Here is a 115343-nt window from a genome sequence, read left to right on the forward strand (position 1 = left end):
TGCTCTACTTGATGACCTTGCTCACAGCTTTGATTAAACATGCCAAACTCATAACGCAGGCCATAGCCGACAACCGGTAACGCCAATGAAGCACAGCTATCGAGGAAACAAGCTGCTAACCGGCCTAAGCCGCCATTACCTAACCCGGCATCATGTTCAGCCTGCGCCACCGTTTCCAGCTCGGTGCAGTAGTCTTTTAAAGCCGCTTCTACTTGTGGTTCAAGATCAAGGTTAAGTACTGCATTGGACAGTGCCCGGCCCATTAAAAACTCTAAAGACAAGTAAGCCGCCTTGCGCGTTTTGTTTGCTCTCATGTGCTCTTTGGTGGCCCGACAACGGGCAACTAGGCGGTCGCGAATGGTCAATGCCAGGGCATGATAAAGATAGAGTTGTGACTCTCCGACCTTATCTCGGCCTAAGGTGTAATAAAAGTGACGGGTTAAATCATCACTTAATGTACTTTCGTCTATCTTAGGTGCATCTTGCCAATGTTTTGTCACGCAGACTGGCGCACTTTTATTAGCCATGCTTTTCGTCCCCTTTGATTGATGTGTAGACCCAAGCCGTTTTGGCCGGGACCTGAAGCTGTTCACTGTTGTGTTCGCTATTGACTGTGCTGGCGGTCGTTAGCGCCAACTGCCAATGCGAAGAAAAAGCACTACTTGGTAAGGTCATTGCAACAACACTGTCGCTGGCATTAAAAATGATCAGTAAACTTTGCCCAAGTTGTTGATCGGTAATGGAGTAACTGAGCCATTTTCTTTTCGGCTCACGCCACTGCTGTGGTGACAGCGACTCCGCGTGCTCATCAAACCAGCTCACAGCAAAGCGACTATCGCGATCATGGACGTAAAAAGGGTGATTGAACGCCGCAAATTGCTTACGCAGTGACAGTACATCTTGAATAAAGAACGCCAAGGGATGGTGTTGCTGATGATTTTTCCACGCTAACCAGCTGGTGAAGTTGTCTTGGCAATACGCATTATTATTGCCGTTTTGACTGTGGGCCATTTCAGTGCCTGCACAAATCATCGGCACCCCTTTGGACAACAATAAAGTCAGTAACGCGTTTTTTTGCATCTGCAAACGCAATTGCGTTATTTCACTATCGCTTGTAAAACCTTCCACTCCACAATTGAAAGAATAATTTTCACTGTGACCATCGCGATTGCCTTCACCATTGGCGAGGTTGTGTTTATGCTCAAACGCGGTCCAGTCGAATAACGAAAAGCCATCATGACTGGTAATAAAGTTAATGGAGTGCAATGGGCCGCGCTGGTTGTGCTCAAATAAATCACTGGAGCCATGGATCCGCCTTGCCAGCTCGGGTAGCACCCCTAAATCACCGCGCCAAAATCGTCTCACGGTATCGCGATAGCGGTCATTCCATTCCCGCCAAGGCGCAGGAAAACGCCCTAACTGATAGCCTCCGGGGCCTATATCCCAGGGCTCAGCAATGAGTTTTACTTGCTGTAACACTGGGTCTTGGTGCAGCGCTTGCAAAAACGTATGATGAGGCGAAAAGCCCTCAGCTTGGCGAGCTAAGATGGTTGCTAAATCAAATCGAAAGCCATCCACGCCCATGTACTCAACCCAATAACGCAGGCTGTCTAGTACCAACCGTAATGCTATTGGGTTCGAGATATTGAGGGTATTGCCGCAACCAGTATCGTTAATGTAGACACTGGGTTTGTTCGCAGGTGTGCTGTAGTAACTGAGATTATCAAACCCTTTAAAGCTGATACTTGGCCCATCTATTCCCCCTTCTGCGGTATGGTTAAACACCACATCTAAAATCACCTCAATACCAGCATGATGGAAGCGCTCAACCATTTGTTTAAATTCATTGATATCGCCATTTACTAAATAGTCTTTGTGTGGGGTAAAAAAGCTTAGAGTGTTATAGCCCCAGTAATTTTGCAGCCCTTTGGTGGTGAGAAACTGCTCGCTGATAAAGGCATGCACTGGTAATAACTCAATCGCCGTGACCCCTAAGTGCTTTAAATGATCAATGAACACGGTTTCTGCAAGCCCTAAAAAAGTGCCTTTTAATTTATCAGGTATGTCGGGGTGTCTGGCGGTGGCGCCTTTAACATGACATTCATAAATTAAGGTTTTGTGCCACGGTGTATTGGGCTTTTTCCCTTGGTATTTACTAAGCTGAGTAACCTTGCTTTTGGGCATATCACAGGCGTTGTCATTGCTATTGAGAAAGCCCACTGGCATATGACAAAAATGCCGTTCACTCCAGACAAACTCGCCGAAAAAATCTCGGCAATATGGGTCGAGCAACAGTTTATGTGGATTGTAAAGGTGGCCCTTATCCGGGTTATAGGTGCCATCCACTCTAAAGCCATATAAATCATCTTGTTGCGCCCCATCTATAAATAGACTCCAATAGCCGCCTTCGTGCTTAAACATCGCGAGACGCTTGACTTCAGTGTGGCCACTTTTATCAAATAAACACAAATACACCTGCTTCGCCGACCCTGCGAACACCGCAAAGTTAACGCCTTTGTCGGTCACCGTGGAGCCCAAAGAGTGAATAGAGCCGCGGTAGCTAGTTAACATGACACACCAGATATCAATTGCATGTATACCGTACTGAGCGGTGGCACCGTGATTTCAATACTGTTTTCCATGCCATGACTGGGCTCGGTTTTACTTTCAATTAACTGCTGTGGATGGGCCACCACTTGCACTCCACTACCCCAGTAATCATGGTCATCGCTATTGAATATCACCTCGTAGACCCCCTGCTCTGGCACCCCAAGGCGAAATTGATGATGACTCATTGGAGTAAAATTGGCCACCACCAGCAATGGCCGTTTGGCGTCTTTGCCATAGCGTACAAAACTAAAAATACTTTGCTCGGCATTACCGCCATCTATCCAACGAAAACCGGCAGGGGAGTTATCGCATTGGTATAACTGAGGGGTGTTTTGATAAGTATGATTGAGTGCTTTAAGGCATTGAAATACGCCTTGGTGCGCTTCGCTATCGAGTAATTGCCAATTGAGTTGGCCGTTGTGATCCCACTCTTCACGTGGCGCAAGCTCTGCCCCCATAAAGAGGAGCTTTTTGCCAGGGTGAGCATACATAAAGGCGTAATAAGCTCTCAGGTTGGCGAATTGCTGCCAGTCATCACCAGGCATTTTGCTCAGCAGTGAGCCCTTACCGTGCACCACTTCGTCATGACTTAACGGTAAAATGTAATTCTCGGAATAGGCATAAACCATAGAAAAGGTCATGTCATGATGATGGTGACGGCGGTGAATGGGGTCTTTAGTCATATAGTTAAGGGTGTCGTTCATCCAGCCCATATTCCACTTATAGCCAAAGCCAAGGCCGTCGTGTTCAACGCTGCGCGTGACCCCAGGCCAAGCGGTTGACTCCTCAGCCACCATCATGATGCTGTCATCACTGCCATAACAGCGCGTGTTGACACTTTTTAAACAGTCAATTGCCCCGAGATTTTCACGGCCACCATATTGATTGGCCACCCACTCACCTTGTTTTCTGCTGTAGTCCAAATACAGCATCGATGCCACAGCATCCACTCTAAGGCCGTCAATGGCAAACTCCTTGATCCAATACATGGCATTAGAAAGCAAAAAGCTTTTTACTTCGGCGCGGTCGTAATTGTAAATATAGGTATTCCAGTCGGGATGAAAACCCTGACGACGGTCAGCATGTTCGAACAAGTGCGTGCCATCGAACTTATGTAGGCCATGGGGATCCGAGGGGAAATGCCCTGGTACCCAGTCAATCAGCAAGCCTATATCATGCTGCTGGCATTTGGCTACGAAATAGGCGAAGTCTTCAACACCACCAAAACGACTGGTTGGCGCAAATAAGCCCACCGGTTGATAACCCCATGAGCCATCAAATGGGTACTCGCTGATGGGCATCAGTTGTATGTGGGTGAAGCCCAGCGCTTTGACATAAGGGATAAGGTCATCCGCCAACTCACGATAGGTTAAATAGCGGTTGTCTTCTTGCTCACGGCGCTTCCACGAGCCTAAATGCACTTCGTATATGCTGATAGGGGCATCAATGCGGTTGCGCTTTTGCTTATGAGTATGCGCCTGTTGTGTCAGCGCTAATCCTGGCGGTTTTGCCTGAGTAATGCTGGCAGTGCCCGGCGCTTGTTCCATTTTAAAAGCAAATGGGTCGGCTTTTTCGATGCGCTCACAGTCAAATGTGGTGATGGCAAACTTATAGCAAGTATCCACTTCCACCGCGGGAATAAAAATCTCCCAAACCCCACTGCCTGGGTGTAATCGCATGGGGTGTTGCTGAGCCTGCCAACAATTGAACGGCGCAATCACCGACACCGCCAAGGCATTGGGCGCCCATACCGCAAAGCGAAAGCCTGCAACGCCATCTAATGCCATTTGATGAGCCCCCAAATGCAAATACGCTTGCGCTTGTGTGCCTTCATTAAAGAGATATAACGCCTCATCCGCTAGGCTACTATTGAAAGAATAAATATCGCGCTGTGTAACTGTGGTGTCTAGGTAGGTCACGGCAACTAAGTAATCTGCAGGGCTGATGAGTTTATTCAACCAACACTGAAATAAGTCCGATTGTTGATAGCGCGTCATCGCCAATACCTCATCGCCAATAATGACATTGGCGGCGGTGGCTCCGGGTAAAAAGCAGCGCACCACCTGAGAGTGGCCATCCACGGAGTGCAGCCCTAAAAAGGCAAAAGGGTCACGACATTGCCCTGCGGCCAACGCGGATACCTGTTGTTGTAATTGTTGTTGGTTATTTACTGTCGTTTCTGAATTCATTTAGACTTTCCTGCTAGTCGCTGCAGCATCAAGAATAGCCGCTGAGCGCGCGATAATTTCTGTGCATGAGGCACTGAGCTTACGACGCCAATTAGGGTATTCGGTGTCGGTGCCGGGGATATTCACCGGTAAGTGCTGGCAATCTAAATCGTCCAGCTGCAGCGTGAATAGTTTTGCTTTAGAGCCAGCTAATGCCGTCACTAATGCTGTGTAGACATCCTCTGTTGGACTGTCCATGGTGACAGTTTGCTGGCTATGCCACTGTAACCACTGACACAACTTCTCACGCTCTTCGCGCCGCGCTTGCTGTTGTTGCTGATACTGTTGTGGCGGCAATAACTGTAATCGCTGTTTCAACTCCAAATCGCCGTGTTGCCACCAACCATAAAATGGCGGTACGTCATGATTGGCTATCATTAACAGCGCTTGCTGGCGATAATGCTCAGGTGCTAAAAACTGCCCTTGATGATCTTTTTCGAAGTAAAACAAAATATTACTGTAGATGTGCGATTCAGCCATGGCGGTCTTGACCTCAACAGGCACCACTCCTAAGTCTTCACCAATGACCATGACTTGGTTGAGTACCGACTCAATTTTTAAAATAGCTAACAGATACTCAAACGGATAATAGACATAACAGCCACGCTGTTGCTGTTCGACCATAAAGCACCACCATAAGCGCCTTAGCCCCATAACGTGGTCGATACGAAGACCACCTACGCCACTAAAATTGGCCTGAATGAGCTGCTTAAAAAACGCAAAATTTTGCGCCTTTAGTTTCACCGGATCCAGCGCCGGTAAGCCCCAGTTTTGCCCAGTTTCCGCCCATGGGTCGGGTGGCGCGCCGACCTTGGCGGTTTGGCTATAAAGTGCTTTGTTACTGAGGTATTCGTTGGAGTCTTCGGCGCAGCCAACCGCTAAATCATTCACCAGTCCCACAGACATTCCTGCAGCTTTAGCACTGTGCTGACACTGCGCCAATTGTGCAAACGCTTGCCACTGCATAAAGCACTGAAATGGGTCGTCTTGCAGTGTTTTTAGCTGTTGTTGTTTCTCTAGACAAAAGCGCTGATAGTCACTTTGCCACAGCTCAGACTTTTGCTGCAGTTGCTGCCAAACCTCACGTAAGCGCAATAGTTTCTGCTCTATCGCCGCGGTCATATCAAGGTAATCACCGTCTTGTTTTGGCTCTTCAGCAAAATCATACTCAAGGTCGTAACGCTCACAAATAAGTTCCACCGAAACGTACAAAGGATGGAGTAAACGTCTGTCGTTGGGGCTGTAGGGGCTGGCTCTTTCGGGCTGTGATAAAAACAACAAATGCAGTGGGTTTAATAAGATGTAATCCACTTGCCGAGTTGCTGCGGCTTCAATGAGTTGCCGCAACTCGTAAAAATCGGCACAGGCTTTATTGCCACTGGGTTGTAAGGTGTAGAGTTGCACTGACAACCCCAGCAACCGAGTGCTTGGCTCGAGTGGATCAAAACACTGCTCGGGCGTCACCCACAACTCGGTACTATGGCTTTCACCTGCCGCGATAACCTCTGCTTGATGATAGCCGATGGGCAAATCCGCAATCGGAACCTCTAATTGCAGGTAGTCGCATCCCTCATAGTGGTAGTGACCAGTGATAGCGGCATCCTTGATTAGCCCTTGGCAGTGGTACTGTAATGCCGCAACCTGCAACTCAATGTGTTGCAATCTTGAGTCAGAAGGTAAGCGAATGGTCAGGCAAGGCGAAGCTTGAGACACTATGGTTACGCTTTCAACAAGCTGCTGCCATTTGGCAATATCCAGTTGATAATTAAGCTCGGTTAAGACGTTTTCATCTTGCCAGTTAATCCCGCATTCGCTCAGCACCTGTTGGCGAGTTTGCTGCTCAAAGGTATGGTGGTGGCCATTGTAATCCTGAAACTCATAGCCCACTCCATATAGGTATAGCAATTGCGCCAGTTTATCCATTGTGTCAGTTACCCTCGCATGGTTGAAACAACACTGTTGTCTTCACCAAAGCCATTAGGTACGTAATCATCCGCTTGATGGTCATTATCCCAAATTTGACCATCTATTAAATAACGAAAGTGAAATTGTTTGTCTGTCTCGAGGCGGTGTTTCAGTTTAAACACACTGTCTTTTTTTACAAACTTCATGCTTTGTGGCTGCCAATCAGTAAAGTCGCCAACCAGCTCTACTTTCTTCGCCTTGGGATGAGAAAATGAAAAGGTTACTTCCGCTTCGTTTTTGGTTTTAAAAAATCGTTTGGTGAGCATAATAACTCCCGTCTACCCTATGTGAATCCAAGTTTCACAGTGCCATCCGCTAAACTGCAAACGAGGGCTACCTGTGCACGATTTTCGGTAACTGTTACTCTCGTCACAGACATTGCGTTTTGAGCGTTTTAGTCTGCGCTGAAAAAGTGAACACTACCTAGTACAACAAACAATTATTGAAATTGTATTACAGTGCTACTTTGGTGCATTGCCGCACTGCTTTGGCGCAAGAGAAATAGGAAAATCAGCCGTTTCAGCTTGCTATGTATTCCTTGCAATCACTGAGCCAATCAAACCAAAGAAGATAGGAAAAAAATTAGTTGAGAAGTGTTCTCATGTAAAGTGAATTTAACTAAAGATTGATCTAGTGCAGATTTTGGCTAACGGAGCCTAGAAATAGCCCAAATTTGATTGTTGCTAAGCACGCTGGCAATCCTTGGAACCGAGCATTAACAGTTTAAGTGTGTTGGGTAATAGGCGACTGTCAGATTCGATAACGACTAAAGATCAAACCTGACAGGTTAAGTGAAAGCCTAGTAGCATTTAAGTATTAACACCAAGCGACTTTACTTAATAAAATAACCCACAGGGTGCCAGCCATCGGGCTGTTTGGCCAACGTTAGCATTTCGGTGGCATCTTGTTTATTTTTAAACTCAGTTTGATATTGAATGATAAGGTAATCGCCATCTGGCACACCGGGCAATTGAGAGTGCTTTTCAACACTGGTTTGCTGGCGTTTGATGGCTTCGCCTAAAGGCATACGCACACTGTTTAATGCTTGCTGCCATTGCGATTTACTCACTTGGGATTGAAACAAGGTGCCGCTTTGTTGCCAACTTTGGCCGTAATGACCCGCATCCACGACGCTTAACCATTGCTCAGCCACTTGCTCACCAGAGTTATTCGCCGCGCTTACCGTCAGGGCAACACAACATAATAAAGAGGCTAATAACTTTTTCATTTTATCTCCTTGAATATAGGTTGGCGCACAACATAATCACCAAGTTAACAGACAGACTTACTGTATTGCTTAACGCGCAAGTTAACAACAATGAAGCAGCGCTTTTTCGTCTGTTTTACCACCATTAACTCAATAATCATCCTGACGATGACATTTTGCCATGACCTGTTAACGCGTAAACTTGGTTTCCAAAATCACCGATGACTTAGTCCGCTCAATCCCCTCTAGATTACCAATTTCATCCAGCAGATGACTCAGCTGTTCGAGGTTTTGTGCTTCCACAATGGCAATGAGGTCATACTCGCCGCTAATGGCGTACAGCGCCGAAACATTGGGCAACTGTTGCAAGGCAATGTTGGCTTTGGCAGTGAGCTTTTGCTTCACCTTTATCGACACATGCGCAGAGACCAAGTTGTCCATATATTGCTCGGCGAACTCAACACGATAGCCTTTTATAATGCCGTTTTGTTCCAGTTTGGTGATGCGGTTTTGTACCGTGGTTCGCGAAACATTGAGCTTTCTGGCCAGCTCAGAAATGCTCTCACGGGCGTTATTACGTAGCAGCGCTATCAACTTTTCATCTTGTGAACTTAACACTTTGCACTTTTATTTAGTTAATTTGACATAAATACTAGCAAATATGTGAAATATTGCACTGCAAATTTACTTAAAACCACGCAATAATGGCTACATAACAAGTTGATTAAAGCGCGTAGGAGCAAGTCTTACTGTTTTGGTAAGGGCAATTGCGAGCTGAAAAAGAATTAGGAGATGCGTCATGCAAGTCAATCGCGAACTATTTAATGAAGTCATGGTTCCCAACTATAATCCATCTGCAGTGATCCCAGTGAAGGGTCAAGGCTCTCGAGTTTGGGATCAAAATGGTAAAGAGTTTATCGATTTTGCCGGTGGTATTGCCGTGAACTGTTTGGGTCATTGCCACCCTGCACTCGTTGGCGCATTAAAAGAACAAGGTGAAAAGCTGTGGCACCTGTCGAACGTGATGACCAATGAGCCAGCATTGCGTTTAGCAAAAAAATTAACTGACGCCACCTTTGCAGAGAAAGTCTATTTTGCTAACTCTGGTGCCGAAGCCAACGAAGCGGCGCTAAAGCTGGCTCGTCGCTGGGCACTGGATAAATTCGGTGCAGAAAAAACTGAAATCATTGCGTTTAACAAAGGCTTCCATGGTCGTACTTTCTTCACTGTAACCGTCGGCGGTCAAGCAGCATACTCTGATGGTTTTGGTCCAAAACCTGCGGATGTTACTCACCTTGATTACAATGACTTAGCCGCTTTTGAAAAGGCTATTTCAGATAAAACCTGTGCCGTAATGATGGAACCACTGCAAGGTGAAGGCGGTATTATTTCACCACAAGGTGAGTTTGTTCAGGCCGTGCGCGAGCTGTGTGACAAACACAATGCCCTGTTGATTTTTGATGAAGTACAAACCGGTGTTGGCCGTACAGGCGAGCTTTATGCTTATCAAGGTCTAGGTGTTACACCTGATATCATGACCAGTGCCAAAGCCCTGGGTGGCGGCTTCCCTATCGGCGCCATGCTTACCACTACGGAAATTGCACAACACCTAAAAGTGGGTACCCATGGTTCAACTTACGGTGGTAACCCACTGGCGTGTGCGGTAGCCGAAGCGGCTTTCGATACTGTTAATACTGAGTCAGTTTTAGAGGGTGTAAAAGCCAAAGAGCAGTTATTCCGCGACGGCTTAAACGCCATCAACGACAAATACCAAGTCTTTGCAGAAGTGCGTGGTAAAGGTCTATTGCTAGGCGCAGTACTCAACGAAAAATTTGCCGGTCGTGCACGCGACTTCTTGGTAGCCAGCACCGAGCACGGCTTAATGTCGTTGGTAGCAGGTGCCGATGTAGTGCGCTTTACTCCGTCTTTGGTGATCACCGATGAAGAGATCCAAGAAGGCCTAGCACGCTTTGAAAAAGCAGTGGCTGCGGTAGTCAACGGTTAAGGAGTGAGGAGCTTGCTCCTCTCAAGCACATGCTAGTATTAAGACCAATTCAAGAAACTGATTTTGCAGAGCTCAAAGCCATCGCCATTGAGTCAGGCCACGGCTTCACCTCATTGCCGGTTGACGATGAACTGTTGTCCAATAAAATCAGCCGCTCAGTAAACAGCTTTAATAAAGCGGTAAAGCAACCTTTTGACGAAGGCTATTTGTTTGTCCTAGAGGACACCACTAGCGGAGAAATCGTTGGCACTACCGGCATTGAAGCGGCCGTTGGTATGTCGGTGCCACTGTACCACTACCATATGGGTAAAACAGTGCACCACTCAAGTACGCTTGGGGTATACAACACGGTCGATATTCTATCGATGTGTAATGATTACACCGGTTGCTCTGAAATCTGCACCTTGTTTTTACGTGAAGGACACCGCCAAGGCTTCGCTGGCCGCTTTTTATCACGCAGTCGTTTTTTATTTATGGCTGAGCATGCTGAACGCTTTAGCGAAACCGTGATTGCTGAAATGCGTGGCGTCAGTGACGAACAAGGTCACTCGCCATTTTGGCAATGGTTGCAAGAGCACTTTTTCAGTATTGAGTTTCCGCAAGCAGATCACTTAGTTGGCCTCGGGGACAAAGTATTTATTTGTGAACTTATGCCCAAGTATCCCATCTATGCAAACTTACTAAGTCCTGAAGCACAAGCCGTAATTGGCCATGTGCACGAAAAAACTAAGCCTGCTTTGCGTTTATTGCAAAAAGAAGGGTTTGAACACCGCGGCTATGTCGATTTGTTCGATGCCGGCCCCACGGTGGAAGCCAGACTCGACAACATTCGCACCGTCCGAGAATCGTTTAAAGGCGAGGTGGAAATTGTCGACAGCGTACCTGAAGGCTTGCCAAGCCTAGCCATTTCCAATGGTCGGTTACAAGCGTTTCGAGCAACCTTTACCTCTCAGGCCTACCTCTGTGAGGCGGAAGAGAAAATTCAATTAACCACTGAGACCGCAGCCGCAACAGAAGTGGCTGCAGGCGATCTTATCAGTGCGTTTAAACTTTAAATTCAATGTCGTGCTAACATTTAACAAACTGTCGCCAAGACAACTAATTAGGAAACCATTATGCACAACAACGTAGACACACTATTTCAACACCTTTGGGACAACTATCTAGAGGTAACGCCGTCGGCGGTGAAAGTTCATGAGCTGTTAGGCTCAACGCAAAAAGACGATATCATTAACGACCATATCGCATTGCGTACTTTCAATATCGAAAAAGTGGGATTAGAGAAACTGGCTGCGCACTTTAAAGCCGTTGGCTATAAAGAGTGTGGAGAGTATCACTTTGAAGCCAAAAAACTCTACGCTAAGCACTTTGAGCACCAAGATCCGACCAAACCTAAAGTGTTTATCTCTGAACTATTGGTTGACCAATTCTCAGATGAGCTACAAGCCATCGTCAAAGACATGGTGGATCAAATCGACGAGTCAGCCATCACTGCCGAAAACTTCTTGTATTCAGGGACTCACTGGCAAGTGTCTCATGAGACCTATAAAAAACTGCTTGCTGAAAGTGAGTATGCAGCTTGGATGTCGGCGTGGGGTTACCGTGCTAACCACTTCACAGTGAGCATCAATTACCTGAAAAAGTTCGAGACCATCGAAGCCGTTAACCAAGCATTAAAAGACAATGGCTTTGAACTAAATAGCTCTGGTGGCGAAATCAAAGGCTCTCCAGAAGTGCTATTAGAGCAGTCTTCGACTCTTGCTGATCACCAAAAAGTGAACTTCACTGACGGTGAGTTTAGCATTCCAAGCTGTTTCTATGAGTTTGCATTACGCTATAACAAATCTGACGGTGAAGTATACACCGGCTTTGTTGCAGCTTCTGCCGACAAGATTTTTGAAAGTACCAATGCCAGATAATGTATTGGCATTCCCCTTGTGCTTTATCTAATACCAATTCGCTTAATTAAGTGGTCTATTTGAGGCGAGAAAGTTCTGTCGATAACAAGGCAAAAATTTTGCTATTTAGTTGTTCTAAATAAGAAATTTTTAACGCAGTTAGCGTCGAATTTGCTCCCTCAAATTGAGTAAGTATTAATGCGGATTGGTATCAGCACTCTGCCCAAATTGTAAAGCAGCCTTAGGCTGCTTTTTTTATTCCGCCAAATTGCTATTGCAGCCGGATCTGCTGACAAATTTCCGGCAATGTCTCGGCATTCAAACCAGGCATATAATGTTTTAGCTTAGCTAGGCTATGCGCTCTTGTTGTAGATTCCGCAGGGCTCATCACCTTATTAACCCAGGGCACAAAATAAGACACACGAGAATACACTTCACGACTTTGATACTTTTCCGATGGCCCACCGCCATAGCGTGAGCTTACACCTAACAGCCAAAACTCATCATCGCGGGTAATAAACGCAGGGCCACCACTGTCACCGCCTCCGGAGATCCCCTCCAGTTCTAGCGCTTGATCGCCGCTATCAAAGCGAAACCACAACAACGGGCCATCAGCTCGCTCAACTTGGTTTTGCGCCTTTCTAAGCACCCCTTTATTGGCATAGTTATCGGTGGTAATGCCGGTTTTACCATTGCCCGTGCCACCTCTTCCGATAAGCGTGGCAATTAAGCCAGTTTCACTTTTTTCCTGGTAGAGCTTAGCGGGTTTTATATCAGTGATCGGGGATTGTAATTCAACTAAAGCGATATCGTGGCTGACACCCGGCGTATGGCCTGGGTGAATATAAAGCTGCTTCACCGCCACTTGCTGCTCTCCCACAGCAATCTCAATACCAGGCTCTAAACAAAAGGTGGTGTGCGCTGCTGTTAACAACCACCGTGGCGAAATTAACACGCCGTGAGCGCCATCCACATAAAACGTCGCTAGCGCAGGAAATTCATCAATGCTAGCAAGGTAACTTTCAGGTGTCACATCGTGGCGGATTATAATGCCATGACTGCTATGACTGGCTCCAAGTAATAGCACGGCAAAAAGTGGCTTCAGTTGCATGGTTTTGCATAGCTTTATCAAGGCTTGAATGACTGACATAAAGTGTTTATTCCTTTGAATTTATATCCTAGCTTATGAAGGAGCATTGAGGCGCTCCTCAGTAAATTGATATGATAGGTTTTTATCCTAAGATGGCAAACATTGATAATGCGCAAAACTGACAAAAAAACCGATAAACAACTGCGCCAAGCCCTGACTCAAGTGTGTGACATGGCACTTGAGCATGTGCCTGGTTTTCAATGGTTAACCCATCAAGTGACCTACCCGCGGGTCGACGACACCTTAACAGTAACCTGTGTGTTTGACACCAACGAGCAGTTGCAAACCTACCTTAACTCAGAGCAAGCGAGTTTTCTGGCTAATGCAATACAGTTTGAGCTGAGCAGCATTGGCGTGAAGATAAAGGCCAAGCACGGCATCCATTACGACAGCGAAGAAGAGTGCAACAAACACCACAATGGCAATTGGGCAAAACGCCTAAGCTAATTACGCCATCATTGCTTTGGTCGCAGACAAGGGTAATTTGCTGTGCTAGGTTAAAACAAATAAATAAAACTGACATATGGATGTCAAGGTTTAGCCCTAGAGTGTAGTTTGGGCTCACTCAAAAGCATTCAGCGTCTATGATTTGCTACCGCGTTTAGTTTAGGCAAGCGCTCTAACGCCAGTAAAGGAGTTATCATGACTGCTCACGTTTCACCTATTGCGCCACTACAACGGCAGTTAAGTGTTAAGCCACCCATGCAACACCCAGCCATGGACTCAAAAAAGCACTACAAGCAAGAACTAAAATATTGGCAAACTCAGCTTTTGCACACTCAGCAAGCCTACTACCATCAAGGCCGCAGAGCCATCATCGTATTTGAAGGCTGGGATGCCAGTGGTAAAGGCGGTGCCATTCGCCGCATGACGGAAAAACTCGACCCTCGAGGTTTTACCGTTTACCCCATTGCCGCCCCCGACCCAGTCGAGCAAGGGCGCCACTACCTTTACCGCTTTCAAACCAAGCTACCTGCACCTGGCACCATGACCATTTTCGACCGCTCATACTATGGCCGCGTCTTAGTTGAGCGTGTCGAAGGCTTTGCCAGCGAGAGCCAATGGCAACGAGCCTATCAAGAAATCAATGAGTTTGAACGTTTACTGGTGGATGACGATGTGAAAATCATCAAGCTGTTTATGCACATTTCCGACCAAGAGCAGCTGAAACGCTTTTCTGAACGATTAAATAACCCCTATAAGCGCTGGAAGCTCACCGAAGAAGATATACGTAACCGTGGCAAGCGAGAACAGTATGAGCAAGCCATTGATGATATGTTTGCTAAAACCGACACCCAGCTTGCCCCATGGCACTTAGTGCTCGCTGAGCATAAATGGTATGCCCGGGTGGAGGTTTTGAAAACCGTGGTAAACGCGCTCAGCGAAGGAGTCAATACGGCCCCGCCGGCAATTGACCAAGATTTAGTGACACTTGCCAAGTCGCAACTTGGTATCGTTCATAAGGAGGACTAAGCAATGACCCGACAACAGCAGCTCGAGAACTATTTTAATGAACGCGAAGGCTTGGCTGCAGCAAGCCAAAGTACCAAGTTTGATAAGATGCGCCTAAGCCCTTTTCGGTTTTTCCGCGGCAGCGCCGCACTCATGTACCAAGACTTAGCTGATAACACCCTAGTGTTGCCTGAGCCACTTACGGAACTGCCGCTCACCTACATTATGGGCGATTGTCACACGGGTAATTTTGGCTTTCATAGCGAAGAAGGAAGCCATGGCGACAGCCTCATTTTTGAACCCAATGATTTTGATGATGCTTGTGTCGGTCACGCCGTGTGGGATTTATTTCGCTACTTGGTGAGCCTCCCTCTCACGCAACTTGAAGGGGCCAGATTGCAAGAGTCCGCCACCGACATAAAAGACAAAAGCAAGCCTTTGGTGAGCAAAGAGCAAGTGTTGCAAGCGCAGTTTGATTTTGTCAATCACTACCTCAGAGCTTGCCAACAATCGCTAGACTACCAAGTCGACAGCAACACTGGATTATTAAGCTTTGATGATAACCATATTCTCCATAAACGTTGGCAAAAAGGCTTGCAACGCATGGCTGGCGGCGCAGCTTTTACCATTAAAAGCACCTTGGCGAAAGAAATTGATTTAAGCCAAAAACCACTGCGCTTTCGTGAAGACAAATTAAAATTTAAGCGCCTTGACCCCGATGTGGAAGAAAACTTAATCCATCATTTTGCACCCTATGTTGATGATGCCATTTTAGACTGTGTCGAGCGTGTGGATCAGGGCACCGGGTCGCTGCACCTGAATCGCTACTATCTGTTAGTTGGGCCTGCGCAGCAAAAACCCACCAAGGATATTTTACCGCTGTGTCATATTGTTGAGATCAAGCAACAACAGTTGGCTTCGCCGCTGGCGTTTTTTTCTGATCTTAGCCCCATTAATCGCCTCGACCCGGCTCACTTAACGGTAAACAGCCAACGCAAAATGCAGCGTCGTCCCGATCTGATCCTCGACAACGCGCTGTGGCAAGGTGCACATTGGTTGGTGCGTTCCCGTCATCATGCTCGCGTGGGCATAGACCCTGAGGACATTACCACTGGTAAACGAGCAGCGAAAAAATCTGGCTTTAGTCAATACGCGCAAGCTTGCGGTGAAGCCCTAGCGCTGTCACACATGCGCGCAGACAGACGCTCACTGCATTTTCAAGCGTGCTGTGTTGAAACCCTGCCAAATTTAACTGATGAGTTGGTTAAGCTTGCTCAGAGTTACAGTGACCAAGTGATTGCCGATTGGCAGTGGTTTTGTCAGCAACAACCTGAGCAGCCAGCCTAGATGATGAACTGAGCAGGATTATATTAATGATCGCTGCTCATCTTCCTCGCTTTGTTTCACTTTAGCAATGTCAAATATTGCGCCGTCTTCGGCAATAATCAATTCACCGCTGTAGTGGCTGTTTGCCTCCGTGATTAAGGGCTGTAAACCACCTGGGCCATGATAGCGAACACTGAAATGGGTTAACGCCAATCGCGGGATACATGTGTGCTCGGCAAATTGCGCCACTCTTTTGGCATCACTGTGGCCGGTGTGAAAGCCCACCTGATGCAAGTCGGCGGTTGTGAAGGTGGCTTCATGAACCAGCAAGTCGATATCATCGACGTGGTTGCCAAGCAGCGCAGGCTTTTCGTTGTCGCCACAAATAATCACCACTCGAGGGCGCCAGCTATAAAAAGTGTATTGCTGTGCATACAGCCGTTGACCTTGATACTCAACGTCATGGCCTTTTTGCAACGCATTAAAGTGACTGCCAGTGGCTATGCCTTGTTGTTTGAGCCTTGCAAGACGCAGTTTTCTGGGAATATTACGCTCGGTAAACTTAAAACCAACACTGGCTACGCGGTGTTTCAGGGCAATCACTTCTACTTTAGCAACGCTTAACTCAATGTCATCAGAGAGGTGTTCAAGGGCCTCTGTGATTAAATCAAAACCCAGTTTCACTTGCGTTAAACTAAAACAGTGCATTACAAAGGCAATCACCGGGTGTGGCGCAATTAACCTAAGGGGCTGGGTTCTACCGTTCATCGCCATCGACGACAGCAGCCCAGGTAGGCCATAGCAATGATCGCCATGTAAATGAGTAATACAAATGGCTTCTAAATGGTGTAGTGATAATTCACTGTGCAGCAGAGCGTGCTGCGTCGCTTCGGCACAGTCAATCAACACCCAGGCTTTACTGGTTTCAAAGCTTACCGCGGTGGCTGACATGTTTCTTTGTTTGGACGGACTACCAGAAGAAGTGCCTAAGAAATGTACTTTCACTGCAAAACCATTTACATTGATATTATCTCACTGAATTGTAGCGAATAACGCCAATGGATGTGAACTACTCACTGCGCTATCGAGCAAATAGCATAACCATCAAAGGAGCCGATGATGAACATTAAACAATCCGAAAGCCAAGTATTAGTTGTCGATATTCAAGAAAAATTCCGACCCCATATCACAGCGTTTCACGATGTTGAGGAGCGCGTTAAGATCCTACTTCAGGCAGCCAGCACCCTTGCTATCCCTGGCGTGATATTCGAACAGTATCCACAAGGCTTAGGCCACACTGCCCCCAGTCTGTTGTCTTTTGACTTTCCCGTGGTTGAAAAAACCGTATTTAGTGCCTATGACAGTAGTGAGTGCCGCGAAGCAGTGCAACGCTCAGAACGAGATACTGTGATAGTGGTAGGACTAGAAAGCCACATTTGTGTGCAGCAAACCGTGAATGATTTATTGGCGGATAATTTTAATGTGATACTGGTAGCAGATGGCATTTGTGCTCGAAATGCAAAACACAGTGACTGGGCACTGTCGCAAATGCAAGCCGATGGCGCACGGGTGCTTAGTGTCGAGTCCATTTTATTTCAGTGGCTAAAATCCGCTAAGCATGAAGACTTTAAGGCGATTTCCGCATTGATTAAGTGATCCTGTGTTACTTGATGGGCGTAAAGCAATAACGAGGTGAACAATGAAAAACGAATTAGACAGCAAGTTTCTATTGGCCGTATTCGAGCATATTCAAAATAACGGTGAAGTGACCGAAGAAGGCAAGATGTACGAAGGTATAACGGCGTATGCCGACCCCGACGGTTACACAATTTACCTGCAAGGCAGCGGCGTGTTGCTGCGCTCGGGATTTCATAATACTTATCACTTAGATTATGAACACGACAACTTGAAAGACAGCTTTATTAAAAAGCTTGAGTTTATTTACAAAGAGGCGAATGAGTAGTTTATATCCTAGAACCTCCGTTGGTCGTCGTCCGCGGCGACCTCGAGCTGAATCAAAACAAACACGCCATTACATTGACCGCGTCATCACAGAGCTACTTCAGCAGCCGCAAAAGCTCTCTATCATCAAAGCCAACTGCGAATATTATCGCCAGCAAAGCTACTTAAAACGTGGCTTTTTGTTGGCCATAGAGCGCTTTGATTGGGTTTTTGCGGTAGACGATAACGTTGAGCGGATCTGCCAGCAAATTTTAGCCGATGATTACATTGGCAAGCGCTTGCGCCGCTACCCACTGCTGTTCAAAGGGGTGTTAGATGATTAACTTGGTCTGGCTTAAGCGAGACCTTAGAGTGCACGACCATCGTCCACTTTATGAAGCCAGCCAAAATGGTCTACCCACCCTAGTTTTATATGTTGTTGAACCGCCCTATTGGCAACTAGCCGACAGCAGTGCACGACAATTTCAATTTATTGCCAGCTCCTTGCTGTGTCTAGCCAAGCAATTACAGTCATTAGGAGGCACCCTTACGGTTCGCCAAGGCGATGTTATTGAGGTGTTTAATAAAATTCACCAGCACATTGCTGTGGCACATGTTTTTTGCCACCAAGAAACCGGCAATACTTGGACCTATGAGCGCGATAAAAAAGTGCTTAAGTGGTGTCGTGAGCACAATGTGGCTTATCATGAATACCGCCAGCAAGCGGTGTTTCGCGGCTCGGTTGACCGCGACCAATGGCAGCAACTCGCCGATAAATGGCTGTTTGCCGAGCCTTACGCTTGCCCACGGATCACACCATTACTGTCGCAGCACAGTGGTTTAGAATTACTAGAGCGCTATCCAGGCAACGATGATTGCTGGGCCAACAACCCGCAGCGCGGCGGCCTGGATGCTGCCGAGCATACCCTTAACAGCTTTTTTGAGCAACGTATTAACCAATATTTGTTTGGTATTTCCAGTCCGGTGAAATCGCCCACCGCAAGTTCACGATTAAGTCCGTATTTGGCTTACGGGATACTGAGTTTACGCCAAGTGATACAACAAGCGGCGGCAATTGAGTGTGACAACAAACGCAACAAGAGCGGGTTTTTATCGCGGCTTTTTTGGCATAGTCATTTTGTGCAAAAACTTGAAACGGAACCGGCGTATTGCGAACACGCGGTGCACACCTCACTGTTACAAATGCGCGCCGCAGAGTTTGATGAAGACAAATTCGAGCGCTGGAGTACAGGCACCACTGGCGTGCCCTTTGTCGATGCCTGTATTCGCATGCTGATTAACAGCGGCTGGATAAACTTTCGTATGCGTGCCATGTTAATGGCCTACGCCAGCTATCATCTGTGGTTAGATTGGCCAAAGCCCGCCGCGCGCTTAGCGGCATTGTTTGTTGATTATGAACCTGGGATCCACTACCCCCAAGTGCAAATGCAATCGGGCACCACGGGAATAAACCCATTTCGTATTTATAATCCAGTAAGCCAAGGTGAAAAATACGACCCCGATGGCCGCTTTATTCGTCGCTATGTGCCCGAGCTAGATCATGTGCCCGATCATTACATCCATACCCCTTGGTTATACCCAGGCCTCAAAGAAGATCGCTACTACCTGCTACCCACACCACCGGAAGATGCCGCACGGGAAGCAAAAAAGCGTATTGGCGATTTTTACAAACAGCATGTTGACCAGTCTGAAACTAAACGGGTGGTGAAAGTGCATGCTTCTCGTAAACGTCGCGCCAGTAAAAAGAAAACCTCTAACAAGCGCGATAACAAACAACTGAATCTGTTTTAACCTCCCCCTTTGGGTTTGGTTACTTACCCTAAAAACAGGACAAATAGCCGCTTTCACATGATCTCGTAAGCAAAAAGTGGTAAGGTTTCGGCATTTTTTGGAACTGAGAAAAAAGCTATGTCAAATGCTGTAGAGACGCAAGCTGATAATCAGGAGCCGCAGGAGCCAAAAGGCGGGTTATTTAATCGCTTTTTAGCTACTGTTGAGTTTCTTGGGAACATGCTTCCCCACCCTATTACCTTATTTGCAATGTTTTGTATTGCCATTGTGGTATTCAGTGGCATTGCCGACTGGATGGGCTTGTCGGCCATCGACCCTCGCCCTGAAGGAGCCGCTGGCCGCGATCCCGATGGTGTTATTGAAGTCGTAAGCCTGTTAAGTGCAGAAGGCCTACAACGCATTGTAACCGGTTTGGTTACTAACTTTACTGGCTTTGCGCCGCTTGGCACCGTATTGGTTGCCTTGTTGGGGGTGAGCGTTGCCGAACATTCTGGCTTACTTTCTGCGGCCATGCGTGGCATGGTGATGGGCGCTTCTAAGCGCTTGGTTACCTTTATGGTGGTGTTTGCCGCTATTTTATCTAATACCGCTTCAGAGTTAGGTTACGTGGTGCTGATCCCGCTTGCGGCGATGATTTTTCATAGCCTAGGAAGACACCCATTGGCTGGTCTTGCCGCCGCGTTTGCCGGTGTTTCTGGTGGTTACAGTGCCAACTTACTGTTAGGCACCATTGACCCGCTATTAGCCGGTATCACCACACCTGCAGCGCAAATGATTGACCCCACTTATCAGGTAGGCCCAGAAGCAAACTGGTACTTCATGATGATCTCGGTGTTTTTAATTGCCACGGTAGGTACCCTGGTTACTGAGAAAATTGTTGAGCCACGCCTTGGTAAATACAACCCAGATGAAGCCAGCATTGATCTTAACGACAACAACATTGAAAAGCTCACCGCCACAGAAAAGTCTGGTCTAAAATGGGCTGGTGTGGCGTTGTTGGTTATGTGTGCCATCTTAGCCTACACCATAGTGCCAGAAGACGGTATTCTGCGTCATCCAGAAACCGGTGAAGTAGCCGGCTCGCCGTTCCTTAAAGGCATTGTGGTATTTATTTTTGTCACCTTTGCCATTCCAGGCTTTGTTTATGGCCGCGTTGTTGGCACCATGAAAAACGACCGCGATGTCATTGATGCCATGAGTAAAAGCATGGGCTCGATGGGCATGTACATTGTGCTGGTCTTCTTTGCGGCGCAGTTTGTGGCCTTCTTTAAGTGGACCAACCTAGGTACTATTTTGGCCATCAATGGCGCGGCCTTACTGCAAGCGCTTAACCTCACTGGCCCTGAAGTGTTTGTATTGTTTATTTTAATGTGTGCCATGGTTAACTTAAGCTTAGGTTCTTCATCAGCGCAGTGGGCGGTGACCGCTCCTATTTTTGTGCCTATGCTAATGTTGATTGGCTACGCTCCTGAAACCATTCAAGCGGCGTATAGAATTGGCGACTCAGTCACCAACCTTATTACCCCCATGATGAGTTACTTTGGCTTGATACTGGCGGTGGCCACTAAGTACAAAAAAGACATGGGCATAGGCACGCTCGTTGCCACTATGCTGCCGTATAGCATGTTCTTCTTTATTGGCTGGGTATTGCTGTTTTATGTTTGGGTGTTTGGTTTAGGCTTACCTGTAGGACCTAACTCGCCAATTTATTACAACCCATAGCCTGACTATGAAATTATCTAAATGCCAGCTTTTGCTGGCATTTTTTATTTGAGAAATCCGCCACTGTCACCTAAGGTTGAATAGGACACAGCAAAGAAGGAGCCTACTTTCAGCCATTTCACACTACCGCCGCTCTTTTTTAACTCTTTTCCTTGTGGTAGTTGTGACCTAACATTAGGTGAACTATGTATACACTCTTTTATTATCCCGACAGCGCAAGCCTAGCCCCGCACATACTCCTTGAAATGATTGGAGCGCCTTATCAACTAGAACTGGTGGATATCGCCAAAAACGTTCATCGCAGCAGTCAATATTTACAACTCAGCCCGGCTGGACAGGTCCCTGCCCTAGTGGATAATGACTTTACCCTCTTTGACAGTGCCGCCATTTCACAATACCTGTGTGAAAAGCACCCAGATAAACAACTGCTTCCCGCTGATAAGCAGCAGCGAGCCCAGAGCATTCAGTGGCTTCATTTTATGAATGCCACAATTCAAAGTGACTTGTTGATGTACATGTATCCCGAGCGCCACACCCAAAGTGCCCTAATGTACGATGACCTGATCCGTTCACAACAAACTCGCTTAGAAGAAGCCTTTTTGGTCATTAATAAGCACCTTGGTGACAACCACTACTTCTTTGCCGAGCAATTTACCCTCTGCGACAGCTACTTATATATGCTGATCACACGCGCCAAAACATTAATTGATAAAACCCCATCATTAAAAAACTTAAAACGCTATTCACGGCAGTTATCGGCCATGCCAGCCATTGGCAAGGTGTTAGACATGGCTGAAGCCTAGCGATTTCAAGCTGAGAAATAGGTGTAAATGAAGTAACTGCTCTGCGTAATCTAACCTATCCCTTTTACTGATGTGTGTTTGCTCCAGCTGCAAGCACACCGAACTGTTCTGCTGGCGCCTCCCTTTACACTAGCTTTATGATAGTATTGACGTTTGTACCAGCAGCCAAACCAAGTTATGTCCATTCTAAGTCGTTACCAAGATGAGCTTGCCAATAAAAATTTAACCCCAGATCCTGCTCAACGTGAGGCCATCGTGGCCTTAGATGCGCTGTCTCTTGCTTTGGCTAAAGGCCAACACAGTAAAGGCATTTACTTTTATGGTCCCGTTGGCCGGGGTAAAACCATGCTAATGGACTGGTTTTACCAATCTACGCCAGTGACGACCAAAAAACGGCTGCACTTTCATCACTTTATGCAGCAGGTGCACAAGGAATTAAATCAAATTCAAGGAGTGAGAGATCCGCTAACTCTGGTTGCCAAAAACTGGGCAGAAACCACCTCATTGTTGTGCTTTGACGAGTTTTTTGTCACCGATATTGGTGACGCCATTATCATGGCACGTTTATTCGACGCGTTGTTTGACCAAGGCGTAACCTTGGTTGCCACCTCAAATTGTCATCCAACCGAGTTATACAAAGACGGCCTACATCGAGACCGCTTTGAGCCCACCATCGAGCTATTAATGCAGTATTGCCAAATAATAAGCGTAAGTGGTGAGACCGACCATAGGTTGCATAAATCCACTGGCGCTAAGCATTACTACATCAACCAGCAACAGGCCTTTTGGGATGCTTTTGCTCAGGCAGGTGGCCAGATAAAAACCACCACCCTGAGCATTAATAACCGCGCCATTACCGCCCTGGGTGGCAACGACAATATTATTTGTTTTGACTTTATGACGCTGTGCTCAAGCCCACGAGCAACCGCAGACTACATTGAACTGGCACAGCATTACCAGGCAATATTTCTCGCCAATGTGCCCACCCTAGGCGTGCTTGACGATAATAAATCCCTGGCCCAGGGCACAGAAGAAGGCTATATCCGCCCAGACGACCCCAGTGCAAACAAAATAGGCGATGACGAAGCAAGACGCCTAATCGCTCTCATCGATGAATGTTATGAAGCTAAAGTATTGGTGGTGTTCCTTGCAGAAGCCGCAATCACAGACATTTACCAAGGCGAGCAATTAGAGTTTGCTTTTGCTCGCTGTATTAGCCGCGTGACTGAAATGCAAAGCTGGGCTCTATGAGTATAGCGATCTTAATGCTAGCCTATTCCATTGAGTTCTTGTCAGAAGCGGTAGTTGATAAAAGTTGAATCAGCATGCAAAATACAAGAATTCGGGTCGATTGGTTTTTAAAATTAGCTTTCCCAAATATAGAAGTGCAAAACGGACTCTGCAGAAGATACGAAACTCGAGAGCTGCTCATTAAGCACGAAAAGCATATTAGAAAAATTAAATCTAGAGAAAAATAGCCTGATGCAAGATTTGCTAACAGGGAAAGTATAAGAGTAACTAGTTTTGTTCTAGGGTGTGTTGGCCTTGATTGCTCCGGCTTGACTAGGCTAGCCACTCACTTGTGAGTGCAACTAATAATGAAGAGCCTGTCTCTTAGTTGTGGCTTCTTCGGAAGTTTACAGCTTGCCCCTCCAGGGGTGTTAATCCTATGTAACTTACTGACACCCTAGAACACCTAAATAAAAGGAAGTAGTAAAATGGCATTCTCCGACAATGTATGGTGGACAAGAAAAGCAAGAATACAAGCCGAAAAGCGTTTGTTGTCTAACGCATTTCAATCACAGTTGCTATTGCTGTGGTATTCATTTTTTGGCGTTGCTGTTTCAATCTATTACTTAGAATTTACTCCGTCAGCAGGTCAAGAAGATTTAGCTGGTATTAGCTGGATAGTGTATTCAGTTTTGGTATTAAGTATGTCTGGGTTTATTGCAGGGTTGTCTTTCAAAGAGCGGGCAAGCCTTATAAAAGAAAGTTATGAAACTCTCAAGACTTTCTACCACAAAGCTAAAGAAGAGAATGCAGATATAGGAAAAATATCAGCAGAATATGAGCAAATCATGGGGCTTTGCGAAAACCATACAGATTATGATTACTACCTAGCTTTATGCCTTGAGCACGTTACCAGTAATAAAAGTGTCGATACCAATACAGGGTGTAAAACAGGCTTAGATCGTTGTCCTACATGGTATCACTGGTTCAGCATTACGTGGTGGTTAGTCAAGCGTTATGTATTACTGACGTGTTTATATATCTTGCCAGTTATTCTTTTGGTTGCTATTGAGAAGTTAGCATGACAATTCAGCAGAAATTTAATAATCATTTTTCAGAAGAAAACTTAAAGCGAATTTTTGTTGAGCATGTGGTTTATTCAGGTGCGACAGGTATTGATAATTTGGATCAATACGCCTTCCGTGCTCAACTTGATGAGCAAATAGCTATTTTGTCTCGAAAAATGTTGGAAGGCACCTATAAATTCACTAAGTACAAGCTGAAACTGGTGAGTAAAGGTAAGGGTAAGGCCCCTAGAGAGATTTCAATCCCAACGGTTAGAGACCGCATTGCAATGCGTGCTATGTGTGACTTTTTAACCGAAATTTATGACGATGACGTTGAATTTAATTTACCGCAAAAGGTGATTAAACGGGTTAAGGCCGATGTTGGTTCAGGCAGTTTTACAGGCGTTATTAAGCTTGATGTCAGCAATTTTTACCCTTCGATAAAGCATAAAGAATTAAGAAGTCGGTTAGGTAAGAAGATACGTTCAGAGGATATTAAAAATGTACTATTTTCTGCAATTACGTCACCAACAGTGGCAGTTTCGAAAACAACAGATAAGCTTTCGACGAGAGGCGTGCCCCAAGGTTTAGCGATATCCAATATTCTTGCTGCAATATACCTGTTAAACATTGATAGTTACTATAACTCGTTACCAAATATTAAGTACTACCGATATGTAGATGATATCATGGTATTTTGCGATTTTAACGAGGCGCAAAACATAGCAACCGATATAAGAAAACGCTTTGGTCGTATCGGGTTAAAAATGTATGACCCTATCAAGCGCCCTGATAAGTCGACTATTGAGCAACTGGGACACTCTTTCGATTATTTAGGATATAACTTCTACGACTCAACTATTAGCGTTCGGTTTGGCTCTGTAGAAAAGTTGAAGCATTCGCTTGTATCTATTTTCACCAGCTACAAACACTCAAAACAAAAAAGTGAAGCTTTTTTACTTTGGCGACTTAACCTTCGTATCACGGGTTGTGTTTTCGACAATAAAGCCAAAGGTTGGCTTTTTTTCTTCTCGGAGATTAATGATGAACAGCTATTGCACAAGCTCGATCATTACGTATGCAAGCTTATTAAGCGCTTTAACGTAACTATTCAGCCAAAAAAGTTCGTCAGAGCATTCAAAGAGCTGAACCACAGGAAATATGAAACAAGCTATATTCCAAACTTTGATGAATATACTTTAGAACAAAAAAAAGAAGCACTGACGAATTATTTTAAAGTCAACGTCAGCAAGCTAAAAAAAATCGAAGTTGAGTTTGAATTTAATAAAAAAATAAATAAACAAGTTAGAGACTTACTTGTTGATGTGCAAAGTTTTGCATACTAGTAGAGTAAAAAGATTATAGTGTTAACCGTTATAATCGTTTAAGGCAAACACAGATTGTGAGCCTCTTAGTACGATCTGATCGCTGCCTCAACCAGCAGATACAACTTATCGTTTGGGCCCACTAACGTTAACCTGTTAACCCTAACCTAGCACTAATCAAGGGAGTGGCTCTTTCATTCAGTTAGTTAAAGGATCAATGTAATACTCAAACTTTATGCTATTAGCGTTAAAATTGATTGCAGGCTAGAGCTACCGACTGTGATACTGTTATTCCCCTTGATTTTACTCGCTGTCTAAGCCGCGTGACTGAAATGTAAAGCCGGTCCCTTTGAATAAGATGATCTTTAGCTATATGCTTTAGTCACCAGATGCTTAGCTGACTGCATATCATTTGACACTAAGCAACTTTACAACAACTAAGAGTGGTAACGCTCAAATAACGGGCGAGGAACTTGGCTATAAATTTTGCCGTTGAGAGTCAACCAAAGTTTATTAGTCCACGTTATTTAGGTTGTTATGTATCTCCTGCTTTGATATACCTTTTAATTCTTTTGCAATATCTTGAGCCGAAGGGCTAACAAAAGCAAAGTACAAGCTAATTACACTGACCAAAGAACTTGCAACAGTTAATGTGTAAGCGATATTACTTTTTTTCTGGGTTTTCTTTTTATCTTCGAGCAACTGTTGGTATTTGGTCAGAATATTTGTGATTGGAGTTAACAAATGCTTGTCTGACTCGACATCTGATTTAGTTGTTAAAACTTGTAACCTAGATAAAGATGGTTTTACCTCATCTGGCATCGTGTCAAATGGTTCATTTTCTTGAATTTCAGCTACTAATTTATTTAAAGCGTCAAAAACCTCTTTATCTTCAATATCCCGGTAAACCCTGTATAAGGCTAATCTCGAGTTCGATGGTGACAGCCCGTAAGCTTGCCCAATTAATGTAATATCGTTAGATGAAAGATCAAAATTACTTTTAATTTTATTTTTTAGATCAGCTTCTAACTTTTTTATATTTTCTTTTCTTTTTCTAATTTCTACAACTGCAAAAGGAACGAATAAAATAATAAGAATTCCATAGATACCAAAAACAGTAAGAGACATTATATCAAACACTAAGCTAGATTCTCCTAAGTTACATAAGGCCACAATAAGCGGTGAGTAATACTAAATGTGAAACGAAGCCAAAATGAGCTAACTAATATGAATCCGACTTCATTACCTTGTTAAATGTCGCTAGCTCTTTCAAAATCTTCACGACTTATATTTGAAACTGATAAATTTATATTGATTGTTTTAGTTGCTGGAATGGATCTTGTTTCTATGGGGAAATGCCATATATTAAACATGCTATTAGGCATTGTGTCGTACGCTAACTGATCCCATCCTAAAATTGCGGCCATCCTCGATACTGCTATTTTTTTTGCTAATTACATTTGTGCACTTGGGTTTAAATATAAATGATACCCCGTATTAACTGCACCAGTTAAAATATCAACTGTCTGTAATCCCCAATGCAACTTTGAGTTTTCCATAGTGACATGTTCGATTCGTGAAGATGTAGGCAACTTTGCTAACATATGATTAGTTATGATTTGCATAACCTCATCTTGTTTAGCATACTTTGTACTTTTTTGATCAATGTAAACTTTGAAGTTAGCATTTAACCCTTTACTACTTTGGTTTAGAAGCTGATTGTAAGTTGTAAAAAATGCAGCTTCTTCATCCTTATGCCATTTTTTATAAGGTGCTTTTAAGACCGCTATTGCATGAAACGTACAAGGGCTGTTAATTATAAAGCGCAAAAGATCTAGACATAAATTAATTTGACCTGCGCTTTTTCTTACTTTTTCCCATTTTATTTCTCCCCTAACACCGCTAGTTTTATAGATTTCTTCTATATGATAGTTGAATTCATTCAAGTAGTTATTAGGGACATTTAAAATACCGATTGTATAGCATGGAGAACCTTTAGTTACTCCGCTTTCGTCGGCAAAAGAAGATACTTCTCTCATAGTTACACTCCATGTTTCTTTAGACATTTAACGCTTTAGTATAAATTCATAAGCAATATGCAAAGTCACTTGTTGAACTGGGCCACTACCTGCACGCAGCATCTTGCTGGTTTGGTTTATGATATGGGGATTTGCTTTTGCTGAGACGGTCAACTAAAACCGTTTTTATGGCACTAAGTGCTAAAACCTGACTCGATCCTTGCCTGAAAAAAGTTGTTTATGAGTATCATTAAACCCGCTTTTTCACGTTTTGGCAAGACTCCTTAGTTCTGGCGCAACCGAGTTTACTCTACCTATCAGACCCCACAAAAAATTCCTACTTTACTAAGAAGGTAATGACACCTTAGGAAATAGCGATAGCCGCCATTGATTGTTTCAACAATCAAATTATTAATAAAGTAAAACGGCAACCAACAGCAGCACCAACTCTCCGCTCATTACCCCCTCAAGTCAGCAGCCAATTAACTTATTTCGAGCCGGGTCAGCGCGAAATAGCATCGCAGGGCCAAGGACGGCTCTTACACGCTGGTAACGTTCAAACTTTCTACTGAGTTAATAATAATCTTTGAATTTAGCGGTGAAAAAATAAAGCGAATCCGCCACTATTTTTAAATGCCTTTCAATGCCCAATAAATAGACCACGTCAATGACTTAAGTGGTCTACTTTCATATTTGGATTATTACTCAGCGAGTAACTTAATTAGCCTCTCTTTTCGCGCTAAAAACACCTCGTAGCCATCATCGCCTGGAGACGACAAGGTAAGCGCTTTATTTACTTGTGCAAGAGAGGCTTGATATTGCTGGGCCGTTTCATAGCCATAAGCCAGGCCGTTGTAGGCATCAGCTTTGTTTGGATAAAGTGAAATGCCGTACTTAAATAACTTAATTGCCTCTTCCACATTACCCGAACTCACATGGTTGTAGCCAAGCGATCTGATGGCCACTTCTTGAGGTGCAATTGTTTCACCATGTTGGGCAGAAAGTTGTTGATAATACTTGGTAATAGAACTTAATTCACCGGTATAAGCATGGGCAGGCATTTGCACTGGTAAGAACAACTTTTGGTAGGCACTAAACATTCCGGCCCCAGACACTAGCCCATGCGGTACATTGTCGTAAACCTCACTGAAAAAACGCAGTCCTTCGGGTTGGTTATTAGCTAAAAAGTGCGCCATATCATCATACCTTTCGCGCATCACGCCGCCTTCATTACCAATGGCAATAAATAGAAAGTTATCTAATTGTTTGGTTTTGGAGATAAATGTTTTGGTGCTTTTTGCCGTTGCGCCATAGTTCCACCACACCGCCGGACTATAAGCAATATGCGCCTGAAATAAGTCAGGTTTTGCTTGCAAAGCGTACAATGCAAACGTGCCAGCAGTAGAAGCGCCAGCAAGCACTATAAAGTCGTGGGTGCGATAGCCTTGGTTTACAAAAGGAATAAGCTCGCTATCAATAAACTCTAAAAATTTTGCTGCACCACCGCCTATGTTCATCGGCCCAGCGGGCTCTTTATTCTTAGTTGGATAGAGATCGCGTAATCGCTCGGTGTTTTCAATGGCGACAATAATGACTTCTGGTGCCGCAGAAACGTTCGCTTCATGTAAACGCTCAAGCACTGAACTCATCAGTGGGAGATTTCCCTTACCATCCAGACGATAAATCACAGGGTATGTTTTATTGGGTTCGGAGTGATAACTTTTGGGAAGCTGGATCGTAACCGTGCGCACTTCATCCAGCACTGTTGATGTTAGAGTTTTAGTGTGTTGCTCATATCCTTTATTAGCTTTTTTATTAATCTCTGCCATTGCAGAGCACGAGAATAAAGCGGTAAAAAACACAACGTAAAACCATAAAGCTATTTTACCAATTTTCATTTTTATTATTCCATTTATATGATTTCGTTGATAAAGCTAGCATACAGACGAAAAGATTAATACAGGCAGGCTGCAATCCCGCAGTTGCTATTCTGGTTTTGGCAGCCTCCTCTATGAGTACTTTAGTCCAACAGTTCTTAAACAAAACTCATCGCCATTTAAACGGTTGGGGCTGAAAAATATGTAATCCCCGATTTGAGAGAAGTTAGTGATACAGGTTTTGAGTTCGTCGGGCCGAGAAAAGTTTGGGTTTTAAGCAGCCATAAAAATATTAGTTAGAAGTAATGCAAGCTACTCTATTAAAATCAGATGGTTTTTAGCTATATGTTTTGCTAAGTACTAATCTGCTTCATATCATCAGACAGTATGTTGTGCGCCAAAAGCGGACGTTCCAGAGATGAAGAGTACCGCTTGTCGTGATAATTAATAAACCCAGCAATCCATTTTAACTAGGTGCCAACAGACCGCAAAAAGTATTGTTTGGTTAGGATGTTATCTACGATTGAGTTTAAAAATGGAGAGCGTGTTTACATCATCATAGCTAGAATCTTGAGCTGTATATATACAGTTTGGTTACATTGCCTCTATAGTCAAGAAAACGAGCAAATGGGACGATTTCTACTTTTTTAAAAAAGGTGGTATTGCTAAAAATAATTATTTAGCAATAGGTTAAGATGTATGATAAAACTGGTTCAATCAGATAAACGACCCAGCCAATAGTAGAAAAACGATCCGTTGGGTCGATATTAAATTGTTATACGCTAGGAGTTTTAATGGAACTAAACCAGATTACTTTGCCAGTTAAAGACATGGACGATGCCGTTAACTTTTATCTAAAGCTTGGCTTCACTCAAATTGTTGATACGCCGCATTACTCTAGATTTTCTTGCCCAAAAGGAAGCTCAACTTTCTCCTTATCTCTTGAAACGGGTGAATTCGAAAACTGTTCTGTAATCTATTTCGAACATGAAAAACTTGATGAACTGTGTGCTGAGTTAGCTCAGAAAGGTTTTCAATTCGAACAACTACCGACGGAACAAAGATATCTTTGGAAAGAAGCCATACTTAAAGATCCGTCTGGAAATAAAATTAAACTTTACTGGGCAGGTGAGAACCGTTTAAATCCACCTTGGAAAGTCGAAAAACGCGTATAACAAACGCATTAAATCGCTCGCAAGCTCGCTGGGACGCTAACACGTGGGCTGCGTCACTTCGTTCCTAATTTAGCCCACGTGTTATCGCCCTTTATGCGGGTGTTATATTTCACGGAGGATTTAGTGCAATTCCCAGAACTTGAAACATCGCGTTTAAAGTTATCAGCTTTAAACGATAGTGATGGCAAAGCAGTATTTGAGTTATTTTCTGACCCATTAGTTACTCATTATTATGATCTAGAACCGTTTAGTGAGTTATCACAAGCACTAAAGCTGATCGAGTTTTTTCAATCACGGTTTGAGGAAGGTTCAGGTATCCGCTGGGCAATCCGCTTAAGAGAAACCAACCAACTGATAGGGACTTGCGGCTTTAATTCGTGGAACCCTAGAATGAAAAGTGCAGTGCTTGGTTATGACTTGATGCCTAACTTTTGGGGTAATGGTTATACAACTGAGGCTGTCCATAAAATTATCAATGCTGCATTTTCTGGAGAGCTTGCATGTGGTGAGCTTAACCGTATTCAAGGTGATACCGTCCCTGGAAATGATGCTTCAGAATCTGTTTTAAGAAAAATAGGCTTTAAAGAAGAAGGTCTACGACGTCAAAGTGGTTACTGGAAAAATCAGTTTCACGACCTTAAATGCTTTGGGCTTATAAGATCAGAGCTCAGTGAAATATAACAAACGCATCAAAATGGACGTCTAACAGTTGGCTGGCGCTCATTTTTCGCTAATTTTAGCCAACTGTTATCCGCACTTTATGCGGGCGATACCATAGCCTACTTCTGGCACACAGCTTTTCTTCATCTCTAACTCATTTATATCCAAAGATAAGTTAGTTCGACTGTCATTTGCTTCCTTAGAGCAGCTACAAGATTGTTGATTAGAAGCAAAAATCCGTCAGCAAACCTTCACGAGGACGAACAAACCCAAGACACCGAGACAAAAAAGTACAATAGTGAGTGTGATGTTTGGATCGCCCTTTCTTTTGATTACTTTTCTTTGGGCGTCACCGATGCGTAAGTCGGCGGCCATGGACGGGCGCAGAAACCCGTCACGAGGACAAAGTGCTATATACACCAAAGCATTAAAAGTGCCTGCCTTTTAAATGACTCTCAGCACTGCTGGTCACTTTTAAAAAAACAAAAACGCCAGCATATTTGCTGGCGTTTTTAATCAACTAAGCTAAAAAAGTGCTTACTTCTGCTTTTGCTGCTTACGCACCTTAGCAATACGAGAACGATTCTTTAATCGTGCTTCAGCACTGGCTTGGTTTGATGGCTTATTCACTCGCGCTTTACGGCGCTGGTGAGCCGGCTTTTTCTGAATGTTTTCCACCAACTTCTCGCGGTTTGCCACTTCGTAGCCCGGTAAATAATAACGCGGGATCTGTTGTTCGATTAGCTGCTCAATATGAATAAGATCCGACTCTTCTTCACGGCTAACAAAAGTAATGGCGTAGCCAAACTGACCCGCGCGACCTGTGCGGCCGATGCGGTGTACGTAATCCTCTGCCAAGTATGGCACATCGTAGTTCACCACCCGTGGCAGGCCAACGATATCTAAACCGCGTGCAGCTACCTCGGTGGCCACCATTACGCGTACTTTACCATCGGTAAACTCTCTAAGCGCGCGACGACGTGCCCCTTGTTTTTTATCGCCATGACAAACATTGGCTGCAATGCCGTCAAGCTGAAGCTCTTCAACGAGTTTGTCTGCGGTTTCTTTCATGTTGACGAACACCAGCACTTGTTGCCAGTTTTTCTTACCAATCAATTCCGACAGCAACTCGCGTTTGCGCTCTTCTTTTACTGGATAAACCACATGGCGAACGGTTTCAGCGGTACTGTTCTCGGGGGCGGCCTGAATTAATTTAGGGTTTTTTAACACCTGTTTGGCAAATTGCTTCATGGCTGAGGGGAAGGTGGCTGAGAACAGTAACAATTGCTTGTTTTCATCCACCAGCTCAATCACTTTTTGCATATCGTTAATAAAGCCCATGTCGAGCATGCGATCGGCTTCATCTAATACTAGGTGTTTTACGGCGTTTAAGGTGACATTGCCAAGGCGAATATGATCCAATAAGCGCCCAGGTGTGGCCACTAAAATATCTACCCCTTGCTTCAAGCGCTCAGCCTGACCATTGACGTTCACACCACCAAACAGAGCTTGTACTTTTAGGTCGGTGTACTTAGCAAAAGTGGCGCAATTTTTAGCGATTTGCTCTGCCAGCTCACGCGTAGGCGCTAAAATCAAAGCGCGCGGCATGGTTTGCTGCTCAGATTCAAGCAATTTATGAATAATTGGCAATGCAAACGCGGCGGTTTTTCCGGTTCCGGTTTGGGCAGTAGCAAGCACATCACTGCCTTGACGCACAGCTGGAATGGCCGCTTGCTGAATAGGCGTGAGCGTGTGGAAATCAATCTCTGTTAGTGCATCTAACAGCGGCTGGGGAAAACTAAATGATGAAAACGTTGCCATAATAACCTACGACCGAATCGAAAACGGTCGCAGATTATATCGGACTAATTCATTTTTAACAAAACTTAAGCAAGGTTTCGTCAATTAATTTTGGTGCATGACCAATGTAGTCACTTTCTGATAAGGCGTTAATTAGCTCAATGCCCTGCTGCTGTTGCTCTTTCGACAGTGGTACATACGGCAACCTAAATAGTGGGTTCACTGCACCGGTCATGATCAAAGCGCTATTAATGGCGATTGGGTTTGGCTCGCAGAACAACCAATTCATGAGTGGCTGTAGTGAGTCATTAAGAGCTTCGTTCGGCTTATCCATTAGTTGGCGGAACAGCCCTGGAATGAGGTTAGACGCCACGGAGATAACGCCGTGTGCTTGGCTTTTATGGCGGCTCTGGTGTGCTTCGTCGTCATTACCAGACCAACAAGCAATGCCTTTTGCCTCATAGTGGGCAATACGCTCGTCGCCAGCACACTCTTTCATGCCGACAAAGTTTTTATGTTTCGCCAGCGGCTCAATAAAGTCAGGAGTCAAGTCTTGCCCGGTACGACCAGGTACGTTGTAAATAAACGCCGGGCCAACGTCTAATAAGGCATCAAAATGGGCTTTTAGGCCTGCTGTTGAGGTTCTACCGTAATAAGGATTGATCTGTAAAGCACAGTCCATTCCCATGGCAAAGCCGTATTGTGTTGCCTTTACCGCTTCACGGGTGTTGTTGCTGCCGGTATTACCAATAATAAGAATACGACCAGAAAATTTACTCACTGAATGGGCAATAAGCATCAAGTGCTCTTCCCAGTTCATAAGCTGACCTTCACCTGTAGTGCCTGCCACCACAATGCCATCAACGCCTGCTTTTATTTGCGCTTCAACCAGCTGATCGTAAGTATCTAGGTCTACTTCGCCACTCATGGTGTAAGGCGTTTTAATCGCGGTGATTAAACTTGCTTTTTTAATAGTTTGAATTTGTTGCATAGTGCTTCTTTTACTCTTGCAGATGACTGCTATTTTTATCACAAAAAGACCCACGATCCGACCTAAATAGCACAGTAATTCGCCAAGTTTCTAACAATTTTTGCAAAAGGCTTGTGATTTGCTTAATGATCAAGCAAAATCACAATTACTGTATATTTATCCAGTTAAATAAATCATGAGCCTAACGTCATATTTAAATACCCATTTTTATACCGCATTGGAGCTGTGTAGTAGCCTTAAAATAGATGAAGAACAGTTATTTCAATGGCAGCAACACAGCTTATTTCCTAAAGCCAGTTATAGCATTCAAAACCAGCTAAATTGCAGCTCTTATTTTGGTTTTTACCAATGTGAAGAATACAGCGATTATTATGCCCGAGGTTTGCTGAACTGGGGCCAACTGCTGACCAAACACAAGGTCGATCAATCCAGTGTGGCGTTTGAGCTGTTTCAACAACGTTACTGTGAAGCGTTGGCAAAATGCGCTGAAAAAGGATTTACCACGGACGATCCGTGTTTTGGTGATGATTTAGCTGAGCACACGCAACAGGTGTGGCAACAGTTTTTGTGTAGTAAGTATGCCGTTATCAGTCAAAATGGCTTAGTTGAAGAAGCCCTCTACATCGACCTTGGCCGCGCCATTATTGACGACATTACCGAGGCAAGAACTGCAGCAACCATTCCACCGGAACAGCGCCAGGCCGTGCATAATGCCATTAAGTTGCTTAATAAAGCCTTGGCAGTAGACATACCGGTAGAGCAAACGGAATCGCTGCGCAGTAAATACATTGATCAGCTGATCCGCAAGTACGATCTCAGAATAAAGTAAAACCGACTTGCTGGTGTTTGCAACCTGCTAAATTTGCTGCTCTAAGTGCGAGCGAATGATTTCAAACGCCTTTAGCACTTTAAGCTGATCAGGACACAAACTGTCGTACCAGGCATCGAATAGCTCGTCGTCTTGCTCACTGAGGGTTTGATACTGGGCTAATAGGGTGACAATATCACTGTGAGTACAGCTCAGAGAATCCAGCTCTTGTTGCAAGGCACTGTCGTCATTACTTTGTAATTTGGCCAAAATGGAGTTATCTAACTCTGCTTGTTTATCCATAATAAATGCTCGATATATTGTTATTATAATGAAGGCACCCACACAACCGCGTTGGTGTCGTCAAAATTTGTCCATTAGGTTAACTGCGAGTTTGCCGTCGCTTTGTACTACCCTTCACTACTAGTTATAACAGGCAAATTTGACTAAAGTAAGTCTCTTGTGCTCGATTGCTCAAGATGCGTTCAGTTTTACTGGCAAGCGCTCAATAATCCGCCGCTATTCTTGGTAATTTCCCCAATTTTGCTCCTAACAATTGCGCCTGAAGTATCCAACCAGAAAAAGTAATTGAGAATCGTTGTTATCTACTATATATTATGGCCTCAATTGATACATTGTAACATATCATTTTATAGGAGCTTTTATGAAACCCAATATTCACCCTGACTACGGCCTGGTTGCCTTTCACGACACCGCGGTAGACAAATACTTTATTGTTGGCTCAACCATCAAATCAAGCAGAACCGTTGAGCTCGATGGTAAAACCTATCCTTATGTTCCTATTGATGTTTCTAGTGCATCACACCCATTTTATACCGGTAAACAAAAACTGGTTGCCAGTGACGGACGAGTGGCACAGTTTAATCGTCGCTTTAAAAACCTAGGCAGCAAAAAGGCCTAACGCCATGAAAGTACTGAGTTCACTGAAAAGTGCGAAATCCAGGCCCGGCTGCCAAGTGGTAAAACGCCGCGGTCGTGTTTTTGTCATTTGTAAAAGCAACCCGCGGTTTAAAGCAGTGCAAGGAAAGAAAAGCCGAAAGTAATACTAGGCAAGATCAAGCAAGATTACGGTTGTTGAGAACAGCAAAGACAGTGTCGTTAATGCACTGTCTTTGCTTTGTCGTTAGCTTCCAAATAACAGTTCCCAGAAGCTGGGTGGCTCATGGAGTTCGTGATAGTGTTTACGTAACTCATCAATTTTAGCAATTCGTGCTCTGGCCTTATCTGGCTGCCCTTGCTGAATATCACCCAGTGCTGAATCAATGGTATTGATCACCTTATCCAAACCCTGCTGCGACTGCTTAGCGACATCCGTTTTAAAGTGAAAATTTTTGCTACTTTCAGCCAGTGTTTTCATTTTAACCAGCGCGGTTTGCAGCTCCTCGGTTGAGCTGGATTTCACCGCGAGTTTATACTGGTGGCCCATTTTTTTCATGGTTTGATTTAGCTCACTGCCCTCTTGGGCCAACCCCATGTGCGAACACATTAGTACTAACAATACTGCGATATATCTCATTTTACCCCCAAAGATTGAAACGCCATTATACTGCATAATTCGCACAGCCTGAACACTTGGGTCTACACTGGTAATGTCTGAAGTTAAAAATCGAACCTATGCTTAAAATTATCATAATTGTTAGTGCATTATTGCTATCTGGAATTAGCCTTGCGAGCCCTATAGCGGTTGAGTTTATCAATCCAGGGCATGAGAGCGATAATGCTACTGGGCATTTCTGGCCTAATGTAAGTAAGGTCATGGAAACGGCCGCAGCGGATTTAAACATTCAGCTATCGGTTAAATACGCAAAACGTAACCATATCGTGATGAAATCATTGGTTAAAGCCGCGCTAAACGGTAATTCTGACTACCTTATTTTAGTCAATGAAAAAGCCAGTGTGATCCCGCTGTTACTTAAGGAAAAGGCCAATAATAAAAAACTGTTGTTTTTGCTTAACGGCCCATCTGCTGAGCAAAACGCCAAGTTACATCAGGCTGGCTATCAAGTGCTCGGCAGCATTGTCCCTGACAATTTTCAAGCCGGCTTTACCCTAATGGCTGAGCTTAGCAAAAAAGCCTCTGCAACTAAGGCCGAGCAAGGGGTATTGGCTTTGTTAGGCGATGTTGCCACACCGGCAGCACTCGACAGACAAAAAGGCATGAATGCTTTTGTTAGTAAGCATGAACATCTACAGCTGCTTGCGCAAGTAAACAGTCATTGGTCACAGCAAGATGCTTATCGCATCACCAAAGCTTGGTTAACTCGGGCGCCGGAACTAACCATCGTTTGGGCAGCCAACGATCCTATGGCCTATGGTGCACTACAAGCAGCTCTTGACCTTGACCGCACTATCACGGTGGGTGGTGTTAACTGGGACTCCCCAATAGCCAAGCAATTGGATGTTTCTATGGGAGGCCACGTGCTCCTCGGTGCCTATGCCCTAGTGCAACTGCGCGCCTTTCACTTAAATCAGAGCGAGATTGGCTTGCATAGGCTGGCTATTTTTAGGCCACTGCAAGAACAGTACTGGCCACTTTATGAAGCTTTACATGGCAACTTTCCAAAACACCTGGACTTTTTACGTTACATTAACAATAACAACCGCTTCACCATCAAAGATATAAATGAATCAATAATACGCAATGAAGTGCATTAGCTCTGCTTAATTTATCACCTAGGGTTACGTATAAGCTCATAATTCACTCTTTATAACTTAACTATGCAAACCAAGTTTGTCTTATTAACGCGCCATTGACAGCGCTATCATTACCTGCTTTAGTTACAAAGGTAAACAACATGTAAAGGTGAAAAAATGAAAAAACATTATTTAACTAAAGTAATTGCCCTATCCACCATCAGTGCGAGCATTATTGCTAATCTCGCTATGGCACAGGCAGATCAACGCGTGATCGTTACCTTGCAAAAACAAGCGATGCCAACAGCACAACCGGTGCAAGTGAGCGCACAAGCTTTGGCGCAATTTAAAACCCAAGCATTAAGGCAACAAGCCTACAGCGTGATGGGTACTAGCGACGTTGAAGCTTTGCCCAGCATTAATGCTTATGTCGCACACGCGTCAGATGAGCAAATCGCGGCATTAAAGTCTAACCCAAGTGTCGCCATGGTAGAGCTTGATCCCAAGCGCTATTTACCTGCCATTACCCCTTGGGCTATCGAGCCGCAAGCAGAAACCATTCCTTATGGCATTAGCATGGTGCAAGCAGATCAACTCTCCGATAGCGCCAGCGGCAATAGCAAAGTGTGCATTATGGACACCGGCTATACCCTAGGTCACCCTGATCTACCCAATACGGGGATCACAGGAGACGATGGCTATGGCAGCCATAATACCGGCGTTTGGAGTAACGATGGCAATGGCCACGGCACCCATGTTGCCGGTACTATCGCCGCTCTTGGAGGTAATAACACTGGCGTGGTTGGAGTTAACCCATCAGGTCAACTGGGTCTGCACATTGTTAAGGTGTTTAACGATCAGGGAAGCTGGGCTTACGGCTCAGATCTGATTAAAGCCATTGAGCAGTGTCAGCAAGCTGGGGCTAATATCACCAGCATGAGTCTCGGTGGCAGTGGTAGCTCCATCGCCGAACGTAATGCCTTTAGTCAGAGTTATCAAAGTGGCATGTTGCACATTGCCGCAGCAGGAAACGCTGGCAATAGCTCCCTCAGTTACCCAGCCTCTTACGATGCTGTCGTCTCAGTTGCTGCGGTCAATAGCTCCGAGAGCAAAGCGTCGTTTTCGCAGTATAATAGTCAAGTTGAAATTGCCGGCCCAGGGGTGAACGTTAACTCCACCTGGAATAACAATGGCTATCGCAGTATCAGTGGTACCTCCATGGCCACACCCCATGTTTCGGGTGTCGCCGCGTTAGTGTGGGGGCAGTTTCCACAATGTAGCGCAGAGCGTATTCGCCAAGTGTTAAACACCACCGCCAAAGACAAAGGCCAAGCGGGCCGTGATACCTCCTATGGTTATGGTATTGTTCAAGCCAAAGCGGCGGTCGATTACCTAAACGCCAATGGCTGCAATGGCGAGCCCTCTGAACCAATTGCAAATTTCAGTTACAGCACCGATGGCTTAACGGTATCTTTCACTAATCAATCAAGTAGAGGCAACTACACGTGGCAATTTGGTGATGGCACCAGCAGTAACCAAGCAAACCCTACACATAGCTACAGTGCCGCAGGGACTTACCAGGTGAGTTTAACCGTCAGTGATGATAACAACCGCAGTAATACGGCTACGCAACAAATAACCGTATCAGAGCAATCCGGTGGCTGTAGTGGCGTTGCCAACTGGAATGCGACCACACACTATGTGGTAGGCGATAAAGTGGCATACCAAGGATTTGAATACAGTGCCATCCATTGGTCACGTGGCGCTGAGCCCGATGTCTTCTCTAACGTTTGGCGTAAGGGAGCGGCCTGTAACTAGAGCGCTTAAGGCACTGAGCCTACTTCTTAGCTCAGTGCCAATACCACACTGCACACTAAAATCACGCTGATCATTTGCCACTCTCGAGGCCGCATAGCTTCTTTAAAACACCAAACGCCGAGCAAACTGGCGCTAACAATGCCAATGGCACGCTTTAACCCTTCCACTAAACCAGGTTGTACTGTACTTAGTGCCTGCATTTGCAAAATCACGGCCGCAGCAAACACCGCTGCCGAAACCAGCCAAGTGAGGCCATGACGACGTAACTGTAATCCTCTTAACTTAGGCCTTAACACCACTAAGTTAACAAAGAACACCATAAACGTGATAAAGCCGGCATGAAATGACAAGCTACTAAATTGCAGAGCTTGTTTATCAAACACGATGCATAAGCCCCAACACAAAGAGGTGATGGCCACCTGCTTGGCACCAGGCTCATGAAATGAAAAGCGCCCGCCTTGTAGGAAAAATGAAGCCACCACAATGGCGCCTATGAGGCTCCATTGCAGCAGTGTTAGCGGCTCACTTAGCAAAACCCAAGCAAAAACACCCGCTAAGGCCGGAGTAATAGACAACAGCGGCAATACCACGGCCATTCTGCCAAGCGCTAACGCTTGAATAAAGTTGACACTGCCAATGGCCGCTAATACGCCACTGGCCAGTGCTGGAATGAGATAATTTTGACTGGGCAAGCTGGGGTTGGTGGTAAGCCAATACACTACATAGACAGGCAATACGAGTACGCTGAATAATACTGACATCTGGGCCGCACTGTAATGACTTGCAAGACGTTTACGAAAAAAATCAAATGCCGCCCAATTTAATGCGCTTAACAACGCCACTCCCATTTAGACTCCTTTTAAAGCCAGCTCTGCTTGAAACTTCATGTAGTCATTAATTTTAAAGTGATCTGGCTTCCAACCCAATAAAAAACGATAAAAATCAGCCCATACCACAGGCCAAAGAGCACGCCACTCACTGAGTAGCTCAGCAATATCAAGGGACGCCACTTTGCCGAGTAACTCCAACCTCAAAGTGTCTAAATATAAGGTTAAGTATTCGTCTGCATGCATTAACTGCTCGTGTTCATCGAGCACCGAGGTCAATAGCAACATCAAGTCGGCCACCCCTACCCCTTTACCGACATACTGAAAATCAAAGCCTAAAACTTCATCGCCATGAAAGGCAAAATTAGCTAACTTGGCATCGCCATGTAGCCAAGTTTGCCAGCGACTTTGCTTAATTTTCTTGGCTAATAACGGCGCGGCTTCTTTCATGCTCCCCGGCGCCATACGCTGCAGCTCATCAGGGCGAGTATCTAAATGCCAATAATTGCCCTGTGACCACACATGCTCCGCCGGACTTTGCAAAAAGTGCGCGTGAAACTTGGCCAACCAAGTGATCACCGCGAGCAATTGTGACTGTGAAGGGGAGTCAACTTGCACAAAGCCTTGCGCTGAAAAGTCGCGCAGTACCATGTAGTCGATGTCGCCATGCTTGCCTTCACCAAGGTAATTGGCGGTATTACAAGGATGGAGTAACTCTATGGCATGGTATTTGTAGAAATTTCGCTCTACTTCATAGGACTTTGCTTTACGTTGCAACGCCTGAGTTGATTGCGCAATGCGGCGATGTTCAATGTGACTGGGCACCTGGGTGCGTTTTATGGCTAATCTGCCAGCGTCATGATCAATAAACAACATGTCGCCACAACCACTCCACAGTTGTTGCTCTTGTTGTTCAGCGATAGGCGCAGAGATCACCTTAGTGGGAATGTCAATTTTCACTGTGATACACCTATTTAATTATACTGTACAGCGTATCTCTTTAACCACTCAGCCAGTAAGCAAACAGATCCACTGTGTTTCAACATTATAGCTGTATTTATTATCATTACCTAACATGAAAAAGCCCTTAACCAAACGGTTAAGGGCTATTACGTTTTCCGCTAAAAAGTGTGGTACTTAGTTGTTAACTGCCTGCTTAAACGTTTCTTTCGCCGTCTCTTCGGTAAGTAGATTCATATCAAAATCAAACTCGTCCACTCGGATAGCTTTTTCACGTTTGCGGTTGTAGTCAACTAACTTCGCATACTCTTCTTCAGTGATAAGGTTAGCCACAAGTGCGTTGTCTAGCGTTTGCTCAAATCTCACACCTGGTTGCACTTCGCGCTTACGAATGGCGCGCTTAACCTTAGTCAGTAGCTCTAAGCAACCCATCTTGGCTTTGTAAGCTTGCTCATTGATGTCATGACCGTCACCTGCTGTTGGCTTCACAAGGTGAGTTAACTGCGCTTTAAATGGCGTATCCATTTGTGCTGCCGCAGCCAGCTCACGCACCATATCATCATTGATCTTCGGCATTTGCTTACCACTGAACTGTAACGTGATGGTGCGCATAAAGCGGCGTGCACCAGTGGCCGGGAAGTTATCCAAGAATTTATGTAAGGCTTCTTCGGCACTGGTTAAAGCATGACGAGTGGCGTAGTGGAAATAAGGCGCAGCTTGCTCGCGCTGAGCTACCGCTACTTTTTGCTCATAATACTTAATCGATGCCATGGCCGCGTATAAATGACTCATTACATCACCTAAACGCGCTGACAACATTTCTGCCTGCTTCAGCTTGCCGCCTAAAACCAATAGCGAGAAGTCAGCGTAAACAGCAAGTTTTGCCGCTAAGCGGTGTGCTGCTTTTTCATAAGCACGCACTTCCGGTAGTGATGACTTCGCTTCAGCAGTAAATGGCATTAAGCCGTATTTAAATGCTCTTAAGCTATTGGCAACACTGTAACCTACCGTTTTGGTCAGGATACCGCGGAACTGGCTGTCGGCATTTTTCTCTTCACTGTGGATAGACTCAACCATAGACTGCAGGTACGGGTGACAACGCATCACACCTTGACCGAAAATCATTAGGTTGCGAGTCAGAATGTTAGCCCCTTCCACTGTAATGGCAATCGGCTGCGCAACATAACCACTTGCTAAGGTATTTTGTGGACCATTTTGAATCGCTTTACCCGCAAGAATGTCCATCGCTGAGTCGAGTACGTCACGACCAGTCTCTGTCATGTGGTACTTTGCAATCGCCGTTACCACAGAAGGTTTAAAGCCCATGCCTAAGCCTTCTGTGGTCAACACTCGCATGGCTTCTTGCATGTAGGTTTTACCAGCGATATCTGCTAGTTTCTCTTGAATACCTTCAAATTGACCAATAGATAAACCAAATTGCTCACGCACAGCAGCGTATTCTGATGCCGATTTTAGTGCTACTTGGCTGGTTGATACACCGAGTGCAGGAAGAGAAATACCGCGGCCAGCGCCTAAGCAGCTTACTAGCATCTGCCAACCACGACCGATGTTCTTCTGGCCACCGATGATAAACTCCATCGGAATAAATACTTTTTCACCGCGAGTAGTACCGTTGTAAAAACGCACACCCATAGGGTCGTGACGGTTACCTAATTGCACACCTGGGTGGTCATGCGGGATAAGGGCACAGGTGATACCCAACTCTTTTTTACCGCCTAGTAACCCTTCTGGATCAAGCACTTTAAAGGCTAAGCCAAGCACAGTAGCAATTGGTGCTAGCGTGATATAACGTTTGTCCCAAGTGATCTCAAGACCCAAGACCTCTTCACCATTGAAGGTGCCTTTCTTAACAATACCTTGGTCTGGAATTCCGCCAGCATCGGAACCGGCTTCTGGGCTAGTTAAGGCAAAACATGGAATATCACGACCGTTGGCAAGGCGAGGTAGATAATGCGCTTGCTGCTCTTTGGTACCATAGTGCAATAACAGCTCGCCTGGACCTAACGAGTTAGGAACCATAACCGTTACTGCCACCGCTGATGATTTTGTTGCGATGGTACCAACGATGGTTGAGTTGGCGTAAGGGCTAAACTCTAAACCACCGTACTCTTTAGGAATGATCAAAGAAAAGAAGCGTTCTTTTTTCAAAAATTCTAAAATATGCTCTGGTAAATGCTTACCATTTTGAATTTCTGAATCGTCAATCATGCCCATTAGTTCTTTTACCGGGCCTTCAAGAAACGCCTGCTCTTCAGCACTTAATTTGGCTTCCGGCACTGCTCTTAGCGCAGTGAAGTCTGGTTTGCCTTGATAAATAGAACCCTCAAGCCAAACATCACCCGCATCGAGTGCCTCTTGCTCTGTTGTTGAAATGCTAGGGAGGATTTTTCGTAAATTCGTTCTTAAGCTCATAGTAAACTCATCCGACCAGATAAATATACTTACATTACGGCATAAAAATTCGTTTAGATCAATTACTCTATTTAACTTTTTAACGCCTTTTTTACGGTATTAGCGTCGATTTCATATAAAAAACTGGAAAATTAATAGCTTACAGCTGTACGCTGAATGTGATTTTTTGTTTGGGATAAAGCAAAAAATTACGCAAAAGACACTAGGTGAAGTGCAATTTAGCGCATTGATGGCATAGCTTGGGGGTAGCGATTAAAAATGACTGCGCTTAGCGTCACACAGTTGCGCAAAAATGAGCGGTGATACGGCCACTTCAAGGCCTCTTCTACCGGCACTGACATACACTTTTTCATACTCGAAAGCACTGGCATGCACCCAGGTTGGCAGGCGTTTTTTTTGCCCAAAAGGGCTGATCCCACCAATTACATAACCACTTGATTTCTCGGCAAGTGATTGCTCGGCTAACTGGGCTTTTTTGCCGCCACAGGCTTTAGCAAAGGCTTTCAGATCAACCTGCTTGGTAGCGGGAGAAATGGCCACATGCAGCTTGCCATCGACGCTTAATAACAAGGTTTTAAACACTTGCTGCTGCGCTAAACCCAACTTGTTTACCGCCTCGTTAGCAAAGTCATTGTCGTTTGGGTCGTGGCTAAATTGTAACACTTCAAATTCCACTCGTGCCTTTTTCAGTGCCTTTATTGCTGGCGTCATATTCAATCCCTAAATGATGAAAGTTGTTTTGAGCTGTCATATTAATAACAAACGCATGCGAAAATAAATAGTAATAATGACTATTGTCTTAGTCATGGATTGGTGAAGGTCTGCACAAAGTAAAAATCGCCAAGCTCTTTTTATTGCTGAGTGACAATCTGCACTATACTTAGTGTAATTCGCTTTTTACACGCTTAGCGTTATCAGCAGCCAAGTGCTCAACCCAGCGCCTCCTGCTAACGACTCTAGCGCAAAATGGTGCGAATTGGTATTACTATGCCAGCCTTTAGATCAGGGTTCTCGCTGGCATAAACCATTGACTATCAAGGTGAGTAACCAGACTATGCAAGTGTTAAGATATGCCTCATGTCTTATTGCACTGTATATGGGCATAGCACTCCTTTGCCAAGAATATCAGGATTGGCGCATTGGACAAGTATGCGACAGTAAATGCTATCGCTTGAACACGGATGACGCGACCAGACCCCATAACCGCGTAACCAATGAAACGCTATGTTACTGCGGAGAAACACCCGAGCATATCTTAGTGGTGAATTAGTGGTGCAATAAAAAAGCCCGCACAGCTGTGCGGGCTTTTCATTTGCTTGTTAGCAAAATTACTTGGTGAGATCGTCAAAGAATTTCTTCACACCATCGAAAAAGCCTTGTGCTTTCGGACGGTTTTTACCGTTGTTATCGCCCATCGACTCTTCAAGCTCATGTAAAAGCTCTTTTTGACGTTCGTTAAGGTTAACCGGTGTTTCGATAACGATCTTACAAATTAAGTCGCCTACCGCGCCACTGCGCACTGACTTAACCCCTTTACCACGCATGCGGAACATTTTACCTGTCTGGCTCTCAGCTGGGATCTTCAATTTCGCACGGCCGTCTAAGGTCGGTACTTCAATCTCACCACCCAGTGCTGCGGTAGTGAAACTAATTGGCACCTCACAGTATAAATTGTTGCCATCGCGAACAAAAATGGGGTGCTCTTTCACCGCCACTTGCACGTACAAGTCACCGGCTGGGGCACCGTGCATTCCTGCTTCCCCTTCGCCCGATAGTCTTACTCGGTCTCCGGTATCCACACCCGCTGGGATCTTAACATTCAGTGTCTTAGTCTTTTCTACGCGGCCCTGACCATGACAGCTATTACAGGGATCGGAAATAACTTGGCCTGTGCCCTGACAGGTTGGACACGTTTGTTGTACTGCAAAAAAGCCTTGGCGCATTTGCACTTGGCCAGCACCATGACAGGTTGTACAGGTTTTAGGTTTCGAACCAGCTTTGGCACCACTGCCATCGCACGGCTCACAGCTAACCCAAGTGGGCACCTTGATGTCCACTTCTTTACCGCGTACTGCCTCTTCAAGACTTAGCTCAAGGTTATATCTTAAATCGGAACCGCGCTGTTGTCGCGATTGACGACGACCACCGCCGCCACCAAAGATATCACCGAATACGTCCCCAAAGATATCACCAAAGTCGCCGGCACCGCCAAATCCACCATGACCTGCACCACCACCTTGTTCGAAAGCTGCATGGCCGTATTGATCATACATCTGGCGTTTTTGACTATCAGTCAATATCTCGTAAGCTTCTTTTACTTCTTTAAATTTCGCTTCGAGATCGGCGTTACCAGCGGTACGGTCAGGGTGATACTTCATAGCAAGGCGTTTGTACGCCTTTTTAATGTCACGTTCACTGGCGTCTCTAGAAACACCTAATACTTCATAATAGTCAGGTTTAGACATTTTTATCACACTACTCTTTTATGGCAACGGTTGTTGCTACAAACTCTATCGCTTAAATCTGGGTAGCCACTGCAATACCAACTTACTTATTTATTCCCTCAAATAGAGCAAGTATTGATGCCGATTGCCATTACTATCCCGCGCAAAATAGAGTTTTTTATAAACACGTAGGGCGCGACAAGCCTTACAGCCAGCGCGCCCTCCTCAAAGACTCAAGCTTACTTCTTGTCGTCTTTCACTTCTTCGAATTCAGCATCCACTACGTCGTCGTCTTGCTTCGCTGATTCTTGCTGCGCGCCTGCGTCACCGCCTGCTTGTTGCGCTTGTGCTTTCGCTTGCGCAATTTCCATTAACTTTTGCGACTTCTCAGCAAGTGCTTGGGTCTTAGCATCGATGTCTTCTTTGCTGTCGCCTTTAATTGCTGTTTCAAGCTCGCTCAAAGCTGCTTCAATGGCAGTTTTGTCGTCAGCTGGTAAGTCATCACCGGCTTCCTCAATCTGCTTACGCGTTGCGTGAACTAGTGCATCCGCTTGGTTACGAGCGCCAACTAGCTCTTCAAACTTCTTGTCTTCTTCCGCGTTGGCTTCTGCATCACGTACCATTTTTTCCACTTCGTCGTCGCTTAGACCAGAAGAAGCTTGGATAGTGATCTTTTGCTCTTTACCCGTATCTTTATCTTTCGCCGATACGTGTAGGATACCATCAGCATCCACGTCGAACGTTACCTCGATTTGTGGCACACCACGCTGAGCTGGACGAATGCCTTCTAGGTTAAATTGACCTAGCGACTTGTTGTCTGCCGAACGCTTACGCTCACCCTGCAATACGTGGATAGTTACTGCAGACTGGTTGTCTTCTGCTGTTGAGAACGTTTGCGACTTCTTAGTAGGGATAGTCGTGTTTTTCTCAATCAGTGCCGTCATCACTTGACCCATGGTCTCGATACCAAGAGATAGCGGACATACGTCTAGTAGAAGAACGTCTTTTACGTCACCTGCAAGTACACCACCTTGAACTGCAGCACCTACTGCTACTGCTTCATCAGGGTTAACGTCTTTACGTGGCTCTTTACCAAAGAACTCAGCAACTGTTTTCTGTACTAGTGGCATACGTGTTTGACCACCGACAAGAATGATATCGTTAACGTCGTTCACAGACAGGTCTGAGTCAGCCAGTGCACGTTTTAGTGGTTCGATAGATTTTGACACTAGGTCTTCTACCAGTGACTCAAGCTTAGCGCGAGTCAGTTTAACGTTCATGTGCTTAGGACCTGTAGCGTCAGCAGTAACATAAGGTAGGTTTACCTCAGTTTGCTGTGCTGATGAAAGCTCGATTTTCGCTTTTTCAGCTGCTTCTTTAACACGCTGCATCGCCAGAGGATCTGTCTTCAGGTCAATGCCTTGGTCTTTCTTAAACTCTTCAACAAGGTAGTTGATAACGCGGTTATCGAAGTCCTCACCACCAAGGTGCGTATCACCATTGGTTGCCAATACTTCAAAGGTGTGCTCGCCTTCCACTTCATCGATTTCGATGATAGAGATATCGAACGTACCACCACCTAAGTCGTATACTGCGATAACGTTATCGCCTTTTTTCTTGTCCATGCCATAAGCAAGTGCTGCAGCCGTTGGTTCGTTGATGATACGTTTAACATCAAGACCAGCAATACGACCCGCGTCTTTCGTTGCTTGACGCTGTGAATCGTTGAAGTATGCAGGAACTGTGATTACCGCTTCTGTTACTTCTTCGCCAAGGTAATCCTCTGCCGTTTTCTTCATTTTCTTCAATACTTCAGCTGAAACCTGTGGTGCCGCTTTTTGCTCACCACGAACTTCAACCCAAGCGTCACCGTTGTCTGCTTTTACGATGCTAAATGGCATGATACCGATATCACGCTGCACTTCTTCATCTTCAAAGCGACGACCAATTAGACGCTTAATTGCGAAAAGTGTGTTTTTAGGGTTTGTAACAGCCTGGCGTTTTGCTGGCTGACCTACTAATGTCTCACCGTCATCTGTGTATGCAATAACAGAAGGAGTTGTGCGATCGCCTTCAGCGTTTTCAATTACGCGAGGCTTATCGCCGTCTAGTACCGCTAGACAAGAGTTAGTAGTACCTAAATCGATTCCAATAATTCTACCCATGAATCTTCTCCGACTTCAAAATTCGTTGTTCAGTTAGTTGCTTTGATAGATAGGGGCAGTGATTTGTAATTCAAGCGTCACAAGGAAAAAAATTTAAAAAAAATTGCATTTTTTTGCGTTTGGCCAGTTTTTCAACATAAAAGTATGGTGTTTTTGCTTGTTATTTGCCTTCTCAGAGCTTGATTACCTGGTTAGACCAGTTATTCTAACGGTCATTAATAAAGGAAATAAGAGAGCCTGACCATGACTTTTGATGACATTCTCAATAATAGCCAATTACAGCAACCCGAGTGCCAATTAACTTTTCCTGCTAATTGGTGCCAAGGCCGCACTGCTTTTGGTGGTTTATCTGCAGCCATTGCAGTGCAAAGCATGAAGCACCAGCTTAGTGAGCCACGTCGTTTGCTCTCTGTGAGTGTTAACTTTGTCGGGCCACTGTTACAGGACCAACCGTTCAGTGTAAACACCACAGTACTCAGAAGTGGTAAAAACGCCACTCAAATGCAAACGCAATTAATTCAGTCAGGGCAAGTCTGTGTCATTGCCCTAGGATGCTTTGGTAAAAACCGAGACTCTAGCATCATTGTCGATAATGACTTCACCTCCAGTTTAGATCCAGTCAACCCAAAAGCGATATTACCTTATCAAGAGGGAGTAATGCCGGCGTTTTTCCAACATGTCGCGCTCAACGCTCAACAAGGTGCAATGCCATTTTCAGGCGCCCCTTCTTCGCACTTAGGCGGCTGGATGCGTTTTAAAGAGCAAAGCTCAGCGGTCACAGAGCTGCACACTCTTGCACTTGCTGACGCTTGGCCACCGACTTTATTGCAAATGTGTAAGGCGCCAAGTCCTGCAAGCAGCATGTCGTGGTATATTGAGTTTTTATCGGAGATTAACCTTGAAAGCGATCAGTGGTTAGGTTTTGAAGCCATTACTCACCACAGCCAAAACGGTTATGGCATTGAAGACGCAAAAATAAGCTCCAGCTCAGGTCAACTGCTGGCATTAAGCAGGCAAACGGTGGCGGTATTCGACTAGTATTGCAAAAGCCAGTGGGATAACGCACACTTAAACCATAATAATCCACTGAGCTTGAATGTGATAACAGCCTGTCCCGAGTGCGACACTCTAGTCACCATAGACGATAGTAATGCTCATAAACGCGCCCTGTGTCCAACCTGTAGGCGCGTTTTACGTCATATTCCTGGTTATCAAAACCAGTGGGTACAGGCTTTTTCCATCGCCGCTTTACTGTTTTTATTTGCCAGCTTGTTCCCAACCTTTATTTCTTATAGTCAACACGGTTTAACTCAAGTGGTGAGTTTATGGCAAGCCACGGTATTACTCAGTGAACAGTACAGTTTCTTTCTTGCGGCTTTATTCGCGTTTGCTATTTTTGTTATGCCAGTGACCGTGTGCGTACTGTTATTGTTGGCCCATACCCCGATTTGGCAACGAATAAACGCGCACAACGCCCGTTACCTTGCCCGTTTTATTGCCGCACTCACACCACTCAACCTCACCGATATTTTCTTAGTTGCGGTACTGGTAAGTGCCTTTAAGTTAATGTCTTTTGCTGAATTAGAAATGGGGTTAGGGTTTTGGGCTTATATCCTCTTTGTATTTTGTTTTATCGAGGCCTTGTCACTGTTTGACCACGAACACCTTTGGCGTGAGCACACTGCTCAGCTCACACAAGACCCTAACTGGGTGGTTGAGGGCAACCATAAGCGCTGTAAGGTATGCGGCTTTGTCGGTCATGGTCAGCGCTGTGAACGTTGCTTTGCTAAACTCAAGCATCGCACAGAGCAATCATTACAACGCAGTTTAGCTTGGATGTTTACCAGTGTGGTGCTGCTGTTGCCAGCCAACATGCTGCCCATCATGGACACCATCAGTTTAGGCATGCACACCCCAGCCACCATATTTTCTGGCGTAGTGGTATTATGGCAAGACGGCTCCTATCCTGTCGCCTCACTGATTTTTTTAGCCAGCATTTGTATTCCAATAATCAAGGCAGTGCTATTAAGTTACCTCTTGCTGCGGGCAAAACGTCCGAAGAACCCATTAAAAGCGACTCGGGTGTATCGTTTATTGGAATACGTTGGTCGCTGGTCGATGATAGATGTGTTTGTGGTTATCTTGCTGGTTTCTCTGGTGCAGCTGGGCACTGTGTTGAATGTTGAGCCTGAAATTGGCATTGTATTTTTCACTATGATGGTACTGTGCCAAATTGCGGCAGTGAATAGTTTTGATCCGCGCCTTTTATGGGATAAAAAGAAACAATGAGTGTTGATGCGAAAATAGAAGACAAACCTAAGTTTTCCGTGATTTGGATAGTGCCAATTATTGCCCTATTGATCACCGGCTGGATGCTTTACCAACATCATATTAATAAAGGCCATATCATTTTTGTGAAAATGAACGACGCCGACGGCATCATTGCCGGAAAAACCGAGGTAAGGGTGAAAAGCGTTAAGGTGGGCTTGGTTGAATCACTGCAATTAGAATTACAACAAAACGCCGTGGTGGCCAAAGTGCGAATTTTGCAACCTTATGGCGAGCTTTTAGCTGAAGACTCTACGCTTTGGGTGGTTAAACCGAGAATTGATGAGTCAGGTATATCTGGCATGAACACTTTATTGTCGGGTGTGTATATCGAACTGTCTCCCGGTGAATCCTCATCCCGCTCGAGTATGTTTACTTTAATGGATGAACCGGCATTGATCAGCTCTGAAGTAGAAGGTAAACGTTATCAATTGGTGGCAACTGATGCCGAAGTACTGGATGTCGGCTCCAGTGTGTTTTTTAGAAATTACAAAGTCGGCCAGGTGGAGTCTGCGCATTTTAACGCCGATAGCCTAAAGATGGATTATGGTATTTTTATTTACTCACCTTACGATCAGCTTATTACCAATAACGCAATTTTTTGGGTGAGTTCTGGCGTCGACTTTAAGCTCTCAACCGATGGCGTTGAAGTGTCTACAGGCTCACTGTCGAAGATGCTAAAAGGTGGGATTTCTGTCGACTACCCGCCAACTATGCCCAGTGGCAAAGTAGCGCAAGAGGAAAAGCGCTTTTCGTTACATAAAAACTATGCCATGGCACTGGAGCGACGCTTTGATGAGTTTGATTACTATCTTATAGAGTTTGAGCAATCAATCAGAGGGTTAAAAGCGGGGGCCCCCATTGAGTATCGCGGCATGCGCGTCGGCACCATCGAGCAAGTGCCAGCCACCGGCATATCAGATGATAGACCCTTGTACTTTCAACAAGACAATACCGCTGTACCTGTTTTAGTTAAAATTGAATACGGTCGCATCTATGAAGATGCCGCAATCGCCGCTAATTATTGGTCAGACAACATAGACAAATGGATTGAAAATGGTCTTAGGGCATCCCTAAAAAGTGGTAATTTGTTAACAGGTGCGGTATATATAGAGTTAGACTTTTACCCAAATGCAGAACCTGTTAAACTCGCTCAAACCTCGGCATACCCCATATTGCCTAGTGTTCAGAGTGGTATCACAGTACTTTCTGAGCAAGTCACAAATTTACTCAATAAGTTAAATGGGTTACCTCTCGAAACAACTGTTAAGGAGCTAGAGGGTACCTTAAAGCAACACAGGCTATTAGCAATGGAAATGAATCAGCTCGTAGAAGCACTTAACGACAATAATATTACGGAAAAAGTAGACAACAATTTAGTTAGCCTAGAGTCCACCCTGACCCAACTCACCTCGAGTTTAAAGCAATTTGAGCAAACCATGACTCAATACCAAAAAGGCTCTGGGGTGATGGATCAATTGAGCGATACCTTAGAAGAGTTAGAAAGCTTATCTAACCGCCTTAAGCCCATTTCAAAAGGTCTCAATGAACAGCCGAATATGCTAATCTTTAATAAAGAAGATGAAGCCGATCCACTGCCTAGGAAGAATAAATGAGGCTGGTATTTTTTGCCCTTGTCACCACCTTAATCCTCACAGGGTGTTTTACTCACCCAAAACAACCTGTGAGTTACTATCAGTTTGATTCAGTGGTGCAGCAACAAAAAACCGATAAACTTGATAAACAAACGATCTTATTGGTTGATAAGGTGCAGCTTAACGAGCTGTACGATCAGCAAGCACTGATCCAAGTACAAGCCAATAATCAAGTCAACATTGCCAACTTCCATTTTTGGGCACAACCTCCCAGCGAAATGTTAACTTGGCAATTGATCGACGCCCTCAATCAGCAGCCACAGCTGGTGGCTCTTAATAGCACTAAGTACTACCGTGACAATCAACCCCACTATCGCCTTGCAATTGAATTAAATGAGTTCGCCGGACACCACGCAAAAGGCGCAATAATGACAGGCAGCTGGTACCTATATTACTTCGACCAAGGTCGCTATCAATTGCATCAGCTGAATAATTTCAGCTTTACAACACCACTGCAGGCAGATGGTTTCAGTGCTCTAGTTAGCGCTCACCAGAACAACTTTGCACAGTTGCAGCAACAGCTTAAAAGAGCATTAAAGCGCCAGTACGAATAACTGTACCGGCTTTAAATGGGCGTCAATAATAAGCTCCCCTACCCGACTAAAGCCTAGCCGGCTCAATAAGTTAATGCTGGGTTTATTGCTGTTTAAAGTGATAGCTGACAGTTGCGACACTTCATTTTGTGTTTTTAAAAACTCAATTAACAGGGCCGCCGACTGATACGCTAGACCACGGCCAGTGTAGTCATCTAAAAATGCATAGCCGATATCTGGGCAGGTTAAAAATGGCCGTTGATATAAACCACAAATACCAATGGCTTGATTAGTCCCTTGCTCAACCACCACAAAGGGCGCCACAGCGCCAATTTGATATGGGATCAAAAACGACTGCTCAATATGGCTCTGAGCATCTTCTATGGTACGGATCCCTTTATCGCGAATATTGTTAATAAAGCTGGTTTGATTCAACAGCTGCAAAATAAAAACGGCGTCTTCAAGGTTAGCGCGCCTAAGTGCAATCTGGGAATTTTCGATTAGCGTTGTATTGTGCTGCTGCATCCGTAAACCACTGTGTTAAAGAAGAAATAGAATACAATCATAGCCCTAGAGTGACCACAAACCAAATTAAACAGGCCGAACATGAATGACATGCTCGGCCTGTAACTCGTCACGCTATGGCGCTCATTGCGTTAGTTTGCACCATTAATCCTGCAACGATACCGTCTCACTGAGCTGCTTAACGGACTCAAGCTTGGTTTGACCTTTAAGGTCAGCAAACGGTTGCGACTGAAACTTTTCACCGCGTAACTGCACATTAAGCCGTGCAGCGTCCGGGTTAAGCACGGTTTGCTGATAATAGTCTTTAATATCTTGCAAGGTCACGGCTCTGACAGCTGCTGTGAGCTTGGCTTTTGAGTCAAAATCCATGTTTTCCTTAAACCAGTCATTTACCAACGGCTGCGATTCTTCTGCGAGATTTTTTGGCTCCTCTGTTAACGACACTAATGCGGCATTTTTCAGTTGAGCAAAGGTTGCCTCATCCAGCTCAGCCAGCTCTTCGGCATACTCTAATTTAAATGCGTCAAAACGCTGTTGCATGCTTTTTGAGTCTTTTACTGGCGTTTGAATGTAAAAGCCCATAGCTGAGTAATCATCAATTGCCACACTGGTGGCTCCAACAGCATAAGCCAGCTGCTCTTGCGTTCTCAGTGTTTCAAACGCTGCGGTTCTTAAATGACCTTGAAGTACCATGGCTGCCGCTTTTGCGGCGTAGCCCTTGTCTGGATGAACAGCAAAATCAATGACCGCAACGTCGGCAACATCAATGTCTTGTTGCCATACCAACGTTTGCTCGGCTTCAGGTTGCCAATATTTTGCCCGAGCATAGTCCGTCACGTGTTGACGCTCTGGTAACGCTTGGTTCAGGGTTTGATGTACTTGCTCAAGTGCCGCTTGGTCGTAGTTGCCATAAGCAAATATTCTTACTTGGTTGTTACGTAATACTTGCTTTTGCACTTGTTTAAATTCATCGATAGTCAGAGACTGTGCCGTTGCAATCAATGTCTCGTCGTCAAAGTTACCAGAGCTTATCAGCTTGCGATAAACGTTAAACGCTTGTCTAAATGGAAACTCTTTGCGCTGGTTTTGAATGCCACGAACATAGCGATCGATGGCCTGTGCAAAGCTGCGCTCATCACTGTCCACGGCAATATTATTAAGAGCTTGCTGCAGTAGCTCAGGTTGTTTATCGGTAAACCCGGATACATTCATCACCAAGCCATTAGCCGCGGTAACGTTCAGTCCCATTCCTGCTACCCCAGCTTCGGTCATCAGCTTGGCTTTTTCGATGCGGTACAAGTCTGACCAAATAGACAAAGCCACTTGGGTTTTAACGTCACTCAAGGCTTGAGGGTTGTTAATGTAGAGCTTAAGGTTGCCCTTTGGCTGTTGATAAAAACGCTCACTGGCGGCATGCCAAATTTGCACACCGGCTTGGTCAATCACTTTTTGCACCCCTTTTTGGGCGTCTTCTGCAGAAGTTTTTATGGCAAATTGCTCTGGCAGCAAGGTATTAACACTGGGTAAGGCCAAAGCAAATTGCGACTGACTTTGCCATTTTTCAATGGTGTCTGTGTCTAAATCAACCACTTTGTACTCGCCGTCATAAAAGTGCAGCTTAGCATCCACAGGCTCATCTTTGCTGACATACCACACGCGCAGATGCTCAGGAGTTAGCTGTGATAACACCGCATTGACGGCGTCAGCATCGAAATCAGCATAATGGTAGCTGGCATTGATGGCATGATTTACGGGGTAATGTTGCATGGCATCAGCAAGGTTACTGACATAACCAAATTCATCGCCTTTTTCTAAGAATCGAAACTGATTATTCAACGACGTTTTAATTTCGTCGAAGTAGCGCTTATCAATACCGTCCTGTTTAATCATATCTATGTAATTGAGCACGGTACCGGTGATCAACTCACGATTTTCCATGCCATCATCGGTGAGCTGGATGTCTACCTGCAAGGTGCCATAGTTACCATAATGGTTCGGTGTGGCATAAGCTGTAAGAGACGAAATTAAGCCTTGCTCTTTAAGAACTTGAGCCGGACTGCCGGCCATTTCATTGCTGAGTAGATAGGTAACGAAGTAGTTTGGTTTAACCGCAAACTGCGCGGCATTATTGGCAATGGTAAAATCCAGCTTTAGGGTTTTTACGTCTTCATTAGGCTTATAGTGAACCAGCTTTTGGCCAACCTTTTCAATGTCTAAGCGCTTTTCAACACTGGGCTTGGCAATGTTTTTATTTTCAATCGAGCTAAAATGACGTTTTGCCTTTTCAGCCATAGTATTCAGCGGCTCATTGGAGATCATCGCCACTTTCATAATATTAGATGAGTAATATTTTTCGTAAAATGCCACCGTTTCAGCGTGTAGCTTACTATCGGGTTTATCGCCCAAGGTTTCTAAGTTACCAATCAAAAAGCGATTTGCTGGGTGGTCACCCATCATATTTCGCGCTAATTTAAACTGACCAAAAAAGTCCATTTCGCGGCGCATCGACCACTCGGCATTGACGGCGTTTTTTTCTTTTTCGGTGTATTCAGGATACAGCTTGGGTGATTTAAAGAAGTCAGAAAAGCGGTCTAATGCTTCATCGTAGGCATCATTATTGACCTTAAACATATAATTGGTGATATCAAGCCACGTGTAGGCATTGTGGGCGCCACCATTTTTGGTCATAAACTCAGAATAGCCTTTGTTATCTGGGTATTTTTCGGTACCAAGAAAAAGCATATGTTCTAAATAGTGTGCCATCCCCTGCTGTGACATTGGATCATGCAACAACCCCACTCCAACGCTTAAGGCTGCAGCAGATTTAGAGACACTTGGGTCAGAGACCAAAATAACATCAATACCATTTTCGAGTTTTAAAGTTTGGTATTGTCTGTCGTCGCTGGGACTCACGACTAACTCATTTGCCAAAAATTGCGACTCCACGGCTGGTGCCTGAAGCTGGCCAGTTGAGCTACATCCTGACATAACAGCCACTGCCAAGGTGCTAATTACAAATAGCTTTTTCATAAAAATTCCACTTTGTTATATTACAAAACAAGACTATCATCGTCATTACTGCTTTTTTTTTCAATCACAAACGAAGTTGTTTTGTAACACTTCGTAAATTAGGAACAGTATGACAACATCAATCTATTTATTACTCGCTGCGCTGTTTTTACAAACCATGCTCACCTTTACGGTGATGGTGATTATGGGCCGGCGCCGCTTCGCAGCCGCTCGGAACAAACAAATCCAAATGGCGCAATTTAATACTATGCAACTGGATGATGCGCCAGAGCCGGTTATCTTAGCCTCGCGCAATTTTGTCAATCAATTTGAGATCCCAGTATTGTTTTTTGTGGTGTCACTGGCTGCACTGACACTAAACCTAGTGAGCTTGGCCTTTAGCATCATTGCCTTATTATTTGTATTTAGTCGTATCGCGCATACTATTGTTCATATTGGCAACAATCATTTACGCACTCGCTTTCGCCTATATTTAGTGGGCTGTGCCTTAGTCATGCTGCAGTGGCTAGCACTTATCTTTACACTTATATAACCTGAAATTATATAATCACTGCTGCTTTTAACTAATTGGTCTTTAAAGTTGCCACCAGTTTGCTAGCATGCTGGGCGTTGAATAAAAGAACAACAGGGGCAACAAGATGAAACATAACAAGATGATCTGTGATTTTGGCTTGCACGCTGGAGAAGCATACACCGATTTACCTGCCAGCTTTTTGAACTGGATGGTAGAAACAGGTCACGAAAAGTGTGACATTGCCAAACTAGAACTAGAAAGAAGAACCATGGCGGTGGTAGAGCACGCAAAAAAACTCCATGATTTTGAGTGCTAGCTCTATAAAAAAACAATAAATGTTTTAAACTATGCGCATAATTTGCTTATTTGCAGTAACGATTATGCGCAATTTCCTTATTACTTCCTCGCTGCTAGTACTGAGTGCTTGCCAGCTCGCTCCTTCGGCTCCAGAGCCTGAAACAGATTACTTAACCATATTACACACCAATGATAATCATGGCCGCTTTTGGCGCAATGAAAAGGGTGAATATGGTATGGCCGCTCGTAAAACACTTATTGACCAATTAAGAGCTCAGGCCAAAGCACAAGGCCATGCCGTGATCCTGCTCTCTGGTGGCGACATCAATACCGGTATTCCAGAGTCGGATTTACAGTTTGCTGAGCCAGATTTCAAAGGCATGCGCCGCTTAGGCTACGATGCTATGGCCATTGGTAATCATGAATTTGATAACCCCAGAGCGATTTTAGATAAACAGATCGCTTGGGCTCAATTTCCTGTTTTATCTGCTAACATCATCGACCAACAAAGCGCACAACCGGCGTATGAACCCTACACCATTATTGAGCGTCAAGGCTTGACCATTGCTGTACTGGGGTTAACCACCGTGGATACGGTGAAGATTGCTAACCCTAAGCACGTAAAAGGGCTCGAGTTTATTTCACCACTAAGCGCTACCAAGCAGTGGATACCAAAAATTAAACAACAATACAGCCCAGACATCACCATCGCTGTGACACACATGGGCCATTATCATGACGCTCAACATGGTATTAACGCAGCAGGTGATGTCACCCTAGCACGCCAACTGTCTCCTGGCACACTCGACCTAATTGTAGGCGGCCATTCGCAAGAGCCAGTGTGTGTAGATAAAAATGGTAACGCCGATAGCAATTTCGCTCCTGGTAAAGACTGCCATCCAGATCAACAAAATGGCGTATGGATAATGCAGGCCCATGAATGGGGTAAATATGTTGGCAAGGCCGTGTTTAAACTATCAGGTGACAGCAAAGAGCTTGTCAGTTATGAGTTATTGCCTGTTAACCTAAAAAACAAACAAGGCCAAACCTATACCCAGGCCATTGCTGAAGACCCTGAGATGCTGGCTTTTTTACAGCCATATCAAGATAAAGGCCAAGCACAAATTGCCGGAGCTGTAGGTTACGTTGATAGCTTCCTCGATGGTCGTCGCAGCACGGTCAGGTTTCAGCAAAGTAATCTAGCTGACTTAATCATTAATGCCCAAATGGCCACCGTTAATGCCGACTTCGGTATTATTAGTGGAGGCGGCATTAGAGACAGTATTCAGGCAGGCGATGTCAGCTATAAGGATGTACTTAAGGTGCACCCATTTAGAAACCGCATTACGTATGTTGATTTTAGTGGTAAAGAGTTACTTGATTACCTGAACGTTGTTAGCGCATTTCCGCCCGACTCTGGCGCTTATATGCAATATCACCACTTGAGCTTTGAGCGCCGTGGTGATCAGATCAGCGCAGTGAAAATCGCCGGTGAGCCACTGGACTTAAACAAAACCTATCGCATGAGCATCAACAGTTATAACGCCGCCGGAGGTGATGGTTACCCAAAACTGAATCATTTGCCAGGCTATACCGCCACCGACTTTACTGATGCCCAAGCGTTAAAAGATTACTTACAACAGCACAGCCCCATCAAAGCGGTGGACCTTTAACCGTGCAGCTGAGGTGGTTAATCAGCTGCCTCAGCTTATCTATTTACCAATAATTTCGATGTCTGATTTTTTCACGTTATTTAAGCCATAGCTATGTAACTTAGAACGTGACCCTTCACCATGAGCCTTCGGCGGGTAGTAACGGGCTTTTTGCTCGGGAAAGGGAGCCAACACCTCATCCAATGCGGCACGGATTTCACTCAAGGTTTTTTCTAGACTATTAGTAAAGTCTGGCCGCTTGCGAATAGTGTGACCCAGCTCAATCAAGCGGTAAAAGTATTTATTAGCAATCTCTATAAGCTCTTCAGGCATGTCTTTATTTTGATTTAACACCACCTCAGGGTGATGTTCACAAAACTCTACTATCGCCAAGTAAAAGCATAATGGTTTGTTGGCAAGTTGCACTTGGCGGCTTTTATCGTGATTATTGGTGACGACTTTATTAAATAAGTCTACCACCAGTTGAAACTCTGGCGCCGTTGCCGCGCTTTTTTGTGCACGCTTGGCTGCGACGTAAGTTTTTCTATCAAACCAACGATAAGCGAAAAACACTAATAGCGCGAGCACAAGTGGGAAAATAAAGGTGCTTAGAGCCAGCTGCCTGTCGGCAGTAACCGTAATGTAGTAATCCTTATAAGGTCCGGAAAGCCTTAACTGCTGCTCTTTTGAGTTAGCGCTTTTTGTGGCACTAATATTGTTAACCGTTAGGCGCGACCCTTGCTTTGTAAGCTCATCATTCAGCGCGATTATGTATGTATTTAGCTGTGCCTCATTGCCGGCATAATTAAATAGCGGATCGGCGATGGCTAAGCGCCGCAAGTCAATCGCTACTCGCAGCGAAATGGATTGTTCTGTTTGGGCTATGGCTTTATCAATATTGCTACTTTGTGCTAAGTAAAACACGCTTAAAAAGCATGTAAGGAGCAGCGTAAAAAACACGCCTTGTTGTACTTTATAGCTCACTGTTTGCTCCTTTAAAGCCATAAGGCAAGGTTTGGCATTGCCAATAGCGCTCAGCATGTTCGAAATAACTCGAGGTGCGTTGATGCGCCAGGTCACTGAATACTTGTTGCAATGCACAGGCTAAATCAACATTTTGATCTGACATTTTTAAATACCACTTACTACCCACTACATTACTGGCAATAGGCGTGATGTAGTTCTTTGAAAAACGCTGCTCATCTAAGTCTGACCAATATGTTGAAATGATGTCGACCTTGCCTTGAGCTAATTGATCGCGTAACACCCGATGCGAGCTAAAGTATTTAATATCTAGAGCATCGATATCTAAATCGAGGGATTTAAAAACACTTTTGGGTAGAATATGCCCTGAGCGGCTGGTTGGGTAGTCGACCAAGCCGATGCGCTTATCTAAAAAATAAGCCTTATTTAGCTGTGGCTTTTCCGTATTAGAGATAAAAAAGGCTGAATAACTGGGGTAACCTAGCACCGGCATAAAGTTTTGTGTCGACTCAGCCATCAATGCTGACATGATGTTTTCTTTACTCAAGATGACATCCGCAATCCCTTTCGACAAAAACTCTATTTGCTCTGCCAATTGGCTGCCCCAAAACACCGTTACAGCGCCATACTGCCTTGCCACCACGGGGTCATGACAAATGGGCGATAACACTGACATCGCAATACTTCGTACCGGCACATGAACTTTTAAGGTATTAACATTGTCAACAGCAGTGGTCTCACAACGCTGTGAATACTCCAACACAGGCTCTAATGTAATTGTTTTGTGTTGGGTGAGCTTATTTGCCAGCATCCAACATAATAAACTACCTAAAATAAGCAGTATCGCCATGCTGAGCCATCGGGTGGAAATGTTATTCACTTTCAATTCAGTCTTATCCTATTTGCCGCAACACCCATAATAACAAAAAAGCTTACTTATTGTAACTAGTAAACTTACTTAAAACTTTTAAATATATGATTTTTATACTTTATTAATAAGAAATTATGAATCCTGTTAAGTCCTTTTATTTTCCGCAAAAATGCGGACAATTGGCCTCACTTTTAGCGGGCAGTTACGCCACTGACTTTAAAAAAGAGAACATCATGTTTCGTAAAAGTTTCGTCCTAGCATTCACTGCAGGTGTTATGTTGAGCACTCAGGTTCATGCCTGGGGACAAAATGGTCACCGAATTGTGGGTGAGTTAGCTGAGGCACATTTAACAGCTACCACCAAGCAAGCCATTAAACCGCTCCTAGAAGGTGATTCCTTAGCAGAGGTTTCTACTTGGGCCGATGAAATGCGTTCTAATCCCAGTGAGTTTTGGCGCAGAAAGTCTTCTAAGTGGCATTATATTAACATTAAAAACCCCGCTAAAATGCACGAGCATGTTCACCATGGCATTAGTAGCAAAGAGCAAGTTAAAAACATTCTTGATGGCATTTATTACGCTATCAACACCTTGCAATCAGCGAAAACCTCTATCGATGAAAAACGTTTTGCGTTTCGCTTTTTAGTTCACTTAGTAGGTGACAGCCATCAACCATTTCATGCTGGACGCAGTGAAGACCGCGGCGGCAACCGCATCAAGGTTTCATTTTTTGGCAATGACACCAACCTACACAGCACTTGGGATACTAAGTTAGTCGAAAACGAAAACTTGTCTTTTACTGAATTTACTCGCTTTATTCAAACTGATAACAGCGAAGTGATCGCCGACTACCTAGACAGCGCACCGGCGGATTGGTTACTTGAATCAAACGCCATCGCTGAACAAATTTACCAAGCCAATGAAACAGACATTAGCTATGGCTACATCTATAAACATATGCCAACGGTTAAGTTTCGCTTGCAACAAGGCGGGATCCGCTTAGCAGGCCTTTTAAATCAACTGTTTGATGCTAATGCTGAGCCTTTGGTTTCGGCATTAAAAAAGCAACAAAATAAATCAACTACGTCTTTAAAATAACCATTAATACACGGGAAACAACACAATGAAAAACGTTCGCTTGAGCCAAGTCGCAGGAGCACTCGCCCTAGCACTTGGTGTATCGGTTAGTGCTTTTGCTGCTGATACATCCTCTGCACTACGCGGTAAGATCACTAATCCAAATGGTGAAGCTGCGGCAAATGTAAAAGTAACGGTACTTCATGAGCCAACTGGTACGGTTAGCACATTCACAACCAATGAATCAGGTGCTTTCATTGCTAAAGGCTTACGCGTTGGTGGTCCTTATCGAGTACTGCTTGATTCTGACAAATACACCGATACTAGCGTCGAAAACATCTACTTAGAGCTAGGTGAGACGCGTCGCATGACGTCACAGCTAGAGCCGTTACAAATGGAAAAAATCCAAGTAACTGGTTACAAAATTGTACAACAAGCTGGCGGCTCAAGCAGTGTATTTGGCGAAGATGCCATTGCTAATACACCAAGTTTCAATAACGATATTAAAGACATTGCCCGTCTTAACCCATTAGCCAGCATTAACGGCAACGGCGAGCTAACCATTGCCGGTGGTAACCCAAGAACCAACAGCCTAACTGTTGATGGCATCGGCCAAAACGATGACTTTGGTCTAAACTACGGCGGTTACCCAACAGAGCAACCACCTGTTGCACTTGACGCTATCGAACAGATTTCAGTTGACGCATCGCCTTTCTCAGCAGCCAAGGGTAACTTTGGCGGCGGTACGATTAATGCCGTAACTAAGTCGGGCTCAAATGAGTTTACTTTCACAGGTTTCTACGAATTTTCTAATCCAGACCTAGCCGGTGAAACTGAGTCTATTTCTCAGGTTTACGCTGACGGACGCCCGGCATTGGATGAAGACGGCCACCGTACCTTTGAAACCACCAAAGCAGATCCAATCCAGTCTGAAAAGCGTTTTGGTATCAGCACCGGTGGTGCCATCATCGAAGACGAGTTGTTCTTCTTTGTAAACTACAATAGCTGGGCTAAAGAGCTGGACATGGATTATGGCTTTGAAGGCTCAGGGGCGGTACATGAGTACAACACCACAGAAGCAAACTATAACGAGTTCTTGTCTATCTTAAACAGTGAGTATGGCTTCACTGATAGCCTAGGTGGCGACCCAGAAGATACTAACGACAGTTTACTAGTAAAACTAAGCTGGAACATCAACGAAGCGCATCGTGCTGATTTCACTTATCAGTGGCAAGACGACCAAGACGAGCGTAACTTCGGTACTGGTGGTGATACCGTTTCACTTGCGTCAGGCCGTTATATTTACGAAACGTCATTCAATAACTTTGCAGCCAAGTTCTACTCTGATTGGAGCGATGACCTATCAACAGAAATTGGTATCGCCTACAAAGACGTATCAAGCGATAGCAAAACCTTCTCTGATATTGGTTCAGTAAAAGTTGAAGAGTATTATCGCGGCCCAGCTTATCAGTTTGGTACTGACGAGTTCCGTCATAAAAACAGATCAGAAACAGAAAACCTAACCCTTACTTTCGATGGTACGTATTTCTACGGTGACCACGAAATTAACTTTGGTGCACAGTTCGAAAGCTTAAGACTGTACAACCTGTTTGCAGCTAACTCACTGGGTTCGTGGGAATTCGATAGCCTAGAAGGTTTCGAGAATCGCGAAGTAGGTAATTACGATGGTGAATACGACTTCTCATATCGCAATGCCTATACCAACGATCCTAATGACACAGCCTACGATGCCAGAAGAAATCAGTTAGCACTGTACATTGAAGATACGTTCTACCCAATGGACGACTTAGAGCTCACTGCCGGTGTACGTTATGAGCGTTTGTCGTCTGACGATAAGCCAACCCTTAACGAAAACTTCCTAAACACCTATGGTTTCTCTAACCAAGAGAACCTAGATGGCCTTGATATCATCTTGCCACGTGTGGGCTTTAAGTATTACGCCACTGAGGCATTAACGGTTAAAGGTGGTGTTGGTCGCTTCCAAGGTGGTATTCCAAACGTTTGGTATAACAACCCGTACCAAAACGACGGCATTACCTATGTAGCCGCAAGCAGCGATGTCATTGCAGCGTACTACTCTGAAAACCAAGCAGATATTACTGCGGTTCCAGATGCAATTAAAAACTCGCTAACGCAAGGCGCAGGTAGCACAAACTACACCGATCCTAACTTCGAACTGCCTTCAAGCATTCGTGCCCAAGTTGGCTTTGAGTATGATTTTGACTCAGCGTTACTTGGTGATGGCTTTAAGTGGACGGCTGAGCTTGCTTACCACAAAAAAGAAAATGAAGCGGTATGGCACAACACCGCCCTTACACCAGTGGGTAAGTCAGCAGATGGTCGTATCATCTATGACAGCATCTACGAAGGAGAACTTCGCGATAACTTTGACATCATGATGACCAACAGCGACGAAAATGGCCGCTCTGTTATTTTCTCTACGGCATTAGCCAAAGAGTTTGATAATGGTCTATATGCATCTGTAAGTTACGCGCACCAAGACGTAACAGAAGTTGCACCTGGTTCATCTTCACGTGCACAAAGTAACTATAAGCATGCCATCGTACAAAGCCGTAACGTGGATATGGTTGGCCGTGGTTACTACGAAGTTGAGCACAGCTTAAAAATTAACTTACGTTATGAAACGCAGTTCTTTGATGGCTATGACACTCAGTTCAACGTCTTCTTCGAGCGTCGTTCTGGTCGTCCATTCAGCTACTCAATGGGCTTCTACAAAGATAGCGCCTTCGGTGACACTAAAGATTTCTGGAGTAACTCAGCATACCTAGCGTATATCCCTACCGGTGCGGATGATCCGAACGTAAACTGGGGTGAGTCAGGTTTGCAATGGAATGAGCTAGAGGCACTACTTAATCGTGCCGGCATCTCTGAACGAGGCACCATTTTAGACCGCAACACAGGAACACAACCTTGGGTCACTACTATGGACTTCAGCTTTAAGCAAGAGATCCCTGGCTTTGTTGACGGCCACAAAGGTCAGTTCTACTTTATGGTAGAAAACTTTGCCAACTTACTAAATAGCGATTGGGGTGTTGAGAAACGTATGGGTTACTCAGACCAAGGTTTATATGACTTTGGTGGCTTAGACGAGGAAGGTCGTCTAATCTTAGAAAACCGCCACAAGGGCGCAGACGTTCGCAACTATAATCAAATCGTTGCAGGTTCATCAGGCTGGCAAGCTAAGCTTGGTATCCGTTATACATTCTAATATCTAACACGTAATTAGATAATCTCCCAAAGGCCAACTTATGTTGGCCTTTTTTGATTTACACTGATCCTAACCTACTACATTTTGCTTACTTATTCCCACATGGTTCCCTTAGTTTGTAACTCCCCTTTTAAATAATATATAGCATAACAACTTAGGCTAATTTGTTTCGACATCACTACGTTAACATTTGTAATAATTATGAAATATAACTATCATACGCAACGCCCATAAGCGGTCAAAAATAAACCGGTCAATTCAAAAGTTCTTTGTCGAAAATTAAGTGATTTTTGATGAAAAATTAACGTTTCGCAATGAAACTGACATACGCTACAGTTAAAGTATGGCCGTTCTAAATACTGGTACTGGAAGTAGTCGCTGAAAACCGCACGCTTTCGATACCAAAAAAATAGTTTTGTATTAAAAACAAAGCCTCACGGGAATCAACATAATGAAAAATCAACTTCGTAAAAATGCGCTCACCCTAGCCGTTGCAGCTAGCTTAGGAATAAGTGGATTGGCTAACGCTGCCGATACCTCTTCCTCTGTCAAAGGCCAGATTGTAGGTCCACAGGGTAACCCTGCCGCAGATACAAAAATAATTATTGTCCATGAGCCTACCGGTACTCGCCGCGTGGTCTCTACCAATGACTCTGGCAGCTACAATGCTTCAGGCCTTCGTGTTGGCGGACCTTATACTATCACTATTGATTCAGATAAATTTCGCGACGCTGAACTTCGCAATGTCTACCTATCACTTGGTGAAGCTCGTAAACTTGACCAACAACTTAGTGAACTACAAATGGAGTCTATCGTAGTTACAGGTACTCCAATACTCTTTAATTCATCAGCGAATGATACCTATTATGGTTCTGAAGCCATCAAGAATGCACCAAGCATTAGCCGCGATATCAAAGATGTTGTAAGAAACAACCCTTTAGTGGTAATTCAGCCAGGCAATGACAGTGCAATGACCATCGCAGGTTCAAACCCTAGAACCAACTCCATTACTGTTGATGGTATCCCTCTAAACGATGATTTTGGTCTTAACTCTGGTGGCTACCCAACACAACGTAATCCCTTCCCTCTTGACGCCCTCGATCAAGTTACCGTTCAAGTAGCACCTACTAACGCGAAGTCTAGCGGGTTTACTGGTGGTAACGTTGATGCCGTTTTTAAGTCTGGTAGCAATGAAATTGAAGGCAGTGTCTTTTTCGAAAAAATGACTGACAGCTGGGCTGGAACACCAACACTTGACGGTGAAGAAGTTCCATTAGAATTTGACGAAGAAAATTATGGCTTTTCTGTTGGCGCTCCAATTTTACAAAACAAACTTTTCTTTTTTGGCGCCTATGAAAAATATGAGTCACCTCAAAGTATTGAGTGGGGCCCGGCAGGTTCTGGAATTGGCGCAAACGAAACAAACATAACAGACTCTGATGTAGCCGCTGTTCGTCGCATTGCCTCTGAAGTGTATGGTGTTGACAATATTGGTAGCTCTGATAAACAGCCACAACTTGAGGATGAAAAATACATTATCAAGTTAGACTGGAATATTAACGATGAACATCGTGCGAACTTTGTTTACATGTTCAATGAAGGTAACCGTACCAACAATATGACCAATGATGAAGATGACCTTCACCTAAGTACATATTGGTATAACAAGTCAGAAAAGCTAAATAACTTTAGCACTACTTTGTATTCTGATTGGACCTATGACTTTTCAACTCAGGTTAGCTTCACAAGCAAATCAGTTGAAACAGGTCAAGTTTCTTTGGACAGCCAGCTAGGTTTGGGTGATATCAGTGTTAACAACATAGATGTTGATGGTGACGGTACTACAGGTGACATTAGTTTTGGTTCAGATGCCAGCCGCCACTCAAACTCATTAGAAAATGATCTAACCACATTGAAGTTTGATGCGACTTATCTTCTAGACGAGCACACTATTGAGTTTGGTTTAAAGTACGATATTCTTGATGTTAAAAACCTTTATCTAGACAGCTCAAAAGGCGTGATTACCTTTAATAGTCTAGAGGACTTTGAAAACCGTTTAGTTTCTAGATATAACTACAGTAATGGTATTGGTAACAACCCAGATGCGGTAGCCGCCGAGTTTAAACGCCAAGACTTAGCACTTTATGTGAATGATACTTGGGACTTTAGTGATGAGTTATCATTCACCTTTGGTCTTCGTTATGAACGTTTAGGTTCAGATGATAAACCAGCCTTTAACCAAACAGTATTAGACAGAACTGGTTTTGATAATACTTACAACCTTGATGGTGCAGATATTTGGCTCCCTAGAGCTGGTTTCACTTATTATATGAATGACGACGTTACTATTCGAGGTAGCTTCGGCCGTTATGCAGGTGGTAATCCAAACGTTTGGATTTCAAACTCTTACTCAAATGACGGTTTTAGTCGACAAAACTACTCTAATCAAGACTTCCAAGCACCAACAGGCATACTTAACAGCATTCCTCAAGATGCTCTTGATGGTATCAATGAAGCTAACCAAGGCTCAGTGTCTAACTTAATTGACCCTAATTTTGATATCCCGTCGCAGTGGACCTACATGTTAAATGCAGATGTTACTCTTGATATTCCATATATTGGTGATAACTTTGCTTGGACTACAACTGCAATATACACAGATAAGGAAGACACAGCTGAGTGGGTTAATGCTGCATTGCAAGAAGATGACATAGTCGGTTACTCTGCAGATGGTGCATTGCCTTTCTACGATACGCGTGAACTTGAAATCATGCTTACCAATGCTGACAAAAATGGCCGTTCAATCATTTTAAGTACAGGTTTGTCAAAAGAGTGGGAGAATGGCTTTAGTTTTGATGCATCATACACACATCAAGACATTACCGAAGGAAACCCTGGCGGCTCATCAACAGCACGCAGTAACTACCGTTACGGTCACTTCCTTGATCATCAAAAAACTCAAATCGGTACCTCTACTTATGAGACTGAGCACCGCTTTGTACTTAACCTAGGTTACTCAACAGAGTTTATTGAAAATTATAAAACTAATTTCAATTTATTCTTTGAGCGCCGCTCAGGTTCTGCATTCAGTCACTTAACTAGATGGCAAAACCTAACAGGCGGCCGCTTCTTTAATCAAGACTTAATTCAACCGTCTGGTTTTGGTACTACCTTCGGTGGCAACTACCTTGCTTATGTTCCAACCGCTAACGATCCCAATGTATTACGTTATGAAGGTGTAACCGAAGAAGAAGTGTTAAACCACTTTAAAGACATAGGCTTGTCAAACTACGCAGGTGGCTTTGTCGACCGCAGTGTAGGTAAGTCACCTTGGATTACTTCAATGGATTTATACGTATCACAAGAACTGCCTGGTTTTAGCGCAGATCATAAAGGTGAAGTATATTTTGTAGTCAACAACCTATTGAATCTAATCGATTCATCTGCAGGAAAGGTATTTACTCAGGATTTTGGTACTCGCAATGTAATTGAAATGGATATCGATCCACAAACTGGAAAATACATTGTAGGCGCACCTAGAACAGGTGACTTCAAGTTTGAAGCTGAAGAGTCGACATACCGCGTGAAGATTGGTGTCCGTTACAACTTCTAAGAACTGATCTAATATCACATATAAAAGGCCAACCGCGGTTGGCCTTTTTTATTCCTGTTTGGCTAACTTGCCGTCCAATATTGCCAGTAACTGGGCAAATTGCGCCTTCTGCTCAGTGGTAAAGCAGTCTAATAACTGCACCTCCCATTGCCGTGCCAGTGGCGTTAACAAGCGATATAACTCCATTCCCTCAGCCGTTGCCACCACCAGCTTAGCCCGCTTATCTTGACTGTTTTCAGACAGCGCCACCAACCCGCGCTGTTGCAATTGCTTAATGGCACGCGACACCGTCGATTTATCCATATTGGCTAAATCGCATATGGCTCGAGCGGTGATCCCTTGGTGATGAATGGTGTGCGACAAAGTACGCCACTGCGGCTGGGTTAATTGTCCTTGCTGTTCATACACCTGGGCAAAGTCATTGCTCACTTTGGTTGACAGCGACACCAACTGATAGGGAAGAAACTCTTGAATATTAAGCAGTTTTCTATCGTTTTCCATAAGTTCTCTCACACTTCAATGTCATGAAAACTTTACAGCCAGTGTTTCGCCATAACATTGAAAATACTCTCACATGAGAGTATCTTACTATAAAACCTAAAGGAGTCGAGACCTATGAGCCAAGAATTACAATATCTAACCGGGTTTGGTAACGAGTTTGAAACTGAAGCCTTACCAGGTGCATTACCGATTGGGCAGTTTTCACCACAAAAAGTAAAATACGACTTATACGCTGAACAATACAACACCACAGCATTTACCGCACCGCGGGCGGATAATCGCCGTAATTGGTTCTATCGTATTCGCCCTTCTGTGTTGCAAGGTGAGTATGAAGCCATGGATAACGGCTTGCTACGCACGGCGCCAATTACAGAAGCGGTCACTCCCCCTTCAATGCTGCGCTGGAACCCCATCGCCGTACCAGAAGAGAAAACCGACTTTATCGATGGCCTAGTCACCATGGCAGCGAATGGCAGTGCCAACGCGCAAACGGGTATTGGTATCCATGTTTATGTTGCCAATAGCTCTATGGCAGGTCGTTATTTTTATAATGCCGACGGTGAAATGCTATTTGTACCGCAAGAAGGTGAGTTATTGCTAAACACCGAGTGTGGCAAGTTGGCCATCAAACCGGGAGAAATTGCCGTAATTCCCCGTGGCATCAAATTCAGTGTTGAATTGCTGAGCGATTCAGTGCGTGGCTATATCTGTGAAAACTACGGCCACCCATATATTTTGCCTGAACGTGGACCAGTTGGCGCCAATGGTTACACCAATGAGCGCGACTTCCAGTACCCAGTAGCCGCTTTTGAAGACAAAGAAGGCGACTTTGAGTTAGTGGCGAAATTCAACGGTAACCTATTCCGTTGTGATATCGGCCACTCTCCACTTGATGTCGTCGCTTGGACAGGTAACAGCGCCCCTTATAAATACGACCTAGCCCGCTTTAATGTCATGAATACGGTGAGCTTTGATCACCCCGACCCGTCTATTTTTACGGTGCTAACCTCGCCTTCAGGCACACCTGGAGTGGCGAATATTGATTTTGTGATTTTCCCGCCGCGTTGGATGGTGGCAGAAAACACCTTCCGCCCACCGTATTATCACCGTAATATTATGAGTGAGTTTATGGGCCTAATTGAAGGCGTGTATGACGCCAAAGAGCATGGCTTTGTGCCTGGAGGTATGAGCTTACACAACTGTATGTCACCGCACGGTCCAGAAGCCGATGTGTTTGAAAAAGCCAGTAACGCCGAGCTAGAACCGCAGCGCTATGAAAATACCCTCGCGTTTATGTTTGAGTCACGTTACATTATCTCTCCAACTAAGTATGCGCTAGAAGGCAACGAGCGTCAGCCAAACTATGCTGATTGCTGGAAAGGCATTAAAAAATACTTTAAAGGAGCCTAAACTAAGATGTTGAAACTGTATTCTTACTTTCGTTCATCCGCCGCGTATCGTGTTCGCATTGCGCTGAACCTTAAAGGACTAGAGCACGAATTGGTCCCGGTTAATTTATTAAAGTCAGAGCAACAAGGCGAGGCGTATCTTAAGGTCAATAACCAAGGATTATTGCCAGCTCTTGAAACCGAGCATGGCACCTTAGCGCAATCTTTAGCGATGCTAGAGTGGCTTGAAGAAACGCAGCCAGGACAAGCACTGCTGCCTCAAGACCCTTGGCAAAAAGCCCAAGTACGTAACTTTTGCTATGCCATTGCCTGCGATATTCACCCTATCGACAATTTACGGGTATTAAAATACCTGTCGACTGAGCTTGGGGTGAGCGATGAACAAAAGAACGAATGGTATCGTCACTGGGTAATTGAAGGCTTTAAAAAGATAGAGCCGATGATAGGTGATGGCCAATTCTGCTTTGGCACAGAGCCAACGCTGGCGGACGTTTGCCTAGTTCCACAGGTATTTAATGCGCTGCGCTTTAAAGTGGATATGACTCCCTTTCCAAAAATTAGTCGGGTTTATGAGTATTGTAATACCCTCGAGGCGTTCCATGACGCCGCACCTGAAAACCAGGCCGACGCCAGTTAATCATTGAAAATAAGGGAGCAATCGCTCCCTTATTTTATTTAAGTGCACTATAAACATGATCGAAGTGATCGATTAAATCCTGACCCAAATCGGTCAAGTAGCCACCGTCGGGGCTGTCGATGACGCCTTTTTCAAATAACCTTTGCGCAGCATGCTGTGTTGCTTCTGGCGCATGACTGTGGATTTTTATCCCTTGGTGTAAACTGTTCCTAGGAAACTTTGTTAGTAACGTTAATTCTTCCAACATTTTTTCATCAAGTGCCATTGTTATTTATCCTTATTCTTCTATATTCATCTAAAACTCTAGTCTAAAAAATTGTAATGATGAAATTTTTATCCGCTTTACTGTTATTGTTATTTTTTAACCCCCTTGTCAGCTTCGCAGTCCCCGAAGAAGTTAAGCTGTTTGGTGACATACCCAAGCAAGTTTGCTGGTATCAAGGACACTCCTACAGTGAAGGTGCCCTACTTAGCCAGTTTGATATGCTGTTTGTGTGCGCCCCTAAATACGCTAACCAACAAAATAGCAAGCTGGTATGGCTTAAGGCAGATGCCTCGGGAAAAGCAATTAGACCTGAAATCGAAGACAAAATTAGGGTAAGATAGCGCCTAAGTCGTACTAGCAAATATAAATATATGGACAAGCAACCCAATAATCCCCTTCACGGCGTTAAGTTAGAACAAATTATCCGTGAGCTAGAGCAAGAGTTAGGCTGGCAAAAAATGGCGGCCGTGGTGAATATCAACTGCTTTAAAGACAACCCTAGCATTAAGTCGAGCTTAAAGTTTTTGCGTAAAACACCGTGGGCACGGGAAAAAGTAGAGCAGCTGTACCTAGATACCTTTCACGGCTTTCAGTGGCCGCAATCCTAAGCGACTTCGCCATCTAGAGCATAATGGCGTTATTGCTTTGAATACAAACGTTGATAGGCCGTACTTAACTTATTGATCACGTATTTCGGCATGGATTTGTTGCACGCCAAATATAAAGTCGACTGAAAGTTTTCCAGGGTATAAATCGGCTCCAATAATTGCGCCGTCTCTTCGGTTAAACTTCTGAAACGATATTGCGCGTCACTTAAAATAACCAAATCAACAAAGTCTTTCCGTTCTTTTAGAAGCTTAAAGATCCGATCGAAGGAATTGATTAAAATCAATTCCTTACCTTCCACAAAACCGTGTTCCATTAAAAACTGATGACTAAAATTATCACGGATCACCGCGGTTTGATATTGCCGAGCGTCAGTCATTGAGGCCAGCCTAATATTGCGCTCGCGCAAAGCATAAAAAGAAGTGGTAAAATGCGTAATTGGGAACACCCATTGGAGTTCGTGCTCTCGAGATTTATTTCTAGCAGTGGAAAACACACAGGTATCATCACGTCTAAGCGCGGCGTTATAAGCCACAGGCCAAGATAGCACGTTTATAGAATAATCGAGTCCAGAGCCATCTAACACCGCACGAACTTTGTTGGCGGCGTGACCTATTAACTGACCTTCTTCATTGGTGTATTGAAAATCTGGAAAGTTTTCGGTCACTATGTTTAGTGTGAAAGCCCATGAATTAAAGCTTATGCACATCATTACGCCGCAAAATAACACCTTAAATTTCATTCACGCTCTCCATTAGCTACTTGACTAATATAGTAGTTAGGCGCTAGCAGAGCAATAATTGATGTAATAAGCGGGATTAAAACACACGAAGTTGTGAAACCGTACGAAAGAATAGACTTAACTGACTGGCTCAACACGCTGCCAGTTAAGTCTTAAATTGCGGGTTTATAAATTAGCTTTGGTTGATGGCATCGATTAAAAATGCGCTCAGCTTAGCCCCTTCTCTTAAGGTGGTTTCCGAGCTCGTTTGTCCCACCAATGAGCTGTCTGTGAAAGGCGCGATTTCCATCATGTCAGCACCGGTTATTTTAAACTCGGCTTTTAGCGCACTCAATATAACCATGGCTTCATCCGGGGTCATGCCGCCCGCTTCAGGTGTACCTGTGGCTGAAGCAAAGGCTTCATCTAAAGCGTCAATATCAAAGCTTACGTATAGCTCCTCGACTTCATCGGCTTTTAATTGCTCAATAACTTCGCTTACCACTGCTTGTGCGCCACGCTCTCTGATCTCATGGGCCCAATGCTGCTTCACCCCAAACGTCGACTCCCAGTGAGACTTAGGTTTACCACTTGAGCGAATACCAAATTGCACTAGGTGATGCGGCGCTGGTAAATATTCTAAAATATGCGTACACCATGAGCCAAAGCACAAATCAATGCCTAAGCGTTCAACCAGTAAATCGGTGTGGGCGTCAAAATGAATGATGGCCGTTTTAATGCCGCGGTCGCGCTTGGCTTTTAAATACGACTTAGTTAACGGATAGCTAATTGAGTGATCACCACCGATACCAAAAATGCCCTTGTCGGGATGGTTGGCATAAAAGCCATCACACACATCTTCTGTGATTGACAGCGGCGAGACGTAATAATCGCTTTTTGGATCGGCATACAGTGCTTTTTGGCAATTACTGATGGTTTGCTCATTCAGGTATTTATCATGGAGTAAGTGTGGAATAACACGCACATCACCCAAATCAAACGCACTGGTTTGTGGTTGTTGTTCAATTAACGTTGAACGTAAAAACAGCGGGCCCCAGTTGGCACCACGTAAGATCCCACCACCACAGTCGGAGCTGATCCCTAAAATAGCAGCTTTGTATTCACTCTGACCCAGTTGCTGCAAAGATTGCTTCCACAAGCCTTCAACGCCCTCTGTTTGTCCATAAAGCTTTTCTCTTAGTGCCGCTTTGCGCTCTTTAGCTGTGTTGACGGTAAAAACGCCATCACCTGGGGGGCATAAACAGTGCTCAAGTTTTTGCTGAAATGGTTGGTTACTCTGTGACATCGCTATCCCCTGTTATTTGAATATTCATGCTGTCGACCGCCACCAATAATTACTTGCTCCTTTCCCGCCTTTGACCTCGCCTCATGGCGAACAAGCAGCACCGGCAACTCAAGCACCAGCACAATTAATTATTTAAAATTCAATACTTTAAAATAAAATCAAGCAGAGAGGGCTGCAGTATATATTGGTCTTGTCGACAAAACCTGAGGCATATATATCAGGTTTAAAAGCGCTGTCAACCGCTACCCCAATGTGTCTATTTAAGGTAACGGTTGATTATTCATGGAGAGTGTTTAGTTATTCGTAATGACGGGGTCTTTTTGTTTTAATAACAGCAATGTAGCCATGCCAACTGGCGTAAGCCAACAGCGGCATAATGATAATAAACCCAGCGGTTCCGGTGGCAAAGCCAAGCAGCACCATAAACACAATAATGCCACACCAAACCACCATAGCAGCAAAGTTTTCTTTGGCGGCGTGCATCGAGCTGACCACTGCTGTCATGATATCAACGCGACGCTCCATCATTATTTGCGGAGTAAACACCGAAATGCCAAACACACACACCAGTAAAATTCCGCCCACAATCGATCCCAGTGCCAAAAACGCCGACAGCTGTTCAAAAGTGGGATCGGGTACATTGGGGTAAAGTGCATGAATTAACGCCGCGAGCCGCATCCACACGATCATTATTACCATTAGCAGCACGGCAAACCCCCACTCTCCCGCCGGATTACGAAACATCGACTTTAAGCTGTGGGTGAGTGTTGGCTTATGGCCTTTTTCCAGCTCCCAAGCAACATCATACAACCCTGCAGCAAACGCCGGACCAATTAAGGCAAAGGCCACCGCCGCAGGTAAAATGACTAAATGCGTACCAGACTGATACACAAACCACATAATACAAGCAGGAATAAGGGTAAAAACTAGACCGTAGACTAGACTTAAAATGGGCGCATTGGCAATGTCTTTAAAAGCCAGCGCGAGCCAATGAAACGGCGCCATCGCCGCGACTTTGTTGCACTCAAAACAACGGGCAAACTCGTTATTTTTATCTATAGAATGTGTAGCAGGCATAACCATTCCTCGTAGTTGCTCTCTCTTAAAGGTTTAGTGGAACATTGGCAATCTGGCAAGGTATATGTTCATCAATTGCTGTCACTTGAAGCCTATGTTCTCATCAAACTCACTGTACTTTAGCCAAGTAGCGCCTGAAGATTGCTGGTCTGTTAATAAGGCGCTATGGTAAGCAAACGTACTTGCTATTTTGCTGAACACCGGTCTTGATGCAGTCGGACATCTGTCCTGTACACACCAAGCGTTTACTATAAACATTACGCTTTAAACATAACTAAGGTTTACTATGGAAAAGGTATTTCACTTAGGTCTAACCAAAGCTGACCTACAAGGCGCCTCTCTCGCCATCGTCCCAGGCGACCCTGAACGCGCGCAGCGCATCTCAGAGTATCTTGATTCACCCACTTGCTTAGCGCAAACGCGTGAATTCCATATTTATCTCGGCTTTTTACAACAAACCCCTGTGGTCATTTGCTCTACCGGAATTGGTGGACCATCCACTTCCATTGCGGTTGAAGAGCTGGCGCAACTTGGCGTTGAAACCTTCTTGCGTATTGGTACTACTGGCGCAATCCAACCGCATATTAATGAAGGTGAAATCCTAATTAGTACCGCCTCAGTACGTCTTGATGGTGCCAGTCAACACTTTGCCCCTATCGAGTTCCCAGCGGTGTCTGACTTCCATGCTACCGCAGCCATGGTAAAGGCATGTGAGACCTTGGGCATAACACACCATGTTGGGATCACCGCATCCAGCGACACCTTTTACCCCGGCCAAGAGCGTTATGACACCTATTCAGGTTATGTGCGTAAGGCCTACCAAGGTTCGTGTGAAGAGTGGCAAAAACTCAATGTGATGAATTATGAAATGGAGTCGGCGACGTTATTCACCATGTGTGCAGCACTAGGATTAAAAGCGGCTTGCCTTGCAGGTGTGTTGGTGAACCGCACACGTCAAGAAATTCCTAATGTCGACCATCACAACATCGAGAAAAACGCCGTTACCGCGGTGCTCAAAGCAGCAGAATTACTGCTTAACGAAAAGTAATATTTAGGGCCACAATGCCGAAATGCTTTGTGGCCCTTTGTTCCCTAATTGCCAGCAACTTCGCTATGCTGCAGCAAATCTTGGCAGTCAAACGCTGCAAGCACCGCTTTACTCACCGCCAGTTGATTACTATGCCCTTGTGTTTCCAGCAACGTAATAGCCGCAACCTGAGATCTATCTAACAACTCAAAACCTGCTAACGCCAATTGACTCAATGCCCCTTGTAAAGGTGACAAGCTGGGGTTGTAGGCTGCGTTTTCGGCATAGCGACCATAAAAGCAACGGCCATCTTGCAGGCGAATTTCCACCGCGCTGGCGTTTTTAGAGTATGGCGCATAAGCCAATTGATAGTGTTGATAAAGCGCGTCACTGACGCCATCAGGTAAGGATTGTTGGTTAGGTTCAACTGCAGCTTGATTGAACAAGGTGTGTTGATTCCCCAGATCCGAGGGCCCAAAAGCATTCGGAAGCAACTCCGGCAGCGAGGTCGCGCCATTTGGCAACAGTATTTGCAGTTGCTTGGCGGTACTGAGCTCATTCATAAACTGTCGACAATAACCACATGGTGCGGCATTAATGGTCATTTTGGAAATTTCTTTAGCGCCATTTAGCCAGGCATTATTAATCGCTGCTTGTTCAGCGTGCACCACTAAACTGAGTGCTTGACGAGAGAATTCTAAATTGGCGCCGAGAAAGGCATGCTTTGATTGGTTATCCCAGGCTATTGCACCAACATAAAACTTAGAAATCGGGGGAGTTGCAAAGGTGGCGGCCACTTCCAGTAAATGCGCTTCAAGTTGTTGTTCGCTTAGATGATGGGCTTGTTGAAACTGTGTCAGTGTCGAATAACAAAAGACACCGTTATGTTCTATTGCATGCGCGCGTAGCGCTAGGTTAACTTCAGATTCTGTCTTAGCCATATTGTTATCATGTTTATCTATGGCAGGACAGTTTACGCAACTCTTACAAGCGACTCAACCATTCTCGAGCAGATTTAAAGCATTCAAAGTTCTCGGCATTAATGTCAAAGCGTTTTATTTTTTGTAAAAACAAATCGTGCATATAGCCTTCAAATCCCACTACCCGTGCAATGTTCATATCACCAATATAGTGGGCTACTTTTGGCATGATATTGATGATATCGATGGCAGCAAAGCGATGCTCCAATTCACTGACATCAACAAGAATGTTTTTACTTTTATGTTTGTTGGCATAAGAATGGGCGCGTTGGTATGACTCCACCACATCTTTGGCACTGGCAATCCCTCTCACCTTCATCATTATTAAGTCGTTACACTTATCAAACGTCACGCTAGTAGAGATCTTATGCATTTACCGAGTTACCTATCAACAAACCATTCTTGAGAAAAACAAACATACCAACTGGTATAACCAGCCGGGCATTTTAAGACAATCTCCTTTTCTGTCAACAAAGTTACTAATAAAAAACCAGCACAAAAGAAAAAACCAATCCTTTGGGATTGATTTTGTTTCTTCAATTTCGCCTTATGTTAATGGCACATGCAACATTTTATTGCAAAAATAACATTAACCCGTATTGCGCATTCCTGCTGCAATGCCGGTCATGGTTATCATTAAGGCTAAATCAATATCGTGTTTGGTTTCTTCTCTGGCGCGCTTTAACAGCTCAATTTGCAACAGATTAAGTGGATCGGTATAAGGATTGCGCAGTGCTATGGACTCTCTGATCCAAGGCTGTTGTGACAACAGTGATGACTCAGGAGCCAGCTCCCGCACCAACTCAATGGCACTTTGTAAATTATCACGAAGTTCTTTACCTAGGTCTTGATATTCCTCGGTCACTAAGCTGGCATCATACATTTCACTTAACCAGAGATCGGCTTTACAAAAAACCATTTCCAGCATTTCTAGTCGAGCGCGGAAAAATGGCCACTGTTGACTCATGGATTGCAAGGTCGCTTTGCCATATTTTTCGATGGCGGCTTCTAAGCCTTCTTTTGCCCCTAACCAAGCAGGCAACATTAAGCGATTTTGACTCCAAGCAAAGATCCATGGAATGGCGCGTAGGCTCTCTACCCCACCATTGGGGTTACGCTTAGAGGGCCGCGATCCTAAAGGCAACTTCGATAGCTCCTGCTCAGGCGTGGCCATTCTAAAATAAGGCACAAAGCTGGGATTTTCCCTAACAATACTGCGATATTTTTCGCAAGAGGCGGCACTGATGCAGTCCATCACTTCCACCCACTGTGGCTCTGGGCTTGGTGGTGGTAATAAGTTACTTTGTAAAATCGCGCCGGTGTAAATCGATAGACTTTGCATGGCCACTTTGGGCAAACCAAATTTAAAACGGATCATTTCACCCTGTTCCGTGACTCGCAAACCATTACGCAGTGAACCTGGCGGCTGTGAACGCAACGCTTGTGCTGCTGGTGCACCACCACGACCGATGGTGCCGCCGCGGCCGTGAAACAGCACTAATTCCACGCCTTTTGATTCTGCCAACGCCACCAGCTTGTCCATGGCATCATATTGTGCCCAACCTGCAGCCATCATGCCGGCATCTTTGGCCGAGTCGGAATAACCAATCATGACAAACTGGCGAGCCCCGATGGTGCCTTTGTACCAGTTGTTTTCTAATAAGCCACTGATCACGGCTTCAGCGTTATTCAAATCATCCAGGGTTTCAAATAAAGGCGCTACCGGTAAAGTAAACTGACAGCCACTCTCTTGCAGTAACAAGTGCACAGCTAAAATATCGGAAGCACTTTGTGCCATAGAGATAATGTAAATGCCCAAACTGTTTTGATCTTGTTGTGCTATGACTTCAAAGGTTTCTAGTACTTCTTTTACGTTAGCGCTGGGCTGCCAATGGCGTGGGAGCAAAGGCCTTCTTGAGCTCAGCTCGGTGAGCAAAAAGGCTTGTTTATCGGCTTCTTGCCATTGCTCATAATCTCCCAAGCCTAAGTAGCGGGTGAGCTCTGAAAACACTTCGCTGTGGCGGGCCGAGTCTTGGCGTATATCGAGCTTACACAAAGACACTCCAAAACAATCAATGCGACGCAATACGTCGAGCAGTAAGCCATTGGCAATCTTAGCCATTTGGCATTCCACCAATGAGCGGTAGCAAGCTTCTAACGGTTCTCGGATCTGCGCCACGCGCTTGATTTTATCTTGGTGATGAGAGCTGATCCCTTTGATTTTGTTTTCTAACGCCGCGATGGTCTCTTCTACTTCGCTACGTACTTGCTTGAGAATAAAACGATACGGCTCATTACTGCCCTCAGCCCGTTGCTGTAGTTGCTCTGAGGCCTTAGACATGGATAACTCGGCGCCCAAGGTTTCCAGATCGCGGCGATACAAATCCAACGCCATCCAGCGCCCATGGTCGAGTACCGACTGGGTAACGTTGGACGTCACAAATGGGTTGCCATCGCGATCCCCCCCCATCCAAGAGGTGAGCTGTATTGGACTGAAGTTACTGGGAAGTTGTAAGTCTAAACGGGTTTCCACTTGGTCGCTCAAATACCTGACAAACTTTGGTACTGCTTGCCAGAGGCTATTTTCTATGACCGCAAATCCCCATTTAGCTTCATCTAAAGGCGTTGGCCGCTTTTCGCGAATGTCGTTGGTATGCCAAGCTTGGCTGATCAGCTGCTCGATTCGATCAATCACTTCATCGTAAAGCGGATCTTCGCCTGAGGTGCTTTCTAACATTCTTAGGCATTCGCTGAGTTCTACGTGCTTGTTGATAATGGTGCGGCGGGTTACCTCTGTGGGATGCGCTGTCAGTACCAAGTCTATTTTTAATCTGGCAATGACTTCGGCTACGTCATTGAGTGACAAGCTGCCAGACTCCACTTGGCTTTGTATTTCATCAAGGGCCTTATCTATTTCAATCATTACGCCGTCTGGCGCGCCAGACTTAGAAATGGTATGAAATTGCTCGGCAACGTTGGCAAGGTTAAGAAAATGATTGAACGAACGGGCAACGGGCAATAATGCTTCATCACTTAAATTTCGCAAGGTTTCAATCAAGGCTTGGCGGTCTGATTCATTGCCACTGCGAGAGGACTTGGCCAAATGACGAATTTCTTCCACCTTATCCAAGGTTTCTTGCCCTTGTGCTTGGGCAATGATCTGTCCCAGCATTTGTCCCAGTTGGCTTACATTACTGCGCAAGCTTGCGTATTGCTCTGTCATACAATCTCCTTGATGAAAAAGTAATTATCTCTTCACTATACCGAGATTAATCACAATTGCGAACGATCTATTTTCAAGACCCTAGCGTAAAAGTGTGACAAGTTTGGGAAATTTTTTACGTGAGCTATGATTATATTTTATGACGGTGAGTGTCCACTTTGCCGCAAAGAAATGGTTGAACTAAAACGCCATGATCACCATGATAAAGTAGATTTAGTGGATGTTCACAGTGAGCGCTTTGAGCACGAGTTCCCCCAAGTGGGCTTCGCTGATGCCATGGCTTTACTCCATGGTTACGATGACAACGGCAAGTTACTCATCGGCTTAGATGTCACTGTGCTTGCTTGGAAAAGTGTTAATAAACACCGTTGGTTAGCAATATTGCGATGGCCCGTTATTCGCTCTATTGCGGATTGGTGTTACAAGCAATTCGCCGCCCATCGCATGAGTATTTCTCGCATGTTGGCGCCAAGCCAATGTAAGCTCGATAACAAAGGATGTCACCGTGACTAAGCAAGCTATCATTGTAATTGGTGCCAGCTCTGGTATTGCCAAAGCCTTTATCAAACAGCAATCACAGCGCTATCCGGATGCGCAAATCATTACCGTTTCCCGCCAAGGCGATGCCCCAGCCCCTGAAGTGGACGTTCATTACCGCTGCGATTACTCCAGCACCGGTATTGCAGACATCGCCGAAAAAATGCGTGCGGGAGACTACACCGTATCGAGCATTACGGTGTTCAATGGCATACTCCACAACGATGAGATTGGCATGCCAGAAAAGCGCTTGGAAGATATAAACCTTGAATACAGCCGTAGCCTTTTTGACACCAATACTTTGTTGCCTATGCAGTGGCTGCAAGCATTGCTGCCGTTGATGAAAAGCAAACAGCCTTGTATTTTTACCGCGCTGTCAGCTCGAGTAGGCAGCATAAGCGACAATCGTCTTGGTGGTTGGTACAGCTATAGAGCCTCGAAAGCGGCTCTTAACATGATGTTTAAGTCGGCGGCGGTTGAATTAGCTCGGCGAGCCAAAAACGTCAAGTTATTGCTGTTTCATCCAGGCACCACAGACACTCAGCTATCTGAGCCGTTTCAAGCCAATGTACCCGAAGATAAACTCTTTAGCCCAGAGTTTGTTGCTCAACAACTTAGCGACATTCAATCACAATTAACGCCAGACGGCAGCGCCAGCTACCTAGACTGGCAAGGACAATCCATATCATGGTAGAAAGTATGAAACATTTCTCTAGTAAAGACATCGCGGCGTTAGAGCAACGCTATCGCGCCTTATTGATCAATTCACTGTCAGGGTTTAAGAGTGCCAATTTAATCGGCACCGTCGACCACGGTGGGCAAGAAAACCTTTCTATTGTCAGCTCGGTGTTTCATTTAGGCGCCCATCCGCCTTTAGTTGGGGTTATTTTCCGCCCCCACTCGGTGCCACGCCATACCTTAGAGAATATTTTGGCCACTAAAAAGTACACCATAAACCAAGTGAATCAACAGATGGTCACTGCCGCACATCAAACCTCTGCGCGGTATGACAAGCAACAATCCGAGTTTACAGAAACAGGCTTAACAGCTGAGTACCTGTGCGACTTTGCTGCTCCTTTTGTAAAGCAGAGCCACCTCAAATACGGCTTGGTATTACGGGATCATCAAACTTTATTGAATGACACCGAATTGGTGATTGGCGAAATTGAGACATTGCATATTCAGCAAGACGCCGTTAAAGACGATGGTTATGTCGATATTGAAGCGCTCGAGAGCGTGGCTATTTCTAGCCTAGATGGCTATCACACCACCCAGCAAATTGGCCGTTTAGAGTACGCCAAACCAGACTTGGCACCGCGATTTAAGTAACTTTTAATCGACAATAAATGGGCTTAGTGTTAAGCCCATTTTCCTCAAAGCGACTGCAATAACGAAGCAATATCTTCTAGCTCATCACTAAAGTGACGCTGCTGTTTTTCCGTTAGGCTATCGCGCAACGTAATCGCAAAAGCACCATATTCTTGAATTCTTCGCGCTTGAATGTCGCGCATCCGTGGCGGTAATTGCTCTTCGCGACTGATCAGCGCTTGACGCAGTAACTCAGCGTCGACCTCGCCCTCAGAGGTAAGCATTAACGACTGTTTAAATTGATTAAAACGTCGCTGTTGATGAGCACGCCGTACTTGCCGTGAAAACTCTCCTTGTTGAAAGTACTCGTCAACCTGACTGCGCTGTGAGTCAGATAAGTCCCCCAACCAACGTTTATAACGGCGATATTGATCTCCTTGCTGCCAATCGTCTTCATTTATTTTTGCTTCGATATTGCTCACCAGTTCCATGCGCTGTGCTTGCGTGAGCGTGGCCAAATGCTGCTCTATCATGGGTGTCGCCTTAGCAACTAGGGTATACCATAGCTCCCTTGCTTTATTTACATGGGCAATGATGTCTTGTTGCTCCATGGTTTGCCAATTATCAAGCAAGGCATTGATGTGCTGTTTGTACTTTGGCAGCTCATTATTACGATGCCACTCTACTAGAGCTTCAACGTCTTGCTCAAGAGCCTCTTCTTGTTCATCACTTAACTCTACGTAATCGGCCACGTAATACCCTGCCAACCAGCCTAAATTGTTGTAGGCCAGACGTTGACTACAGCCAATAAGGCTGAGCGACAAAAGTAACATCATCAATAACTTTTTCATCATTTGTCCTTATCTTGGTTTTTCCTGTTTAATATTAACGTAGCAACGGATAAAACTGATTTGTATTTTGTAAATCTCTGTTTCAGCTATTAGAATATAGGACAATAAGGCTCGTAGGTACCTAAAGGAGGTCGACGATGGTGAAAAGAATATCAAAAATAGCACTGCTACTGGCAGTATTAGGCCAAGCTCCTACAGCATATGCTGGCTTAGAGGAAGGTATAGAAGCGGCCAATGCCGGGCGCTTTGCCGAAGCGCTAGAAGAGTTTAACTATCTTGCTGAGATGAACTATGCCCCAGGCATATATCAGCTGGCGCTCCTTTATGAAGGCGGTCATGGCGTGTTAAAAAACCAACGCAAAGCAGCCGAGCTATTTAAAAGAGCGGCAAAACTTGGCGAAGCGGATGCCATGTTTGCATTGGCAGTCATGTACGATGAAGGCCGCGGTGTAAAGCAAGACCGCCAAAAATACGTTGAGCTAATGACTCGCGCCGCGAAAAAGAATTTACCCGCCGCGCAATTTAACGTTGGTCTCATGTATGCCAGTGGCAATGGCGTAAAACAAGATTACCGTCAAGCACTAAACTGGTATGAAAAAGCGGCGGCGAACAACTACACCTTAGCCATGTTTAATCTGGCTTTAATGTATTACCAAGGTCTGGGAGTGGCAAAAAACATCGAGCGTTCTTACATTTGGAATAGCTTAGCTGAATTTAATGGCTATCCAGAAGCCACTAAGAGCAGACAGTTAGACGAAAAACAATTGTCGCCTTCGCAAATTGAACGCGCCACCGACATTGCCAATAGCATTTATCAACGCATACAATCCGGCGATTACGTAGCGGAAACGCGCACCAAGTAGCTTACGGCAACAAGAATTCCATAACCCAATGGCGGGTTATGGAATTATAATCAACCACTTAACCCCGCAAAAACAACCACTGCAGCGGCTTAGTCAACCACTTAGAATGCGTTAATAACAGCTTGTTACGCCATTGACTATTGCCTGATTGCAAAATCGACTTCTTGTGACTAAAGGTGTAAAAGCCCTCTTCGCCATGGTATTGACCCATACCAGAGTAACCGAGACCACCGAAAGGCAGACTTTCTACCGCCACCTGAACTATGGTTTCATTGATACCTAAAGTGCCTGTTGCCAAGTTTTTGCTGACATAGTCAATGCTGTCTTGGCTAGCCGTAAACAAGTAGCTGGCCAGTGGCGTCGAACGAGTCCTAATTTGAGTTATGGCATCGTCCAAACTGTCGACCCCGACAACGGGTAAAATAGGACCAAAGAGCTCTTCTTGCATCACCTGCATGTCATCACTGACTTCAGTGATAATATGCAATGGTAACTTCCGCCCTTGGCTGGTGCTTTCAGCGCGCCAAATTGTCGCGCCTTTTTGTTCAGCATCAGCAATGACCCCTTGCAGCCTATCGAACTGCGCTTGATTAATAATGCTGGTTTGTTTAGCAAACCCGCCTTTGGCTTGATATAAGGAAGCGTATTGCTGCTTCATTGCGCCCAGCAATTTGTCTTTTACTTTGTTATCAACCAAGAGGTAATCTGGAGCGACACAGATCTGCCCCGAATTGGACAATTTGCCCATCAAAATGCTGGTTGCCGCTGCGTCGATGTTGGCGTCTTCGAGTACGAGTACCGGCGACTTGCCACCGAGTTCAAGTGTCACTGGAGTCAGGTTTTTCGCTGCCGCCGTCATGACTTTTTTGCCAACGGCAGTGGAGCCGGTAAAAATCAAATGATCGAAGGGTAATTCAGTAAAAGTAGCCGCCACCTCAGGCCCCCCTTCAACTATCTGCACTTGCCCTTCAACTTCGGTGAACAAGCGTCGCATTATCTGATTCACTTGCGGGGTAAATTCACTGAGCTTAATCATCACTTTATTGCCTGCAGCCAACGCCGTAATGGCAGGCACTAAAGCAAGCTGAATGGGATAGTTCCATGGCGCAATGACACCTACGACGCCCTTAGGGACGACTTCAACTGATGCCTTAGAGGGTAACCAAGTCATACCCGCAGCACGTTTTTGCTTGCGCATCCATTTACTAAGGTGGCGTTCAATATACTCAATGGCGGTTACGCTCGGCATAATATCAGCGATTAAGGTATCAAATTCGCTGCGCGAGCCAAAATCTTCGTTGGCCGCGGCAACAAACTCATCGCGTAATGTGAGTAACTGGCTTTTGACTACCGCTAAACAACGCTTACGTTCATCTAACGACGGATAAGGTGACTGATTGAATTCATTTTTAAGCCTAGTGTGTGTGGCAATAAGCGCACTTTTGCTGTCTTCGATCATGGTCTTCCCTTGCTGCTTTATAGCACGAATATAGCAAGGAATGCTGGACTGGTCTATCCACTGATGACACGCAGCAGTAGACCAGTAGAGACAGGCTGTGTAATACCGAGTTGCCGCTCTGGACACAGCCTGTGGAGAATGGCAACCTTAAAAACCTAGTATGCTACCAGCTAAAGTCAAAGTGACAATGGTAATTAGCGCAATGGCAACCAGGTTTAATGCAAACCCAGCTCTGACCATGTCCTTGATCTCAATTTCTCCAGAGCCAAATACTATGGCATTCGGTGGTGTGGCGACTGGCATCATAAAGGCGCAGCTTGCTGCTAACGCTGCAGGAATAACCCAAGCCAGCGGTGAGCCGGTGACCGACTCAGCTACGGGACCGAGCAACGGTAAAAAGCCTGCAGCCGTGGCGGTATTACTGGTAATTTCGGTTAAAAAGGTAATTAACGCCGCCACAATTAACACGCCCATCACTAATCCCATGGCATCGGCGCCGGCCAATAAGTTAGCGATGTAATCGGCCAAACCTGATGACTTAATTTGTGACGCCAAAGATAAGCCACCGCCGAACAGCAGTAATATACCCCAGGGGACTTTGGCGGCACTTTCCCAATCTAAAATACGCTCATCGTTTTGCTTGCTAACAGGCAGTACAAATAGCAATAAGGCGGCTGCAATGGCGATGCCGGTGTCTGATAACGCCAAGCCGGTGATGTCTGCAATCAATGGTCTGGTGATCCAGCTTAGCGCGGCGAAAACAAACACCGCCAATACATTCTTTTCCGCTCCAGTCATGTCACCCAACGACTGCAACTGCGAGCTAAATAACGCTTTAGTGTCTAAATTCAATTCCGTCTTGTCGACTTTGTAGCTGACTTTTGTCAGCCAAAACCAAGCAATAAACAGTAAACTCACCGACAGTGGTACCCCTACCATCATCCAGGTGGCAAAACCAATTTGGATATCGTAGCTGTCAGCTAAATAGGCCGCCATCAAGGCGTTTGGAGGTGTGCCTATCAAGGTTGCGATGCCACCAATACTGGCGCCATAGGCAATGGCTAATAGCAGAGCCTTCGCAAAACGTTCGCTATCTCCCCCTTGCTCTTTGACTAAGTGAATGACTGACAGCGCGATCGGCAGCATCATCACGGCAGTGGCCGTATTTGACATCCACATGGATAAAAATGCCGTGACCGCCATCATGGCAAGTACCTGTAAGCTTGGTTTTTTGCCTGCCACTAGCATGGTATTAAGGGCTATACGCTTGTGTAAGCCCCAGCGTTCCATGGCAATTGAAATGAGAAACCCACCTAAAAAGAGATAAATGAGCGGGTGAGCAAATGGCGCAGCCACGGCTTTAATTGAAGCAATGCCCAGTAACGGAGAAACCACTAAGGGCAGCAATGATGCCGCCGGTATCGGCACGGCTTCGGTGATCCACCAAGATGCCAACCAAAATGCCAGTCCTGCGGTACGCCATGCCTCAACAGACATACCACTTGGAGGCTCTACAACACAGATTAATGCCATTACCATTGGGCCAAGCCAGAGAAACAGCCGCGCTGTGAAGGCATTATTTTTATCATTTGTCATCGCTTCACTCCCTAAAATTTATACTTTAAACCCAGCGCAACACTGGTGTCGTTGTCGCTCTTTAGCTCTAACCGACTGGCCAGAAAGTAAAGATTGGTTTGCTTATCAAAAATATAATCTGTCCCCAAGGTCCACTGCGATACCGCTTCATTATGACGTAATTTACTGGTATCACGACTGAATTGCAGTTTAGGACGCCACTGTTGGTTGAGTCGGTAGTGGCCGCTTATCACCACTGCAGTGCCCGACTTATCACCGGCTAGGTTTTCACTGTCTTGGATAATGGCACCAAGCTGAATTTTTTTCCACTGATATGCTGCCGCAATACGAGTGGCGGTTAAATCACCGACTTGGTCAGTATGACTCAAAGCCACATAAAAAGGTTTGGCTTTTAATGCTCGGTCACCATAAATCGCCGTAGCCGCAAAACCCGCTTGTTGATTACTGGCATCGTCTTTTGGTGTGTAAGTGAGTGCCACAGAGAGATCATTCCAACGTGGTGATGAATAGGTAATTGAGTCGCCTACTCGACTTTGACCGGCCAACACCTGAGCAATATCAGCTTGGGTTTCATTAAATTGATCCACCTTACCTTCGCTGTATTTAAACCGAGTGTCGTTACGCCCCACCAATACGGTACCGTAGTCAGTGGCTAAGCCAACGTAAGTATTGCGGGATGAAAACGGCTCGCTGGTGTTGTCATGCTCAAAGCCTTTTACTTGCACTTCGTATTTATACACCAATTTTAAATCAGAGCTTAAACCATGGCTGCCTTTAACCCCGATACGAGAAAAAGGCGCATCAATCTGCGTTCCGGCTTTAGTATAGCGCATCAGTCCTTTGTCGGTGTTAGCCACTTGTACTTCTGCTTTGCCATAAATGGTGTAGTCGGCTGCCATTACTGGCAACGCCAAGGTCGCACTAAGCAACGTTAAAAGGTGTTTACTTGCTGTCATGTTTGCTCTCATTTTTTGGTTATTGTCTTAGCAATAACGCAAAACCGAGACCAACTAGAGTAAGCTCATAAAAATCAGATAGATAAGTAAGGAAAGCCGTATTTTCACTGCATCAATGTGCGGTTTTCCACACACACTTCAAAGTGATTTGTCACCTTTTTCACTCATCTTCAGCCACAAACATGGTGCGACTTAGGCCGTATTTATTCATTTTATCGTACAAGGTTTTTCGTGGCAGTTTGAGTAACTGCATGGCTTGCTTAATACTGCCCTGGCTCTGCGCCAGGGCTTCTTCGATTAATGATTGCTCGTAGTAGCTGACTTTCTCGGCCAAGCTAAGCGACTGAGTATTAAGTTCATCAAGATCTTGATTAACGGTGTCGGCCAGCAAAATATGCCGCTCAGCATGGTTGCGCAGTTCACGCACGTTACCGGGCCAATCAAAGCTCATTAGTTTTGCTTCTAATGCGGCATTAATGGGTTGCATTGGTTTATGAAATCGGGTTGCGGCAATCGAACTAAAATGTTTGTAGAGCAGCGGGATATCCGCTTTTCTTGCCCGTAAAGGTGGGATCTGCACTTTAAGCAAATTAAGACGATAAAACAGATCCGATCTAAACTGCCCTTGCTCGACTAAGGTATTAAGGTCCACTTTGGTGGCCGCGACCACCCGAATATCTAAGGGCACATCGGTATTACTGCCCACCGGCGTAACACTGCGCTCTTCCAACACCCGCAGCAATTTTACTTGCAACGCCGCCGACATGGCCTCGATTTCATCTAAAAACACCGTTCCGCCTTGGGCAAATGCAAACTTGCCTTCGCGCGATTCTTTGGCGCCAGTAAAAGCACCGCTTTTGGCACCAAACAGCTCACTTTCTATTAACTCTTCTGGAATCGCGCCACAGTTTATCGCCACAAAGTTGTGGTTAGAACGTTGACTATGGTCGTGTAAATACCGCGCAACGAGCTCCTTGCCCGTTCCTGTTTCACCTTGGATAAGGACATCGGCTGGGGTATCAATCACGGCATCAAGAAGCTGCATCATTTGTTGCATTTGCTTGGTTTCACCTAAGATCCTCACTCCAGGTGCAGAGCGCTTTTTAACTTCAGCTTTGAGAGCCCGATTCTCCATTACCAAGCGACGTTTTTCTAAAGCGCGATCGATGCAATCTAATAATGGCTCGCTCACCGGCTTTTCAAAAAAGTCATAAGCGCCTTTTTGCATCGCCTTAACCGCCAAACCAACATCGGCAAATCCGGTTAAAAACACCATGGGGATTTCTGAGTCAAATTGCTTTACTTGCTCCATAAAGCCAATGCCATCGAGCTGCGGCATGTTAATATCACTTAATATCACACCACAAAACTGCCGCGATAGTTTTTGCAACGCTGACGTAGCACTGGCAAAGCACTGCACCTGATAGCCTTCTAATTCGAACAGCTGCTGTAGCGAGTCACGTATGCTTTTCTCATCATCAATGATAAAAAGGGTTTTATTGTTCATCATGAGTAGGGCTCTTTGTGTGTAAACTGATTAAAAACTCAGCGCCGCCTGCTGGGTGATTATGGGCACTTAACTGGCCTTGAAACGACTCAATAATTTGCTTCGAAATCGACAGTCCTAAGCCTAAGCCATTGCCTGATTTAGTGGTATAGAAAGGCTCGAAAATGCTATTCAGTTCATGCTGACGGATCCCCTCACCGGAGTCAGAAATAGACAACTGCACTTTATTGTCGCTGCCTTCGGCATTAAGAGTAATACACTTTTGCGGCTGTGATAGCACTGCCTGACAGGCGTTGCTAAGTATATTGACCAGCACCTGTTCAAAGCGAAAAGGGTCTACCCAAACAGTAAAATCGAGAGCGTGACACTGTACTGTAACGCCGGCGCGCTTCAGCTCAGGACCCACTATCACCAAGGCATTATCAATGGACTGTTGTAACCTGGTCACTTGCATTTTGTTGTGATGGTGCTGACTAAAAGACTTTAATTGCGCCACAATAGTATGCACCCGACTGATCAGTGACTGTACTAAGGCCATGTTTTCAATTACCTTTTCTGTATTACCCTGCTGCGCTAAGCGCTTTGCACTGGCAACGTAAGCACTCATGGCGCTCAAAGGTTGATTGATTTCGTGATTAATACTGGCGCTCAGTTGACCAATGGTGGCTAACTTAGCCGCTCTTATCAGGGCATCTTGGGCTTGTTCAAGCTCTTCCCGACGGTGGGCAATTTCCAATTCTAAACTACGCTGACTGAACACTAAGCGTTTATAGCCGGTCATTTTTGACAAAATAAATTCCAGTAACACACAGGCCAATAACAGCAACAACGCGGTGATCCCAAGTTTGGGCCATTGCGCTTGATAAATGGGTGTGAGTTGCCGCAGCAACAGCAAACGGTAATGCTGATGCAGTGGCTGTTGCTGCAATAAAAATTCGTTACTGGCGCCTCCTACCACAACGTAGTTTGAGGAAAGCGGCTGCCAAGGTAAACGGGTGATTTCTTTGCCTAAAAACTGCTGGGTTTGGCGCAGTTGTTGTGTTTGTGCTGACAGCGCGCTCAGCGCCTGAAGGCGAAACTTGGCAACATCCGAGGCCAATACCACCTTGTTACTGTCAACCAGTAAAAAATGACTATCCGTTGCAGTGTCTAATTGTGCTTTGTCCGATTCAAATTTGCTGGCATTGACCTTCATCACCACCACACCCAGGGCTTGTTGCGCCATGCTTACTTGCTTTGCAAAATAAAAGCCGCGGGTTTTTGAACGTTGCCCTAAGGCAAAGGTAACCCCTTCTTGACCGTTAAGGGTTTGATAAAAATAAGGGCGAAAGGCAAAGTTACTGCCTTTGTAGCTATAGGATTGCTGCCAGTTACTGCTGGCGATCACCGTGCCTTCAAGGTTTAATAAATACACGTCTGAAGCGCCACTGGCGATTTGAATATCCTGCAAGTACCTATCTAGCTCACTGCCATCGGCGTGGCTACTGGCAATTAACCCCTCGTAAACTAGTGGACTATTACTGAGCTGAGTTTGGATTGCTTGATAACGAGCAAATTCCGACTGAATATAACGCGTTAGCTTTAACACATTTTGCCGAGTTTGCTGCAAAGCTTGTTGTTTATCATTATTCAATTGTATTTCATAGCTGGCCCACATCCCCACCAGCAACAAAATACCATAGCCAATCACTCTAGCTGACAACTTGTTTAACACCGCGAACTCCTATTGCAACCTTTTGAGTCTACCAGAGACGCTTGGGCTGCCACAACTGAGTTCGCGATGACGGTTTGCTAATTTGCGTTAATAGTCAACGTGACGCCAGAGGCAGATTGATAACCTTTAATACCAATGTGCCAATCGCCCGCTTGTGGCTCTGATATGGTACACACTTCATCATTGCCATTTTTATACGGCCGACATTGCCACTGTGACTCTGAAGGCGGCGCGGCAAAATTAAGATACAGATCGGCATCCCCCGTGCCTCCAGCTAGAGAAATCGAGAGCTGCTGATAGCCAGCGGCTAGGCTTTGCGTTTCATAAAACCACTGCCCTTGCGCAACAGCAATATCATTAAGCTGTCTGGATATGGGTGGTAAAGAGCTTCCTTCATCGTATTGAGCCAACAGCGTCACCCCGGTGATTGGGCTCCACGCCTCCACCATTACATGGTAGGTTCCCGCGGTTACCGGAGTAATATCACATCTTTCATCGCTGTTAGAGGTGGTACTTTTACAGTCAAATAGCGTTAAGCTGGGTTTGCTGCCATAGCGAATATAAAGATCGGCATCACCTGTGCCCCCTGAGGTAGTAAAACGAAGGTTAGTGGCGTTTTCAGGCACCGCTAGGGTAAAGAAGTGTTGGCTTTTCTCGCTACCGGAAATGCCTTCTAACGGCACACCATTTTCTAATGGATTTTGCGGTTGTGGTAGATCATCACCGGCGTTTTTCGCCAGTTCTGCCACAAATGATAATGCCAGCTTAGCAAATTTCTCCGCGTGCTCAGCATCAAAAGCGGTATCTTGGCGAGTGTGAATAGCGTGGTTAATGTCTGCCATTTTTGACTCAAACGGCATTGAGGCTGCAAACCCTTGCTGATACCAAGAGGCATGATCTGAACAACCATAACCACACTGATCAAAGTCATAGCTAATATTGGGCTGATAGGTGCTAATTAATTCAGCGATAAACTGATTTTGTGCAGCATTGGTGTAATCGGTCATCATCACAATATCAGCGCTGGAACCATGGCGGCCGGTCATATCAAACTGGGCCATGCCCACCACATTTTTACCCTCGGCACGATAGCGCTCTGCGATGGCTTTCGAGCCCCTTAAGCCAACCTCCTCGGCTGCAAACCCCATGATTTGTATGGTTCTCAGGGGCTGATATCCCTCATCCACCATGGCCTGTAACGCTTGCGTTAACACCGCAATGCCAGAGGCATTGTCGTCCGCACCGGGTGCCAAACCCGTGGGGATAGATTGGTTGATGGAATCGAGATGTCCCCCTATCACCACAATTTCATCACTTAGTGCCGACCCTTCAATGGTGGCAATAACAGAGGGTTGTGCCCAGCTGTGGTCAAAGTAGCTAACACTGATATCGCTTCGTGTCGTAGTGATGTCACTCCAATATTGCTTTAACCACGCGGCGGCGTCCACGCCAGTATTACTACTGTAATAGCGATTATAGAATTGCGTTAATGCGCTCACCGTAGCATCGAGGTTGGCGCTATTCACCGCTGCCATTAAGCGATTGACCGTTTCGGCGTTATCTATGCTGTAATTAACTAAAGTGACATTAGGGTCCACCGCATTCAGTTGTGCTGTGTAAGCTTGGGCTGCTGCTAATGAATCATGTGCTACAAAGCCACCGCAGCGATGGTATTGTTGGTGCATAAAAGCACTTAAGTGGGTGTACTCTGTGGCCGGCAACTGCAGTGCTTGAGTATTACCATCGGCAAGTATAACCTGCTCGAGTGTTGCTCCACGTATGGCTTGTTGCATTTGATAATGATGACTGGAGTTAGCATCCATGGTAACCCAGGTGGGCTTAGCCGCCACCTTGACGCAGGCAAGCCCCAAGGCAACGACTAACGCAGTATTGGTGATATTCATGTTGTATCCTTTGAAAATAAAGTGGGCAAGCAGCGCTTACTGCTTGCCTCACTTAGATTGTAAAAAGACAGATAAAACGTGTTAATTTGCCTTGATAGATAGGGTAACGCCACTGGCTGCGTTATAGCCTCTTAGGTCGATATACCAAGTGCCAGACTGCGGGTTGCTGATAGTGCAAGTTTCTTCATTGCCGTTTTTATAAGGCCGACAATCATAGTCTGCAGTGGTCGACTGCGAACCATAATTAAGATACAAATCAGCATCACCACTGCCACCGCTGATGGTCACATCTAGGCTAGAATATTGACCCGTTAATGATTGACTGAATCTCGCCCAACTGCCTTGCGCAACAGCAATATCAGACTCCGTGCGGTCGATGGGTTGGGTGTCTGTACCCGTTGTGTAACTGCCAGTTAACGTCACATCTGAGATGGCATTCCATGCTTCAACCATGACATAGTACTTGCCTGCTTGAATGTTAGTGATATCACAGCTTTCCGTGCTGGTTGAACTGGTGCTGTTGCAGTCATAGGTATCAAGTGTTGGCCGCTGACCTAAGCGTACGTATAAATCCGCATCGCCACTGCCACCCGACGTAGCAAAGTTTAGGTTTGTGGCATTCGCTGGCACATCTAATGTGAAGAACTGCTGCTGCTTTTCTGCGCCACTGATCCCAGTACGAGGCACACCATTGGTCAACTCTTCATCTGGCGTAGGTTCAGCACAATCACTGCCACTACTTAAGTTCGAGTTTACCCCTACCGCCGCCAGTGCTGCTTTTACATCGTCGGGGTTATAGCCTAAGTCACATGCGGCATCCATCACCCCGTTACCAGCTAAATCCCAGTTGGTATTAGCGGTCCAATAAAGTTGGTTGGCTTTTGCCATAACGATAAAGGCCTTTTTGGTATCCCAGCCGCTGGTCGTGGCAAGGTTATAAAATGCCTTATTAAACACCCCAGAGCTGTGATGAACGTCCATGCTTGAGGTGTAATCAGATTGGTGATCGATGGAATTGCCATCACGGGTTGGATCATTCATATAACGCAGCGCACCACTGCCTTTGAAGATATCTTGTCCAACCAACCAATCATTGCTGCCTTTCATGTAAAACTCTGCGGCTTCGCCGGCCATATCAGAGAAAGCTTCGTTTAGCCCGCCCGACTTGTAGCGATACACCAGACCAGAATTTTGCTCAGTAAAACCATGACTGACCTCGTGGGCCGAGACATCCAAACTGACCAGTGGGTAAAAGCGATTTTCGCCATCACCAAAGGTCATGGCACTGCCATCCCAAAAGGCATTCTCATAATTATTGCCATAGTGGACGCGCATTTGTAGCTGGAATGACAAAGGCGCAGTGCCTAACCAGTCGTTATACATGTTAAACACGACATTGCCGAAGTAGTGGGCATCATTAAGTGGCGAGTAGGCGCCATTAATTGACTTCACTGTGTTCTCTGGACAGGTAAAACTAAATGCCGTGCTGCCACTGCTGGAATGGTTCAAGTTAATGGTTTTCACATTGGCATTAGCCATGGTGCAAGTATTACCGGATTGCGTCACATCAAGGTAGCCAAACTCAGTGCCATATTCATAGCGACCAGTTTTTTCGTTACCGCCGGGGCCTGTGGCATCGGCATGTTGCAGGTTATCAAATTGCTCTAACACTTCCCCGGTGTTGGCATCAATAATAATGTAAGGGCGCTGTGGTGTGTCACCATAGGTAACAAAAGAAATTTCATACACCAAACGTGCTGTGGCATTGCCATCAAGCCAAATAGCTAGGCGCTTTTGTTGCATGTGCTTTTTACTGCTATTGGCAGCGAAGTTCGAGCGCTTGTTAATTACCGCCATCGCTTGCTTAGCGCTTAGCTTGGGAGTGACCGAATGAAGGTCGCTGGCAATATCGTAAACAGCGGCGCCATGGGCACGTTTCACCATGCCTGATTTATCAAAAGTTAACACCACGGTATCTCCAATCACTGGAATACCTTGGTATAACTGTTGATAGCGCTTGGTCACTTCTGACTTGCGGTTACTAATGCTGCTTAATTGTTGTAATTGGTTGGCGCTTGATAAACCCAACAAGGTGTTTGGCGCGGTGCTCAATACCGCAGCTGAGTTGGAATTTAACACCCTGTTTAAATCTGCTTCGGTATTTAAGTATTTTTTTGTCGCAGCGTTGGCATGCAGCGTACTGAATGCCAGTGCGCATACGGTTGCCATGGTTACTGTAGATAATTTCACGAATTACTCTCCTAGTATTGTTGTTGTCTTGCCTTACTCGATGAGTTTGTAATGGCTCATGGCAGCAAAGCGAACTCCTTACGATAAGAAGACACCCCAACGATGAGTTAGAGTGCCCTTAAAGACTAGGCGTAAAAAATCGAAAATTAAACTTAATTTAACATTTTAATTATATTTATTTCACGTGAAAATAAAAGCAGGCCTTTCAACACCTTGTCCCCAAAAGCCCGAAAGTCAGTGAAGTGGATCAGCGCCGCTCCTCTCCTACATGTAAAATAACCATTACAGTTAACCGTTAAAACCAGCCAAGAGATAGCATGTATTGCCAAGCAGATGGTGTGATTATTACTCGGTAAATATTTCTGATGGCATTGAAAATTTTATACTTCATCATGAACGACTCCACTATCCCCATTAAATACAATAAGTTATAGGCTGCAGGATTATGGAACAGGCTTTGCTACAGTATTCACATCACAGCATTAATCGGGAGGCGTTATGGCCGATATCGACATTCTTTCATGTGCTGATTTAAGAGTAGGCGCCGCTGTGAATGATAAACAAAGCGCAGAGCGCCTAGAAGAAGCACTATTGGAAAAAAACTTAGCTGAGCAAAAGCACATCAAAATCATGGATCCGAATGACAAAGACGCTGATGCCCAGTTGAAACAACATAAGGAAAAGGAAATTGGCAGCAATATGCTTAATTGGCACCTTTACCTTGGCTCCATGGGCGTGGTTATTGGATTTCTTGTGGCAGGCGCCTTAGTAAGTTACGGACCGGCTTTTACTCAAGCAAACCCCTACCTCACGTTCATCGCGCTGCTGAGCCCGGGGTTGTTTTTAGGTTTATTCGCATCGGGGTTGATCTCATTACGACCAGACAAGGATGCTTTTAATCAATCGATGATCTCAAGCATCGCTAAGGGTAAATGGGCGATCATAATCAAACCCAACAGTGAATCACAACGCAGTAAAGTGATGGCGTACTTAAAGTCGCATCACAGTGCTCGCGTAATTAGTTCATAACAGGAGGATCAACATGGAAATATTCAACGCTATTAAGCAAGACCATGATCACCAAAGAGCACTACTGTCTATGCTGGTGGACACATCCGGCGACAGCAAAGTCCGTGAGAAATATTATCATGAGTTAAAAGAAGCGCTTGAAGCACACGCCATTGCAGAAGAGCGCTATTTCTACTCACCACTGATGGACAGTGACATGACCATTGAAGATTCTCGCCACGGCATGGCTGAGCACCATGAAATAGATGAGATGATTGCTGATTTGGATAATACGCAATTTTCAGATCCCAGCTGGCTGGCGAAAATGAAGCAATTAAAAGAGAAAGTTGAACACCATCTCAAAGATGAAGAGCAAGCGTTTTTCCAGCGCGCGGGCAAAGTGCTAGACGCAGAAGAAAAAGACAGCTTGGCTGATGGTTACCAACAAGAAATGGAGCGTCAGCAGTAGTCTCCTCTTCTCTAACTGCGCATCGTTGTGCGCAGTTAGAGTAATTTGAAAATAAGCGCGATTCCCAGCAAAATAAGCAGTGCATTCATTACCTTAATAAAGCGTCCCTGCGCAAGTTTGGCGGCAATCATGATACCCAACTTATTCCCCAGCATAGCCACCGGAATAAAACACAATGCCAGCAATACGTGTTCCAGCTGCAATAACCCAGTGGCGCTAAAGGTCACTAATTTCACCACGTTCATCAGTGCAAAAATCACCGCCACGGTGGCAATATAGCCACTGGTCGATACAGTTCGGCTATTGAAATACACCATTAGCGGCGGACCACCTGCGTGGATCAGGGTGGTGGAGATCCCAGCTAATGTACCAGTTACCCCGGCAAGCACATTAACTTGCTTAGCATTACTGACTTTGTTGTGACGAAAGAACACCCCGCGAACACCAAATGCCACACTGAGACCGGCAATGGCGACAGTGAGCCAAAATTCGCTCGCCCCTTGTAAAAACACGGTCGCCAACGCAATACCCACGAAGGTGCCTGGTAGCAAACGTTTAAGCTCGGCGTAATGCCATAATTTCCAGTAGCTCTTTAAGCTAAACACATCGGCCACAATAAGCAGCGGCAACATCAAGGCAATGGCATTTTTGGGGCTCATGACCAGTAATAACAAAGGCACTGAAAATGCCCCTAAAGCCCCCGCAAAGCCAGACTTTGAAACACCACTCAACAACACCACCAGAGCAATGACCAGCAGTTGAGTGGGTTCTGTCTGAAGCACAGAAGTAAATGCAGCCGCGGTCATGGTTTTAATAACACCTCAATCATATCAATACCGCCAGTTAAAAGAGCTCTACTGTTTACTCACCAGCTTGATCCAGTTGCATACAGTGGTAACGCAACTCGCCAATAAATGCCCTGGCAGCGGGTCCAAGCCTATCGCCGTCTTTAAAGATCAGATGCAACTGTGCGCGGCGTTGACTTTGCTGAGTCAGTGGCAAAGGTTTCAACTGGCCACTACTAAGCTGTTGTTTTATTGCTGATACCGGCAACCAGGCAAAGCCGAGCCCCTGTGTGATCATGTCTATGGAAGTGGTCATGTGGCTTACCGTCCAGCGCTGGTGAGCGCCCAACCAGCCTTCGTCTTTTTTACGGTTAATGGCAGAATCTCGAACCACGATTTGGCGCTGAGATTTTAAATCCTCAAAGGTCAATTCGCGGTTAAATTGGTGCAGTGGGTGCTCTGGATGAGCCACCGCCATAAACTCAATTTGACACAGCTCTTCACTAAAGCCATCCGCCAAGGTCACCGGTGAAATGGCAATATCGACATCGGTATTTTGCAATAGCTCAGACGCTCCAGTGAGCACCGACTCAACTAATTCAACCCGCAGTAATGGAAACTGTGTCGAGGTGTTTTCCAGTACCTTGTACAGCACCTGTTGTGGGAAAATCTCATCCACAGCAATGCGCAATTGCCCTTCTACTCCTTCTGCTAAGGTTTGGCCAACGGCTTCTACCTTGGCGGCTTCATCAAGCAAGTAATTTGCTCGACGCAACATCATCTCCCCTGCTTCAGTGAGTTTGGTTCTGCGCCCCTCAATGGTAAAAAGCTGTACTCCTAATCCTTGCTCAATTTTATGCACGGCAGTATGAATGCTGGATTGGCTTTTATGCACTTCTTTTGCCGCTTGGTTAAAACCACCATACTCCACCACGGCACGGAACATACGCCATTGTTCAAGGGTAATTCTTAACATTCAAAACCTCACTGAGGATATTAGCATCGCCACAAAACTTAAAACATCATCGACTTTTAGTCACTTTTTTACGATAAGCAACCGTGACACTGGCTTTTAACAGCAATAGTAGTAAGTACAAAACAGCTACGGCCCACTGTCATATTTCTTTCATATAAAAGTAACCTAGCTGTCAACTCACCTGTTTAGAATCACTTGCCATAGACTCCCCTTGATTATATTGAGTTTGTCAGCGTAGCTTCTAGCTACGCTTTTTTTTGCGCAAAAAAACGCTGCAATGTGCAGCGCTTTCGAAATCTTACATACCTACATGCCAGTCGCTGGGTAGAGGTAGCTTGCTTGCAGCCCTAGTGGAATGCCTAGCATCCAGTAAATCAATAAGAATATACTCCATCCAATCAAGAAGGCGATGGAATAAGGCAACATCATAGCGATAAGCGTACCAATCCCGGTGGATTTCACGTATTTCTGACAATACACCACCACTAAGGGGAAGTATGGCATTAATGGCGTAATAATATTCGAGCCAGAATCACCTACGCGGTATGCTGCTTGGGTTAAATCCGGTGAAATACCCAGTTGCATCAACATGGGCACAAAAATCGGACCCAATAACGCCCACTTAGCAGAGCTAGAACCAACAAAAAGATTCACAAACGCCGTTAGGAAGATAATACCAATCACGGTTACAGAGCTCGGCAATGCCAAGGCTTTCAACACTTGTGCCCCTTCAATGGCCAACAACGCACCTAAGTTAGAGTGGCTAAAGGCACTGATGAATAAAGCACAGAAAAACGCCATTACAATGTAATAAGACATGCTGTTCATGGCTTTGGTCATAGCATCAATCATGTCTTTAGAGGTTTTAAAGGTGCCTACCACAAAGCCGTACACGGCACCTGGGATCCAGAACAATAAGAAGATAAGCGGTACAATGGACTGCATTAATGGCGCGCTAAAGTCAGTTAAGGCTCCTGATGGGCTGCGCAGCGCAGAATCTTCACCACTTGATGCATACACTAGTGCAGCAATGCCTGCTAGCATCACCAACGAGGCAATGACAAAACCTTTTTTCTCTTTGCTGGTAATCTCACCAAAAGACGGTAAGTCTTCGGTATCGCCATCAATTTGCGTTGATTTAAGGCGTGGTTCAATGATTTTATCGGTGATGTACCAACCTAAAAGTACAATGAACAGGCTCGATGCCGAAGTAAAAAACCAGTTATTTAATGGGTTAATGGCAATATCAGGGTCGATAATTTGTGCTGCACTTTGGGTAAAGCTTTGCAGTAACGGGTCAATGCCAGATGGGATAAAGTTAGCACTAAAGCCACCGCTCACCCCAGCAAATGCCGCTGCAATTCCCGCCAGCGGGTGCCTGCCCATGGCATAAAAGATCACCCCAGCAAGTGGAATTACCAAAACATAACCGGCATCCGTTGCGGTGTGGCTGACAATCGCAATAAGGATAATTGAAGGCGTTAACAGCGCTTGCGGAGTGCGTTTAAGCATGATTTTCAGGCCGGTGTTGATATAGCCTGAATGCTCAGCAACCCCAACACCCAGCATGGCCACCAGTACCACACCTAAAGGCGCAAAGCCGGTAAAGGTTTTCACCATGGTGGCTAAAAAGCCAGCCAAGGCGTTCGGATCTAACAGGTTGTTGACCACAATCGCTTGGTTGGTTCGGGGATCGATGGCGCTAAATTCAACGCCAGAAAACAGCCATGATAATAACCAAATTAAAACCATTGCTGAAAGGAATATAATCGCTGGATCGGGAAGCTTGTTCCCCACCCGTTCAATACCGTTTAAAAAACGGGTAATTGCAGAGTTTTGCTCGTTCGCTTGTTGTGTTTCCTGCATACCATTGCCCTGAAAAAAAAATTGCTTAACCATAACTTACTATTTACATATTAAGCAAGTCTACGTTCCGTGAAGAGAAACTCTTTGCTGCTTTAATATCCAGTTTCATTGGTTTTTTGTCTTACATCAGCACTAAGCCACTTTTTTCAACTAAGATTGTGCTGTCCCTTTTGTTTCATGGTGTTGTTTATGATTGAACTCGACGATAAAGTGTTAGCCGACGTTAAACAAGGTTTTACTCTGCCACCCAAACCCAGTGTGCTCGCACAACTACAAGACGCCCTAGACAGTGAGCCGCAAAGTTTAAATCAGGTTGCCGACATCATTGCCAAAGACGTCGCCACCTCAGCTGCAGTATTAAAAATCATTAACTCTCCTTTGTATGGCTTAAGTCGGACTGTGACCGATGTCAAACAAGCCGTGGTTTTTTTAGGGCTAAATTCTATTTGCCAGTTGGTGACCGGCTTTTTGCTTAAGCAATCCTTTAAGCAAAGTAAATGCTGTATTAGTCTCGAACGCTTTTGGGATAACGCCAGTGACATCGCCGACAGCATTATCGTGATTGGCAACAAATTAAAATCTCGCGTCCCCATAGAAAACTTACATTTATTAGGGCTATTCCACGATGCCGGTATCGCCGCTATGGCGGTTAACTACAGCGACTATATGGAAACGCTCATTGCAGCAAATAAAGACTATGAACGCTTATTAGTGGATCACGAGGAACAAAAATATCAAACCAATCATGCGGTGATTGGCTATTACCTCGCCAGTTCCTGGAACTTACCTAAGTCCATTTGTCAACTGATTTTATGCCATCACGATCCTAGCTTCTTACCCAATTGCAAAGACCCAGATCAACAGTTGGCATTTGCGGCGTTGAAAATGGCTGAAAATTTCGTACATATTAATAAGCGCTTTGTCGCCGCGCCTGATTGGCATTTAATGAAAGAAGAGGTACTTAGGGTACTCAACCTCGATGAAGACGACTATCAAGATATTAAAGAAGACTTGGAAGATTACTTTTTAGAGAGCTCCTAATTCGCAACATTGCCGTCGCAGCCAAAACTTCGTAGACTGTGCTGAAAAAAATATAAGGAAATCAGATTGTCAGCACTTCATTCCCTGCAACAAAAGATGGCCGCATTTGGTCCTGGAATTCTTATGGCCACCGCCGCCATCGGTGGCTCGCACTTAGTGTCGTCAACCCAAGCTGGAGCACTGTTTGGCTCTCAACTTATCTGGCTGATTGTATTGGTAAACGTCATTAAATACCCCTTCTTTAAGTTTGCCGTGGCCTACACCTGTGAACAGCAAAAGACGGTTGTGGAAGGATACTATCAACACTATCGCTTTGGCTTTAAGGTGTTTGTGTTGCTCAACAGCTTTGCCGCCATCGTTAATACCGCAGGCGTAGTCTTGCTTACTGCCAGTTTATTAAGTTATAGCCTGCCATTGAGCATTAATATTGAATGGTTGAGCTTAACATTATTAGTGCTGTGCCTGAGCATGTTACTTATTGGTCATTATAAGCTCCTCGATTTGACCAGTAAGTGGGTGATGCTGATTTTAACTCTCGCCACTTTAGCTGCACTGGTGATTGCCATGATTAATGGCCCCGCTCATGCGCCTCCTGCCAATCCCGTATCGCCTTTTGATATTGCACTATTGGGCTTTTTAGTGGCATTAATGGGCTGGATGCCAGCCCCGATTGAAATTTCAGCCATCAATTCTGCCTGGTTAAAAACCAAAATGGTAAAAGCCAAACTCACTTCTGGGCAAATTATGCTGGACTTTAAAGTGGGGTATTTTGTTACTGTGGCACTGGCGGTGGTGTTTGTCGTGCTTGGCATGCTGATGCAATATGGTCAGAATAAGCCCATCGAGTTAGCGGGCATTGCGTTTTCTCAGCAGCTCATCGATATGTACGCCAATACCATTGGCGAGTGGTCCCGATGGCTTATTGCTGCTGTGGCTGTGCTGTGCATGTTTGGCACCACGATTACGGTGTTAGACGGCTACGCCCGGGTACTCAGTGAAGCAGTGAAATTATTAAAACCCCAGCGTAACACTAACCCCTACACGGCGATTGTCTTACTGCAAGCCACTTTGGGCTTATTGCTGGTGTTGTTTTTTAAGGCGGACTTAAAAAGCATGTTAATGTTTGCCATGACCTCGGCGTTTGTCACCACGCCAATTTTTGCGGCAATGAACTTAGGGCTGGTGCGTGGAGCGCTGTTTCAAAAGCAAACATGGGCAGTTAAACTTTTGACTTATATTGGTTTATTTTACCTGTTTGGCTTTGCGTTGGGGTATTTATATTGGCAGTTTATTTATCGCTAGTGCCCTACCGCTGTAAGGCACTGGCTAATTCGAGTGCAGGCTTACTTAGCTAGGCGCTGCACTTGTTCCCAAATGGCCACAACCAACGCCTTATCCTCTTCATTTAGCTCACCGTTACGGTACGCCTTAACTAAGCTTTCTTCCACATGTTGGTTAAGCTCAGCAATAGACAGCTCGGCTTGTTCCACTTGTGCATAACCTACTGCTAGGTCAAAGTGACCACGCAGGTAACCACCAGCAAACAGTTCATCGTCGCTGGCTCTATCCACTAAGTCATCAAAAAACTGTTGTGCTTGCTCGATATATTCATTCATTGACATAGGTATTCCTAGATTATTCTTGATGACCCACCGCATACATCACGTGGTCGTTAAACCCCGTGATCACCTTGATAAAACCAGACAAGCTTTCGTCTAAGGCTTCATCTCCGGTGTCGGCAATTAATGGCCTGCCTGCTAAGGCTTTTAACTTGGTTTTGGTGGCAATAACAATGATGTTGTCTTTGCCTACCCGTTTGATTAATTCCGGGCTCAGTTGCTGGTTACCGCGGCCAAAAATATGGCCTTGCCCGCCAATTAGAGTAATAACAATTTTGCTGTGTTCGTCGACGTAACCCAGTAACTGGCTGGCGGTTTGATCTTGCGCTACTAGCTCTTGATCTTTGACCACATCCACCCCCAGCAGGGTGTTTTCTAAGCCCATTTCCGCCATGACTGCAGCAACGGTGGAACCGGAACCCATAATGTAGGTCTCGTGCTCTTCCATTTCAGAAACCACATACGCCGCAATATCGGCAAGCACCAGTTCGTCACTCTCTTTACCGCCATTTTTCACGGCTTGAACGTACCTAAGCTCAGTCGGCACTTGCATTTCACCATAGCGCTTAGCCTTGACCGTGCCCTGACGAAATGCCTGCTCATCAATGTCCATGACATCGGCTTCAGAAATCGATACTAACTCACCAGACACCAGCAATTGCACTACTCGACCAGCGGCCTTTGGCGTAATAGCATAAACGCCGCTGTGAATTTTACAGCCGGCGGGGATCCCTAAAACCGGACAGGCATCCGCCACCGCGTGACAAATATTGCGTGCAGTGCCATCGCCACCGGCAAAGAGAATGAGATCCACGTCTTGCTCAAGCAGCTTTTTGGCTGCCTGCTCTGTGTCTTCCGCGCAGGTGATGGCTGACTGTGGCTGATACACCACGGTGGTGTCAAAGCCCAGTTGCTCGGCAACCGTCTGTCCCATTTCACCTGAAACCGTGTAAATACTAATTTGCGCTTGCTGCTCTAGCAGCTCTTTTAACGCTGTGGCAGCGCGGAGGTTAGCTTTAGGTGTCGCCCCAAGCGCGATAGCCTTTTGTGCGGTCTCAACACCGTCACTGCCCTTAAGGGCAACACTGCCACCTAACCCTGCAACGGGGTTGACGATTAAACCAAGTTTAAATTGCATCTTCGCACTCCAAGGTAATGTCGGCAGGGATCTGCCACACAAACTGACTCGGCTGCAACGGCCAAGGGGTTTGGTAAAATTCACTTAAGGCGTTGAGTAGCATTTGCGTACGGCGATTAAAGCCCGATTGCAATAGCTGCAATACCTGTTGGTGAACGCGCTGCTGAAAGCTAAAGCGGCAGGTCTGTGCACCATTAAGGTTGTCCACAGAGACATTAAAGTTAAAGCCTGCTGCTACGCTCAGTGCCCATTCAATGGCTTGAGGCTTTACTTCCACTTGCTCAAACGCCAGTTGCTGGGCTTTGTCGCGGCCATCTGGGCAATACCAATAACCATAATCTTCTAGCTCACGGCGTTTTGCCCCAGCTACTAACCAATGGGCTATTTCATGTAAGGCACTGGCATAAAAACCATGGGCAAACACAATACGATGATGGCGATGCTCAGCATCGGCAGGCAAGTAAATCGGCTCGTCATCACCGGCGACCAGTTCGGTATTCAATTCAGTCAAAAATAGACCGTTAAAAATGCGTATCAGATCGGATATTTGGTGCATCAAACTTCGCCACAACAAAACTCTGGGCGCAGATTGTAAGGTTTTTGCCCACTAATGTAAAAGGGGCTAACCAGCTTATGGTCATCGCTTTATTTTTTGCAAGTGGGTTTCAGCAACAAAAAAGCCGCTTTGCAGCGGCTTTAGACAACAAGAGAAATAGGTGGTTAGTAATACCCTTTCCCGGATTCTGACTTAGCCACCAAGGCTTCAGCAGGTGTAAATGCTGGATTATCAACGGCATACGTTGATAACTCAGAGCATAATTTGCTGGCACCTTTTTTATCGATGTAACTAAATGGACCACCCATAAACGGTGGGAAACCAATACCAAAAATGGCACCAATATCACCATCACGAGCATTACGAACAATGCCTTCATCCAAACAGCGCGCCGCTTCATTAAGCATCTGGGCGACACAACGGTTGGCAATTTCTTGCTTGTTCAACTTAGGCGAAGTGGTAATGCCTAGCAGCTCATAGACTGACTCGTCCACTTGCTTGCCTTTTTTACCTTGGTAGTTATAGAAGCCACGACCGGTTTTACGACCTAAGCGTTTTGCTTCAATCATGCGGGCAAAAGCATCGGGTGCTTTAAAACGTTCACCCAGTTCTTTTTCTAAAATCGGGGCGATTTTAGAACCAATATCAACGCCCACTTCGTCCAGTAACGCCAGCGGCCCTACTGGGAAGCCAAACTCAACCAAGGCTTGGTCGATTTTCTCAATAGGTTCACCCGCCAACAATAAATTAGCCGCTTCATTCACGTAAGGCGCTAAAATACGGTTAACGTAAAAGCCCGCTTTATCTTTTACCACAATTGGCGTTTTGCCTTGCTTACGGGCAAAAGACACCGTACGAGCAATGACGTCTTCACTGGTGCCTGCATGAGGAATGATCTCCACCAGTGGCATTTTCTCAACCGGTGAGAAGTAATGCAGACCAATGACGTTTTCTGGACGTGCGGCTTTTTCTGCAATTTGCGCAATCGGTAAAGACGAGGTGTTACTAGCAAAAATGGTATTTTCACTGCATTCACGCTCAATGTCCGCAACCATAGATTGCTTCAGCTCTAGGTCTTCAAATACCGCTTCTATTGCCATGTCGGTGTGCTTAAAGCCAGAATAGTCAGTGGTGCCTGTGATCATATTCAGCGTAGATTGCATCTCAGCTTTTGAAATAATACGACGCTTTTGACGCTTTGTGAGGATCTTATAGGTGTAATTTAACGCATTACTGATCCCTTGATGGCTAACGTCTTTAATGCGCACCGGAGTGCCTGCTTTCACCGCGCTGACATGGGTAATACCAGCGCCCATTAAGCCACCGCCTAGCACCGCGGTACGCTTGATAGGTGCTAATTCGTCACTTTGGAATTCTTTTTTCATTTCCGTGGTGGCGAAGAAAATGCCGCGCAGTGCTTTTGATACTTCCGACATCACCAAATCGGCAAAGCCTTCCGCTTCTGTTTTGTATGCCTTTAGCTTATCCAGCTCCACAGACGCTCTTACCGCTTTAATAATCGCCGCAGGTGCAGGGTAATGACCGCCGGTTTTTTTATCGACGTTTTCTTGCGCTTTTTTGAAAATGATATTGCGGCCAAACGGGTTAGACTCGAGCAGTTGGCTGACACGGTCAAATTTTGGCTTGCGTGGCTTTGGCTTGCCTTGGCGTGCCAATTTAATCGCCACCTCCAGAAGAATGCTTTGTGGTACAGCATCGTCCACTAAGCCGGCTTTTTTCGCTTGCTTTGCACGCACCTGCTTACCGGTTAGCATCCACTCTAGCGCTTTTTGGATCCCCACCAATTTCGGTAAACGCTGCGTACCACCGCCACCAGGCAATAAGCCCAATTGCACTTCAGGTAGGCCCAGTTTAGTTTTACCATCATCGGTGCAAACCCGATAATCACACGCCATAGCGAACTCTAAGCCACCACCAAGCGCGGGGCCGTGAATGGCAGCCACGGTTGGAAATGGCAATTCCGCCATTTTGAAAAAGGCTTTTTGACACATTTCAGACAGTGCCAAGGCATCGTCGCGAGTGTTGGCGTTATCCAGCATTTTGATATCCGCGCCGGCAATAAAGTTATCGTCTTTACCACTGATAAACACCATACCGGTGACGTCGTCTTCTTTGCCTTTAGCAATAAGCTGCAACAACTCATCGGCGAAAGAGTCACGCAAGGTGTTCATCTTTTCGTCTGGCACATCTATAGTAACAATGGCTACGCGATGTTCGTTTAGTTCATAAGAAAATACTGACATTATGCGCTCTCCAATACAAATGCTGCTCCAAGACCACCAGCGGCACACGCTGTGGTCAACGCAAGTCCGCCACCACGACGCTTAAGCTCATGTAAGCTTTGGGTGATCAAACGTGCTCCTGTGGCTGCAAACGGGTGGCCATAAGCCAATGAGCCACCGTTGACATTGAATTTATCCATATCAATTTCACCTATGGCTTTGCTGCGACCTAATTGCTCTTGGGCAAACTTGTCGGAGGCGAACATTTTCATGTTGGCTAAGGCTTGCGCGGCAAACGCCTCGTGCATTTCAATCAGATCTAAATCGGCTAATGTGATCCCCGCACGTTCAAGTGCTACCGGCGTTGAATGGGCCGGTCCCATCAGCATGTCTTCTTGCACACCAATGGCCGAGAACGCAAAGCTACGGACATAGCCTAAGATATCGTAACCCAGAGCTTTGGCTTTGCTTTCACTCATCATTAGCACGGCTGCAGCACCATCAGTAAGAGGTGTGGCATTCGCCGCCGTCACAGAGCCGTGTTTTCTATCAAACACCGGCTTCAACTTGGCATAGCCTTCCAGTGACGAGTTTTCACGAATGTTATTGTCTTTTTCAATAAAGCTTTTATAAGGCTCTACGTGCGCGGCCATGACTTCTTGATCTAGTAGACCATCAGACCAGGCTTTCGCTGCCAGGCTGTGTGAGCGGTGTGCCATAGCGTCTTGATCGGCACGGCTAATACCATGGGTTTTCGCCATTTGCTCAGCGGTTTGTCCCATCGACAGCCCGGTTGAGTATTCCGCCACGGCAGGAGGAACAGGCATTAAGTCTTTCAATCTTAATTTTGAGAAAATCTGTAGTCGTTGCTTTAATGTACGCGCCTTGTTTAGGTCGACTAAGCTGCCAGCTAATTTTTTACTTACGCCAATTGGTAGTACCGACGACGAGTCTGCACCACCAGCAACGCCCACGTCAACCTGACCAGAGATAATGCTTTCTGCGACATTGGCAATGGCTTGGAAACTGGTAGCGCAGGCTCGCGATACCGAGTAAGCGTCTACTGATACCGGCATGCCAGTGCCTAGGACGATTTCACGTGCAATGTTTGGCGCTTCTGGCATCTGCACCACTTGACCGAAGACAAGTTGGTCGATTTCTTTGCGGTCGAAGTTCAGACGCTCAAGCATCTCATTGACCACGATTTTACCTAGATCAAGTGCTGGCACATGGTGAAAGGCAGTTGCTTGTTTCGCAAATGGCGTACGCAGGCCACTTACAATGGCGATACGGTCGCCTTTAGCTGTTTTTAGTATGTTTTGTTCAGACATGAATTTGCTCTCCCGCTGACAGGTCTGACCTGTTAATTTCCTCCGATTCTAAACAACCAAACCCGAGTTGCCAATAGCAAAACACGAATTGGGTGTTTTTCAAACCGTAAAGCACTACTTTAGTTGCTTTTTTAAACAATCACAAAGTAATTGAAATTGTTATTGAAAATTTATGAACTTTTGCAAAATTGCCGGTCTAATCCACTTGATTATTGGCACCCAGTCCATATAACTAAGTTAATTTTGTCGCGAGAAAAGGCAGTCACATGGCAGTAAACGAATTTACGCAACTAAAACACTATTTAGATACGCAAATCCTAGGACAAAGCGCGCTTACCGAAGCCTTGCTTATCACGTTACTGGCCGACGGCCATTTGTTGGTTGAAGGACCGCCGGGCTTGGCGAAAACCCGAGCAGTAAATGCTCTGGCCAAAGGCATAGAGGGCAGCTTTCAGCGGGTACAGTTTACCCCCGACTTATTACCCTCAGACATAACCGGCACCGATATTTACCGACAGCAAACCAATGAGTTTGTGTTTGAAAAAGGGCCTTTGTTCCACAGTCTGATCTTGGCCGACGAAATCAACCGTGCACCGGCCAAAGTTCAGTCGGCGTTACTCGAGGCCATGGCAGAAAGACAGATCACCGTAGGGAAAAACACCTACACCCTGCCCGAGTTATTTATGGTGATGGCAACCCAGAACCCGCTTGAGCAAGAAGGCACTTACCCACTGCCTGAGGCCCAACTCGACCGCTTTTTATTACATTTAAATATCGATTACCCGGATGCCGAGACCGAATTGGATATTTTGCGTCTCACCCGCGGCGAAGCGTTAGAACAACATAGCGCACCTTTTACCGCCATTAGCCAAGATACGCTTTTCGCAGCGCGTAAAAAGGTATTAGCATTGCACCTTGCTGAATCGCTGGAACAGTATTTAGTGCAATTAATTGTTGCCACCAGAGAACCGGAAAAATTCGATACCCAGCTCGCCAGCTGGCTTGACTATGGCGCCAGTCCTCGTGCCACTATCGCCCTAGATAAATGTGCTCGGGCTCATGCTTGGTTGCAACAACGGGACTTTGTCACCCCAGAAGACATTCAGGCTGTGGTGCACAATGTGTTACGCCATCGCATTATTCTTAGCTATGAAGCCCAAGCCGATGGCGTCAGCAAAGACCAAGTGATCAGCAAAATCTTAGAATTGGTTGCTGTACCTTAAGCCGTTATGAAAAAAGAAAAGCCGTTTGATGCAGTACAATGGTTTAATGAAAGTCACAGTGATGGCGCTTCACTGAACTTAAAAGAGCTGTTGTACTATAAATCGAAAGCGCATTTATTGTCGCTGCGTCCCCGTGGCAAGGTCAAGAGTGCCCAAGCAGGCCAATACCTTGCCCCACACAAAGGCCGTGGCATGGAATTTGCGGAAGTAAGACAGTATCAATATGGTGATGATATTCGTGCCATTGATTGGCGCGTCACCGCCCGTACCGGTGAAACCCATACCAAGTTATTCCAAGAAGAGAAAGAGCGTCCAGTGTTTGTCTTTTGCGACTTGTCTGCCAGCATGCTGTTTGGCTCACAATTGCTTTTAAAGTCCGTTCTGGCAGCGCATTTAAGCTCACTAGTGGCTTGGTCTGCTTGTGCCCGTGGTGACCGTGTTGGCGGCGTGGTATTTAATGACCAGCATCACCACGAGTTAAAACCCATGGCCCGCGACCGTGGTGTGTTGGCATTAGCGCATCAACTGTGTAGTTTGCATCAGCAAGCTTTAGAGAGCCGCGATGCAGCGACGAATAGCCATCGTTTTAATGAAAACTTAAAACGGCTGGTGCATTTAGCTAAGCCCGGTAGCTTAATTTACTTAGTCTCAGACTTCACCGCGCTGGATGAGGACAGTTTCAAATTGCTAGAGCGTGCCACACGCCATAATGAAGTCATTGCCTGTATGATAACCGACCCATTTGAACGGCAACTACCGCATTATAGCCAAGCTATTGAAGCCACTGACGGGGGCAATAAATGGACCTTGCCATTAATGGATCAACAGTTTCGAGAGCAGTTTTCGCACCACGCCGAGCGCTTTTTTGAGCAGCGGATAGCGCTGTTGCGACGCTCTGGCATGACGTTACAACACTATGATGCGTCTCTACCAATCGAATTACAGTTAGTGAGGGGTTAAATGCAAGCGGATCCGTTAGCACAACTTAACGACGTCGTTGTGCCACAAAGCGTAAGCTGGTGGCCACTGTCCTATCCCATGTGGGCGCTGATCGGCACCATTGTATTACTGCTAGTATTCATTTGTCGCTATTTTTACCTTCGGCAACAGCACCTGCGTGCCAAAAAGCATGCAGTTAAACTAAGTACGTCTGCGCAATCAGCACAAGAGTTACATTTAATTCTAAAACGCTTAGTGAAACACTATTACGGTGAACCGTATGCCAGTCTCAGTGCTGAGCCTTGGCTTGAGTTTCAAGCCAAAGTCACCAAAGCCGAATTAACTCGCCAAGAGCTAGACTCACTCTATTCCCCTAATCCAAGTGCGACCTTACAAGCAAAGCTTATCACCGCGATTAAAACCTTTAACGTTAAGGAGAAGCGCTATGTTTGAGTTTGCTTGGCCTTGGGCGTTTTTATTGTTGCCTTTGCCTTGGCTCATTGCCAAATTTAAGCCCAGTAAAGCTCAGGCTGGCATTAAGCTACGCATTCCAAGCTTGGCTAAAATGGCCATTGCAGGCCACTCACAACTGCAACCAAGAAAGTCGATAAACTGGTTAGAGGCATTAGTTTGGCTGCTGCTGGTAATTGCTGCTGCTAACCCAACGTGGTTGGACGACCCTATCGTGGTGCCAAACGAAGGCAGAGACATTATGCTCGCCGTTGACCTATCGGCCTCGATGACAGAGCAGGATATGGACTATCAAGGCCGCAGTGTCGACCGCCTTTCGGTGGTGAAAGCCGTGGTCAGTGACTTTATTAGCGAACGCCAGGGCGACCGCTTAGGCCTTATCCTGTTTGGCGACACGGCGTTTTTGCAAACGCCATTAACCCGAGATCTCAACACCGTGAGTCAAATGCTCAGTGAAGCACAAATTGGTTTAGTTGGCCGTGCCACCGCCATTGGCGATGCCATTGGCTTAGCCGTAAAGCGCTTTGGTGAGCGCGAGCAAAGCAATAAAATTTTAATTTTACTCACCGATGGTCAAAACACCGCCGGTAATTTGGAGCCCGATGAAGCCCTAGTGTTGGCCCGCGAAGAAGGCATAAAAGTGTATACCATTGGCGTTGGCTCTGATGGCAAGCGTGGTTTTGGGCTATTTGGCTTCAATTCCATGGCGGGCAGCAGTATTGATGAAAAAACCTTACAACACATCGCTAAAGAAACCGGTGGTCAGTATTTTCGCGCTAAAGACGTAGCAGGGTTACAACAAATTTATGCCATGCTCGACCAACTTGAGCCAATAAGCGACGAAACCCAAACGTTTAGACCCAAATTGGCATTATTTTATTGGCCGCTATTGGCAGTGCTAACCTTGCTGTTTTTAGCGCGCTGCAGTGTTGTTTTAACAGCCTGGCTGCGGAGGTAACCTGATGGAATTTGAATTTATCCGTCCACAGCTACTGTGGCTATTACTACCTTGGATGCTATACGGCCTGCTTCACTGGCGCAACAAAGGCGCTAAGCAGGCACAACAACTGATTGCTCCACACCTAGCTGGTGTGGTGATGGGTGAGCATAAAAATAATGGCCAAAAGCATAATTCAGCTTGGCTTAGTATTGCCTTTTTCTTGCTTGCTATTATCGCCATTGCCGGCCCGAGTATTGAAAAGCGTGAAGTGCCAGTGTTTAAAACTCAAGCACCTCGAGTCATGGTAATGGACATGTCCTACTCCATGTATGCCACCGATATTGCTCCAAACCGCTTAACCCAAGCCCGTTTTAAAGCCTTAGATTTATTACAACTATTTAAAGAAGGCGAAACCGGGTTAATTGCTTACGCAGGAGATGCCTTTACCGTATCGCCATTAACCACCGATGTTACGACCTTAGAAAACCTAATTCCAAGCCTCAGCCCTGAAATCATGCCCAGCAAAGGCTCGAACGTGCTTGCCGGAATTGACCAAGCCGTGAGTCTACTTAAAGGTGCAGGGTTTGATCGTGGCAGCATTGTGTTGCTTACCGATGGTATTGAACAAAATGACAGCGAAGACATTCGTGCTTTGCTTAGTGGCAGTAACTTTACCCTCAGTGTATACGGCATTGGCAGCGCCGCAGGAGCGCCCATCAACTTACCTGAAGGGGGCTTTTTAAAAGACCAATATGGTCAGATAGTGGTACCAAAATTGGTTAAAAGTAGATTACAAAAGCTCGCAGCCAGCCAAGACGGTGTGTATGCCAGTTATACTGCTGATGGTCGCGATATCCAGGCCTTTAAGCCCAGTGCCAGTAACGCCAAACCCAGTGATGAGCAACAAACCAACACCAAGTGGCGCATTGACGCTGGCGTTTATTTACTGGTTTTATTAATTCCTATGGCACTGCTGCTACTGCGCAATCACGCCATCGCACTTAGCACAGTACTGTTGGTGTGTTTGTTCCCACAACAACACGCCTATGCTGCACAGTGGTCTCAATGGTTTAAAAACACAGATCAGAATGCCCTTGCCGCCTATCAAAATGATGATTATGACCAAGCCAGTCATGCCAGCAACTCGGTATTAAAGGGCGCGGCATTATATAAAAAAGGCGACTTTCAGCAGGCGGCCGATGTATTACGCCAGCAACCCTCTGCTGAGGCTCAATATAACCTTGGTAATGCGCTGGCGAAACTCGGTCAGCTTGATGACGCCATTGCAGCCTACGACCGGGCATTGGCTAAGCAGCCAGATTTCGAGCAAGCGCAACAAAATAAGGCACTCGTGCAACAGTTAAAGGATCAACAAGAGCAACAAAATCAACAAGGTCAGCAAGACCAACAAGGTCAGCAAGACCAACAAGGTCAGCAGGACCAACAAGGTCAGCAGGACCAACAAGGTCAGCAAGACCAACAAGGTCAGCAGGACCAACAAGGCCAGCAGGACCAACAAGGCCAGCAGGACCAACAAGGCCAGCAGGACCAACAAGGCCAGCAGGACCAACAAGGCCAGCAGGACCAACAAGGCCAGCAGGACCAACAAGGTCAGCAAGACCAACAAGGTCAGCAACAGCAATCCGACGGCAATAGTCAGGAAAATAATAATCAGCCAGAACTGGCTGCCAATACAGATCCAGAGCCTGGTCAACCACAACAGCAACCAGAGGATCCCAGTGAAGTCACGGCTGACGCTAAAGCGCAACCACAATCACAACAACAGCAACAACAAGCAGACAAGATGATGGCGCAACAAGGCCGCGAACTGACCCCAGAAGAAATAGAAAAGGCGCAGCAACTTAATCAGCTGCTGCGCAAAGTGCCAGACGATCCTGCAATCTTATTGAGAAATAAAATGCTACTAGAATCACAACAGCGTAAACAAAGACGTCTACCTCGAGGAGTTGAAAAATCATGGTAACACGTATTCTATTGCTATTGTCTTTGTTGATATCGAGTCAAGCGGCACTGGCTTTGGATAATTTAACTGCTAGTGTCGATAAAAACCCAGTGCTTGCTGGCGAATACTTTACCCTCACCATCACCGCCGAAGGTAAAGTGAAAGGCACCATTCCAGACGTTTCAGCCTTGAGCCAGAACTTTGTCACCAGTCCAGTAAGCACCAGTTCGCGCACCAGTATTATCAATGGCAGTATGACCAGCTCAACCAGTTGGCAAGTGCAACTGGTTGCCCGCACCCCAGGTGAGTACACTATTCCGGCCTTTGAGGTCGATGGTGCCAAAACCCAGCCCATCACCCTCAATGTGGTGGCGCAACAAGGCGATGAGCAAAGCAAAGATATTTTCGTTAAAGCAACGCTCGATAGCACCAGCCTTTATGTACAACAAGCTGGACTGTATACCGTTAAGCTTTATATCGGCCAAGACTTACTAGACGGTCAATTAAGTGCCCCAGAAGCCGAGGGTGCCACTGTGACTCAGCTGGGCAAACAGCAAGAAGAATATGAAATCGTTGATGGCCGTCGTTATATGGTGATCACCAGAGAATACATGCTGCAGCCACAAAGAAGTGGTGACATCACTATACAACCACCGGTATTTAACGGCCAAGTCCGCGAAGGGTATCGCCGCATGGCTGTCTCTGCAGTGGCTGAAGCCATCGAGTTGACGGTCAACCCCATCCCCAGTGAACACGCTGATAATTGGCTGCCCAGTGAGTACGTCAACTTTTCCGCTGAATGGCAACCACAAGACACTAATGTAACCGTGGGCACGCCACTGACACGTACTTTCACTTTAACCGCAGTAGGCGTGACTAAAGAGCAGCTACCTGAGCTTAATATGGAAGAGGTGGAAGGCTTTAGGATCTATCCTGATACCTCTGAGCGTAAACAAATTACTCGCGATGGCAAAGTGATTTCACAACTGCTGGTGTCTTTTGCTTATTTGCCCCAGCGCTCCGGTGAGTTTGTTTTGCCAGAAGTCTCCTTGCCTTGGTTTAACACCGTCACTAAGCGCCAAGAGTTTGCTACTTTGCCTGCCAAGAACATCACCATCAAAGCAGATCCAAATCAAACTCAGCCGGCGGCGCCAATAAGCAGCAGTGAAAGTGACGTTGCTGCGGCAAAAGACCTCAAAGCCCAGCCAGCCCCTCAAGTTCAAAAGCACATACCACAGTGGCTTTGGCTGATCACGGCACTGGGCTATCTGTTATGGCTGGCCACGGTTGTGGCTTGGTGGTTATTCCATAAGGCGCGCCCAACCGCCAAACTACCGGCCCAAGCTGAAGTCAATCAACCACGTAATATGGGTTTTTC

At 45.5% G+C, this 115343-nt stretch carries 101 protein-coding genes (1 of these 101 running past the window's edge); 51 read left to right on the forward strand and 50 right to left on the reverse strand.

Translation table 11 applies throughout. From position 1 onward, the window contains the following. The 7 genes from R3P39_RS00005 to R3P39_RS00035 form a co-directional block, all read right to left on the reverse strand. A partial coding sequence (locus tag R3P39_RS00005) for a glycogen/starch/alpha-glucan phosphorylase (RefSeq protein WP_336564957.1) occupies positions 1-527 on the reverse strand: 527 nt, incomplete at its 3' end. Further along, positions 520-2571 carry a glycogen debranching protein GlgX gene (gene glgX / locus R3P39_RS00010; protein ID WP_336564958.1) on the reverse strand — a complete coding sequence of 684 codons (2052 nt, stop codon included), beginning with the start codon at positions 2569-2571 and terminating at the stop codon, positions 520-522. The genes R3P39_RS00005 and glgX, both read right to left, overlap by 8 nt. Continuing rightward, positions 2565-4799: a 1,4-alpha-glucan branching protein GlgB gene (gene glgB, locus R3P39_RS00015; protein ID WP_336564959.1), complete on the reverse strand. Its 2235-nt coding sequence runs from the start codon at positions 4797-4799 to the stop codon at positions 2565-2567. The genes glgX and glgB overlap by 7 nt, the downstream gene beginning before the upstream one ends. Next, positions 4800-6761, reverse strand: coding sequence for a 4-alpha-glucanotransferase (malQ, locus tag R3P39_RS00020; protein ID WP_336564961.1), 1962 nt, complete (start codon positions 6759-6761; stop codon positions 4800-4802). 8 nt (positions 6762-6769) lie between these two features. Next, positions 6770-7069 (reverse strand): isoamylase early set domain-containing protein, encoded by a 300-nt coding sequence (locus R3P39_RS00025; RefSeq protein WP_336564963.1) that lies wholly within the window; start codon positions 7067-7069, stop codon positions 6770-6772. A gap of 566 nt (positions 7070-7635) precedes the next feature. Further along, positions 7636-8031 (reverse strand): DUF4019 domain-containing protein, encoded by a 396-nt coding sequence (locus R3P39_RS00030; protein ID WP_336564965.1) that lies wholly within the window; start codon positions 8029-8031, stop codon positions 7636-7638. Between the two features lie 168 nt (positions 8032-8199). Further along, positions 8200-8628 carry an Lrp/AsnC family transcriptional regulator gene (locus R3P39_RS00035; protein ID WP_336564966.1) on the reverse strand — a complete coding sequence of 143 codons (429 nt, stop codon included), beginning with the start codon at positions 8626-8628 and terminating at the stop codon, positions 8200-8202. Between the two features lie 181 nt (positions 8629-8809). Between R3P39_RS00035 and R3P39_RS00040 the strand changes: the two genes are divergently transcribed. The 3 genes from R3P39_RS00040 to R3P39_RS00050 are packed head-to-tail and all read left to right on the forward strand — an operon-like array spanning position 8810 to position 11934. Continuing rightward, the gene (locus tag R3P39_RS00040) at positions 8810-10015 is read left to right on the forward strand and encodes an aspartate aminotransferase family protein (protein ID WP_336564967.1); all 1206 of its coding nucleotides are present in this window, start codon (positions 8810-8812) and stop codon (positions 10013-10015) included. Positions 10016-10044: 29 nt separating this feature from the next. Continuing rightward, a complete protein-coding gene (gene astA / locus R3P39_RS00045) occupies positions 10045-11070 on the forward strand; it encodes an arginine N-succinyltransferase (protein WP_336564968.1) in 1026 nt (341 codons plus the stop codon). Positions 11071-11130: 60 nt separating this feature from the next. After that, the gene (locus tag R3P39_RS00050; protein ID WP_336564969.1) at positions 11131-11934 is read left to right on the forward strand and encodes a DUF1338 domain-containing protein; all 804 of its coding nucleotides are present in this window, start codon (positions 11131-11133) and stop codon (positions 11932-11934) included. 250 nt (positions 11935-12184) lie between these two features. Here R3P39_RS00050 and R3P39_RS00055 read toward each other — a convergent pair whose 3' ends face one another. Beyond that, positions 12185-13063: a trypsin-like serine protease gene (locus tag R3P39_RS00055; protein WP_336564970.1), complete on the reverse strand. Its 879-nt coding sequence runs from the start codon at positions 13061-13063 to the stop codon at positions 12185-12187. A 108-nt stretch (positions 13064-13171) separates the two neighbouring features. Here R3P39_RS00055 and R3P39_RS00060 point away from each other — a divergent pair, with 108 nt between their 5' ends. From R3P39_RS00060 to R3P39_RS00070, 3 genes are all read left to right on the forward strand, one after another. Further along, entirely contained in the window at positions 13172-13510 is a 339-nt protein-coding gene (locus tag R3P39_RS00060; protein ID WP_336564971.1) for a Fis family transcriptional regulator, read from the forward strand. A gap of 195 nt (positions 13511-13705) precedes the next feature. Further along, positions 13706-14536 (forward strand): polyphosphate kinase 2 family protein, encoded by an 831-nt coding sequence (locus tag R3P39_RS00065; protein WP_336564972.1) that lies wholly within the window; start codon positions 13706-13708, stop codon positions 14534-14536. Positions 14537-14539: 3 nt separating this feature from the next. Beyond that, positions 14540-15862, forward strand: a complete 1323-nt coding sequence (locus R3P39_RS00070; RefSeq protein ID WP_336564973.1) for a DUF2252 family protein — start codon at positions 14540-14542, stop codon at positions 15860-15862. Between the two features lie 18 nt (positions 15863-15880). Here R3P39_RS00070 and R3P39_RS00075 read toward each other — a convergent pair whose 3' ends face one another. Further along, on the reverse strand, positions 15881-16846 hold the full coding sequence (locus tag R3P39_RS00075) for a ribonuclease Z (protein ID WP_336564974.1): 966 nt from the start codon (positions 16844-16846) through the stop codon (positions 15881-15883). A 111-nt stretch (positions 16847-16957) separates the two neighbouring features. Here R3P39_RS00075 and R3P39_RS00080 point away from each other — a divergent pair, with 111 nt between their 5' ends. From R3P39_RS00080 to R3P39_RS00120, 9 genes are all read left to right on the forward strand, one after another. After that, positions 16958-17497: an isochorismatase family protein gene (locus R3P39_RS00080; RefSeq protein WP_336564975.1), complete on the forward strand. Its 540-nt coding sequence runs from the start codon at positions 16958-16960 to the stop codon at positions 17495-17497. A 43-nt stretch (positions 17498-17540) separates the two neighbouring features. Continuing rightward, complete coding sequence (locus tag R3P39_RS00085; RefSeq protein ID WP_336564976.1) at positions 17541-17804, forward strand: DUF3081 domain-containing protein; 264 nt, start codon at positions 17541-17543, stop codon at positions 17802-17804. Further along, on the forward strand, positions 17797-18126 hold the full coding sequence (locus tag R3P39_RS00090; protein ID WP_336564977.1) for a hypothetical protein: 330 nt from the start codon (positions 17797-17799) through the stop codon (positions 18124-18126). The genes R3P39_RS00085 and R3P39_RS00090 overlap by 8 nt, the downstream gene beginning before the upstream one ends. Next, positions 18119-19594 (forward strand): FAD-binding domain-containing protein, encoded by a 1476-nt coding sequence (locus R3P39_RS00095; RefSeq protein ID WP_336564978.1) that lies wholly within the window; start codon positions 18119-18121, stop codon positions 19592-19594. The genes R3P39_RS00090 and R3P39_RS00095 overlap by 8 nt, the downstream gene beginning before the upstream one ends. Positions 19595-19711: 117 nt before the next feature. After that, the gene (locus R3P39_RS00100) at positions 19712-21316 is read left to right on the forward strand and encodes an AbgT family transporter (RefSeq protein WP_336564979.1); all 1605 of its coding nucleotides are present in this window, start codon (positions 19712-19714) and stop codon (positions 21314-21316) included. A gap of 185 nt (positions 21317-21501) precedes the next feature. Beyond that, complete coding sequence (locus R3P39_RS00105; RefSeq protein WP_336564980.1) at positions 21502-22119, forward strand: glutathione S-transferase family protein; 618 nt, start codon at positions 21502-21504, stop codon at positions 22117-22119. Positions 22120-22296: 177 nt separating this feature from the next. Next, the gene (gene zapE / locus R3P39_RS00110; protein WP_336564981.1) at positions 22297-23370 is read left to right on the forward strand and encodes a cell division protein ZapE; all 1074 of its coding nucleotides are present in this window, start codon (positions 22297-22299) and stop codon (positions 23368-23370) included. Between the two features lie 467 nt (positions 23371-23837). After that, on the forward strand, positions 23838-24434 hold the full coding sequence (locus R3P39_RS00115) for an SLATT domain-containing protein (RefSeq protein ID WP_336564982.1): 597 nt from the start codon (positions 23838-23840) through the stop codon (positions 24432-24434). Further along, positions 24431-25762, forward strand: a complete 1332-nt coding sequence (locus R3P39_RS00120; RefSeq protein WP_336564983.1) for a reverse transcriptase domain-containing protein — start codon at positions 24431-24433, stop codon at positions 25760-25762. Before R3P39_RS00115 ends, R3P39_RS00120 begins: the two co-directional genes overlap by 4 nt. Before the next feature lie 492 nt (positions 25763-26254). Here R3P39_RS00120 and R3P39_RS00125 read toward each other — a convergent pair whose 3' ends face one another. The 3 genes from R3P39_RS00125 to R3P39_RS00135 all read right to left on the reverse strand — a co-directional run bounded on the left by R3P39_RS00125 (position 26255) and on the right by R3P39_RS00135 (position 29657). After that, positions 26255-26881: a hypothetical protein gene (locus R3P39_RS00125; RefSeq protein WP_336564984.1), complete on the reverse strand. Its 627-nt coding sequence runs from the start codon at positions 26879-26881 to the stop codon at positions 26255-26257. Between the two features lie 314 nt (positions 26882-27195). Further along, positions 27196-27807 (reverse strand): DUF3800 domain-containing protein, encoded by a 612-nt coding sequence (locus R3P39_RS00130; protein ID WP_336564985.1) that lies wholly within the window; start codon positions 27805-27807, stop codon positions 27196-27198. A 653-nt stretch (positions 27808-28460) separates the two neighbouring features. After that, positions 28461-29657, reverse strand: coding sequence for an alpha/beta hydrolase-fold protein (locus tag R3P39_RS00135; RefSeq protein WP_336564986.1), 1197 nt, complete (start codon positions 29655-29657; stop codon positions 28461-28463). Between the two features lie 773 nt (positions 29658-30430). Here R3P39_RS00135 and R3P39_RS00140 point away from each other — a divergent pair. Beyond that, positions 30431-30811: a VOC family protein gene (locus R3P39_RS00140; RefSeq protein ID WP_336564987.1), complete on the forward strand. Its 381-nt coding sequence runs from the start codon at positions 30431-30433 to the stop codon at positions 30809-30811. A gap of 123 nt (positions 30812-30934) precedes the next feature. After that, complete coding sequence (locus R3P39_RS00145) at positions 30935-31492, forward strand: GNAT family N-acetyltransferase (RefSeq protein ID WP_336564988.1); 558 nt, start codon at positions 30935-30937, stop codon at positions 31490-31492. Positions 31493-32008: 516 nt separating this feature from the next. On the opposite strand, the gene R3P39_RS00150 is transcribed toward R3P39_RS00145, so the two are convergent. Further along, positions 32009-33292 carry a DEAD/DEAH box helicase gene (locus R3P39_RS00150; protein WP_336564989.1) on the reverse strand — a complete coding sequence of 428 codons (1284 nt, stop codon included), beginning with the start codon at positions 33290-33292 and terminating at the stop codon, positions 32009-32011. Between the two features lie 55 nt (positions 33293-33347). After that, entirely contained in the window at positions 33348-34262 is a 915-nt protein-coding gene (gene dapA / locus R3P39_RS00155; protein WP_336564990.1) for a 4-hydroxy-tetrahydrodipicolinate synthase, read from the reverse strand. A 175-nt stretch (positions 34263-34437) separates the two neighbouring features. Between dapA and R3P39_RS00160 the strand changes: the two genes are divergently transcribed. After that, positions 34438-35091: a DUF6058 family natural product biosynthesis protein gene (locus R3P39_RS00160; protein ID WP_336564991.1), complete on the forward strand. Its 654-nt coding sequence runs from the start codon at positions 34438-34440 to the stop codon at positions 35089-35091. A gap of 27 nt (positions 35092-35118) precedes the next feature. On the opposite strand, the gene R3P39_RS00165 is transcribed toward R3P39_RS00160, so the two are convergent. Beyond that, positions 35119-35373 (reverse strand): hypothetical protein, encoded by a 255-nt coding sequence (locus R3P39_RS00165; RefSeq protein WP_336564992.1) that lies wholly within the window; start codon positions 35371-35373, stop codon positions 35119-35121. A gap of 361 nt (positions 35374-35734) precedes the next feature. Between R3P39_RS00165 and R3P39_RS00170 the strand changes: the two genes are divergently transcribed. Beyond that, entirely contained in the window at positions 35735-35992 is a 258-nt protein-coding gene (locus R3P39_RS00170; protein ID WP_336564993.1) for a type B 50S ribosomal protein L31, read from the forward strand. A 4-nt stretch (positions 35993-35996) separates the two neighbouring features. Next, positions 35997-36134 (forward strand): type B 50S ribosomal protein L36, encoded by a 138-nt coding sequence (gene ykgO / locus R3P39_RS00175; RefSeq protein WP_336564994.1) that lies wholly within the window; start codon positions 35997-35999, stop codon positions 36132-36134. 80 nt (positions 36135-36214) lie between these two features. On the opposite strand, the gene R3P39_RS00180 is transcribed toward ykgO, so the two are convergent. Continuing rightward, positions 36215-36607 (reverse strand): cytochrome b562, encoded by a 393-nt coding sequence (locus R3P39_RS00180; RefSeq protein ID WP_336564995.1) that lies wholly within the window; start codon positions 36605-36607, stop codon positions 36215-36217. A 98-nt stretch (positions 36608-36705) separates the two neighbouring features. Here R3P39_RS00180 and R3P39_RS00185 point away from each other — a divergent pair, with 98 nt between their 5' ends. Further along, positions 36706-37746, forward strand: a complete 1041-nt coding sequence (locus R3P39_RS00185; RefSeq protein WP_336564996.1) for an ABC transporter substrate-binding protein — start codon at positions 36706-36708, stop codon at positions 37744-37746. 156 nt (positions 37747-37902) lie between these two features. After that, entirely contained in the window at positions 37903-39543 is a 1641-nt protein-coding gene (locus R3P39_RS00190; RefSeq protein WP_336564997.1) for a S8 family serine peptidase, read from the forward strand. A 26-nt stretch (positions 39544-39569) separates the two neighbouring features. Here R3P39_RS00190 and R3P39_RS00195 read toward each other — a convergent pair whose 3' ends face one another. The 6 genes from R3P39_RS00195 to dnaK form a co-directional block, all read right to left on the reverse strand. Then, the gene (locus tag R3P39_RS00195; protein WP_336564998.1) at positions 39570-40391 is read right to left on the reverse strand and encodes a DMT family transporter; all 822 of its coding nucleotides are present in this window, start codon (positions 40389-40391) and stop codon (positions 39570-39572) included. After that, positions 40392-41330: a phosphotransferase gene (locus R3P39_RS00200; RefSeq protein ID WP_336564999.1), complete on the reverse strand. Its 939-nt coding sequence runs from the start codon at positions 41328-41330 to the stop codon at positions 40392-40394. It lies immediately after the preceding gene. Positions 41331-41507: 177 nt separating this feature from the next. Then, the gene (locus R3P39_RS00205; RefSeq protein ID WP_336565000.1) at positions 41508-43763 is read right to left on the reverse strand and encodes an acyl-CoA dehydrogenase; all 2256 of its coding nucleotides are present in this window, start codon (positions 43761-43763) and stop codon (positions 41508-41510) included. 252 nt (positions 43764-44015) lie between these two features. After that, entirely contained in the window at positions 44016-44474 is a 459-nt protein-coding gene (gene ybaK / locus R3P39_RS00210; protein WP_336565001.1) for a Cys-tRNA(Pro) deacylase, read from the reverse strand. A gap of 617 nt (positions 44475-45091) precedes the next feature. Continuing rightward, positions 45092-46228 (reverse strand): molecular chaperone DnaJ, encoded by a 1137-nt coding sequence (gene dnaJ, locus R3P39_RS00215; protein ID WP_336565002.1) that lies wholly within the window; start codon positions 46226-46228, stop codon positions 45092-45094. Between the two features lie 218 nt (positions 46229-46446). Beyond that, the gene (dnaK, locus tag R3P39_RS00220) at positions 46447-48372 is read right to left on the reverse strand and encodes a molecular chaperone DnaK (protein WP_336565003.1); all 1926 of its coding nucleotides are present in this window, start codon (positions 48370-48372) and stop codon (positions 46447-46449) included. Between the two features lie 243 nt (positions 48373-48615). Here dnaK and R3P39_RS00225 point away from each other — a divergent pair, with 243 nt between their 5' ends. Genes R3P39_RS00225 through R3P39_RS00240 form a run of 4 tightly spaced genes read left to right on the forward strand, consistent with a single transcriptional unit; the run spans position 48616 to position 52909 of the window. After that, complete coding sequence (locus R3P39_RS00225) at positions 48616-49410, forward strand: thioesterase family protein (protein ID WP_336565004.1); 795 nt, start codon at positions 48616-48618, stop codon at positions 49408-49410. 60 nt (positions 49411-49470) lie between these two features. Beyond that, positions 49471-50661 carry a PqiA/YebS family transporter subunit gene (locus R3P39_RS00230; protein ID WP_336565005.1) on the forward strand — a complete coding sequence of 397 codons (1191 nt, stop codon included), beginning with the start codon at positions 49471-49473 and terminating at the stop codon, positions 50659-50661. After that, positions 50658-52316 (forward strand): intermembrane transport protein PqiB, encoded by a 1659-nt coding sequence (pqiB, locus tag R3P39_RS00235; RefSeq protein ID WP_336565006.1) that lies wholly within the window; start codon positions 50658-50660, stop codon positions 52314-52316. Before R3P39_RS00230 ends, pqiB begins: the two co-directional genes overlap by 4 nt. Continuing rightward, positions 52313-52909 carry a PqiC family protein gene (locus tag R3P39_RS00240; protein WP_336565007.1) on the forward strand — a complete coding sequence of 199 codons (597 nt, stop codon included), beginning with the start codon at positions 52313-52315 and terminating at the stop codon, positions 52907-52909. Before pqiB ends, R3P39_RS00240 begins: the two co-directional genes overlap by 4 nt. Here the strand turns inward: R3P39_RS00240 and R3P39_RS00245 are convergent. Continuing rightward, positions 52889-53413 (reverse strand): GNAT family N-acetyltransferase, encoded by a 525-nt coding sequence (locus R3P39_RS00245; protein WP_336565008.1) that lies wholly within the window; start codon positions 53411-53413, stop codon positions 52889-52891. The genes R3P39_RS00240 and R3P39_RS00245 overlap by 21 nt on opposite strands. Positions 53414-53557: 144 nt before the next feature. Next, positions 53558-56443: an insulinase family protein gene (locus tag R3P39_RS00250; RefSeq protein WP_336565009.1), complete on the reverse strand. Its 2886-nt coding sequence runs from the start codon at positions 56441-56443 to the stop codon at positions 53558-53560. Positions 56444-56552: 109 nt separating this feature from the next. On the opposite strand from R3P39_RS00250, the gene R3P39_RS00255 reads away from it, so the two are divergent. From R3P39_RS00255 to ushA, 3 genes are all read left to right on the forward strand, one after another. Beyond that, positions 56553-56975, forward strand: coding sequence for an MAPEG family protein (locus tag R3P39_RS00255; RefSeq protein ID WP_336565010.1), 423 nt, complete (start codon positions 56553-56555; stop codon positions 56973-56975). Between the two features lie 106 nt (positions 56976-57081). After that, on the forward strand, positions 57082-57273 hold the full coding sequence (locus tag R3P39_RS00260; protein WP_336565011.1) for a hypothetical protein: 192 nt from the start codon (positions 57082-57084) through the stop codon (positions 57271-57273). 64 nt (positions 57274-57337) lie between these two features. Beyond that, a complete protein-coding gene (gene ushA / locus R3P39_RS00265) occupies positions 57338-58927 on the forward strand; it encodes a bifunctional UDP-sugar hydrolase/5'-nucleotidase UshA (RefSeq protein WP_336565012.1) in 1590 nt (529 codons plus the stop codon). 39 nt (positions 58928-58966) lie between these two features. Here ushA and R3P39_RS00270 read toward each other — a convergent pair whose 3' ends face one another. After that, positions 58967-59890 (reverse strand): hypothetical protein, encoded by a 924-nt coding sequence (locus R3P39_RS00270; RefSeq protein ID WP_336565013.1) that lies wholly within the window; start codon positions 59888-59890, stop codon positions 58967-58969. After that, the gene (locus tag R3P39_RS00275) at positions 59880-60740 is read right to left on the reverse strand and encodes a hypothetical protein (RefSeq protein ID WP_336565014.1); all 861 of its coding nucleotides are present in this window, start codon (positions 60738-60740) and stop codon (positions 59880-59882) included. The genes R3P39_RS00270 and R3P39_RS00275 overlap by 11 nt, the downstream gene beginning before the upstream one ends. Before the next feature lie 254 nt (positions 60741-60994). On the opposite strand from R3P39_RS00275, the gene R3P39_RS00280 reads away from it, so the two are divergent. The 3 genes from R3P39_RS00280 (at position 60995) to R3P39_RS00290 (ending at position 68700) form a co-directional block, all read left to right on the forward strand. After that, a complete protein-coding gene (locus R3P39_RS00280; RefSeq protein ID WP_336565015.1) occupies positions 60995-61858 on the forward strand; it encodes a S1/P1 nuclease in 864 nt (287 codons plus the stop codon). A gap of 25 nt (positions 61859-61883) precedes the next feature. Then, a complete protein-coding gene (locus tag R3P39_RS00285; RefSeq protein WP_336565016.1) occupies positions 61884-65087 on the forward strand; it encodes a TonB-dependent receptor in 3204 nt (1067 codons plus the stop codon). 451 nt (positions 65088-65538) lie between these two features. After that, a complete protein-coding gene (locus R3P39_RS00290; RefSeq protein WP_336565017.1) occupies positions 65539-68700 on the forward strand; it encodes a TonB-dependent receptor in 3162 nt (1053 codons plus the stop codon). 48 nt (positions 68701-68748) lie between these two features. Here R3P39_RS00290 and R3P39_RS00295 read toward each other — a convergent pair whose 3' ends face one another. Further along, a complete protein-coding gene (locus R3P39_RS00295) occupies positions 68749-69201 on the reverse strand; it encodes a MarR family winged helix-turn-helix transcriptional regulator (protein ID WP_336565018.1) in 453 nt (150 codons plus the stop codon). 114 nt (positions 69202-69315) lie between these two features. Here R3P39_RS00295 and hmgA point away from each other — a divergent pair, with 114 nt between their 5' ends. Together hmgA and maiA are read left to right on the forward strand one after the other, a co-directional pair. Continuing rightward, positions 69316-70611, forward strand: coding sequence for a homogentisate 1,2-dioxygenase (hmgA, locus tag R3P39_RS00300; RefSeq protein WP_336565019.1), 1296 nt, complete (start codon positions 69316-69318; stop codon positions 70609-70611). A 9-nt stretch (positions 70612-70620) separates the two neighbouring features. Beyond that, the gene (maiA, locus tag R3P39_RS00305) at positions 70621-71247 is read left to right on the forward strand and encodes a maleylacetoacetate isomerase (RefSeq protein WP_336565601.1); all 627 of its coding nucleotides are present in this window, start codon (positions 70621-70623) and stop codon (positions 71245-71247) included. Positions 71248-71281: 34 nt separating this feature from the next. Here the strand turns inward: maiA and R3P39_RS00310 are convergent, their stop codons facing one another. Beyond that, on the reverse strand, positions 71282-71512 hold the full coding sequence (locus R3P39_RS00310; RefSeq protein ID WP_336565020.1) for a TIGR02647 family protein: 231 nt from the start codon (positions 71510-71512) through the stop codon (positions 71282-71284). Between the two features lie 56 nt (positions 71513-71568). Here R3P39_RS00310 and R3P39_RS00315 point away from each other — a divergent pair, with 56 nt between their 5' ends. Both R3P39_RS00315 and R3P39_RS00320 read left to right on the forward strand, forming a co-directional pair. Then, positions 71569-71853: a DUF1496 domain-containing protein gene (locus R3P39_RS00315; RefSeq protein WP_336565021.1), complete on the forward strand. Its 285-nt coding sequence runs from the start codon at positions 71569-71571 to the stop codon at positions 71851-71853. 30 nt (positions 71854-71883) lie between these two features. Beyond that, the gene (locus tag R3P39_RS00320; protein WP_336565022.1) at positions 71884-72120 is read left to right on the forward strand and encodes a VF530 family protein; all 237 of its coding nucleotides are present in this window, start codon (positions 71884-71886) and stop codon (positions 72118-72120) included. 29 nt (positions 72121-72149) lie between these two features. On the opposite strand, the gene R3P39_RS00325 is transcribed toward R3P39_RS00320, so the two are convergent. The 3 genes from R3P39_RS00325 to R3P39_RS00335 form a co-directional block, all read right to left on the reverse strand. Next, positions 72150-72860 carry an amino acid ABC transporter substrate-binding protein gene (locus tag R3P39_RS00325; RefSeq protein ID WP_336565023.1) on the reverse strand — a complete coding sequence of 237 codons (711 nt, stop codon included), beginning with the start codon at positions 72858-72860 and terminating at the stop codon, positions 72150-72152. Between the two features lie 172 nt (positions 72861-73032). Then, positions 73033-74145, reverse strand: a complete 1113-nt coding sequence (locus R3P39_RS00330) for an arginase family protein (protein ID WP_336565024.1) — start codon at positions 74143-74145, stop codon at positions 73033-73035. A gap of 297 nt (positions 74146-74442) precedes the next feature. Beyond that, positions 74443-75222, reverse strand: a complete 780-nt coding sequence (locus R3P39_RS00335) for a DUF2189 domain-containing protein (protein ID WP_336565025.1) — start codon at positions 75220-75222, stop codon at positions 74443-74445. A 286-nt stretch (positions 75223-75508) separates the two neighbouring features. Here R3P39_RS00335 and udp point away from each other — a divergent pair, with 286 nt between their 5' ends. Further along, complete coding sequence (gene udp, locus R3P39_RS00340) at positions 75509-76270, forward strand: uridine phosphorylase (protein WP_336565026.1); 762 nt, start codon at positions 75509-75511, stop codon at positions 76268-76270. A gap of 44 nt (positions 76271-76314) precedes the next feature. Here the strand turns inward: udp and cdd are convergent, their stop codons facing one another. From cdd to ppc, 3 genes are all read right to left on the reverse strand, one after another. Beyond that, positions 76315-77190 (reverse strand): cytidine deaminase, encoded by an 876-nt coding sequence (gene cdd, locus R3P39_RS00345; protein WP_336565027.1) that lies wholly within the window; start codon positions 77188-77190, stop codon positions 76315-76317. 43 nt (positions 77191-77233) lie between these two features. Further along, positions 77234-77602 (reverse strand): hypothetical protein, encoded by a 369-nt coding sequence (locus tag R3P39_RS00350; protein ID WP_336565028.1) that lies wholly within the window; start codon positions 77600-77602, stop codon positions 77234-77236. Between the two features lie 216 nt (positions 77603-77818). Then, positions 77819-80452 carry a phosphoenolpyruvate carboxylase gene (gene ppc, locus R3P39_RS00355; RefSeq protein WP_336565029.1) on the reverse strand — a complete coding sequence of 878 codons (2634 nt, stop codon included), beginning with the start codon at positions 80450-80452 and terminating at the stop codon, positions 77819-77821. A 126-nt stretch (positions 80453-80578) separates the two neighbouring features. On the opposite strand from ppc, the gene R3P39_RS00360 reads away from it, so the two are divergent. From R3P39_RS00360 to R3P39_RS00370, 3 genes are read left to right on the forward strand one after another with little or no spacing between them, the layout of a single operon-like run. Then, entirely contained in the window at positions 80579-80965 is a 387-nt protein-coding gene (locus tag R3P39_RS00360) for a thiol-disulfide oxidoreductase DCC family protein (RefSeq protein ID WP_336565030.1), read from the forward strand. Further along, complete coding sequence (locus R3P39_RS00365) at positions 80958-81683, forward strand: SDR family NAD(P)-dependent oxidoreductase (protein WP_336565031.1); 726 nt, start codon at positions 80958-80960, stop codon at positions 81681-81683. The genes R3P39_RS00360 and R3P39_RS00365 overlap by 8 nt, the downstream gene beginning before the upstream one ends. Positions 81684-81688: 5 nt before the next feature. Next, positions 81689-82318, forward strand: a complete 630-nt coding sequence (locus R3P39_RS00370; RefSeq protein ID WP_336565032.1) for a flavin reductase family protein — start codon at positions 81689-81691, stop codon at positions 82316-82318. Positions 82319-82362: 44 nt separating this feature from the next. Here the strand turns inward: R3P39_RS00370 and R3P39_RS00375 are convergent, their stop codons facing one another. Next, positions 82363-83151, reverse strand: coding sequence for a DUF6279 family lipoprotein (locus R3P39_RS00375; RefSeq protein WP_336565033.1), 789 nt, complete (start codon positions 83149-83151; stop codon positions 82363-82365). Between the two features lie 134 nt (positions 83152-83285). Between R3P39_RS00375 and R3P39_RS00380 the strand changes: the two genes are divergently transcribed. Continuing rightward, a complete protein-coding gene (locus tag R3P39_RS00380) occupies positions 83286-84011 on the forward strand; it encodes a tetratricopeptide repeat protein (RefSeq protein ID WP_336565034.1) in 726 nt (241 codons plus the stop codon). A 58-nt stretch (positions 84012-84069) separates the two neighbouring features. On the opposite strand, the gene R3P39_RS00385 is transcribed toward R3P39_RS00380, so the two are convergent. The 7 genes from R3P39_RS00385 to R3P39_RS00415 form a co-directional block, all read right to left on the reverse strand. Further along, positions 84070-85470, reverse strand: a complete 1401-nt coding sequence (locus R3P39_RS00385; protein ID WP_336565035.1) for a coniferyl aldehyde dehydrogenase — start codon at positions 85468-85470, stop codon at positions 84070-84072. A 147-nt stretch (positions 85471-85617) separates the two neighbouring features. After that, positions 85618-87066, reverse strand: a complete 1449-nt coding sequence (locus tag R3P39_RS00390) for an SLC13 family permease (protein ID WP_336565036.1) — start codon at positions 87064-87066, stop codon at positions 85618-85620. Between the two features lie 11 nt (positions 87067-87077). Next, positions 87078-88022, reverse strand: a complete 945-nt coding sequence (locus R3P39_RS00395) for a porin (protein ID WP_336565037.1) — start codon at positions 88020-88022, stop codon at positions 87078-87080. Positions 88023-88182: 160 nt separating this feature from the next. After that, entirely contained in the window at positions 88183-89532 is a 1350-nt protein-coding gene (locus R3P39_RS00400) for a sigma-54-dependent transcriptional regulator (protein ID WP_336565038.1), read from the reverse strand. Then, on the reverse strand, positions 89519-91243 hold the full coding sequence (locus R3P39_RS00405; protein WP_336565039.1) for a sensor histidine kinase: 1725 nt from the start codon (positions 91241-91243) through the stop codon (positions 89519-89521). The genes R3P39_RS00400 and R3P39_RS00405 overlap by 14 nt, the downstream gene beginning before the upstream one ends. 77 nt (positions 91244-91320) lie before the next feature. Further along, positions 91321-93147 carry a M20/M25/M40 family metallo-hydrolase gene (locus R3P39_RS00410; protein WP_336565040.1) on the reverse strand — a complete coding sequence of 609 codons (1827 nt, stop codon included), beginning with the start codon at positions 93145-93147 and terminating at the stop codon, positions 91321-91323. Between the two features lie 81 nt (positions 93148-93228). Continuing rightward, on the reverse strand, positions 93229-95397 hold the full coding sequence (locus R3P39_RS00415; protein ID WP_336565041.1) for a M4 family metallopeptidase: 2169 nt from the start codon (positions 95395-95397) through the stop codon (positions 93229-93231). Positions 95398-95895: 498 nt separating this feature from the next. Between R3P39_RS00415 and R3P39_RS00420 the strand changes: the two genes are divergently transcribed. Both R3P39_RS00420 and R3P39_RS00425 read left to right on the forward strand, forming a co-directional pair. After that, the gene (locus tag R3P39_RS00420; RefSeq protein WP_336565042.1) at positions 95896-96426 is read left to right on the forward strand and encodes a hypothetical protein; all 531 of its coding nucleotides are present in this window, start codon (positions 95896-95898) and stop codon (positions 96424-96426) included. Between the two features lie 13 nt (positions 96427-96439). Next, positions 96440-96874, forward strand: coding sequence for a hemerythrin domain-containing protein (locus R3P39_RS00425; RefSeq protein ID WP_336565043.1), 435 nt, complete (start codon positions 96440-96442; stop codon positions 96872-96874). Between the two features lie 35 nt (positions 96875-96909). Here R3P39_RS00425 and R3P39_RS00430 read toward each other — a convergent pair whose 3' ends face one another. The 3 genes from R3P39_RS00430 to R3P39_RS00440 form a co-directional block, all read right to left on the reverse strand. Next, a complete protein-coding gene (locus R3P39_RS00430; protein ID WP_336565044.1) occupies positions 96910-97680 on the reverse strand; it encodes a sulfite exporter TauE/SafE family protein in 771 nt (256 codons plus the stop codon). 55 nt (positions 97681-97735) lie between these two features. Further along, entirely contained in the window at positions 97736-98635 is a 900-nt protein-coding gene (locus R3P39_RS00435) for a LysR family transcriptional regulator (RefSeq protein WP_336565045.1), read from the reverse strand. A 306-nt stretch (positions 98636-98941) separates the two neighbouring features. After that, positions 98942-100501 carry an AbgT family transporter gene (locus R3P39_RS00440; protein WP_336565046.1) on the reverse strand — a complete coding sequence of 520 codons (1560 nt, stop codon included), beginning with the start codon at positions 100499-100501 and terminating at the stop codon, positions 98942-98944. 189 nt (positions 100502-100690) lie between these two features. Between R3P39_RS00440 and R3P39_RS00445 the strand changes: the two genes are divergently transcribed. Together R3P39_RS00445 and R3P39_RS00450 are read left to right on the forward strand one after the other, a co-directional pair. After that, positions 100691-101542: an HDOD domain-containing protein gene (locus tag R3P39_RS00445; protein ID WP_336565047.1), complete on the forward strand. Its 852-nt coding sequence runs from the start codon at positions 100691-100693 to the stop codon at positions 101540-101542. Between the two features lie 66 nt (positions 101543-101608). Next, positions 101609-102844: an NRAMP family divalent metal transporter gene (locus tag R3P39_RS00450; protein WP_336565048.1), complete on the forward strand. Its 1236-nt coding sequence runs from the start codon at positions 101609-101611 to the stop codon at positions 102842-102844. A 41-nt stretch (positions 102845-102885) separates the two neighbouring features. Here the strand turns inward: R3P39_RS00450 and R3P39_RS00455 are convergent, their stop codons facing one another. The 5 genes from R3P39_RS00455 to fadI all read right to left on the reverse strand — a co-directional run bounded on the left by R3P39_RS00455 (position 102886) and on the right by fadI (position 108429). After that, positions 102886-103164 carry a YfcL family protein gene (locus R3P39_RS00455; protein WP_336565049.1) on the reverse strand — a complete coding sequence of 93 codons (279 nt, stop codon included), beginning with the start codon at positions 103162-103164 and terminating at the stop codon, positions 102886-102888. A gap of 13 nt (positions 103165-103177) precedes the next feature. Then, positions 103178-104299, reverse strand: a complete 1122-nt coding sequence (locus tag R3P39_RS00460) for an ATP-NAD kinase family protein (protein ID WP_336565051.1) — start codon at positions 104297-104299, stop codon at positions 103178-103180. After that, the gene (locus tag R3P39_RS00465; RefSeq protein ID WP_336565052.1) at positions 104289-104855 is read right to left on the reverse strand and encodes an elongation factor P hydroxylase; all 567 of its coding nucleotides are present in this window, start codon (positions 104853-104855) and stop codon (positions 104289-104291) included. The genes R3P39_RS00460 and R3P39_RS00465 overlap by 11 nt, the downstream gene beginning before the upstream one ends. A gap of 164 nt (positions 104856-105019) precedes the next feature. Then, on the reverse strand, positions 105020-107119 hold the full coding sequence (gene fadJ, locus R3P39_RS00470) for a fatty acid oxidation complex subunit alpha FadJ (RefSeq protein ID WP_336565053.1): 2100 nt from the start codon (positions 107117-107119) through the stop codon (positions 105020-105022). Continuing rightward, complete coding sequence (gene fadI, locus R3P39_RS00475; RefSeq protein WP_336565054.1) at positions 107119-108429, reverse strand: acetyl-CoA C-acyltransferase FadI; 1311 nt, start codon at positions 108427-108429, stop codon at positions 107119-107121. The genes fadJ and fadI overlap by 1 nt, the downstream gene beginning before the upstream one ends. 266 nt (positions 108430-108695) lie before the next feature. Here fadI and R3P39_RS00480 point away from each other — a divergent pair, with 266 nt between their 5' ends. The 6 genes in view from R3P39_RS00480 to R3P39_RS00505 are tightly spaced (at most 6 nt apart) and all read left to right on the forward strand, a layout consistent with a single transcriptional unit that may run on beyond the window. Further along, the gene (locus R3P39_RS00480) at positions 108696-109652 is read left to right on the forward strand and encodes an AAA family ATPase (RefSeq protein WP_336565055.1); all 957 of its coding nucleotides are present in this window, start codon (positions 108696-108698) and stop codon (positions 109650-109652) included. 6 nt (positions 109653-109658) lie between these two features. Continuing rightward, the gene (locus R3P39_RS00485; RefSeq protein WP_336565056.1) at positions 109659-110612 is read left to right on the forward strand and encodes a DUF58 domain-containing protein; all 954 of its coding nucleotides are present in this window, start codon (positions 109659-109661) and stop codon (positions 110610-110612) included. Continuing rightward, on the forward strand, positions 110613-111044 hold the full coding sequence (locus R3P39_RS00490; RefSeq protein WP_336565057.1) for a DUF4381 domain-containing protein: 432 nt from the start codon (positions 110613-110615) through the stop codon (positions 111042-111044). It abuts the gene before it with no gap. Continuing rightward, positions 111037-112020, forward strand: a complete 984-nt coding sequence (locus R3P39_RS00495; RefSeq protein WP_336565058.1) for a vWA domain-containing protein — start codon at positions 111037-111039, stop codon at positions 112018-112020. The genes R3P39_RS00490 and R3P39_RS00495 overlap by 8 nt, the downstream gene beginning before the upstream one ends. Positions 112021-112024: 4 nt before the next feature. Beyond that, positions 112025-113986, forward strand: a complete 1962-nt coding sequence (locus tag R3P39_RS00500; RefSeq protein ID WP_336565059.1) for a VWA domain-containing protein — start codon at positions 112025-112027, stop codon at positions 113984-113986. Continuing rightward, positions 113980-115343, forward strand: the 5' portion of a protein-coding gene (locus R3P39_RS00505; RefSeq protein WP_336565060.1) for a BatD family protein. 259 nt of this gene lie beyond the right edge of the window; the window shows 1364 of its 1623 coding nt (coding positions 1-1364); its start codon is at positions 113980-113982; the stop codon falls past the right edge of the window. Before R3P39_RS00500 ends, R3P39_RS00505 begins: the two co-directional genes overlap by 7 nt.

The organism is Pseudoalteromonas sp. UG3-2, from assembly GCF_037120705.1.
Lineage (GTDB): Bacteria > Pseudomonadota > Gammaproteobacteria > Enterobacterales > Alteromonadaceae > Pseudoalteromonas.

Excerpts from the sequence above, each read along its gene's own strand:
- R3P39_RS00500 (WP_336565059.1), top strand. The coding sequence starts at position 112,025 with ATGGAATTTGAATTTATCCGTCCACAGCTACTGTGGCTATTACTACCT.
- R3P39_RS00185 (WP_336564996.1), top strand. The coding sequence starts at position 36,706 with ATGCTTAAAATTATCATAATTGTTAGTGCATTATTGCTATCTGGAATT.
- R3P39_RS00440 (WP_336565046.1), bottom strand. The coding sequence starts at position 100,501 with ATGCAGGAAACACAACAAGCGAACGAGCAAAACTCTGCAATTACCCGT.
- R3P39_RS00320 (WP_336565022.1), top strand. The coding sequence starts at position 71,884 with ATGGACAAGCAACCCAATAATCCCCTTCACGGCGTTAAGTTAGAACAA.
- R3P39_RS00445 (WP_336565047.1), top strand. The coding sequence starts at position 100,691 with ATGATTGAACTCGACGATAAAGTGTTAGCCGACGTTAAACAAGGTTTT.
- R3P39_RS00240 (WP_336565007.1), top strand. The coding sequence starts at position 52,313 with ATGAGGCTGGTATTTTTTGCCCTTGTCACCACCTTAATCCTCACAGGG.
- R3P39_RS00385 (WP_336565035.1), bottom strand. The coding sequence starts at position 85,470 with ATGATCGAAGACAGCAAAAGTGCGCTTATTGCCACACACACTAGGCTT.
- R3P39_RS00460 (WP_336565051.1), bottom strand. The coding sequence starts at position 104,299 with ATGCAATTTAAACTTGGTTTAATCGTCAACCCCGTTGCAGGGTTAGGT.
- R3P39_RS00495 (WP_336565058.1), top strand. The coding sequence starts at position 111,037 with ATGTTTGAGTTTGCTTGGCCTTGGGCGTTTTTATTGTTGCCTTTGCCT.
- R3P39_RS00150 (WP_336564989.1), bottom strand. The coding sequence starts at position 33,292 with ATGGCAACGTTTTCATCATTTAGTTTTCCCCAGCCGCTGTTAGATGCA.
- R3P39_RS00335 (WP_336565025.1), bottom strand. The coding sequence starts at position 75,222 with ATGCCTGCTACACATTCTATAGATAAAAATAACGAGTTTGCCCGTTGT.
- R3P39_RS00160 (WP_336564991.1), top strand. The coding sequence starts at position 34,438 with ATGAGCCTAACGTCATATTTAAATACCCATTTTTATACCGCATTGGAG.
- R3P39_RS00290 (WP_336565017.1), top strand. The coding sequence starts at position 65,539 with ATGAAAAATCAACTTCGTAAAAATGCGCTCACCCTAGCCGTTGCAGCT.
- R3P39_RS00330 (WP_336565024.1), bottom strand. The coding sequence starts at position 74,145 with ATGTCACAGAGTAACCAACCATTTCAGCAAAAACTTGAGCACTGTTTA.
- ppc (WP_336565029.1), bottom strand. The coding sequence starts at position 80,452 with ATGACAGAGCAATACGCAAGCTTGCGCAGTAATGTAAGCCAACTGGGA.
- R3P39_RS00380 (WP_336565034.1), top strand. The coding sequence starts at position 83,286 with ATGGTGAAAAGAATATCAAAAATAGCACTGCTACTGGCAGTATTAGGC.
- R3P39_RS00250 (WP_336565009.1), bottom strand. The coding sequence starts at position 56,443 with ATGAAAAAGCTATTTGTAATTAGCACCTTGGCAGTGGCTGTTATGTCA.
- R3P39_RS00105 (WP_336564980.1), top strand. The coding sequence starts at position 21,502 with ATGTATACACTCTTTTATTATCCCGACAGCGCAAGCCTAGCCCCGCAC.
- R3P39_RS00025 (WP_336564963.1), bottom strand. The coding sequence starts at position 7,069 with ATGCTCACCAAACGATTTTTTAAAACCAAAAACGAAGCGGAAGTAACC.
- R3P39_RS00050 (WP_336564969.1), top strand. The coding sequence starts at position 11,131 with ATGCACAACAACGTAGACACACTATTTCAACACCTTTGGGACAACTAT.
- dnaJ (WP_336565002.1), bottom strand. The coding sequence starts at position 46,228 with ATGTCTAAACCTGACTATTATGAAGTATTAGGTGTTTCTAGAGACGCC.
- ybaK (WP_336565001.1), bottom strand. The coding sequence starts at position 44,474 with ATGACGCCAGCAATAAAGGCACTGAAAAAGGCACGAGTGGAATTTGAA.
- R3P39_RS00180 (WP_336564995.1), bottom strand. The coding sequence starts at position 36,607 with ATGAGATATATCGCAGTATTGTTAGTACTAATGTGTTCGCACATGGGG.
- R3P39_RS00095 (WP_336564978.1), top strand. The coding sequence starts at position 18,119 with ATGATTAACTTGGTCTGGCTTAAGCGAGACCTTAGAGTGCACGACCAT.
- dapA (WP_336564990.1), bottom strand. The coding sequence starts at position 34,262 with ATGCAACAAATTCAAACTATTAAAAAAGCAAGTTTAATCACCGCGATT.
- hmgA (WP_336565019.1), top strand. The coding sequence starts at position 69,316 with ATGAGCCAAGAATTACAATATCTAACCGGGTTTGGTAACGAGTTTGAA.
- R3P39_RS00115 (WP_336564982.1), top strand. The coding sequence starts at position 23,838 with ATGGCATTCTCCGACAATGTATGGTGGACAAGAAAAGCAAGAATACAA.
- ykgO (WP_336564994.1), top strand. The coding sequence starts at position 35,997 with ATGAAAGTACTGAGTTCACTGAAAAGTGCGAAATCCAGGCCCGGCTGC.
- R3P39_RS00400 (WP_336565038.1), bottom strand. The coding sequence starts at position 89,532 with ATGATGAACAATAAAACCCTTTTTATCATTGATGATGAGAAAAGCATA.
- udp (WP_336565026.1), top strand. The coding sequence starts at position 75,509 with ATGGAAAAGGTATTTCACTTAGGTCTAACCAAAGCTGACCTACAAGGC.
- R3P39_RS00435 (WP_336565045.1), bottom strand. The coding sequence starts at position 98,635 with ATGTTAAGAATTACCCTTGAACAATGGCGTATGTTCCGTGCCGTGGTG.
- cdd (WP_336565027.1), bottom strand. The coding sequence starts at position 77,190 with ATGGCTAAGACAGAATCTGAAGTTAACCTAGCGCTACGCGCGCATGCA.
- glgX (WP_336564958.1), bottom strand. The coding sequence starts at position 2,571 with ATGTTAACTAGCTACCGCGGCTCTATTCACTCTTTGGGCTCCACGGTG.
- R3P39_RS00190 (WP_336564997.1), top strand. The coding sequence starts at position 37,903 with ATGAAAAAACATTATTTAACTAAAGTAATTGCCCTATCCACCATCAGT.
- R3P39_RS00275 (WP_336565014.1), bottom strand. The coding sequence starts at position 60,740 with ATGGCGATACTGCTTATTTTAGGTAGTTTATTATGTTGGATGCTGGCA.
- R3P39_RS00195 (WP_336564998.1), bottom strand. The coding sequence starts at position 40,391 with ATGGGAGTGGCGTTGTTAAGCGCATTAAATTGGGCGGCATTTGATTTT.
- R3P39_RS00465 (WP_336565052.1), bottom strand. The coding sequence starts at position 104,855 with ATGCACCAAATATCCGATCTGATACGCATTTTTAACGGTCTATTTTTG.
- R3P39_RS00375 (WP_336565033.1), bottom strand. The coding sequence starts at position 83,151 with ATGATGAAAAAGTTATTGATGATGTTACTTTTGTCGCTCAGCCTTATT.
- R3P39_RS00485 (WP_336565056.1), top strand. The coding sequence starts at position 109,659 with ATGAAAAAAGAAAAGCCGTTTGATGCAGTACAATGGTTTAATGAAAGT.
- R3P39_RS00295 (WP_336565018.1), bottom strand. The coding sequence starts at position 69,201 with ATGGAAAACGATAGAAAACTGCTTAATATTCAAGAGTTTCTTCCCTAT.
- ushA (WP_336565012.1), top strand. The coding sequence starts at position 57,338 with ATGCGCAATTTCCTTATTACTTCCTCGCTGCTAGTACTGAGTGCTTGC.
- R3P39_RS00455 (WP_336565049.1), bottom strand. The coding sequence starts at position 103,164 with ATGTCAATGAATGAATATATCGAGCAAGCACAACAGTTTTTTGATGAC.
- R3P39_RS00430 (WP_336565044.1), bottom strand. The coding sequence starts at position 97,680 with ATGACCGCGGCTGCATTTACTTCTGTGCTTCAGACAGAACCCACTCAA.
- R3P39_RS00325 (WP_336565023.1), bottom strand. The coding sequence starts at position 72,860 with ATGAAATTTAAGGTGTTATTTTGCGGCGTAATGATGTGCATAAGCTTT.
- R3P39_RS00410 (WP_336565040.1), bottom strand. The coding sequence starts at position 93,147 with ATGAATATCACCAATACTGCGTTAGTCGTTGCCTTGGGGCTTGCCTGC.
- R3P39_RS00310 (WP_336565020.1), bottom strand. The coding sequence starts at position 71,512 with ATGGCACTTGATGAAAAAATGTTGGAAGAATTAACGTTACTAACAAAG.
- R3P39_RS00205 (WP_336565000.1), bottom strand. The coding sequence starts at position 43,763 with ATGAGCTTAAGAACGAATTTACGAAAAATCCTCCCTAGCATTTCAACA.
- R3P39_RS00055 (WP_336564970.1), bottom strand. The coding sequence starts at position 13,063 with ATGTCAGTCATTCAAGCCTTGATAAAGCTATGCAAAACCATGCAACTG.
- astA (WP_336564968.1), top strand. The coding sequence starts at position 10,045 with ATGCTAGTATTAAGACCAATTCAAGAAACTGATTTTGCAGAGCTCAAA.
- R3P39_RS00395 (WP_336565037.1), bottom strand. The coding sequence starts at position 88,022 with ATGACAGCAAGTAAACACCTTTTAACGTTGCTTAGTGCGACCTTGGCG.
- R3P39_RS00280 (WP_336565015.1), top strand. The coding sequence starts at position 60,995 with ATGTTTCGTAAAAGTTTCGTCCTAGCATTCACTGCAGGTGTTATGTTG.
- fadI (WP_336565054.1), bottom strand. The coding sequence starts at position 108,429 with ATGTCTGAACAAAACATACTAAAAACAGCTAAAGGCGACCGTATCGCC.
- R3P39_RS00100 (WP_336564979.1), top strand. The coding sequence starts at position 19,712 with ATGTCAAATGCTGTAGAGACGCAAGCTGATAATCAGGAGCCGCAGGAG.
- R3P39_RS00130 (WP_336564985.1), bottom strand. The coding sequence starts at position 27,807 with ATGTCTAAAGAAACATGGAGTGTAACTATGAGAGAAGTATCTTCTTTT.
- R3P39_RS00315 (WP_336565021.1), top strand. The coding sequence starts at position 71,569 with ATGATGAAATTTTTATCCGCTTTACTGTTATTGTTATTTTTTAACCCC.
- R3P39_RS00030 (WP_336564965.1), bottom strand. The coding sequence starts at position 8,031 with ATGAAAAAGTTATTAGCCTCTTTATTATGTTGTGTTGCCCTGACGGTA.
- R3P39_RS00165 (WP_336564992.1), bottom strand. The coding sequence starts at position 35,373 with ATGGATAAACAAGCAGAGTTAGATAACTCCATTTTGGCCAAATTACAA.
- R3P39_RS00060 (WP_336564971.1), top strand. The coding sequence starts at position 13,172 with ATGCGCAAAACTGACAAAAAAACCGATAAACAACTGCGCCAAGCCCTG.
- R3P39_RS00360 (WP_336565030.1), top strand. The coding sequence starts at position 80,579 with ATGATTATATTTTATGACGGTGAGTGTCCACTTTGCCGCAAAGAAATG.
- R3P39_RS00245 (WP_336565008.1), bottom strand. The coding sequence starts at position 53,413 with ATGCAGCAGCACAATACAACGCTAATCGAAAATTCCCAGATTGCACTT.
- R3P39_RS00425 (WP_336565043.1), top strand. The coding sequence starts at position 96,440 with ATGGAAATATTCAACGCTATTAAGCAAGACCATGATCACCAAAGAGCA.
- R3P39_RS00370 (WP_336565032.1), top strand. The coding sequence starts at position 81,689 with ATGAAACATTTCTCTAGTAAAGACATCGCGGCGTTAGAGCAACGCTAT.
- R3P39_RS00090 (WP_336564977.1), top strand. The coding sequence starts at position 17,797 with ATGAGTAGTTTATATCCTAGAACCTCCGTTGGTCGTCGTCCGCGGCGA.
- R3P39_RS00480 (WP_336565055.1), top strand. The coding sequence starts at position 108,696 with ATGGCAGTAAACGAATTTACGCAACTAAAACACTATTTAGATACGCAA.
- R3P39_RS00120 (WP_336564983.1), top strand. The coding sequence starts at position 24,431 with ATGACAATTCAGCAGAAATTTAATAATCATTTTTCAGAAGAAAACTTA.
- dnaK (WP_336565003.1), bottom strand. The coding sequence starts at position 48,372 with ATGGGTAGAATTATTGGAATCGATTTAGGTACTACTAACTCTTGTCTA.
- glgB (WP_336564959.1), bottom strand. The coding sequence starts at position 4,799 with ATGAATTCAGAAACGACAGTAAATAACCAACAACAATTACAACAACAG.
- R3P39_RS00085 (WP_336564976.1), top strand. The coding sequence starts at position 17,541 with ATGAAAAACGAATTAGACAGCAAGTTTCTATTGGCCGTATTCGAGCAT.
- R3P39_RS00070 (WP_336564973.1), top strand. The coding sequence starts at position 14,540 with ATGACCCGACAACAGCAGCTCGAGAACTATTTTAATGAACGCGAAGGC.
- R3P39_RS00140 (WP_336564987.1), top strand. The coding sequence starts at position 30,431 with ATGGAACTAAACCAGATTACTTTGCCAGTTAAAGACATGGACGATGCC.
- fadJ (WP_336565053.1), bottom strand. The coding sequence starts at position 107,119 with ATGTCAGTATTTTCTTATGAACTAAACGAACATCGCGTAGCCATTGTT.
- R3P39_RS00390 (WP_336565036.1), bottom strand. The coding sequence starts at position 87,066 with ATGACAAATGATAAAAATAATGCCTTCACAGCGCGGCTGTTTCTCTGG.
- R3P39_RS00285 (WP_336565016.1), top strand. The coding sequence starts at position 61,884 with ATGAAAAACGTTCGCTTGAGCCAAGTCGCAGGAGCACTCGCCCTAGCA.
- pqiB (WP_336565006.1), top strand. The coding sequence starts at position 50,658 with ATGAGTGTTGATGCGAAAATAGAAGACAAACCTAAGTTTTCCGTGATT.
- R3P39_RS00255 (WP_336565010.1), top strand. The coding sequence starts at position 56,553 with ATGACAACATCAATCTATTTATTACTCGCTGCGCTGTTTTTACAAACC.
- R3P39_RS00420 (WP_336565042.1), top strand. The coding sequence starts at position 95,896 with ATGGCCGATATCGACATTCTTTCATGTGCTGATTTAAGAGTAGGCGCC.
- R3P39_RS00080 (WP_336564975.1), top strand. The coding sequence starts at position 16,958 with ATGATGAACATTAAACAATCCGAAAGCCAAGTATTAGTTGTCGATATT.
- R3P39_RS00350 (WP_336565028.1), bottom strand. The coding sequence starts at position 77,602 with ATGCATAAGATCTCTACTAGCGTGACGTTTGATAAGTGTAACGACTTA.
- zapE (WP_336564981.1), top strand. The coding sequence starts at position 22,297 with ATGTCCATTCTAAGTCGTTACCAAGATGAGCTTGCCAATAAAAATTTA.
- malQ (WP_336564961.1), bottom strand. The coding sequence starts at position 6,761 with ATGGATAAACTGGCGCAATTGCTATACCTATATGGAGTGGGCTATGAG.
- R3P39_RS00490 (WP_336565057.1), top strand. The coding sequence starts at position 110,613 with ATGCAAGCGGATCCGTTAGCACAACTTAACGACGTCGTTGTGCCACAA.
- R3P39_RS00260 (WP_336565011.1), top strand. The coding sequence starts at position 57,082 with ATGAAACATAACAAGATGATCTGTGATTTTGGCTTGCACGCTGGAGAA.
- R3P39_RS00040 (WP_336564967.1), top strand. The coding sequence starts at position 8,810 with ATGCAAGTCAATCGCGAACTATTTAATGAAGTCATGGTTCCCAACTAT.
- R3P39_RS00225 (WP_336565004.1), top strand. The coding sequence starts at position 48,616 with ATGACTTTTGATGACATTCTCAATAATAGCCAATTACAGCAACCCGAG.
- R3P39_RS00135 (WP_336564986.1), bottom strand. The coding sequence starts at position 29,657 with ATGAAAATTGGTAAAATAGCTTTATGGTTTTACGTTGTGTTTTTTACC.
- R3P39_RS00170 (WP_336564993.1), top strand. The coding sequence starts at position 35,735 with ATGAAACCCAATATTCACCCTGACTACGGCCTGGTTGCCTTTCACGAC.
- R3P39_RS00065 (WP_336564972.1), top strand. The coding sequence starts at position 13,706 with ATGACTGCTCACGTTTCACCTATTGCGCCACTACAACGGCAGTTAAGT.